Annotated in this window: 80 protein-coding genes; 38 read left to right on the top strand and 42 right to left on the bottom strand. The window is 65.0% G+C overall.

Annotation, left to right across the window (positions count from 1 at the left end):
* Nucleotides 1-48: 48 nt before the first annotated feature.
* Nucleotides 49-909 (bottom strand): hypothetical protein, encoded by an 861-nt coding sequence (locus ECTPHS_RS14565; protein WP_141565284.1) that lies wholly within the window; start codon nucleotides 907-909, stop codon nucleotides 49-51.
* Between the two features lie 282 nt (nucleotides 910-1,191).
* On the opposite strand from ECTPHS_RS14565, the gene ECTPHS_RS06765 reads away from it, so the two are divergent.
* The 4 genes from ECTPHS_RS06765 (at nucleotide 1,192) to ECTPHS_RS06750 (ending at nucleotide 5,304) form a co-directional block, all read left to right on the top strand.
* Nucleotides 1,192-2,286 carry a glycosyltransferase gene (locus tag ECTPHS_RS06765; protein WP_008931963.1) on the top strand — a complete coding sequence of 365 codons (1,095 nt, stop codon included), beginning with the start codon at nucleotides 1,192-1,194 and terminating at the stop codon, nucleotides 2,284-2,286.
* Nucleotides 2,283-3,398, top strand: a complete 1,116-nt coding sequence (locus ECTPHS_RS06760) for a glycosyltransferase (RefSeq protein ID WP_008931962.1) — start codon at nucleotides 2,283-2,285, stop codon at nucleotides 3,396-3,398. Before ECTPHS_RS06765 ends, ECTPHS_RS06760 begins: the two co-directional genes overlap by 4 nt.
* A gap of 233 nt (nucleotides 3,399-3,631) precedes the next feature.
* Nucleotides 3,632-4,858, top strand: coding sequence for a serine protease (locus tag ECTPHS_RS06755; RefSeq protein WP_168044646.1), 1,227 nt, complete (start codon nucleotides 3,632-3,634; stop codon nucleotides 4,856-4,858).
* Nucleotides 4,859-4,941: 83 nt separating this feature from the next.
* Nucleotides 4,942-5,304: an META domain-containing protein gene (locus ECTPHS_RS06750; protein WP_168044645.1), complete on the top strand. Its 363-nt coding sequence runs from the start codon at nucleotides 4,942-4,944 to the stop codon at nucleotides 5,302-5,304.
* On the opposite strand, the gene rrtA is transcribed toward ECTPHS_RS06750, so the two are convergent.
* Nucleotides 5,291-5,848: a rhombosortase gene (gene rrtA / locus ECTPHS_RS13940; RefSeq protein ID WP_008931959.1), complete on the bottom strand. Its 558-nt coding sequence runs from the start codon at nucleotides 5,846-5,848 to the stop codon at nucleotides 5,291-5,293. The genes ECTPHS_RS06750 and rrtA overlap by 14 nt on opposite strands.
* A gap of 171 nt (nucleotides 5,849-6,019) precedes the next feature.
* Complete coding sequence (locus tag ECTPHS_RS06740) at nucleotides 6,020-6,511, bottom strand: hypothetical protein (protein ID WP_008931958.1); 492 nt, start codon at nucleotides 6,509-6,511, stop codon at nucleotides 6,020-6,022.
* Nucleotides 6,512-6,693: 182 nt separating this feature from the next.
* Between ECTPHS_RS06740 and ECTPHS_RS06735 the strand changes: the two genes are divergently transcribed.
* Nucleotides 6,694-7,350 carry a sulfotransferase family 2 domain-containing protein gene (locus tag ECTPHS_RS06735; RefSeq protein ID WP_008931957.1) on the top strand — a complete coding sequence of 219 codons (657 nt, stop codon included), beginning with the start codon at nucleotides 6,694-6,696 and terminating at the stop codon, nucleotides 7,348-7,350.
* Between the two features lie 28 nt (nucleotides 7,351-7,378).
* Here ECTPHS_RS06735 and cysN read toward each other — a convergent pair whose 3' ends face one another.
* The 9 genes from cysN to ECTPHS_RS06690 all read right to left on the bottom strand — a co-directional run bounded on the left by cysN (nucleotide 7,379) and on the right by ECTPHS_RS06690 (nucleotide 19,838).
* Complete coding sequence (gene cysN / locus ECTPHS_RS06730; protein ID WP_008931956.1) at nucleotides 7,379-9,286, bottom strand: sulfate adenylyltransferase subunit CysN; 1,908 nt, start codon at nucleotides 9,284-9,286, stop codon at nucleotides 7,379-7,381.
* Nucleotides 9,286-10,227 (bottom strand): sulfate adenylyltransferase subunit CysD, encoded by a 942-nt coding sequence (cysD, locus tag ECTPHS_RS06725; RefSeq protein WP_210386899.1) that lies wholly within the window; start codon nucleotides 10,225-10,227, stop codon nucleotides 9,286-9,288. Before cysD ends, cysN begins: the two co-directional genes overlap by 1 nt.
* 126 nt (nucleotides 10,228-10,353) lie before the next feature.
* A complete protein-coding gene (locus tag ECTPHS_RS06720; protein ID WP_008931954.1) occupies nucleotides 10,354-10,572 on the bottom strand; it encodes a zinc-finger domain-containing protein in 219 nt (72 codons plus the stop codon).
* Between the two features lie 269 nt (nucleotides 10,573-10,841).
* Nucleotides 10,842-11,765, bottom strand: a complete 924-nt coding sequence (locus tag ECTPHS_RS06715; protein WP_008931953.1) for a branched-chain amino acid transaminase — start codon at nucleotides 11,763-11,765, stop codon at nucleotides 10,842-10,844.
* Between the two features lie 90 nt (nucleotides 11,766-11,855).
* Nucleotides 11,856-14,759: a bifunctional [glutamate--ammonia ligase]-adenylyl-L-tyrosine phosphorylase/[glutamate--ammonia-ligase] adenylyltransferase gene (glnE, locus tag ECTPHS_RS06710; RefSeq protein WP_008931952.1), complete on the bottom strand. Its 2,904-nt coding sequence runs from the start codon at nucleotides 14,757-14,759 to the stop codon at nucleotides 11,856-11,858.
* Nucleotides 14,760-14,815: 56 nt separating this feature from the next.
* Nucleotides 14,816-15,877, bottom strand: coding sequence for a type IV pilus twitching motility protein PilT (locus tag ECTPHS_RS06705; protein WP_008931951.1), 1,062 nt, complete (start codon nucleotides 15,875-15,877; stop codon nucleotides 14,816-14,818).
* 5 nt (nucleotides 15,878-15,882) lie between these two features.
* Nucleotides 15,883-16,977 (bottom strand): type IV pilus twitching motility protein PilT, encoded by a 1,095-nt coding sequence (locus ECTPHS_RS06700; RefSeq protein WP_008931950.1) that lies wholly within the window; start codon nucleotides 16,975-16,977, stop codon nucleotides 15,883-15,885.
* On the bottom strand, nucleotides 16,964-19,369 hold the full coding sequence (locus ECTPHS_RS06695; RefSeq protein WP_008931949.1) for a HEAT repeat domain-containing protein: 2,406 nt from the start codon (nucleotides 19,367-19,369) through the stop codon (nucleotides 16,964-16,966). The genes ECTPHS_RS06700 and ECTPHS_RS06695 overlap by 14 nt, the downstream gene beginning before the upstream one ends.
* Complete coding sequence (locus ECTPHS_RS06690; protein ID WP_040405375.1) at nucleotides 19,341-19,838, bottom strand: hypothetical protein; 498 nt, start codon at nucleotides 19,836-19,838, stop codon at nucleotides 19,341-19,343. The genes ECTPHS_RS06695 and ECTPHS_RS06690 overlap by 29 nt, the downstream gene beginning before the upstream one ends.
* A gap of 285 nt (nucleotides 19,839-20,123) precedes the next feature.
* Between ECTPHS_RS06690 and ECTPHS_RS06685 the strand changes: the two genes are divergently transcribed.
* The 3 genes from ECTPHS_RS06685 (at nucleotide 20,124) to ECTPHS_RS06675 (ending at nucleotide 24,151) form a co-directional block, all read left to right on the top strand.
* On the top strand, nucleotides 20,124-21,161 hold the full coding sequence (locus ECTPHS_RS06685; protein ID WP_008931947.1) for a Fe(3+) ABC transporter substrate-binding protein: 1,038 nt from the start codon (nucleotides 20,124-20,126) through the stop codon (nucleotides 21,159-21,161).
* A 271-nt stretch (nucleotides 21,162-21,432) separates the two neighbouring features.
* On the top strand, nucleotides 21,433-23,124 hold the full coding sequence (locus ECTPHS_RS06680; RefSeq protein ID WP_008931946.1) for an iron ABC transporter permease: 1,692 nt from the start codon (nucleotides 21,433-21,435) through the stop codon (nucleotides 23,122-23,124).
* On the top strand, nucleotides 23,108-24,151 hold the full coding sequence (locus ECTPHS_RS06675; RefSeq protein ID WP_008931945.1) for an ABC transporter ATP-binding protein: 1,044 nt from the start codon (nucleotides 23,108-23,110) through the stop codon (nucleotides 24,149-24,151). Before ECTPHS_RS06680 ends, ECTPHS_RS06675 begins: the two co-directional genes overlap by 17 nt.
* 86 nt (nucleotides 24,152-24,237) lie before the next feature.
* Here ECTPHS_RS06675 and ECTPHS_RS06670 read toward each other — a convergent pair whose 3' ends face one another.
* Entirely contained in the window at nucleotides 24,238-25,266 is a 1,029-nt protein-coding gene (locus ECTPHS_RS06670) for a phage late control D family protein (RefSeq protein ID WP_008931944.1), read from the bottom strand.
* An 89-nt stretch (nucleotides 25,267-25,355) separates the two neighbouring features.
* Between ECTPHS_RS06670 and ECTPHS_RS06665 the strand changes: the two genes are divergently transcribed.
* From ECTPHS_RS06665 to ECTPHS_RS06645, 5 genes are all read left to right on the top strand, one after another.
* Entirely contained in the window at nucleotides 25,356-25,835 is a 480-nt protein-coding gene (locus ECTPHS_RS06665) for a RimK/LysX family protein (RefSeq protein ID WP_040405373.1), read from the top strand.
* Between the two features lie 451 nt (nucleotides 25,836-26,286).
* Nucleotides 26,287-26,664, top strand: a complete 378-nt coding sequence (locus tag ECTPHS_RS06660) for a hypothetical protein (protein ID WP_008931942.1) — start codon at nucleotides 26,287-26,289, stop codon at nucleotides 26,662-26,664.
* 268 nt (nucleotides 26,665-26,932) lie between these two features.
* On the top strand, nucleotides 26,933-28,696 hold the full coding sequence (locus tag ECTPHS_RS06655; RefSeq protein ID WP_008931941.1) for an autotransporter assembly complex family protein: 1,764 nt from the start codon (nucleotides 26,933-26,935) through the stop codon (nucleotides 28,694-28,696).
* A complete protein-coding gene (locus ECTPHS_RS06650) occupies nucleotides 28,693-32,181 on the top strand; it encodes a translocation/assembly module TamB domain-containing protein (RefSeq protein WP_008931940.1) in 3,489 nt (1,162 codons plus the stop codon). The genes ECTPHS_RS06655 and ECTPHS_RS06650 overlap by 4 nt, the downstream gene beginning before the upstream one ends.
* 48 nt (nucleotides 32,182-32,229) lie before the next feature.
* Entirely contained in the window at nucleotides 32,230-33,630 is a 1,401-nt protein-coding gene (locus tag ECTPHS_RS06645) for an MBL fold metallo-hydrolase RNA specificity domain-containing protein (RefSeq protein WP_008931939.1), read from the top strand.
* A gap of 51 nt (nucleotides 33,631-33,681) precedes the next feature.
* Here the strand turns inward: ECTPHS_RS06645 and ilvD are convergent, their stop codons facing one another.
* Nucleotides 33,682-35,538 (bottom strand): dihydroxy-acid dehydratase, encoded by a 1,857-nt coding sequence (ilvD, locus tag ECTPHS_RS06640; protein WP_008931938.1) that lies wholly within the window; start codon nucleotides 35,536-35,538, stop codon nucleotides 33,682-33,684.
* Nucleotides 35,539-35,751: 213 nt separating this feature from the next.
* On the opposite strand from ilvD, the gene ECTPHS_RS06635 reads away from it, so the two are divergent.
* Nucleotides 35,752-35,955, top strand: coding sequence for a heavy-metal-associated domain-containing protein (locus ECTPHS_RS06635; protein WP_008931937.1), 204 nt, complete (start codon nucleotides 35,752-35,754; stop codon nucleotides 35,953-35,955).
* Nucleotides 35,952-36,413, top strand: coding sequence for a DUF192 domain-containing protein (locus tag ECTPHS_RS06630; RefSeq protein WP_008931936.1), 462 nt, complete (start codon nucleotides 35,952-35,954; stop codon nucleotides 36,411-36,413). The genes ECTPHS_RS06635 and ECTPHS_RS06630 overlap by 4 nt, the downstream gene beginning before the upstream one ends.
* Nucleotides 36,414-36,425: 12 nt before the next feature.
* On the opposite strand, the gene ECTPHS_RS06625 is transcribed toward ECTPHS_RS06630, so the two are convergent.
* Both ECTPHS_RS06625 and ECTPHS_RS06620 read right to left on the bottom strand, forming a co-directional pair.
* On the bottom strand, nucleotides 36,426-37,898 hold the full coding sequence (locus tag ECTPHS_RS06625; protein ID WP_008931935.1) for a RimK family protein: 1,473 nt from the start codon (nucleotides 37,896-37,898) through the stop codon (nucleotides 36,426-36,428).
* A 33-nt stretch (nucleotides 37,899-37,931) separates the two neighbouring features.
* Nucleotides 37,932-39,026 carry a GNAT family N-acetyltransferase/peptidase C39 family protein gene (locus ECTPHS_RS06620; protein ID WP_008931934.1) on the bottom strand — a complete coding sequence of 365 codons (1,095 nt, stop codon included), beginning with the start codon at nucleotides 39,024-39,026 and terminating at the stop codon, nucleotides 37,932-37,934.
* Between the two features lie 178 nt (nucleotides 39,027-39,204).
* On the opposite strand from ECTPHS_RS06620, the gene argA reads away from it, so the two are divergent.
* On the top strand, nucleotides 39,205-40,548 hold the full coding sequence (gene argA, locus ECTPHS_RS06615; protein ID WP_008931933.1) for an amino-acid N-acetyltransferase: 1,344 nt from the start codon (nucleotides 39,205-39,207) through the stop codon (nucleotides 40,546-40,548).
* On the opposite strand, the gene dksA is transcribed toward argA, so the two are convergent.
* A complete protein-coding gene (dksA, locus tag ECTPHS_RS06610) occupies nucleotides 40,549-40,956 on the bottom strand; it encodes an RNA polymerase-binding protein DksA (protein WP_008931932.1) in 408 nt (135 codons plus the stop codon). It lies immediately after the preceding gene.
* Between the two features lie 80 nt (nucleotides 40,957-41,036).
* Complete coding sequence (locus ECTPHS_RS06605) at nucleotides 41,037-41,699, bottom strand: O-methyltransferase (RefSeq protein ID WP_040405346.1); 663 nt, start codon at nucleotides 41,697-41,699, stop codon at nucleotides 41,037-41,039.
* A gap of 147 nt (nucleotides 41,700-41,846) precedes the next feature.
* On the opposite strand from ECTPHS_RS06605, the gene cpdA reads away from it, so the two are divergent.
* Nucleotides 41,847-42,698, top strand: coding sequence for a 3',5'-cyclic-AMP phosphodiesterase (gene cpdA, locus ECTPHS_RS06600; protein WP_008931930.1), 852 nt, complete (start codon nucleotides 41,847-41,849; stop codon nucleotides 42,696-42,698).
* Nucleotides 42,699-42,712: 14 nt separating this feature from the next.
* On the opposite strand, the gene glgX is transcribed toward cpdA, so the two are convergent.
* The gene (gene glgX / locus ECTPHS_RS06595) at nucleotides 42,713-44,872 is read right to left on the bottom strand and encodes a glycogen debranching protein GlgX (protein ID WP_008931929.1); all 2,160 of its coding nucleotides are present in this window, start codon (nucleotides 44,870-44,872) and stop codon (nucleotides 42,713-42,715) included.
* Nucleotides 44,873-45,033: 161 nt separating this feature from the next.
* On the opposite strand from glgX, the gene ECTPHS_RS06590 reads away from it, so the two are divergent.
* From ECTPHS_RS06590 to ECTPHS_RS06580, 3 genes are read left to right on the top strand one after another with little or no spacing between them, the layout of a single operon-like run.
* Entirely contained in the window at nucleotides 45,034-46,152 is a 1,119-nt protein-coding gene (locus tag ECTPHS_RS06590) for an aminoglycoside phosphotransferase family protein (protein ID WP_008931927.1), read from the top strand.
* The gene (gene murU / locus ECTPHS_RS06585; protein ID WP_008931926.1) at nucleotides 46,152-46,847 is read left to right on the top strand and encodes an N-acetylmuramate alpha-1-phosphate uridylyltransferase MurU; all 696 of its coding nucleotides are present in this window, start codon (nucleotides 46,152-46,154) and stop codon (nucleotides 46,845-46,847) included. Before ECTPHS_RS06590 ends, murU begins: the two co-directional genes overlap by 1 nt.
* A 55-nt stretch (nucleotides 46,848-46,902) precedes the next feature.
* Nucleotides 46,903-47,430, top strand: a complete 528-nt coding sequence (locus ECTPHS_RS06580; protein ID WP_008931925.1) for an SCP2 domain-containing protein — start codon at nucleotides 46,903-46,905, stop codon at nucleotides 47,428-47,430.
* A gap of 57 nt (nucleotides 47,431-47,487) precedes the next feature.
* Here the strand turns inward: ECTPHS_RS06580 and ECTPHS_RS06575 are convergent, their stop codons facing one another.
* Together ECTPHS_RS06575 and rpmE are read right to left on the bottom strand one after the other, a co-directional pair.
* Nucleotides 47,488-48,279, bottom strand: a complete 792-nt coding sequence (locus tag ECTPHS_RS06575) for a thermonuclease family protein (RefSeq protein WP_008931924.1) — start codon at nucleotides 48,277-48,279, stop codon at nucleotides 47,488-47,490.
* A gap of 24 nt (nucleotides 48,280-48,303) precedes the next feature.
* The gene (rpmE, locus tag ECTPHS_RS06570) at nucleotides 48,304-48,507 is read right to left on the bottom strand and encodes a 50S ribosomal protein L31 (protein WP_008931923.1); all 204 of its coding nucleotides are present in this window, start codon (nucleotides 48,505-48,507) and stop codon (nucleotides 48,304-48,306) included.
* A 132-nt stretch (nucleotides 48,508-48,639) separates the two neighbouring features.
* On the opposite strand from rpmE, the gene rimO reads away from it, so the two are divergent.
* A complete protein-coding gene (gene rimO / locus ECTPHS_RS06565) occupies nucleotides 48,640-49,995 on the top strand; it encodes a 30S ribosomal protein S12 methylthiotransferase RimO (RefSeq protein WP_008931922.1) in 1,356 nt (451 codons plus the stop codon).
* A gap of 119 nt (nucleotides 49,996-50,114) precedes the next feature.
* Here the strand turns inward: rimO and ECTPHS_RS06560 are convergent, their stop codons facing one another.
* Nucleotides 50,115-51,095 (bottom strand): malate dehydrogenase, encoded by a 981-nt coding sequence (locus tag ECTPHS_RS06560; protein ID WP_008931921.1) that lies wholly within the window; start codon nucleotides 51,093-51,095, stop codon nucleotides 50,115-50,117.
* A 76-nt stretch (nucleotides 51,096-51,171) separates the two neighbouring features.
* On the bottom strand, nucleotides 51,172-51,426 hold the full coding sequence (locus tag ECTPHS_RS06555; protein WP_008931920.1) for a DUF6489 family protein: 255 nt from the start codon (nucleotides 51,424-51,426) through the stop codon (nucleotides 51,172-51,174).
* A 110-nt stretch (nucleotides 51,427-51,536) separates the two neighbouring features.
* Between ECTPHS_RS06555 and ECTPHS_RS06550 the strand changes: the two genes are divergently transcribed.
* The 5 genes from ECTPHS_RS06550 (at nucleotide 51,537) to ECTPHS_RS06530 (ending at nucleotide 57,077) form a co-directional block, all read left to right on the top strand.
* Nucleotides 51,537-52,415 (top strand): 5'-3' exonuclease H3TH domain-containing protein, encoded by an 879-nt coding sequence (locus ECTPHS_RS06550; protein WP_008931919.1) that lies wholly within the window; start codon nucleotides 51,537-51,539, stop codon nucleotides 52,413-52,415.
* A gap of 29 nt (nucleotides 52,416-52,444) precedes the next feature.
* Complete coding sequence (locus ECTPHS_RS06545) at nucleotides 52,445-53,113, top strand: DUF1007 family protein (RefSeq protein ID WP_008931918.1); 669 nt, start codon at nucleotides 52,445-52,447, stop codon at nucleotides 53,111-53,113.
* Nucleotides 53,101-54,186 (top strand): nickel/cobalt transporter, encoded by a 1,086-nt coding sequence (locus tag ECTPHS_RS06540; protein ID WP_008931917.1) that lies wholly within the window; start codon nucleotides 53,101-53,103, stop codon nucleotides 54,184-54,186. Before ECTPHS_RS06545 ends, ECTPHS_RS06540 begins: the two co-directional genes overlap by 13 nt.
* Nucleotides 54,187-54,247: 61 nt before the next feature.
* The gene (locus ECTPHS_RS06535; RefSeq protein ID WP_246828330.1) at nucleotides 54,248-54,772 is read left to right on the top strand and encodes a pseudouridine synthase; all 525 of its coding nucleotides are present in this window, start codon (nucleotides 54,248-54,250) and stop codon (nucleotides 54,770-54,772) included.
* Between the two features lie 250 nt (nucleotides 54,773-55,022).
* A complete protein-coding gene (locus ECTPHS_RS06530) occupies nucleotides 55,023-57,077 on the top strand; it encodes a transglycosylase SLT domain-containing protein (RefSeq protein WP_008931915.1) in 2,055 nt (684 codons plus the stop codon).
* 18 nt (nucleotides 57,078-57,095) lie between these two features.
* On the opposite strand, the gene ECTPHS_RS06525 is transcribed toward ECTPHS_RS06530, so the two are convergent.
* From ECTPHS_RS06525 to ECTPHS_RS06510, 4 genes are read right to left on the bottom strand one after another with little or no spacing between them, the layout of a single operon-like run.
* On the bottom strand, nucleotides 57,096-57,977 hold the full coding sequence (locus ECTPHS_RS06525; RefSeq protein ID WP_008931914.1) for a fructosamine kinase family protein: 882 nt from the start codon (nucleotides 57,975-57,977) through the stop codon (nucleotides 57,096-57,098).
* Complete coding sequence (rsmD, locus tag ECTPHS_RS06520) at nucleotides 57,974-58,558, bottom strand: 16S rRNA (guanine(966)-N(2))-methyltransferase RsmD (RefSeq protein WP_008931913.1); 585 nt, start codon at nucleotides 58,556-58,558, stop codon at nucleotides 57,974-57,976. The genes ECTPHS_RS06525 and rsmD overlap by 4 nt, the downstream gene beginning before the upstream one ends.
* Entirely contained in the window at nucleotides 58,558-59,892 is a 1,335-nt protein-coding gene (locus ECTPHS_RS06515) for a pitrilysin family protein (protein WP_040405342.1), read from the bottom strand. Before ECTPHS_RS06515 ends, rsmD begins: the two co-directional genes overlap by 1 nt.
* A gap of 32 nt (nucleotides 59,893-59,924) precedes the next feature.
* Entirely contained in the window at nucleotides 59,925-61,289 is a 1,365-nt protein-coding gene (locus ECTPHS_RS06510) for a pitrilysin family protein (protein WP_008931911.1), read from the bottom strand.
* 440 nt (nucleotides 61,290-61,729) lie between these two features.
* On the opposite strand from ECTPHS_RS06510, the gene ftsY reads away from it, so the two are divergent.
* Genes ftsY through ftsX form a run of 3 tightly spaced genes read left to right on the top strand, consistent with a single transcriptional unit; the run spans nucleotide 61,730 to nucleotide 64,422 of the window.
* The gene (gene ftsY / locus ECTPHS_RS06505) at nucleotides 61,730-62,785 is read left to right on the top strand and encodes a signal recognition particle-docking protein FtsY (RefSeq protein WP_371200082.1); all 1,056 of its coding nucleotides are present in this window, start codon (nucleotides 61,730-61,732) and stop codon (nucleotides 62,783-62,785) included.
* A 12-nt stretch (nucleotides 62,786-62,797) separates the two neighbouring features.
* A complete protein-coding gene (ftsE, locus tag ECTPHS_RS06500; protein ID WP_008931909.1) occupies nucleotides 62,798-63,466 on the top strand; it encodes a cell division ATP-binding protein FtsE in 669 nt (222 codons plus the stop codon).
* Entirely contained in the window at nucleotides 63,463-64,422 is a 960-nt protein-coding gene (ftsX, locus tag ECTPHS_RS06495; protein WP_008931908.1) for a permease-like cell division protein FtsX, read from the top strand. The genes ftsE and ftsX overlap by 4 nt, the downstream gene beginning before the upstream one ends.
* A 24-nt stretch (nucleotides 64,423-64,446) precedes the next feature.
* Here ftsX and rpoH read toward each other — a convergent pair whose 3' ends face one another.
* The 12 genes from rpoH to bioH all read right to left on the bottom strand — a co-directional run bounded on the left by rpoH (nucleotide 64,447) and on the right by bioH (nucleotide 75,791).
* On the bottom strand, nucleotides 64,447-65,304 hold the full coding sequence (gene rpoH, locus ECTPHS_RS06490; protein WP_008931907.1) for an RNA polymerase sigma factor RpoH: 858 nt from the start codon (nucleotides 65,302-65,304) through the stop codon (nucleotides 64,447-64,449).
* A gap of 186 nt (nucleotides 65,305-65,490) precedes the next feature.
* Nucleotides 65,491-65,646: a hypothetical protein gene (locus ECTPHS_RS14765; protein ID WP_008931906.1), complete on the bottom strand. Its 156-nt coding sequence runs from the start codon at nucleotides 65,644-65,646 to the stop codon at nucleotides 65,491-65,493.
* Nucleotides 65,646-65,843: a cbb3-type cytochrome oxidase assembly protein CcoS gene (ccoS, locus tag ECTPHS_RS06485; RefSeq protein WP_008931905.1), complete on the bottom strand. Its 198-nt coding sequence runs from the start codon at nucleotides 65,841-65,843 to the stop codon at nucleotides 65,646-65,648. Before ccoS ends, ECTPHS_RS14765 begins: the two co-directional genes overlap by 1 nt.
* Nucleotides 65,843-68,332 (bottom strand): heavy metal translocating P-type ATPase, encoded by a 2,490-nt coding sequence (locus ECTPHS_RS06480; RefSeq protein ID WP_008931904.1) that lies wholly within the window; start codon nucleotides 68,330-68,332, stop codon nucleotides 65,843-65,845. The genes ccoS and ECTPHS_RS06480 overlap by 1 nt, the downstream gene beginning before the upstream one ends.
* Nucleotides 68,329-69,156, bottom strand: coding sequence for a FixH family protein (locus ECTPHS_RS06475; protein WP_008931903.1), 828 nt, complete (start codon nucleotides 69,154-69,156; stop codon nucleotides 68,329-68,331). The genes ECTPHS_RS06480 and ECTPHS_RS06475 overlap by 4 nt, the downstream gene beginning before the upstream one ends.
* Before the next feature lie 21 nt (nucleotides 69,157-69,177).
* Nucleotides 69,178-70,572 (bottom strand): cytochrome c oxidase accessory protein CcoG, encoded by a 1,395-nt coding sequence (gene ccoG / locus ECTPHS_RS06470; RefSeq protein WP_008931902.1) that lies wholly within the window; start codon nucleotides 70,570-70,572, stop codon nucleotides 69,178-69,180.
* Nucleotides 70,573-70,590: 18 nt separating this feature from the next.
* Nucleotides 70,591-71,535, bottom strand: a complete 945-nt coding sequence (gene ccoP / locus ECTPHS_RS06465; protein WP_008931901.1) for a cytochrome-c oxidase, cbb3-type subunit III — start codon at nucleotides 71,533-71,535, stop codon at nucleotides 70,591-70,593.
* Nucleotides 71,535-71,729 (bottom strand): cbb3-type cytochrome c oxidase subunit 3, encoded by a 195-nt coding sequence (locus ECTPHS_RS06460; protein WP_008931900.1) that lies wholly within the window; start codon nucleotides 71,727-71,729, stop codon nucleotides 71,535-71,537. The genes ccoP and ECTPHS_RS06460 overlap by 1 nt, the downstream gene beginning before the upstream one ends.
* A 15-nt stretch (nucleotides 71,730-71,744) precedes the next feature.
* The gene (gene ccoO / locus ECTPHS_RS06455; protein WP_008931899.1) at nucleotides 71,745-72,479 is read right to left on the bottom strand and encodes a cytochrome-c oxidase, cbb3-type subunit II; all 735 of its coding nucleotides are present in this window, start codon (nucleotides 72,477-72,479) and stop codon (nucleotides 71,745-71,747) included.
* Nucleotides 72,480-72,497: 18 nt separating this feature from the next.
* Entirely contained in the window at nucleotides 72,498-73,994 is a 1,497-nt protein-coding gene (gene ccoN, locus ECTPHS_RS06450; protein ID WP_008931898.1) for a cytochrome-c oxidase, cbb3-type subunit I, read from the bottom strand.
* Between the two features lie 164 nt (nucleotides 73,995-74,158).
* Nucleotides 74,159-75,025 (bottom strand): malonyl-ACP O-methyltransferase BioC, encoded by an 867-nt coding sequence (gene bioC / locus ECTPHS_RS06445; RefSeq protein ID WP_008931897.1) that lies wholly within the window; start codon nucleotides 75,023-75,025, stop codon nucleotides 74,159-74,161.
* Nucleotides 75,018-75,791, bottom strand: coding sequence for a pimeloyl-ACP methyl ester esterase BioH (bioH, locus tag ECTPHS_RS06440; RefSeq protein WP_246828328.1), 774 nt, complete (start codon nucleotides 75,789-75,791; stop codon nucleotides 75,018-75,020). The genes bioC and bioH overlap by 8 nt, the downstream gene beginning before the upstream one ends.
* A 166-nt stretch (nucleotides 75,792-75,957) precedes the next feature.
* Between bioH and plsY the strand changes: the two genes are divergently transcribed.
* A complete protein-coding gene (plsY, locus tag ECTPHS_RS06435) occupies nucleotides 75,958-76,557 on the top strand; it encodes a glycerol-3-phosphate 1-O-acyltransferase PlsY (protein ID WP_008931895.1) in 600 nt (199 codons plus the stop codon).
* 62 nt (nucleotides 76,558-76,619) lie between these two features.
* On the opposite strand, the gene tsaD is transcribed toward plsY, so the two are convergent.
* Nucleotides 76,620-77,633, bottom strand: coding sequence for a tRNA (adenosine(37)-N6)-threonylcarbamoyltransferase complex transferase subunit TsaD (tsaD, locus tag ECTPHS_RS06430; RefSeq protein WP_040405354.1), 1,014 nt, complete (start codon nucleotides 77,631-77,633; stop codon nucleotides 76,620-76,622).
* Between the two features lie 155 nt (nucleotides 77,634-77,788).
* Between tsaD and rpsU the strand changes: the two genes are divergently transcribed.
* The 3 genes from rpsU to hemE all read left to right on the top strand — a co-directional run bounded on the left by rpsU (nucleotide 77,789) and on the right by hemE (nucleotide 79,666).
* Nucleotides 77,789-78,004: a 30S ribosomal protein S21 gene (gene rpsU / locus ECTPHS_RS06425; protein WP_008931893.1), complete on the top strand. Its 216-nt coding sequence runs from the start codon at nucleotides 77,789-77,791 to the stop codon at nucleotides 78,002-78,004.
* A gap of 14 nt (nucleotides 78,005-78,018) precedes the next feature.
* Nucleotides 78,019-78,471, top strand: coding sequence for a GatB/YqeY domain-containing protein (locus tag ECTPHS_RS06420; RefSeq protein ID WP_040405339.1), 453 nt, complete (start codon nucleotides 78,019-78,021; stop codon nucleotides 78,469-78,471).
* Between the two features lie 127 nt (nucleotides 78,472-78,598).
* Nucleotides 78,599-79,666, top strand: coding sequence for a uroporphyrinogen decarboxylase (hemE, locus tag ECTPHS_RS06415; RefSeq protein WP_008931891.1), 1,068 nt, complete (start codon nucleotides 78,599-78,601; stop codon nucleotides 79,664-79,666).
* 29 nt (nucleotides 79,667-79,695) lie between these two features.
* Here hemE and ECTPHS_RS06410 read toward each other — a convergent pair whose 3' ends face one another.
* A complete protein-coding gene (locus tag ECTPHS_RS06410) occupies nucleotides 79,696-80,289 on the bottom strand; it encodes a hypothetical protein (protein WP_008931890.1) in 594 nt (197 codons plus the stop codon).
* 19 nt (nucleotides 80,290-80,308) lie between these two features.
* Nucleotides 80,309-82,666 carry a penicillin-binding protein 1A gene (locus ECTPHS_RS06405; protein WP_008931889.1) on the bottom strand — a complete coding sequence of 786 codons (2,358 nt, stop codon included), beginning with the start codon at nucleotides 82,664-82,666 and terminating at the stop codon, nucleotides 80,309-80,311.
* 186 nt (nucleotides 82,667-82,852) lie between these two features.
* Here ECTPHS_RS06405 and ECTPHS_RS06400 point away from each other — a divergent pair, with 186 nt between their 5' ends.
* From ECTPHS_RS06400 to pilQ, 5 genes are read left to right on the top strand one after another with little or no spacing between them, the layout of a single operon-like run.
* A complete protein-coding gene (locus ECTPHS_RS06400; RefSeq protein WP_008931888.1) occupies nucleotides 82,853-83,914 on the top strand; it encodes a pilus assembly protein PilM in 1,062 nt (353 codons plus the stop codon).
* Nucleotides 83,914-84,483, top strand: a complete 570-nt coding sequence (locus ECTPHS_RS06395; RefSeq protein ID WP_008931887.1) for a PilN domain-containing protein — start codon at nucleotides 83,914-83,916, stop codon at nucleotides 84,481-84,483. The genes ECTPHS_RS06400 and ECTPHS_RS06395 overlap by 1 nt, the downstream gene beginning before the upstream one ends.
* Nucleotides 84,480-85,082: a type 4a pilus biogenesis protein PilO gene (locus ECTPHS_RS06390; protein ID WP_008931886.1), complete on the top strand. Its 603-nt coding sequence runs from the start codon at nucleotides 84,480-84,482 to the stop codon at nucleotides 85,080-85,082. Before ECTPHS_RS06395 ends, ECTPHS_RS06390 begins: the two co-directional genes overlap by 4 nt.
* The gene (locus tag ECTPHS_RS06385) at nucleotides 85,075-85,626 is read left to right on the top strand and encodes a pilus assembly protein PilP (protein ID WP_008931885.1); all 552 of its coding nucleotides are present in this window, start codon (nucleotides 85,075-85,077) and stop codon (nucleotides 85,624-85,626) included. Before ECTPHS_RS06390 ends, ECTPHS_RS06385 begins: the two co-directional genes overlap by 8 nt.
* Before the next feature lie 18 nt (nucleotides 85,627-85,644).
* On the top strand, nucleotides 85,645-87,795 hold the full coding sequence (gene pilQ / locus ECTPHS_RS06380) for a type IV pilus secretin PilQ (protein ID WP_008931884.1): 2,151 nt from the start codon (nucleotides 85,645-85,647) through the stop codon (nucleotides 87,793-87,795).
* Nucleotides 87,796-88,008: the final 213 nt, after the last annotated feature.

Below are 88,008 nucleotides of genomic sequence, written 5' to 3'. Positions count from 1 at the left end.
CCTCGGCTTGATTCATCATCATCTGCTTGAAACCATGACTCCGTGGCTCTATGTTGATGAAAGCAATGATTTCGCCCTGGAAAATTCACCCAGCCCCAAGGCCTTGCTGAGCTGACGTAACTGCCAAGATCGTTCAATGAATCGGCGCACGGCTTCACTCTCAACCGGCTCGGGATAATCATACTTGCCGACAAACGAATTGCGATAATCAAGAATCCAGGATGGCCCCATCCCCAGCAGCTCATTGTCTATCATATATAATTTACCCGAGCCGGACTCCTCTACCATATTACTCGCGGACAGATCCGGATGAGACAACCTGTCGGGAATCTCGTCTTTTACATCCTGATAGTGATCACGCCATGATGCCACAAAGCCGCCCACATCATCCCAATATATCCAGGGTCCTATTCGGGCAAGCAGATAATCATGAAAATAACAAAATCCAGCAGTCATGCTCCCGACTGAACCAGGAACAAAGCCACTTGACATTTTCCCCACCAGGAAAGCATTTACACGCTGTGCCGCTGATTCTCTTCCAGCCGAGTCAAGACTCGAAACGGAACTGCCGTCGATCCAGCGTTCCACAATCAATTCCCCCTGGGAAAGCACCACCTCGGGGAAGCAGATATTCCCTGCGCAAAAATCATTGAGTGCAATACGAAATTTCGCATGCTGCACGTTGTGCGCTGTATAAATCTTGACCTTGCTTCCCCGCCATGAACCGATCATGGAGATCCTGCCGGCACGGGTGCGCCCCGGTGTGCGATAGCCGAGGGGGCCAAGATCCGTAATTTCCTCTCCATTGACGCGAATGGAACCCGGAAACCTGGTCAGAATACGCTTTCGCAAAAAAGGCCCCAGGTTACGATCAAGAATCCTGAGCATTCGCCAATTTAATGTCTTCATTTCTCACTTATCATCATGGATCATACAAAATCCAGCCTGTAAAATGCTGATTGAAAAGGGAGACAACCATGCCAGGCATTCCAGGCAATTTCGAGCGCATGGAGTTGAATCCCGGGTTTCATCCCGTTAAGCTGCGGCCACATTCATACATCACCATAAAAAACGGGCGTCGGAAGGAACTTCAACGCAGCCTGCCGATGTTCGTGGATGCACTCCCTTTCAATGACCGGCCCCAGTTTCCCATATTGCGCCGTGCCTTTGCACGGCTGAGGTACATCCGGCATGCCTGACCTGTCCGTTTTCCTCGCCACCTCCGGCCACAGCGGGGTGGACCGCATCATGGGTAACCTGCTGCCGGCCCTAGTGGATCAGGGGCTGTCGGTGGATCTGCTCACCCTTGAGGGTCATGGCCCCCATCTGCCCAATCCCCCGCCGGGCCTGCGGATCGTGCCCCTGGGCCGCGCCCATGTGAGCACGTCCCTGCCGGCCCTGATGGGCTATCTGCGTCGGCAGCGTCCGACGGTTCTGCTCACCGACAAGGACCGGGTCAATCGCACCGCCATACTGGCCCGTACCCTGGCGGGCGTGGATACCCGGGTGTATGTGCGGGTGGGCACGACCGTCTCCGTCAATCTGGCGGATCGCAAGCCACTGGAACGATGGCGGCAACGGCTCTCTATCCGTCATCTGTATCCCCGGGCCGACGGGGTACTGGTCCCCTCTCACGGTTGCGCAGAGGATCTGCGACAGATTTCAGGTCAGCGAATCACCCGCCTGCAGGTGGTGCCCAGCCCCATCATCCGTGACGATCTGGAATCGCTGGCCGCCGATCCGACTGCTCTGCCCATGGACATGGACGGTGGCGATCCCTGGGTGGTGGCCATCGGGGAACTGTCCCGACGCAAGGATTACGCCACTTTGCTACGGGCCTTTGCCCTGGTGCTGAAACGGCGCCCGGCCCGGCTGGTGATTCTGGGCGAGGGCCGGGAAAGGCCGGCCCTGGAGGCCCTGGCCCGGGAGCTGGGCATCGCCGACCGGGTGAGTCTGCCCGGGTTCGTGGGCAATCCATATGCCTGCCTGAGCCGGGCGCGGGTCTTTGCCCATGCTTCCCGCTGGGAAGGACTGGGAATTGTACTAGTGGAAGCTCTGGCCTTGGGCATTCCGGTGGTGTCCACCGATTGCCCCAGCGGTCCCCGGGAGGTGTTGGACGGAGGACGCCTGGGCAGACTGGTGGATGTGGAGGATGCACAGGCCATGGCAACGGGCATTTGTCATTGCCTGGATCATCCCGCAGACCCGCAGACCCTGAAAAGTGCGGTGACCCGATATCGGGTGGCCGATAGCGCCAGGGCGTACCGGGAGGCCATGGGACTGTGAAACGCGATCTCTCCCCGCCTCATCTTGCCATTCTCATCTCCCTCTCCGGCGAGGGCGGCGTCGAACGCATGGTGCTGAACCTGGTCCGGGAACTGGCGGGCATGGGCCTGTCCATGGATCTGGTACTGATCCGCGAGGAAAGCCGGCATCTGCAGGCGCTGCCGGAGAACGTCAACATCATCCGCCTGGGCACCCGCCACAGCGCCCTGAGCATCGCCCCCCTGGCCCGCTACCTGCGGGAACACCGCCCGGTCCTGCTGTTGGCCGCCAAGGATCGGGCCGGTCGGGCGGCGCTCAAGGCCCGACGGCTGGCCGGTGTGGACACTCGCATCTTCATTCGCCTGGGCACCACCCTGTCGGAGGCACTGGAGGGGCGTTCGGGATTGCGAAAGTGGATGCGTTACCGCCCCATGCGTCGGCTCTATCCCCTGGCGGACGGCATCATCGCGGTGTCCCGGGGGGTGGCCGATGATGTGCGCGGGATTACCGGCCTGCCCGAAGAGAAGGTGCATGTGGTACGCAACCCGGTGATCACCCCCGACCTGGAAACCCTGGCCGCCGAGCCCGCCCCTCATCCCTGGCTGGAGGATGGGGGTGATCCGGTGATCATCGGCATGGGGCGACTCACCCGGCAAAAAGACTTTCCCACCCTGCTGCGGGCCTTTGCCGGGATGCAGGCGCGTCGGACGGCGCGCCTGATCATCCTGGGGGAAGGCGGGGATCGGGAAGCCCTGACGGCCCTGAGCCGTTCACTGGGTGTGGCGGATCGGGTAATGATGCCCGGTTTTGCCGCCAACCCCTATGCCTGGCTGAGTCGAGCGCGCCTGTTCGTGCTGTCGTCGGCCTGGGAAGGTTCTCCCAACGCCCTCACCGAGGCCATGGCACTGGGGCTGCCGGTGGTGTCCACGGACTGTCGCAGCGGACCACGGGAGATCCTGCGGGACGGGCGATACGGGCCGCTGGTGCCGGTGGGGGATCTGGCCGCACTGGAGGATGCCATGGTCAGGACGCTGGAGGCGCCGTTGCCGGCCGATGAGATCCGGGCGGCGGTGGCGGAATATCGGGCACGGGTGAGTGCCGAGCGCTATCTGGCGGTCCTGGGCATCTCTTAAACCGACGGGATTACCCGTCATTCCCGCGAAAGCGGGAATCCAGTAAAAGACTGACAATTTTGAATTCTGGGCCCCCGCTTTCGCGGGAGTGACGGCAGAGGAAGCGGGGTCACAGCAGCAGGGCGTGCGGAAGTGACGGCAACCGCGTGGTGGCAATGACTGCCCGGCGGTGGGGCGATGCATCCGCCCAACCGCGGCAAATGGCGATCGTGGTACCGGTGCAATCCCGCCGAATGGCTGTTCACCTGCTCAAAATGCCTGTTTATCGGGACAAGCGCTTCCTGATGGACGCCTTTGGTTACTTTTTGATGCCGTCGGGCATAAACTATCTTTACACGTTCAAGAAGGCTTACCCATGCTGGTCTTGGTACAGCCCTGGGGATTTAATGTCATCCTCAACAGAATCGGAAACAGGGAAAATGATAAAAAACCTAACCTTCAGACACAACGGCAGTGCTGCATGGTGGCTGCCGGCACTCATGGCCATCACACTGGCGGGCTGGATGACTTCGGTATCGGCGGGACAGCCCGGCTCCAGAGTTATCGGTGGCGAGGCCGCAAGAAGCGGCGAGATCCCCTGGCAGGTCGGGGTAGCCCATGGCCCCGAGGGAGCCAGGGATATCTTCCAGCAGATCCAATGTGGCGGCACCCTGATCACCCCTCAGTGGATTGTCTCCGCCGCCCATTGTTTCGGTGACTACACCGACGACGGCACCCACTTTGATATCCCGCTTCCCCAAAACCTTTACATCGTAGCCGGGATCAATGACCTCCGTCTCGCCGATGCCGCCGTCATCAGAAATGTGGCGCGTCTGATCATTCATCCGGATTATGATCCCCACACAACGGGCTACGATAACGATATTGCCCTCCTTTTTGTCGAAGAGCCGGTGACATGCCCCGCCTGCCTGCCCATTGACCTGGTGACCCCCGCCAACGAAAGGAATGTGGCCTCACCCGCCACAATGGGTCTGATCAGCGGCTGGGGTTCCATAGGGGAACGGCAGCTCGGCTCTGAATTCTTCGACCTCTATCCCTTCCTCCTGCAAAAGGCCCTGGTACCCATCCTGGACAATGCCAGTTGCATAACGGACATGCAGTACATGGATGGGGAAATCACCGACAACATGTTCTGTGCCGGTTACCAGGGCGGCGGCAGGGATACCTGTCAGGGTGACAGCGGAGGTCCCCTGGCGGTCCTTTCAAGCGATGGCACCGGTTACCTGCTGGCAGGGGTGACCAGCTGGGGAGAAGGCTGCGCCAAGCCGTACTATCCCGGTGTCTATACCCGTGTCTCCCATTTCAGCGACTGGATCACCTTCTACACCCAGGAAGATGAGGAATCATCCCGGGGCGGTGGCGGGGCCATGTCACCGGTTATGGTCGCTCTGCTGATATTGTTGGTAATGGGCAAGGGTCTACTGCGGGGAGGGTCTTCCGTCGGCAGAAGGAGATCATGATGCGCGCATCAATATTCCCGACCATGGTCATGGCCCTCCTTCTGGTGAGCGGCTGTGCCGCCCACCAGAAGGAATCCGGGTCCATGCAGACAAATCCCCTGTTCAACCAGTGGCAACTGAGCATGGTGGAAGAGCAGGCCCTGCGCTGGCGGCCCGATGCAGGGATCGCTCCCTTCACCCTGATCCTGACCGCAGAGGGTGAGACCGCCCACGGACAGGTCGCCTGCAACCGATGGCACGGGGCGGTCAGGATCGAGGGGACGCAACTCAGCATCGGACCATCCCGCAGCACCCGTGCCCGCTGCCTCATCGACGATCCCGCCCATCGTAGCCTGGAGCAACGCTATCTGGCCGCCCTGCAACAGGTGTCCCGATACCATGTGGAAGCGGAGCGTCTGGTACTGGAATGGGAGAACGGGGATCGCTGGGTGTTCAGCGCCCGGTGAAACCAGGTGGGCCCGGCCATCCCGGGCCTTTTCCCTTCGATGGGAAAAGGCCCGCTATCAGGCCCGCCAGGGCACCGTAAAGGTGGGCATCGATAACCACCTCCTCTCCCATCAGCGAGGCTGTCGCACCGATGCCGGAGGAAGACTGTTCCACCACCAGCTTGAGAACCAGCAGTGACAGCAGGGCATAGCCGGACCCGGGCTGTGTTCGCACCCGGCTCCACGCCGCCGCGGCCCACATGCCGTGCAGGACGCCGGAGAGTCCCACATACCATGTGATGTCAGGGGAGAACAGCCAGAGCCCCAGGTTGACCCCCGCAGCGCTGAGGACAATTGTCAGCATCCAGCGGCTCACCGGCATCGCATCCCCCAACAGCCGCCAGATCAGCAGTAGCCCGACCCCATTCATCGCCAGATGCGCCAGACCGAGATGGGTCAGGTGAGCGGTGGCCAGCCGCCACGGCTCATGGAGGAGCAGTCCTCTCTCATACCTCAGCGCTTCCAGGCTGCCGAAGACGGCCAACAACAGGGCAATGACCAGCATGCCCACAGGCAGATATCCGCCGGTGAATTTTCCCCATGGGGCTGCAACGGTTGGCATGGACATCGGGACGGGTTAGCGCGCCACGGCGGTTCGCATCATCAGGTCCTGGAGTACACGCAGGATATCTGCCTTGCCAAAGGGTTGTGGGCGATCGTCGCTACGCAGGGCCGGCTACATGAACCGCATGGCGGCAATGACCAGCCCGGCGCTGGTGGCAATGAAACCGACCAGCCACAGGAAATGACGGTCGTGGCGCCGGAGCATCTCGTCGAAGCGCCTGTCCACCTGCTCAAAGCGGCTCTCTACCTGTTCGAAACGCTTGTCCACTTGCTCGAAGCGCTTGTCTACCTGCTCGAAACGCTTGTCCATCTGATCCAGACGCTTGTCGATCAGACCAAGATGCTTGTCCACCTGGTCAAGACGCTTTTCCATTTGGTCAAGACGCTTTTCCACTTGCTCGAAGCGCCGGTCCATCTGGGCAAAGCCTTCGCGCATCAGCTCCCGCTGGTGTTTGAGTTCCTCTTCCACGCGCACCATGCGTTCACGCAGTTCGATTTCGTACACAACCGGGGGCTTGCCCAGGCTCTGCTCGGCCAGCCATTGGCTGAGATTGGCCTTGATGAACTGTTCAAGCTGCTCAAGATCGCTTTGGGCCAGGGCCATGGGAGGTCTCCTTGACAGGGGTTCGTATTTCCGCATCCCGAGGTCCATGATGGGGGCGTCGCGCCAACGGGTCAATGTCGAGCAGGCGCTTGCTGATGGACCCCTTTGGTTACTTTTAGATCCCCTGGGGCATAGAATGTCCTGTTCGCAACTTCAGATCCAATCCAGGACTTTCATTCTCCATGCTCCTGTCCCTGAAACACAACTTCCTTTTCGTACACATCGCCAAAACCGGCGGCACCAGCGTGCGGGCGACCCTGTCGAAATACCGCTATCAGGGTCCCTGGGGCGTGCCCATGTTCCTCGCCAACAAGCTGGACCAGATCTCCGGGCATCGCATCGGCACCAAGTTTCCCCGCCATGCCAAGGCCATTGCCGCCCGGGAGATGCTGCCGGCGGAGCTCTATGACGGGCTGTTCAAGTTCGTGTTCGTGCGCAATCCCTGGGACCTGCAGGTGAGCTCGTTCTTTCATATCCGCAAGGAACGGCCCCATGTCCTGGAAGGGGTGGAGACCTTCGAGCAATTTGTCAGGCTGAAATTCGATCCGGAGCGCCCCTGGAACTACATGCTGGACACGTCACGGGAACTGCAGCGGGATTATGTGGTGGATCTGCGGGGGAACCGGATCGTGGATTTCATCGGCCATTACGAGTCCCTGCAGGAGGATTTCGACACCATCTGCGACCGCATCGGCATCCCCCGGGTCGCCCTGCCCCATCGGCGCAAGGCGGAGGGGCGGGACGACTTCCGTCGCTACTACACCGACGAGACGGCCCGGATGGTGGGGGAACACTATCGGGAGGATATCGAGATGTTCGGCTACCGGTTCGATGGCTGAATGAGCCAACGATAAAAGAGCCCGGATCTCACTGCGCCAGATAGCCCCCGTTGCGAATATGCTCCACGATCAGGTCCGCCGCCGCTTCCGGGGTCATGCGGGTGGTGTCCACATGGATCTCCGGTGACTCGGGGCGTTCATAGGGCGAGTCGATGCCGGTGAAGTTCTTCAACTCTCCCCGCCGGGCCTTGCGATAAAGCCCCTTGGGGTCCCGGGCCTCAGCCGCCTCCAGGGGGGTGTCCACGAAGATTTCCAGGAACTCGCCGTCCTTGAGCAGTTCCCGGGCCATCTGCCGTTCCGAGCGGAAGGGGGAGATGAAGGCGGTGAGCACGATCAGGCCCGCGTCCACCATCAGACGGGCCACCTCCCCCACCCGGCGGATGTTCTCCACCCGGTCCGCATCGGTGAAACCCAGATCCTTGTTCAGGCCGTGACGGATATTGTCTCCGTCCAGCAGGTAGGTATGGCGCCCTTCCGCGTGCAGCTTCTTCTCCACCAGGTTGGCGATGGTGGACTTGCCCGCCCCCGACAGGCCGGTGAACCAGAGCACGCAGGGCCGTTGCCCCTTGAGCCGGGCATGGGCCTCCTGATTGATGTCCACCGGCTGCAGATGGATGTTCTGGGAACGGCGCAGGGCAAAGTGGATCAGCCCCGCCGCCACGGTGTTGTTGCTCAGGCGATCGATGAGGATGAAACCGCCGGTGTCCCGATTGTCCGTGTAGGGGTCAAAGGCCACCGGCCGGTCCAGGCTGATGTTGCAGACCCCGATGGCGTTGAGTTCCAGTTTCTTCGCCGCCGTGTGTTCCAGGGTGTTCACGTTGACCTGATACTTGATGGTGGTGACCGAGGCGGTGACGGTGCGGGTACCCAGTTTGAGCAGATACTGGCGACCCGGCAACAGGGGTTCGTCGTGCATCCAGATCAGGGTGGTCTCGAACTGGTCCGCCGTTCCCGCCGGTTCCCGGGCGGCGGAAATCATGTCGCCCCGGGAGATGTCGATCTCGTCGGTGAGGGTGAGGGTCACGGACTGACCGGCCACCGCCTGTTCCAGGTCACCGTCCCGGGTGACGATGCGGGCCACGGTGCTCTCCTTGCCCGAGGGCTGGACCCGGATGCGGTCGCCGGGACGCACCACGCCGCCGGCCAGGGTGCCGGCATAGCCGCGAAAATCCAGGTTGGGCCGGTTGACCCATTGCACCGGCAGGCGCAAGGGTGCCGCTTGCATGCGGTCCTCGTCGATCTCCACCGTTTCCAGATAGCCCATGAGGGTGGGGCCGTGATACCAGTCCATGTTCGGGCTGGGGCTGACGATGTTGTCGCCCTTGAAGGCGGAGACCGGGATGAAGGTCACCGCCTCCACGCCGATCTGTCGGGCGAAGGCCTCGTAGTCGTCGCGGATGCGGCGATAGACCGGCTCGGAATAGTCCACCAGATCCATCTTGTTGATGGCCACCACGATGGCGCGGATGCCCAGCAGGGACACCAGATAGCTGTGGCGCCGGGTCTGGGTGAGGACGCCCTTGCGGGCGTCCACCATCAGGATGGCGACATCGGCGGTGGAGGCGCCGGTGACCATGTTGCGGGTGTACTGCTCGTGCCCCGGGGTGTCGGCGACGATGAACTTGCGCCGGTCGGTGGAGAAGAAGCGGTAGGCCACGTCGATGGTGATGCCCTGCTCCCGTTCCGCCGCCAGGCCGTCCACCAAGAGGGCGAAGTCGATCTCCTCCCCCTGAGTGCCCCAGCGGCGGGAGTCGGCCTGCAGGGCGGCCAGGTGATCCTCGAACAGCATCTGGGATTCATACAGCAGGCGCCCGATGAGGGTGCTCTTGCCGTCGTCCACGCTGCCGCAGGTGATGAAGCGCAGCAGCCCCTTGTGCTGGTGCAGGTGCAGGTATTGCTCGATGTCGTCGGCAATCAGATCGGAAACGTGAGCCATCAGAAGTAACCCTCCTGTTTCTTCTTTTCCATGGAGGCGGCGCTGTCGTGGTCGATGACCCGGCCCTGGCGTTCGGAGGTGCGGGTGAGCAACATCTCCTGGATGATGGCCGGCAGGGTGTCGGCGGTGGACTCCACGGCCCCGGTGAGGGGGTAGCAACCCAGGGTGCGGAAGCGCACGCTGCGCAGCATGGGGGTCTCGCCCGGGTTCAGGGGCATGCGGTCGTCATCCACCATGATGAGGGTGCCGTTGCGCTCCACCACCGGACGCATGGCGGAAAAATACAACGGGACGATGGGGATGTTCTCCAGGTGGATGTACTGCCAGATATCCAGCTCGGTCCAGTTGGACAGGGGGAAGACGCGGATGGACTCCCCCGGGTGCTTGCGGGCGTTGTAGAGCTTCCACAGTTCCGGGCGCTGGTTCTTGGGGTCCCAGCGATGCTGGGCGGTGCGGAAGGAGAACACCCGCTCCTTGGCCCGGGACTTTTCCTCGTCACGCCGGGCACCACCGAAGGCCACGTCGAAGCCGTAGTGGGTCAGGGCCTGCTTGAGGGCCTCGGTCTTCATGATGTCGGTGTGGATGGCGGACCCGTGGGTGAAGGGGTTGATGTCCTTCTCCACGCCGTCCGGGTTGATGTGCACCAGCAGGTCCAGCCCCAGTTCCCTCGCCATGCGGTCGCGGAAGGCATACATCTCGCGGAATTTCCAGCGGGTGTCCACGTGCAGCAGGGGAAACGGCGGCACGGACGGATGAAAGGCCTTCATGGCCAGGTGCAGCATCACGGCGCTGTCCTTGCCGACGGAATAGAGCATCACCGGGTTGTCGGCCTCGGCGGCCACTTCCCGCATGATGTGAATGCTTTCCGCTTCCAGGCGTTGCAGGTGGGTCAGGGTCATGGGCTGGTGTGGTTCTCTGGCCTTGGTTGAATGGGTTGTCAACAGGATGCTGCGTTCCCTTCGGGGGATGAATGCTTCATCCAACAGAAATTTCAGTCACCCACCGGATTCCCGCTTGCGCGGGAATGACGGGGTCAGGACATGGCGGAGGGAGACCAGAGCCGAAGATCAGTCTTCCAGGGTATAGACCGTGCTGCAGTAAGGGCACACGATGCGCCCGTCCCGGGCGTCCTGGATCGGCAGGTAAACCCGGGGATGAGAGGCCCACAGGGCCGTGCCCGGCGCGGGACATTGCAGGGGCAGATCACGGCGACTGACGCTGACGGCGGCCTGGGTGTTGGCCGTCGGGTAGGCATCCTGGTTCAGTGCGGTCTGAGGGTTCGGCATGACGGGCTCCTTTGGGTGATGAGGATGAAGGCTGACAGAACCGGAGGGAAGGAACCTTTTGTTATCGTTTTATAGGCTTTCCGAAGCTGTCACTCCCTTATGGGCTTTCCGAAGCCGTCATTCCCGCGCAGGCGGGAATCCATTCACGGGCTACGGCCATGGACTCCCGCTTTCGCGGGAGTGACGGTGGTGCTCACTGAAAGACAGCAAAACTCACTGGGTGAGGACGACATTCACGGCGTGACGACAGGGGCCGCCCGGCGCTTCCCCTAGACGTAGGTCAGCCAGCCTTCGTGCTTGGGATGACGGCCCTTGACCACGTCGAAATACAGGGTCTGCAGCTTCTCGGTGATGGGACCACGACCACCATGGCCGATGCTGCGGCCATCCAGCTGGCGGATGGGCGTGACTTCCGCCGCCGTGCCGGTGAAGAACGCCTCGTCGGCGGCATAGACCTCGTCGCGGGTGATGCGCTTTTCCCGCACCGGAATGCCGCATTCCTCGGCCAGGGTCATGATGGTGCGACGGGTGATGCCGTCCAGGGCGGAAGTGAGCTCCGGGGTATAGATCACACCGTCGGTGACCAGGAAGAAGTTCTCGCCGCTGCCCTCGGCCACGTAGCCTTCGGTGTCCAGCAACAGGGCTTCGTCACAGCCGCAGGCCAGGGCCTCCTGCAGGGCCATCATGGAGTTCATGTAGTTGCCGTTGGCCTTGGCCTTGCACATGGTCACGTTGACGTGATGGCGGTTGTAGGAGGAAGTCTTGACCCGGATCCCCCGCTCCATGTTTTCCGCGCCCAGGTAGGCGCCCCACTCCCAGGCAGCCACGATGACGTGCACCTGGAGGTTGTCGGCGCGCAGCCCCATGCCCTCGGCGCCGAAGAAGCACATGGGCCGCAGGTAGGCACTCTTGAGCCCGTTATCGCGCACCGCGGCTACCTGGGCGGCGTTGAGCTCGGCGGGGGTATAGGGGATGGTCATGCCCAGGATGTGGGCGGAACGGAACAGCCGGCGGGTATGCTCTTCCAGCCGGAAGATGGCCGGGCCACGCTCCGTCTGGTAGGCGCGTACCCCTTCGAAGACCCCCATGCCGTAGTGAAGGGTGTGGGTGAGTACATGGGTCTTGGCCTCGCGCCAGGGCACCATCTCGCCGTCGTACCAGATCAGACCATCGCGTTCGGCCATGGTGGACATGAAACGTTTCCTCTCGAATTTCGATATGGGGTTCCCGGGTCAGGCATGGGGCGGCACGGAACCCGGCGCGCGCACCCTTCATGATCACTGCTATGTCATCAGGCGTTGCCAGAAGGCGCGCACCTGTTCGCGTTCCCGTGCCCAGTCCGAGGCCGGCACCCTGGCGGGCAATTCCTGCAGGGTCAGCTCGTGAATCCGGTCCCTGAAACTCCGGTAGGTGTCCATCAGGAACAGGGCGTCATCCCTGGGCATCAAGCCGGTCTCGATCAGAGACTCCAGGATGCGGATGTTGTCGGGCCAGGTCGTGAGCTGGGGATGCCGGGCGGCATGGGCCAGAACCAGATATTGCACCATAAATTCAATATCCGCGATACCGCCGGGGTCTCTCTTGAGATCGAACCACGCGGGATCGCGGGTGGCGTGCTCCTTCCACATCTTCTCCCGCATCTCCCGCACTTCCCGCCTCAAGGCACCCTCGTCCCGAGTCTGTTGCAACACGCGGGCACGCATGGCCTGAAAGGCCTCGGCGATGCGGGCATCCCCGGCCACCGGGCGGGCACGCACCAGGGCCTGATGTTCCCAGGTCCAGGCGGAACCCAGCTGATAGTCCTCGAAGGCGGTCACGCTGGTCACCAGCAGGCCGGAGGCGCCACTGGGGCGCAGCCGGGTATCCACCTCGTAAAGCCGCCCCGCCCCGGTGAAGACCCCCAGGAAGTGCAGCACCCGCTGGCCGACCCGGGCAAAGAATTCACTGTTGTCCAGCGGGCGCTCACCATCGGTCATGGCCTGTTCGCCCCGGCTGTCGTGCAGGAACACGATGTCCAGGTCCGAACCGTAGCCCAGCTCCAGTCCGCCCAACTTGCCGTAGCCCACCACGGCAAAGCCCGGCTCATAGGGTTCACCGTCGACGAGGCAGCGGGGACGACCGTGTTTGGCGATCAGCTGCTCCAGCACCAGGCTCAGTACCCGCTCCAGGACCACTTCGGCGATCCAGGTCAGGTGGTCGCTGACCTTCATCACCGGCAGCACGTCCATGATGTCGGCGGCGGCCACCTTGAGGACCTGAACCTGCTTGAACATGCGCAGCCGGTCCATGACCTGTTCCAGGTCATCCTGTGGGACCTGCACCAGCTCGTCGTTGAGGGCATCCATCAATCCCTGGCGACCGGGGGGCGCATAGAGGCTGCGGGGGTCCAGCAGCTCGTCCAACAGCAGGGGATAGCGGGTCAGGTGGTCGGCGATCCAGGGACTGGCCTCGCACAACCGGGCCAACTGGGACAGGGCCAGGGGGTTCTCCACCAGCAGGGAGAGATAGACGGATCGCCGGGCGATGGTCTGCACCAGCCGCAGCAGGCGTTCCAGGGTGGCGTCGGGGGCCTTCAGGCCGCTGAGAACACCCAGCATCAGGGGCATGAGCCGGTCCAGGCGCTCGCGCCCGGTGGCGGTGAGATTACGACAGGCGCTGCTGTCGCGCAGGTGTTCCAGGCCCGCCAGGGCAGTGTCCGGGTCGGTCAGGCCCAATTCCCCCAGCACAACCAGACCGCGATCCCGGTCCAGGGAACCCAGCCACAGGGCCGCCAGATCCCGTTGGGCTTCGGGCTGGGCGGCCTGTTCGTCGTCGTCGGCCCGCTGGGGGGCGGCAAAAACCTGCTCGAACTGGCCGTGCACCCGTCGCATATGACGGATGAGGGTGTGCTCAAAGCTGTCCCAGTCCTCGAAGCCCATGGACAGGGCCAGACGCAGGCGGTCCTGGTCCTCCCGGGGCAGCCGGTGGGTCTGCTGATCCGCCACCATCTGCAATCGGTTCTCGGTACGGCGCAGGAAGTCATAGGCCTCCAGCAGATGGCGCACCGCATAGGCGGGCATCAGGTCCTGCGCCGCCAGTCGCTCCAGCACGGGCCGGATGCCCCGTAACTGCAGGGAAGGATCACGGCCGGCACGAATGAGCTGGAAGGCCTGGCCGACGAACTCCACCTCCCGGATGCCGCCCTCCCCCAGCTTGATGTCCTGATCCTTGCCTTTGCGCGCCGCCTCGCGGTTGATCAGGGCCTTCATGTCCCGCAGGGAGCCGAAGGCACCGAAGTCCAGATAGCGGCGGTAGATGAAGGGGCGCAGCAGTGCATGGAGCTGCTCGGCGCTGTCTCGATCGCCGGCCACGGCGCGGGCCTTGATCAGGGCGTAGCGTTCCCATTCCCGACCATGGCTCTCGTAGTAATCCTCCAGGGCATCGAAGCTCATCACCAGGGGGCCGGTGTCGCCGAAGGGTCGCAGGCGCATGTCCACCCGGAAGACGAAGCCGTCGGAGGTCTTTTCGTTGAGCACCTTGATCAGGCGCTGGCCCAGGCGGATGAAGAACTGCTGGTTGTCCAGGCAGCGTTCCCCGTCGGTTTGACCGGGCCGTGGATAGGCGAAGATGAGGTCGATATCGGAGGAGAAGTTGAGTTCATGCCCCCCCAGCTTGCCCATGCCCAATACCACCAGGCGCTGGGGCCGGCCGCCGGCATCCCGTGGCTCGCCGTGACGGCGCGCCATGTCCCGGTGAAGCCAGTCGAGAGCACCGTCGATGAGGTGATCCGCCAGGGTGGAGAGGTCATCCAGGGTTTCGTTCAGGGTGGCCGTCCCGGTCAGGTCACGCCAGGCGATGCGCACCATCTCCCGGTTGCGCGCCTGGCGCAAGAGACGCATCAGGTCTGCGTCGTCCTCGGCCGTCGCCAGGGTGCCCCCGACCCGACGGCACATGTCCCCGTCACCATAAGTCCGCTCCAGATCCCCGGACGCCAGCAGGGCCAGGAACCGGTCCGGGCGGCGGATGGCCATGCGTGCGACGAAATCGCTGAAGTACCAGACCCGGGCCAGGGCCTCGGGCCAGGGACCGGGATCAAGGCCCTGGCCGCGGCAAGCGGAGAGATAATCCTCGGCCAGGTTGAGCATGCCCGGCCGGGCCGCCTGGGGGATACCGTCCAGGCACAGGTCTTGAGGGGTGGGCGTGGTCATCCGGGCAGCTTACGAGATGGGAGTCGAGGGTTCAATTTTGTTGCCTCGGAACGGTATCAATCCTGTTCCCGGACGGCTTCGAACTCGGCCTTGCCGATGGACTGCAGATAGGCCTCCCGGCCACTGATCCGACCGGCGTCCAGCAGGCGTCGCAGGGCGCCATCCATGGTCTGCATGCCCACCAGGGCACCGGACTGCATGGTGCCGACCAGTTGTTCAGTCTTGCCCTCCCGCAGCAGATTGGCCACCGCCGGGGTATTGATCAGGATCTCCACCGCCGCCAGGCGGCCCCGGCCATCCTGTCGCCGCACCAGTTGCTGGGACACCACACCGCGCAGGGAGGTGGACAGCATGGTCCGGATCTGGGCCTGCTTCATGGCGGGAAAGGCATTGATGATGCGGTCCACGGTGGCGGCGGCACCATTGGTATGCAGGGTCCCCAGCACTAGGATGCCGGTTTCCGCCGCCGTGACGGCCAGCGAGATGGTTTCCAGATCCCGCATTTCACCCACCAGGATGACGTCCGGGTCCTCGCGCAGGGCGGAACGCAGGGCGGCGGCAAACCCCTTGGTGTGCAGCCCCACCTGACGCTGACTGATCAGACAGCGCTTGCGTTCATGGACGAATTCGATGGGATCCTCGATGGTGATGATGTGTCCGCGCCGCCGTTCGTTGATGTCATTGACGATGGCGGCCAGGGTGGTGGATTTCCCCGAACCGGTCTTGCCGGTGACCAGAATCAGCCCATGGCGATGCATGCCCAGGCTGTTGATCACCGGCGGCATGCCCAACTGGGACAGGGTCAGGGACTTGGAGGGAATGGCGCGAAAGACGGCGGCCAGTCCGCCCACATGCCGGAACAGGTTGACACGAAAACGGGCCAGACCCTCCACGGCATAGGCAAAATCCACCCCGTCATCCCGCTCGAAGATCTCGCGGGCGCCGGGGGGCAGGATCTCGGCCATGAAGTCGTTCAGCGCCTGCCGGGTCAATGGGGTGGACTCGATGACCTGCAGATCACCGTTCACCCGCATCCGCGGCGGATCACCGGACACCAGATGCAGGTCGGACCCCTCCGCCGCGATGAGTTTGCCGAGATAATCATCCACATGATGCATGGGCCTCAGCCTCCCGCCAGATCGATCTTGGGCAGCAGGCTCGCATCGGTCACGAAACGCTGCAGACTCTTCTTGTCCAGCGCGAACTGGTAGGCATCATCCGGATCAATCTCGTTGCGCTGCACGGCCTCCAGCAATGCCTGATCCAGCAACTGCATGCCCTGGGTGCGCCCGGTCTGCATCTGTGTCGGGATCTGGTGCACCTTGTCGGTCATGATCATCTTGGCGATGGCCCGGTTGATCACCAGGGTCTCCACCACCGCCCGGCGGCCGCGGCCGTCGGCGGACTTGACCAGGGTCTGGGTGATCACCCCGTGCAGGTTCTGGGACAGGAAGGTCTTGCCCTGTTCCCGCTGCTCCAGGGGCAGGCTGTCCAGGATCCGGTCGATGGTCTTCACGGCCGATGTGGTATGCATGGTGCCCAACACCAGGTGCCCGGTTTCCGCCGCGATCATGGCCATGATCATGGAGTCCACGTCCCGCAGTTCCCCCACCAGAATCACGTCAGGGTCCTCGCGCAGGGCATTGCGCAGCCCGTGGGTGTAGCTGGGGACATGATTCCCCACCTCGCGCTGGATCACCTGGGCGCGCTTGCTCCGGTGCACGAACTCCACCGGGTCCTCCAGGCTGATGATGTTCACTGCCCGGTGGGTATTGATGTAGTCGATGATGGCCGCCAGGGTGGTGGACTTGCCGGTACCGGTGGACCCGGTGACCAGCACCATGCCCTGATGATGTTCGATCAGCTGCTTGACCACCGACGGCAACCCCAGGCTGTCCAGATCCGGGGCCTGCGCGGGGATATGGCGAAAGGTGGCGCCGATGCCGGTTGCCTTGCGGAAGAGATTGGCACGGAAACGCCCCACCTCCTCCGTCACGTAGGAGAAGTCCAGATCATCGCCCTCGCTGAAACGCTGTTTCTGGGCCGGCGTGAGGATCTCCATGATGTAGGCTTCCAGCTCCCGGGCCGCCAGGTCGCGAAAACGGATGGGCATGATGTCCCCGTTCATGCGCAGCAACGGCGGCAATCCCACCGCCAGATGAAGGTCCGAACACCCCTGTTCGCGGGCCAGTTTGAGAAAGGCATCAATTCTGGGCATGCAGCACCTCACGCACCTCAACCATGGTCTGGTAGCGTGCCTCCGGGTCCACCGCCATCATCCGCGCCACCACCGCGGACAGTCCGGGGTCTATCGCCGGATTCAACTCCGACAGGGGCGCCGCCCTTCCCTGAACATGCTGATACATGATCGATACCTGGTCCTCCCCCAGATAGGGCGGACGTCCCGCCAGCATCTCATAGAGCATCACCCCCAGGGCATAGATATCCGAACGCACCGATACCGGCTTGCCCAGAACCTGCTCGGGGGCCATGTATTTGGGTGTCCCGATGAGGATGCCGGTTCGAGTCAGGCGGGTATCGCCCGCCCCGGTGACCGCGGCCACCCCAAAGTCCACGATCTTGAGGATGTCCCGGCCGTTGATAAGCACGTTGCCCGGCTTGAGGTCCCGATGTATGACACCCACCTCGTGGGCCGCGGACATGCCGGCCGCGATATCTTCCGCATAGCGCAGGGCGCGGGACACCGGCAGCGGACTGGTTTTCTGCAGCATGGCCCCCAGGGTGGCAGAGGGAAAATACTCCATGGAAATGGCCAGGGCGCCCTGTACCACCAGGAAATCATGGATGCGGATGACATTCTCGTGGGTGATCTTGCGCGACAGGCGCAACTCCTGAATGAAGCGCTTGATCATCTCCTCATCGGTGGCCAGCTGGGGATTCATCACCTTGAGAATGATGGTTTCCGAGATCATGGTGTCTTCCATGAGCAGGACGGTTCCGAACGCCCCCTTGCCGACCCGGCGAACGAAACGATAGCGATCCCCCACCAGATCTCCAGGCTCCAGGGCGGACTGCCCGGTGGTCCTTGCCGGGCCGGTCACCTGACGCACCTTCCCGGTGACATGGCTCCCCGTGTCATCCCCCAGCATGGAGGTGACCTCAGCCGTGAGCAGGGTCCGCTCCATCACGGCACCGCCATCGCCGTTGAGGGCAAACCGGTTGCTCAGACGAGTCGAAACATCCCGGCCGGTGATTTCCAGTTCGCCCTCGGTCCCCGAGGCATGCCGTGTTATCGCCTGCAGAATGCGCTGCACATTGGAAGAATCCGCCAGCGCCTCCAGGGCCTGGACCGCGTCCAGACGGATGGCATCACTGGCCTCCGCCAGCTGTTTGAGCAACGGCTCCACGGCACGGTCATCCTTGAGCTTGGCCAGGGCACGGATGACGGCGGGCGCCGCTCTGGTATCCCGTTCCATCAGATCGATCAGCGCCGGTACCGCCGTCTGGTGCCCCAGATCCCCCAGGGCATCCACCGCCCGCTCCCTCACCCACCAGTCCGAATCATCCAGGGCCGACATGAGATGCCCCAGCGCCCCCTCGTCACGGGTGGCATTGAGGATCTCCACGGCGGAGCGGCGAATGAACTCGTCATCATCCCGCAACAGCTCCACCACCGCCCTGACCACCCGAGGGCCGCCGATCCTGGCCAGGGCATCGGCGGCCCGCGCCCTCACCCACCAGTCCTCATCCTTCACCGAGTTCAGCAACAGCTTCACGTCACGGGTGCTACCGATACTGTTGAGGACTTCCACCCCGGCCCGGCGGGCATATTCGGACTCATCCCGAAGAATCGGCAGCAAGTGGGTGATGGTATCGGGATCATGACGGCGAATCACCGCGTCTACGGCCTGCTCCTGGATACCCAGGTCCGGATCCCGCAACAGACCGCACAGGAGCGCCAGATCCACGCAGACACCCCGCTCCACCAGGGCTGCCAGCGCGGCCTGACGCACGCCCTTGTCGGCGTCGTGCAGGGCGTGCTCCAGAGCCTTGCGGGCCTGTGGCACATCAAACCGGCCCAGCACTTTCACCACCAGCCGTCGCATTGCCGGATCCTTGCCCGAGGCGCGGTTGACCAGTTCGGGGATCATGGCCGGCTCGGCCACCGTCTCGATGACCTGAAACAGGGCATTGCGTGCCGCCGGCTGCAGTTGGTGGGCAATGCGAAGCAGGACGCCGCTGTCCAGGCGGTCCTGCTGGGCGGTGAGGACCTGGATCAGCGGCGCCTTGGGCAATGCGGGGTCGTTGAAGGCCTCGGCCAGAAGATGAGGGTCGTAACCTCGACCATGACTGAGCAGGTGCATGATCCGCGCCGTTCCACGGGGACCCGCATCCGTCAGACGGGACAGCAGCACGGGCAGGGTTGACGGGTCAAGCAAGCCGTCGAGCGTCCATTCAATGACTCTGAGTCCGGCGTCATCCGCGTTCAGCAGCATGGGGAGCAGACGCTCCACGGCGGGCACACCCAGGGCCTTGAGCTTGCTCCGCAGGTGCAACGCGTCCGTGCTGTCCAGATCCCTTGTCCGCAGCAGTCGCGCAATCAGCCGCTCTGCACGAAAATCAGCCAGAAAACTCATGGGACGCATCATCCGCCGTCAGCTCCTCCACCCGCACGATATAGGCCTTGCTGACGAGTGCCACGGTCTCATCGGGCAGGAAAAGCCGCACGAAGCGCTGATCGAAGATGTTGATGTAATCGTACAGACGGGCATTACCCGGGGGCAGGACCTCCTGGATGGTGCCTTCGAGGCAGGAACCGTCCATGAGATGAAGGCGGGCCTGCAGACGGGATGCGTAGTCGGCTTCAAGCCGGGCAACTTGCGCCGAGTATTCCAGGCGAACCACGGCGTGCTTGTTGTAGAAACGCAGTTCACCTGACCGGCTGCGCATCACGAAAAAGGCATCGCTGCCGTTCAGCACTTCCGCCGGTTCTTCCTCGCCGTCGTGCCGGCTGCTTTGCAAGTGAACGAAGATCTCTCCCAGCACCAGACCATCCGGGTGTACCCAAACCTTCACCGGAATCCGCTTTTTCGGGATTTTCAGAGCATCGCTAGCCATCATGTCTCCAGATTATCGGGAATGTTCCGAAAACGCCGCGCCGCCGCCGCCCACATCCACGGGACAGTGGATCAGTATGCAGCAATCACCCGCCTTTTTTTCACCGCCGGCCGCCTGGAATCCCACGTCTGTTAACAAGGTCGCAATAACCCGCCCTCGGGAGCATCTTGACAGCACTCGTGAAACAAATGACACTCGTTCTTGTTTGCAGTCCGCTTACCGGACTTCCTTCCAGCCTCGGCCCAGCATCCCCTGCCCATCACTACCCAAGGAGTGATTCACCCCATGGTCAAAGCAACCTTCCAAAAGCCGGCTGCCCTGTTCGTGGCCTGTGCGCTGGCATTCACCCTGCCCGCGCCGGCCCTGGCCCAGGGTGAGGTCAACGTCTACTCCGCCCGTCAGGAAGCACTCATCAAACCCCTGATGGACGAGTTCACCGAACAGACCGGCATTCGCGTCAACATCGTCAGCGCCCAGGCCGACGCCCTGCTGCAGCGCCTGCGCAGCGAGGGCCGCAATACCCCGGCCGACGTGCTCATCACCGTGGATGCGGGCAACCTGAACAGCGCCAAGGCCGCCGGCGTCCTGCGCCCCATCGAGTCGGCGGTGCTCAACGAGGCCATTCCCGAAAGCTACCGCGACGCGGAGGGCTACTGGTACGGCCTATCCATGCGCGCCCGCCCCATCATGTACGTCAAGGGCAAGGTAGACCCGGCGGAGCTGTCCACCTACGAGGCCCTGGCGGACGAGAAGTGGCGCCGCAGCATCTGCATCCGTTCCTCCAGCAACGTATACAACCAGTCCATGACCGCTTCCATGATCATCGCCAACGGCGAAGCCGAGACGGAAAGCTGGGCACGGGGCCTGGTGGCCAACATGGCCCGTCCGCCCATGGGCGGCGACCGGGATCAGATCCGGGCAGCAGCGGCAGGACAGTGCGACCTGGCCATCGCCAATACCTACTATCTTGGTCAGATGCTCAATTCCGATGATAACGCAGAGCGCACTGCCGCGCAGTCCATCGGCGTGTTCTGGCCAAACCAGGATGACCGGGGCGTACACGTGAACGTGAGCGGTGCCGGCGTGGTGACCCATTCCCGCAATACCGACAACGCCGTCAGGCTGATCGAGTTCATGGCCGGCGACAGTGCCCAGCGCTGGTATGCGGAAGCCAACCAGGAATACCCGGTCAAGCCCGGCGTGGAATGGAGCGGCACCCTGACGGAACTGGGTGAATTCCAGGCCGACGCGGTCAACCTGGGCATGCTGGGTGACTTCAACGCCGCCGCCGTGCGGCTGATGGACCGGGCCGGCTGGCGCTGAGTCGTACCCTTCTCCCCTCACGGGGAGAAGGGTATTCAAGGAATGCCCGACACCTCCCATTCCGTCACGTCCGTGCGTCCCTATCCGTCACTCCCGCGAAAGCGGGAGCCCAGGGCTTTAACAGTTTTGAGGCAATGACCGCTCCGGAATACCCCCTAAGTGGGAATCAGTCCGAGGATCATTTGTCATTCGGCCAATACCCAGTAGACTATGCCCCTTCCGAAGCGCCGATCCATCGTTGCCACGCCATGACCAGCCACCCGACGACCCCATGAGGACTGACCCGGTATCCCGACAAGGGGGGTTCTCGTCAAGCCGTCTCAAGCGTCCCGATGCCTGGAGCCTGGGCGTCCCCCTGATCGCCGCCATCCTGGCCCTGCCGGTGCTGGTGATCTTTGCCCATGTCTTCATCCCGGCCTCCGACGTCTGGCTGCATCTGCGCCAGACCGTGCTGCAGGACTACGTCACCAATTCCCTGATCCTGATGGCGGGGGTGGGGGTGGGGGTCCTTCTGATCGGCATTCCCACCGCCTGGCTGGTGAGCATGTGCGATTTCCCAGGGCGACGTCTGTTCGAGTGGGCGCTGCTGCTGCCCCTGGCCATGCCGGCCTATATCATCGCCTACACCTACACCGGCATGCTCGATTTCGCCGGCCCGGTGCAGACCCAGCTGCGGGAGTGGACCGGCTGGGGCTGGGGCGACTACTGGTTCCCCCAGATCCGTTCCCTGCCGGGGGCCATCATCATGTTGTCCCTGGTGCTCTACCCCTACGTCTACCTGCTCAGCCGCGCCGCCTTCCTGGAACAGTCCGTCTGCGTGCTGGAGGTCTCCCGCACCCTGGGCGCCGGCCCCTGGGCGGGCTTTCGTCGCGTGGCCCTGCCCCTGGCCCGGCCCGCCATCATCACCGGCCTGTCCCTGGCCCTGATGGAGACCCTGGCGGACTACGGCACGGTGCAGTATTTCGGCATTCCCACCTTCACCACCGGCATCTTCCGCACCTGGTTCGGCCTGGGTGACCCGGGCGCCGCCGCCCAGCTGGCCGGCATCATGATGACCTTCGTGCTGGTGCTGATCGTGCTGGAGCGCTATTCCCGGCGCCGCGCCCGTTTCCACCACACCAGTGCCCGCTATTCCCGTCTGCCTCGCTACCGGCTGCGGGGCATGCACCTGGCCGGCGCCCTGGTGGTCTGCGCCCTGCCCATCATCCTGGGCTTCGTGATCCCGTCCGGACAGTTGCTGCAGTGGGCCTTGCGCACCCCGCACATGTGGATGCGACCGGAGTTCCTGGGGCTGATCTGGAATAGTGTCTCCCTGGCTGCCATCGCATCCGTACTGGCGGTGGCTCTGGCCCTGGTCCTGGCCTATGGCAAGCGTCTGCGTCCCTCCCTGCCGGTGAACGGTGCGGTGCGGGTGGCCGGAATGGGCTACGCCATCCCCGGCACCGTCATCGCCGTGGGGGTGATGCTGCCCTTCGCCTGGATCGACAACACCATCGACGGCTGGATGCGGGATGCCTTCGGCATCTCCACCGGCCTGATCCTCTCCGGCACCCTGGTGGCCCTGGTGTTCTCCTACTGCGTGCGTTTTCTGGCCGTCTCCCTGCAGACGGTGGAGGCGGGCCTGGCCAAGATCAAGCCGTCCATGGATGATGCCGCCCGCTCCCTGGGCACCCCACCCCGGCAGGTCCTGAGCAAGATCCACATGCCCATCATGCGGGGCAGCCTGCTCACCGCGCTTCTGCTGGTGTTCGTGGACGTCTTGAAAGAACTGCCGGCCACCCTGATACTGCGCCCCTTCAACTTCAACACCCTGGCGGTGCGCGCCTTCGAGCTGGCCTCGGACGAGCGGTTGGCGGATTCCGCCAGCGCGGCCCTGGCCATTGTTCTGGCGGGGATCATCCCGGTGATCCTCATCAGCCGCACCATCAGCCGTTCCAGGCCCGGACATGACACGCCTGCTTGAAATCGACCACGTCAGCGTGGGCTATGACGGTACCACCGTTGTCCACGACGTCAGCCTCGCCCTGAACACGGGGGTCATCGGCTGCCTGCTGGGCCCCAGCGGCTGCGGCAAGACCACGTTGCTGCGCACCATCGCCGGTTTCGAGCCGGCCAGCGCGGGGCGGGTACTGCTGGACGGCCAGGTGGTGAGCCAGGCCGGCTGGACCCTGCCCCCGGAACGGCGTCAGGTGGGCATGGTGTTCCAGGACTTTGCCCTGTTCCCCCATCTGACGGTGGCGGAGAACATCGCCTTCGGCATTCGTGGTCAGTCCAGCCGCGCACGGCGGGAGCGGGTCACGGAACTGCTGCGACTCATCGGCCTGCCTGACTACGGCCCGGCCTACCCCCATGCCCTGTCCGGCGGGCAGCAGCAGCGCATCGCCGTGGCCCGCGCCATGGCGCCCAGACCCAGGCTGCTGTTGCTGGACGAGCCCTTTTCCAACATGGACGTGGAACTGCGCGAGGGCCTGGCACGGGAGGTCCGCGCCATCCTCAAGCAGGAAGACATCACCGCCATGCTGGTCACCCATGACCAGAACGAAGCCTTTGCCTTTGCCGACCGCATCGCCGTCATCAACGCCGGCCGGGTGCTGCAATGGGATACCGCCTACAACCTCTACCACAAGCCCGCGGCCCGGTTCGTGGCGGATTTCATCGGTCAGGGCAGGATGCTGACGGGGACCGTACTCAACGAGCACGAGGTGGAGACCGAACTGGGGGCCATCACCGGCATGATCCCGGAGGCCTGCCGGCCCGGTGATCCGGTGGACGTGCTGGTCCGCCCCGACGACATCCTGCCCGATGACGGCAGCAGGATCTTCGGCGAGGTCACCGACAAGGCCTTCCGCGGCGCCAATTTCCTCTACACCCTGCGTCTGGGCAGCGGCGACACCGTACTGTGCCTGGCCCCCTCCCACGAGAACTATGCCCTGGGAGAACGCATTCCCCTCAAGCTGGGTTTCAATCATCTGGTGATCTTTCCCCGCTGAACCGGGTCATGCCCCGGGCACCCGGGTATCCACGGTGCCCCACAGATCCAGCTTGCGCCCGCTCAGACGAATGCCCCGGTCGTGGATCAGTACCTGCCCCGCGCCCGGCAGGAGGGTGATGCCGCCGCCACCGGTCCGAATCCGGATCGGTGCCGTGCCCAGGGGCTCGATCCTGAGTCCCCGGCCAGCCATGACCCGCAGATCCCCCGCCACTCGCCATTGCAGCCCGCCATGGGCCCCAGAACCGTGGTCTCCAGCGCCAGGGTGCGATGCCGGCAACACGCCCGCTCCGCCAGTAACCGGGCGCGGTGGTCCAGCGCCTCCACCGTATGCAGCCCATACCCGATCCGGTCCTGCACCCCCTCTCCGCGGCCGGTCAGTGCCGAGGCCCGGTAGGCACGGCCGTCCGCCAGTCGTCCGGTGACGGTGAAACAGCCCGGTATCGGACGAACCCGCTCATGGGCGGACAGTACGCCGGGCGACTGCCGGTTCCAACCGCCGGACTGACCCCGCCAGGTCCACTCCGTGGGCGCGGCCGGCATCAGTCCGGCCGGATCATCCACCAGCACCAGGGTTTCCAGACCATGTCCCGGAGTGACATGCCAATGGATGCCCGCTCTGGCCAGCACCCGATTCAACAGGCTCAGGTCTGACTCGTCGGCCTGCAGGATGCCGGCGCGACGAGGGTAGACATGCATCAGCCGTTCACTCTGCAGGCGAACCCCCGCCGACGCCAACAGGCGTTCCGCCAGATCGGGCGGACTCAGATCGCTGAACAGGCGGGTGCGCCGAGTCAGGGCAAGCCGGTAAAGGCGGGAGCGCAGCAGCACGCGAAAACGATGGGGGGCAGCCCAGGTGACATCCAGCCCGGGGACGGGACCACACGCACACAGGATGCCGTCGAACACCTTGCGGGCGCCGTGTGCATCGGACACTTCCAGGCGGGCAGGGGCACCCAGCCTGCCCGGATACTCGACACCGGGTCCGATGACCTCCAGCAGCATCCGCCAGACCCCGCTGAGGGATTCCAAACCCCGCAGCGACATCACCGGCAGTGATTGACCGGCAATGACAAGACGGGCCTGGACAGGCAGACAGGATAAGGCTCTGGACATGGTCAGCCTCCTTGCCGACGATGGGACGTGCGTTGCGTTGTATGATCCCCCTGAACGCATCACCGGATCAACCGACTTCGCGCAACATGATGAACACCCCGAACCCTTCCGCCGACGCACAACCCCGCCTGGGCTGGCGGGAACGCGTCGCCCTCCCCGGCCTGGGCCTGGCCTGCATCACCTGCAAGGTGGATACCGGCGCCCGCACCTGCGCCCTGCACGCCTTTTACGTGGAACCCTTTACGCGGGACGGACAGCCCTGGGTGCGTTTCGGCGTGCACCCCCTGCGGCGACGACGGGACGTGGCGGTGGACTGCGAAGCCCCGGTGGCGGACCGGCGGGTGGTCACCGACTCCGGGGGTCACCGTCAGCAACGCTATGTGATCCGCACCCCGATCGTCATCGGCGAACGGACCCATGGGGTGGAAATCACCCTCACCAACCGGGATACCATGAGTTTTCGCATGCTGCTGGGCCGCAACGCCCTGCAATGCGCCGCCTATCTGGTGGATTCCACCGCTTCCTGGCTGGCCGGCGAGCCCCGTGCCGGGGCCGATCGGACCCCATGAAATAAAACTGTAAAAATGCCTCCCGAAGGGCTTTAAAAATCACTGCCGAAGGGGTATCTTTGCGCCCGTTCCCGGCCGTGTCCGGGGGCACATGTCAGGCCACAGAGGACTTCGTGTTCGTATGGACAGTTGCTGTACAACTTGCACACGCGTGACGACCATTTCGGGTCCGGCATGGGTGTGGTGCAGCGTCCGTCGAGACGAGTTCCCCGCCACGGTCATCTGACCGTCCGGGGCTCCTGGTTCCGACGCGCCGAACCCCATCCAGGGCACGTACGGGAGCCCCCCCCAACTTACGCATGAACCACAGCCGCCACCAAGGCGGTGTTTTTCGTTAGGGGTTCATGCGGCTTTTCTTCCCGTCGTGTCACGACTTCCACCCGAAACCGGTTCACGAACCCAACCGGATACCCTTGCAGCATGCCCCCGGGGGCAGGAAGGAAAAGTAGACATGAACAATCTGATGAACAACGCAGCCACCCCCTTCGAGGCGGCCAACGACGCCATCCACGCCCTATCATGGACCGATGCGGCCCTGGAGACGGTGGGTACGGCAGTGCGGATGGGAGAATACGGCGCGGCGCGCCTGCGGTTTCTGAAGCTGGCTGAACAGTCCCAGATCCGGGTGCTGCTGGATATCTCGCAAAAGGATGCGATTCGTCTGGCCGGAGGGCTGCCCACCTATACGGTGGCCCGCCTGTTCGAACAGCTCCCCCGCCCCCTGGGCCGGGCCATCGTGCAGTCCCTGCCGGAAGTGAAGCGGCAGGGCGTGGTGGTCATCCTGAACCACCGCCGCAGCCGCTCCCCCCGGCAGCAGGCCATGGGCTGATGTTGTCCCGCCCTTCTTCCCCGTCGGGGAAGAAGGGCCTTTCCCCCCTTGCCCAAGCCCGTGCAAAGCCTCAAGCTTGGCCCGCCTTTTCCAAGCCTGAAGCCCTGCATGAAAATTGCCATTCTCTCGCGAAACTCCCGTCTCATCGAACAGAACGGCAAGCCCCACAAAACCCGAACCCGGGGCAAGGGCTGACCCTCCACCCTTCCCGAGAAGCGACCTTTGCGGCTAACCTGATAGGGAAACAAGACTCAGGACGCCGTCATTGATGACTGCCCATCACCCGCCTGCCCGATGCCCTGCCCCGACCAGGCACCGGCTGTCCGCCCTCCTCCTGCTGCTGGGCCTGCTGCCCGGCCTAGCCCTGGGGGCCGATCCCCGCATCCGCATCTCCGATGTGGGTGACGAGATCACGGACAACATTCGCGCCCATCTGGGCCTGGCCCGGGAGGGATGCGATCTTCCCGAATGGCGGGAACGCCCCCTGCTGCGCGCCGCCGACCGGGAAATCCGGACCGCCCTGCGAGCCCTGGGCTATTACGAGCCCCGCTTCAGTCTGGACTTCCGTCGCGACGAGGCCTGCTGGTCCCTGGGCGTGGAACTGGAACCCGGCCCCCCGGTACGGGTCCGCAACCTGGACATCCGCATCATCGGCGAGGCGGAACAGGATCCCACCTTCACCGACCTGATCCAATCTCCCCCGATCCGTCCCGGCGACCGTCTGCGCCACGACCGCTACGAGCAGATCAAGAGCAATCTCAACCGACAGGCGGCGACACGGGGCTATCTGGATGCCCGCATCACCACCAGTCAGATGCGGGTAGACGTCCGGGAACAGGCAGCGGATCTGGTGGTCCATCTCGAGAGCGGCCCGCGCCATTTCCTGGGTCCGGTCACGCTGGAGCAGGATACCTTCCATGACCGGCTGGTGCGCAGGTTCATCACCTTCGAGCCAGGAGACATTTACGACAGTCGCCGCCTGATCAACCTGCAGCAGGCCTTCATCGACAGCGGTTATTTCAGCGAGGTGCGTGTCGAGCCTCGTCCCGAGGAGGCAGAAGACCTGAAGGTACCCATTCACGTCACCCTGACACCCCGTAACCAGTGGTCCTATCTGGCCGGTATCGGCGCCAGTACCGACAAGGGACCCCGGATACGACTCGGGGTAGAAAACCATCGCGCCAACCGCGCCGGTCACCGCTACAACGCGGAGCTGGAAGTCTCGCCGGTGAATACCCAGGTAGGGATCGGCTATGAGATCCCCCTGGGGGATCCGGCCCGGGAACGCATCAACCTGACCGCCGGCTATCAGAGCGAAAACACCGACACCTCCGAGAGCGACATCTATAGTCTGGGCATCGCCCATCTGCGACAACTCCCCTCCGGCTGGATCCAGACCCGGTCCCTGACATTCGAGCGCGAAGACTATGAAGTAGCAGACGTTCGCGACAGCACCACCCTGCTGATGCCCGGATTCCAGATGTCCCGTGTCCAGGCGGATCATCCCATCTTCCCTCGCCAGGGCTGGCGCCTGAATTTCAGTCTCAGAGGTGCTTCCGAGGATCTACTGTCCTCGATCAGCTTCGCCCAGGCTACCGGCCGCGCCAGGTATATCATGCCCCTGGGAGAAGGACGCCTGCTGCTACGGGCCGATGCCGGCACCACCGCCGTGCAGGACTTCGCCAAATTGCCCGCTTCCCTTCGTTTCTTCGCCGGCGGCGACAACAGTGTGCGCGGCTACGGCTACCAGAAACTGGGTCCCACCAACGACGACGGCGACATCATCGGCGGCCGCCACATGGCCAGCGGCAGCATCGAGATGGACTACCCGTTCGCGGAACAATGGAGCGTGGCCGTGTTTGCCGACGGCGGCAACGCATTCAATGATCTCAATGAATGGAATGCCCGCTACGGGATCGGTGCCGGGGTACGCTGGCGCTCCCCCATCGGCCCCATCCGGGTGGACATCGCCCATCCCATCGACGGCGATGACAACTTCCGTCTACACCTGACCATGGGAATGGATCTGTGATCCGGCGTCTTCTTGCGGCACTGTTGCTGATCGTTCTGCTGCTGTTCACCCTGTTCACCTTTCTGGTGGGCACCGGTTCCGGCGCCCGGCTACTGGCGCAGGTGGGTGGCGGCTTCATCCCCGGAGAACTGGAAATCGGGCACCTGGAAGGCAATCTGCTCAAGGGTCTGACCGCCCGGGATGTCCGGTATCGTCACGACGCCCTCACCGCCGAGCTGGCCCACCTGGAGGCCCGGGTGGCCCTGTTGCCGCTGACCGGACTGCGAGTCGAGGTTCTCACGCTGCAGGCGGCGGAGCTGGACCTGACCCTCACCCCGGACCCGGATGCCCCGCCCGCCGACGCGCCTTTCAGCCTGCCCGACTCGATCCCCATGCCGGTGGTGGTGAACCTGTCCGATGGTCACATCCGGCAGATCCGGTTTCGCACCGACCCCGAGGCCGAACCGCTGATCGTGGACAGCCTGCGCCTGTCCCTGCATCTGGATCAGGCGCGGGTGCTGATCCGCCGCCTGGCCGTGGACAGCCCCCTCGCCAACATCCTGGCCGCGGGTCACGTCGGACTAGCCCTGCCCTACCCGATGGAACTGGGGGTGGACTGGCATCTGCCCCTGCCCGAGGTTGCCGGTGAGTTCCTGCCCGACGCCGATCAGGCCCGGGGGCAACTCGTCACCCAGGGAGACCTGGCCCGACTGACACTCCGCCACCAGGTCTTTACCCCCTTGAGCCTGGTCACCGAGGGTGACGTCCACGATCCCGTCACCGACCTGGTCCTGGACCTGACCCACCACTGGCAGGCCCTCACGGTCACCCTGGCGCAAGATCAGATCCTGTCCGTGGCGGAAGGCCGACTGGTGACCCGGGGCCGACCCGATGCCTATGTCCTGGACCTGGACACCGCCGTCACCCTGGACCCATGGCCCTCCCTGGCCCTGACCCTGAACGCCGAAGGGGATACCCGAACCCTGCGCCCGGCGCCGCTCTCGATTCGCAGCGAAGCCGGTGACCTGGACCTGAGCGGCCGGATCGACTGGCACGAGGGCCTGTCCTGGGTCCTGGATCTTCGGGGCCGGAACCTGGAGCCCGGCCGGTTTGTCGCCGATCTGCCAGGCCGGCTGCAGCTGGCACTGGGCAGCGAAGGCCGCCTGGACGACACCCTGGGCGTCGTGACCCGGGTGGACCTGCGGGAGCTGTCCGGCACCCTGCGGGAGTTCCCCGTGCGCGGTCAGGGCCGGATCGATGTCGCCGGTAACCGTCTGACATCCCCGGGCCTGCAACTGGCCGTGGGAGATAACCGTCTCGATGCCAGGGGCGAGGTCGCCGAGCGTCTGGACCTGGCCTTTGATCTGCAGGCACCGGACCTGCCGGGCCTGTGGCCCGGACTCACCGGCCGCTTGCAGGCCCGCGGCCAGGTCCAGGGTCCGCTGGACAGTCCGCGGATCACCGCCACGGCCCAGGGCCAGGGCATGGGTTACCACGATCTGACCCTGGGCCGGATGGACCTGGACCTGCGGGCCGGCCTTTCACCGCAAAGCCCCCTGGCACTGAACCTGAGCGTCGAGGCCCTGCGCCTGGGTGAGGCCCTAAACCTGACACGCCTGACCCTGGCGGGTGAGGGTCGGGGTGATGACCACCGGATCCGTCTGGACCTGGATGCGGATCAGGGCAGACTGGGCCTGAGCCTGGCAGGCAGTCTGACGGCCACTGACCCGTTGGACTGGCGTGGCCGCCTCACCCGTCTCAACCTGGATCAGCCTCTGGCGGGCGCCTGGCAGCTGGAAGCCCCCGTCCCCTTGCAGGCTTCCGCAAGCAACGCCGCCCTGGGGCAGCTCTGCCTGCTGCAGGACGAGGCCCGCCTCTGTCTGGACGGCACCTGGTCCGACCGCGACGGTGGCCGGGGCCAACTGACCCTGTCGGATCTGGCCCTGGATGGTCTGGCGCCGCTGCTGCCGCCGAATCTGCGGCTGGACGGCTACCTGGATGCCCGGGCCGACCTGCGCCTGGATCAACAGCTGCAACTGGAGGCCCGGATCCTGCCCGGCGACGGCAATCTTCGTGTACTGGGCCTGGAGGGCGATGAGCAGATCATCCCCTACCAGCAGGCCCGGGTGGATCTGCGGATCGAAGACCGGGACGTCGAGGCCGCCCTGCAGTTCGGCTTTCTGGAGGGGGGCACTGTCAGCGCCCAAGTCGCCGCCCGGCCCCGGGCGGACGGAGAACTGACCCTGGCGGGCAATGCCCGGGCAGACCTGACGGAACTGCGCTGGCTGGAGATGCTGGCACCCCAGATCCGGGAACCCGCGGGCCGGATCGGCGCGGACGTGGACCTGGCCGGCACCCTGTCCAATCCCTTGATCGATGGCCGGATCACCCTGAGCGATGGTCGCATGGACGTTCCGGACCTGGGCATCACCCTGGATGAACTGACCCTCACCGTCCGCAACGACGGAACGGAACGCCTGGTACTGGATGGCAGCGTGCGCTCCGGCCCCGGGCGCCTGACCCTGGACGGCCATGTCCAACTGGACCCTGACAACCGTTACCCGGTCAACCTGAACATCCGGGGTGATCGCTTCCAGGCGGCGCGCCGTCCCGACGTGGACCTGCTGATCAGCCCGGACCTCCGCGTCACCGTGCTGGGTGAACGGGTCATCGTCCGGGGCGACCTGACCATTCCCGAGGCCACCCTCACCCTGCTGGAGCTGCCTCAGCAGGCGGTCTCGGTGTCCCGGGACGAGATCATCCTCGATACCGATACCGAGGAAACTCTGCCCCTTCAGGTGATCGCCCGGGTACGCCTGATCCTGGGTGACCAGGTTCGCATCAGCGGCTTCGGCCTGGAGGCGCGACTCAGCGGCAACATGATGGTTCAGGAGACGCCGGGGATGTCCACGCGACTGATCGGTGAAGTGCGAGTGGATGAAGGGCGCTACAGGGCCTATGGCCAGGATCTGACCGTGGAGCGCGGGGTGCTCCTGTTCCAGGGACCACCGGAAAACCCCGGCCTTAATCTAAGGGCCTCCCGTCGCATACCGGTTCATGACGTGTTGGTGGGCATCGAAATCATCGGCACCCTGGAGGAACCCCGTTCACGGGTCTTCTCCGATCCGACGATGGAAGACAGCGAAGCCCTCGCCTTTCTGGTCACCGGTCGCCCCCTGTCCGGTGGCAGCGAGACGGACGCCGGCGCCATTGCCTCGGCCATTGCCATGTTCGGTATCGAACGGGGCGCCTTCATCACCGACCGTATCGGCCGGCAACTGGGCCTGGACGAATTCGCGGTGGACACCGGCACGGACCTGGATGATGCCGCCCTGATGATGGGACGCTATCTCTCCCCCAGGCTGTATCTGCGCTATGCGATGGGGTTGTTCCAACAGAGCTCCACAGTGATGCTCAATTATCAGCTCTCCCGGACCCTGAGCCTAGAAACCAGATCCAGCACCGACTCCCAGAGCATGGACCTGATCTTTCGCCGGGAGCGGTGAGCCGGCCGGCGCAGTCTCGATCCACCAACACCACGGGAATCCGAAAATATGTCCAAGCTGACCTTCCTGGGCGCCACCGGCGAAGTCACCGGTTCACGTTATCTGCTGGAAGTCGGGCAAAACCGCCTGCTGCTGGAGTGCGGCATTCAGCAGGGCGGTGCCGAGGCCGACAAGGCCAACCGCCGCTCCCTCGCTCACCTGGCCGGGACCCTGGATGCCGTGATTCTCTCCCACGGACACCTGGACCACGCCGGCCTGCTGCCCAAGCTGGTACGGGACGGCTTTCAGGGCTCCATCCACTGCACCGATTCGACCCTGGAACTGCTGGAAATCATGCTCAGGGACGCCGCTCACGTCATGTCCAAGGACATCGAATGGGAGAACAAGTGGCGGGAACGGGCAGGCAAGCCCCTGCTTGAACCCGTTTACACCCAGGATGACGTGGATGCCACCCTGGCACTCTGCCGGCCCCAGCCCTACGGTCGCGCGGAGTCCGTGACCCCGAACGTGCAGCTGACCTTCCGCGACGCGGGTCACATACTCGGCTCGGCCATTGTGGGACTGATCCTGGATGACGGTGGACGCAAGCGGCACCTGGTATTTTCCGGGGATCTGGGCAACCCGGACTCGGCACTGATGCACACACCGGCCCAACCGGAACATGCCGACGTGGTGCTCATGGAGAGTACCTACGGTGATCGGGATCACCGTCCGCTGGCGGATACCCTGGAGGAACTGGCACAGATCCTGGTCCAGGCGGACCGGGATGGCGGCAACGTACTGATCCCCGCCTTTGCCGTGGGACGCACCCAGGAAATCCTCTACCACCTTGGCATGCTCTACCACCAGGGCCGCCTGCCCCAGCAAAAGGTCTTTCTGGACAGCCCCATGGGCATTCAGGTCACGGAGCTCTATGCCAGGCGCCGCAACGCCCTCAACGGCAAGGATCTCAAGAAACTCCGTCAGGCTTCCGGGGAACCCCTGGAAGCGTCACTGCCGATCCTTCAGTTCACCCGTCGGGTGGAAGAGTCCATGGCCATCAACCGGATCAAGTCCGGGGCCATCATCATCGCCGGTGCCGGCATGTGCACCGGCGGGCGTATCCGCCACCATCTCAAGTACAACCTGTGGCGCAAGCAGAACCACGTGGTGATCGTGGGCTTCCAGGCCCGGGGCAGCCTGGGACGCATGTTGGTGGACGGCGTGGAGCGGGTCAAGCTGCTGGGCAGCGACGTGGCGGTCAAGGCCCGGATACACACCCTGGGCGGCTTTTCCGCCCATGCCGGGCAGAGTCAGCTGGTGGGCTGGGCCAAGGGCTTCAAGGGCAAACCGGTGTTCTACATGGTTCACGGAGAACCCCAGGCCCGGGATGCCCTGGCCGAGTTGCTGCGCAAGGCGCACGGCATCGATGCCCGGGTACCGGAGTACGAGGAAACGATCACCCTTTAGCCGGGGGAGGGGCTGGGTCCGCCCCCCATCCCCGGCCCTTCTCTCCCAAACCTAACGCTTCACCTGCAACTGGGAAATGTCCCGCACCGCCCCCCGGGCCGCGGAAGTGGCCATCAGGGCATAGGCCTTGAGTGCCTGGCTCACCACCCGCTGCCGGTCCGCCGGCTGCCAGGCCTTTCCGCCCCGCTGCTCCATGGAGACCCGCCGACGCTCAAGCTCCGCATCCTCCACGGCAATGCGGATCACCCGCGCCGGGATATCGATCTCGATGATATCCCCCTCCTCCACCAGACCGATGTTGCCGCCCTCGGCGGCTTCCGGCGACACGTGCCCGATGGACAGACCCGAGGTGCCACCGGAAAAACGGCCGTCCGTCACCAGGGCACAGGCCTTGCCCAGCCCCTTGGATTTCAGGTAACTGGTGGGGTAAAGCATCTCCTGCATCCCCGGCCCGCCGCAGGGGCCTTCATAACGGATGATCACCACATCCCCCGCCTTCACCTGATCTCCCAGGATCGCCGCTACGGCATCGTCCTGACTTTCGAACACCCGGGCAGGACCGGAGAACTTCAGAATGCTCTCGTCCACGCCGGCGGTCTTGACGATACAGCCCTCCGGGGCCAGATTGCCGTAGAGCACCGCCAGCCCGCCATCCTGGGAATAGGCATGGGCCACTGAACGAATGCACCCACCCGTCCGATCCAGATCCAGGGCGTCCCAACGCCGGGACTGGGAAAAGGCCTCCTGGGTGGGCACACCGCCGGGGGCGGCCAGGAAACGCTCATGGGCCTCGGCGGCATCGCTGCGGGCCACATCCCAGCGTGCCAGGGCATCGGCCAGGGTGGGACTATGGACGGTGGCCACGTCCCGATGCAGCAGCCCCACTTGATCCAGTTCCCCCAGGATGGCCGGCACGCCGCCGGCCCGGTGCACGTCCTCCATGTGATACTGCTGGGTGGCCGGGGCCACCTTGCAGATGTTGGGCACCTTGCGAGAGAGGCGGTCGATGTCCGCCATGGTGAAATCCACCTCCCCTTCCTGTGCCGCCGCCAGCAGGTGCAGCACGGTGTTGGTGGAGCCCCCCATGGCGATGTCCAGGCTCATGGCATTCTCGAAGGCCTCGCGGGTGGCGATGGCGCGGGGCAACACGGAGGTATCGTCCTGCTCGTAGTAACGCCGGGCCAGATCCACCACCAGGCGCCCCGCCTCCAGGAACAACTCCCGGCGCCCGGCATGGGTCGCCAGCAAGGAGCCGTTGCCGGGCAGGGACAGACCCAGGGCCTCGGTGAGACAGTTCATGGAATTGGCGGTGAACATGCCGGAACAGGAACCGCAGGTGGGGCAGGCGGAGCGCTCGTACTCCATCACGGTTTCGTCGCTCTCCTGGGGGTTGGCGGCGGCCACCATGGCATCCACCAGGTCCAGACTGATGACCTGTTCGCCCCGGGTCACCTTGCCCGCCTCCATGGGGCCGCCGGAGACGAACACCACCGGGATGTTCAGCCGCATGGCGGCATTGAGCATGCCGGGGGTGATCTTGTCGCAATTGGAGATGCACACCAGGGCATCGGCGCAATGGGCATTGACCATGTACTCCACCGCGTCGGCAATCAGCTCCCGGGACGGCAGGGAATAGAGCATGCCGCCGTGGCCCATGGCGATGCCGTCGTCCACGGCGATGGTGTTGAATTCCTTGGCCACGCCGCCGGCCTTCTCGATCTCGCGGGCCACCAGTTGCCCAAGGTCCTTGAGATGCACATGACCGGGGACGAACTGGGTGAACGAGTTGGCGATGGCGATGATGGGCTTGCCGAAGTCGCCGTCCTTCATGCCGGTGGCGCGCCACAGGGCGCGGGCGCCGGCCATGTTGCGGCCATGGGTGGAGGTACGGGATCTGTACTGGGGCATGGTGAACTCCGAAATGCTGCCAAGACCGCACAGTTTACACCTTCCACCGACCTATCCGTCATCCCTGCTCATCCGTCACTCCCGCTTTCGCGGGAATGACGCATGGAGGGAGTGGAACCTTTTCAAACAGGGCAGCATCCTGTTAAACAAGGCAATGATCTGCTCAGATACATCCCCCAAATCCCACCCCATCCAACCAGAGAGGTCCGACCCATGAGCATCACTCTCACACTCAGCAACATCCAGTGCGGCGCCTGCGCCAACAGCATCAAAAAGGGCCTGGGACAACTGCCCGGCGTCGGACAGGTGGACGTGGACGTGGCCACGGGCAACGTCACCGTAGACGCCGATCCGGCCTTGCGGGACACCCTGGTCGAGCGACTGACCGAACTGGGGTTCCCGGAAAAAAACGGATGAACATGTCCCAGCGACTCCTGGCGCTGCTGTCGACACTGCTGCTGATCACCGCCTGCCTGCCCGCCCAGGAGCAGGACGGGCAGGCGGTGGCTGACCCGGCCGTCATTTCCCTGCGCATCGGCGACCATCCCCTGACCGCCGAAGTGGCCGACACCGCCCCCCTGCGCGCCCGCGGACTCATGTTCCGGGAGTCACTGCCCCCGGACCACGGCATGCTCTTCGTCTGGGAACAGCCCGAGCCGGTGGCCATGTGGATGCTCAACACGCCCCTGCCGCTGTCGGTCGCCTTCATCGACGCGCAGGGGCGGATACTGAACATCGCCCGGATGCAGCCCCACAGTCGCACCCTGCACCATTCCGCCGGCCCGGCCCGCTATGCCCTGGAGATGCCCCAGGGATGGTTCGAAGATCGTGGGATTCCTCCCGGTGATGAGGTGCGAGGACTGCCGGACCGCTGAGGGCAAGGGACATCACCGCCGCCGCATCAGGTCCAGACGTCGCACGAAGTCCTTCATGATGGCCTGATACAACCCCTCCTTGAGTACCTCATCTTCCACGCCCGCATCCAGACTGGGGTTATCGTTCACCTCGATCACCATGACGCCGCGGTCGGTCTGCTTGATATCCACCCCGTACAGGCCGTCACCGATCAGATTGGCGGCCTTGAGGGCCGTCTTCACCACCACGGGAGGCGCCTGCTCCACCGGCAGGGTACGAAAGCCCCCCTGACGCAGGTTGCCCTTGGCCTGGTGGTTGACGATCTGCCAGTGTTTCTTGGACATCAGGTACTGGCACACATACAGGGGCTGCTTGTTCAGTATCCCCACCCGCCAGTCAAATTCCGTGTAGACGAATTCCTGGGCCAGGATCAGGTCCGAGTCCTTGAACAGGCGCTTGCTGATCTCTTCCAGTTCCGCCCGGTCCTCCGCCTTGAACACCCCACGGGAAAAGGACCCGTCGGGAATCTTCAGCACCACCGGATAACCGATCACCTCCTCGGCCGCCAGGATATTTTCCTTGCGCAGGATCAGGGTCTTGGGCGTCGGCACCTTCTGTCCCGCCAGTAGCTCCGCCAGATAGACCTTGTTGGTGCACTTGAGGATGGAATCCGGATCATCGATCACCACCATCCCCTCGCTGTCCGCCTTGCGGGCGAAGCGGTAGGTGTAATGGTCGATCCGGGTGGTCTCGCGGATGAACAGGGCGTCGTACTCGGCCAGCCGACCGAAATCCTTGCGGTCGATCAGATCCACCTCCAGACCCAGGGCCTTGCCCTGGCGAACGAACTGGTTCAGGGCCGCCCGGTTCGACGGCGGCAGGTCCTCGTCCGGGTTCTGCAGGATGGCCAGGTCGTACTTGAAGTTGCGCGGACCGCGAGGCTTGCGCCAGGGGCGCTTGAGGTAGTGGTCCAGGGCCTCGAAAAAGGCCGTTTCCTGCTCCGGGGTCAGACTGTTCAGGGCCAGGGGCTTGATGGCATCGATGCGCCACTGGCCGACCAGTCTGAATTCCACCTTGAACAGGGGCGCCCGAAAGATGGAGAACAACTGCTGACCAATCTCGTGCATTTCCTTGGGGGCGCACTGGCCGAAGAAGACCGTGATCTCGAAGGCGGTGGGCTGCAGGCCGGCACGCTTGCGTCCCAGCACCCGGGCCACCTTGCGGTCGATGTCCTCGGTATCCAGGCTGTAGATGGATTTCCTGGACAGATCCTGCAGGGTGCGCACCGTGGGCACCACCTTGTGCTGGCGGGCCTCCGCCAGCAGGGAGCAGTAATACCCCTCGCTCAGGTAGCGGTGGCTGCGGCACAGGTTGATGACCCGCAAACGGGTATGGCTGGAATACCTGGGATTGGTGAGGTAGTCCTCGGCCACCACCACGGGGTATTCGGGGAAATGGGGCTTCCAGTCCCCCGGCTGCTCGATGAGCAGGACGTGATCCGACATGAATGGTGTTCTCCTTATGAGTGAGGGGGAGGCTCAGGAACGAGGATAGACCACCAGCACGGCCTTGAGCCCGGCCTTCCCATAGCGGGCCATGCGCTCGAAATCCCGCTGCAGGATGGGCATATTGATGGAATCCGTGGGGGTTTCACCGTTGTCGTAATCCACGAAGGGATCGTGCACATAGATGAAGTGATCATCAAACCCGGTCACCACCACCCAGTGGGGAAACTTCTCGCCGTAGATCTGGTAGGAACTGATCAGCACCACCGGAATGCCGCCGGCCTCGAAACGGGCCCGCAGGTCCGCCGCGCTCAGGGTGCCGTAGCGGAGCGGCACGCATCGCTCCCTCAGCTCGTCCAGCATGTCCTCCTGCACCAGTCGCATGACCTCCTTCTTTTCCTCGCTGCGCACGGAGTCCAGCAGGGGCATGCGCTCATCGCTCAGGGTCAGTTCCACGCCGAAGCCGCGATGGGCGGCGGAAAGCGCCAGCCCGAACGGGCCACAGCCGCCGTGTCCCGCGGTCATGAAAATGGTGGTGGCCTCCCGCCACAGGCGCAACTCCAGACGCCGGTCCATGGCCATGGAGGCGTCCAGCGCCTTCATGGCCATCATCAGGGAGGATGGCCCGCAGGTGAAATCCAGGGTCTGTTCGTAGAAAGGCACCCGCACCATGTCCGGACGCAGGTGAGGTGCCAGGGATTTTTCATAGCGCCAGGCATCCATGTGGTCTTCGTAATAATCCCCGTACTCGCCGAAACGGCGATACTCCAGGGACTCGAACAGACGGATGGAGGCCTGATTGTCCTTGCGGATCTCCAGGCGCAGATAGGCGCAGTCCCGCTCCCGGGCTTCCGCCTCGGCGGCTTCCACCAGTTGCCGGCCGACGCGTCGTCCCCGAGCCTCATCATCCACGGCAATGGAATACAGGCGGGCCATGGACGTGCCTCGACTGAACAGCAGCAGCACATACCCCAGAATCCCTTCGCCTTCGTCAAACACCAGGGTATGGGCCTTGCCCTTGGTCAGCAGGTAGCGAAACTGGCGGCGAGAGAGCCGGTCACTGGCAAAGCAGCGTTGCTCGATCGCCAGCAGGGCGGGGATGTCGGAAAGCCGGGCGGGGCGGATCACGGGAGGCGGACCAGGGCAGAGGGGCCGAAAAAGGCGGGAAGGGACAGCGTGAATTCTACACCCCTTGACCGCAAAACACAGGATCGACCCGGTTTCGCCACCGCCGGGGGATGTCGGGCCAAAGGGGCTTCCATTAGGATATGGCCCTTTCCAATGCGCTTTTCAGGACGTCAAGGTATTGAAACACACCCCCATCGCCCCCCATGTCGCCTGGTTCCGCGACGCCGCCCCCTATATCAACGCCCATCGGGATCGCACCTTCGTGATCGCCTTCGGCGGCGAGGCGGCGCTGCAGCCGGGATTCGCCGCCCTGCTCCATGACATCGCCATCCTGCAGACCCTGGGGGTCCGGCTGGTCCTGGTCCATGGCGCCCGCCCTCAGATCGAGGAACGCCTGCGGGCCCGGGGGGCGGAAATCCGCTACGTCAACGGCCTGCGGATCACCGATGAACAGGCCCTGCGGGCGGTGAAGGATGCCGCCGGTTCCCTGCGGGTGGAGATCGAGGCCCTGCTGTCCATGGGGTTGGCCAATACCCCCATGTCCGGGGTCCGGGTACGGGTCTCCTCCGGCAATTTCGTCACCGCCCGCCCCCTGGGAGTACGTGACGGGGTGGACTACCAACACACCGGCGAGGTACGCCGGGTGGATACGGAGGGCCTGCGACGCCATCTGCAGTCCGGCGAAATGGTCCTGCTGCCGCCCATGGGCTACTCCCCCACCGGCGAGATCTTCAACCTCAGCGCCGAGGACGTGGCCATCGCCGCCGCCGTCGCGCTCAAGGCGGACAAACTGATCTTTTTCAGCGACACCCAGGACCTGCGGGACGAGGATCAGACACCCATCACCCACCTTACGGCGGATCAGGCGGAAACCCTGCTCCAGGGACCCCGCGCCATTCCCGATGAGCTGGCCGCCCACCTGCGCAGCGCCATCACGGCCTGCCGTCAGACGGTGGAACGGGTGCACATCGTCGACCGGCGCCAGGACGGCGCCCTGTTGATGGAACTGTATACCCGGGAAGGCGCCGGCACCCTGGTCACCGGCGAGCGCTACGAACGGCTACGCCCGGCCCAGATCGAAGATGTGGGCGGCATCCTGGAACTCATCCAGCCGCTGGAGGCGGAGGGCATCTTGGTGCGTCGCTCCCGGGAACAGCTGGAACTGGAGATTGAACGGTTTGCCGTGATCGAGCAGGACGGCATGATCCTGGCTTGCGCGGCCCTGTACCCGTTTCCGGAGGAGCAGGTGGGTGAACTGGCCTGCGTGGCGGTCCACGCGGACTATCGGGGGGGCGGTCGCGCCGAGATGCTGGCGGAGTATCTGGAGACCCGGGCCCGGGCCCTGGGCATTACCCGGCTGTTCGTCCTCACCACGCGCACCGCGCACTGGTTCCGCGAGCGGGGATTCGAGCCGGGTGAATTGAAGGCCCTGCCCATCAGCCGGCAGCAGATGTACAACTATCAGCGCAATTCCAAGATCTTCATCAAGCCGCTGCCGGCGGCCCGACGCAAACCGGGCTGATCAGGAGAAGCGTTCGTCCCGTTCATGCCGCTCCTGAGCCTCGATGCACAGGGTGGCAATGGGACGGGCCTCCAGACGACGCAGGCCGATGGGCTCGCCGGTTTCATCGCAATAACCGTAGCTGCCGTCATCGATGCGCCGCAGGGCGGCATCGATCTTGCCAAGCAGCTTGCGATAACGGTCCCGGGTGCGCAGCTCCAGACTGGCATCGCTTTCGCGGCTGGCCCGGTCGTTGGGATCCGGCTCCCGCCACTGCTCCTCCTGCAGGTTACGGATGGTCTGTTCCGACTCCTCCAGCAACGCATCGCGCCACTGCAGCAACTGACGACGAAAATAGGCCAGATGTCGGGGACACATGTAGGGCTCGTCCTCACCGGGGCGATACCCCTCGGGCAGATCGACGTTCATCACGGATCCTCGCTGCCGACAAGACCGGAAATGGTCAAGGGATCAAGTATATCCCCCATTTCCCGACGGGGGAAAAGACTTCAGCGTTTCCTGACCAGCGTGAGCCCGTCCCCGATGGGCACCAGGCTCAGGGTCACGGCCGGGTCCTCATGGACCAGCGCGTTGAAGGCCCTGATCGCCTCGGTTTCCGGGGCATGATCATCCGGGTCCGCCACCCGGCCGGACCACAGGGTATTGTCCAGACAGATCAGCCCGCCCCGGCGCACCAGCCGCAGACAGCGCCGATAGTAGTGAACGTAATTGGCCTTGTCCGCATCGATGAAGGCCAGATCGAAGGTGCCGCACGCCCCGTCCGCCAGCAGGCCGTCCAGGGTATCCATGGCCGGCGCCAGGCGCAGCTCGATGCGATCCCCCAGTCCCGCCTCGTTCCAGTAACGGCGGGCGATCCCGGTCCAGGCCGCATTGACGTCGCAACAGAGCATGCGACCATCCTCCGGCATCGCCCCCGCCATCCACAGGGCGCTGTAACCGGTAAAACTACCGATCTCCAGAATCCGCCGGGCCCCCATCAGCTCCACCAGCAGGGCAAGGAACTGCCCCTGTTCCGGCGCGATCTGAAAGTTGTGTTCGGGCAGATGGGCCGTTTCCTCCCGCAGACGCTGATACAACGAGGGTTCACGCAGGGAAACCGAGCGGAGATAGGCCTGCAGGCGATGATCCAGCTCCGTGGTGAGATTGGACATGCTCATTCTTCTCCAAAAAGCCAAGTTCCATGCAGCCTGTCAAGGCAGCGTCAAACTGTTCCGTTATACTCGGAAACCAACCTGCCGTATATGCATCAAATTGCTTGAGTATTGATGGAACCCGTTTGGGTCAAGGAGAAGTCGCTTATGAGCCTGAATGGACCCTTTGCCAGACCGCAGCGCGTGATTCAGATCACCGACCTGCATCTGTGCGAACACCCCGGAGACGTCATGAACTCCGGCGTCAACACGGATCATAGTCTGCGGCAGGTACTGAAACAGATCCGGCGCATGGAAAAGGCACCGGACCTCATGCTGGCCACGGGAGACCTGGTGCATGACCCGGTTGCCGCCGCCTATCGCCGGCTGCGCGCCCTGCTCAACCCCCTGCCCTGGCCCATCCAGTGCCTGGCCGGCAACCATGATGACCCCCAGCTCATGGAAGACGTGCTGTGCAAGGACAATCTCAGCTGCCGCAAGGCAGTGTCCCGGGGCGAATGGCTGTTCGTCAGCCTTTGCAGCGTGGTGGAGGGCGCGCCCCATGGTCTGCTGGATGAAGGCGAACTGGCCTTCCTGGACGAAGTTCTGACCCGACACCCCGCCCGTAATGCCCTGATCTCGCTCCATCATCCGGTGGTGTTCGTGGGCAGCCCGTGGATGGATGCCATCAACCTGCGCAACACCGAGGCCTTCTTTCAGGTCCTTGACCGCCACCTGCAGGTGCGCGGCGTGCTGTTCGGGCATGTGCACCAGCAGGTGGATCAAGTCCGCAACGGGATCCGCCTCATGGGCACCCCCTCCACCTGCGTGCAGTTCGCTCCCCGCACCCGCAATGTCCAGCTCGACATCCTGCCGCCGGCCTACCGGCGCCTGCAGTTGCACGCGGACGGACGCATCGACACGGAAGTGGTCTACGCCTTCACCGAGGACGACGCCGACAGCGAGGCCCGCCCGACACCCCCCCGGGAACAGTCACCGGACCGGATCAGCATGGCCTGATCCGGCGGCGCGCTTCAGTCGCTGCCGTTCTGCCGTCTTACCGGCCGACTGGCATTGAGCATCAGCACCACCGAACGCGCCTGCAGGGGATAGACCTCGTGGCTGTGGAACATCCGGTGATCCGGCCGCGGCCCACGGGGATAGACCGTATCCAGCATCACTTCCCAGCGGGTACGGGCGGGTTCCGGCGGCAGCCGGAACGAGATCGGCTCATGCCCGGCGTTGAACAGCAGGATCATGTCCGTATCCCGCACCCGGCGCCCGCGTTCGTCATACTCCTCGAACAGATCACCGGCGATGAACATGCCCAGGCTGCGGGCAAAGCCCTGCTGCCAATCCTCTTCCTTCATCTCCTCGCCGTCGGGGCGCAGCCAGGCCAGATCCTTCACCCCGGCCCCCATGATGGGGCGCCCCTGGAAGAAATGTCGCCGACGCAGGGCGGGATGATCCTTGCGCAGCCTGATCAGATACTGCACAAACGGGATCAGGTCCCGGGCATGCTCGTCCAGTTCCCAGTCCACCCAGGACAGGGGCGCATCCTGGCAGTAGGCGTTGTTGTTGCCACGCTGGGTACGCCCGCGCTCATCCCCCGCCAGCAGCATGGGGATGCCCTGGGACAGGAACAGGGTGGCCAGCATGTTGCGCTTCTGCCGCGCCCGCAGATCCAGCACATCCTTGTCATCCGTGGGCCCTTCCGCGCCGCAATTCCAGGACAAATTGTGATTTTCACCGTCCCGGTTGTCTTCCCCATTGGCCTCGTTGTGCTTGTGGTTGTAACTCACCAGGTCTTCCAGGGTGAAGCCGTCATGGCAAGTGACGAAATTGACACTGGCATAGGGGCGACGACCGTTGGACTCGTAAAGATCCGATGAACCCGTGAGGCGGTAGGCCATGTCCCCGATCAGTCCGTGCTCACCCTTCCAGAACGCCCGCACACTATCCCGGTAGCGGCCGTTCCATTCGGTCCAGCCCACCGGAAAGTTGCCCACCTGATAGCCGCCCTCGCCCAGATCCCAGGGCTCCGCGATCAGCTTCACCTGGGACAGGACAGGATCCTGGTGGATGATGTCGAAGAAGGCCCCCAACCGGTCCACCTCGTGCAGTTCGCGGGCCAGCGCGGAGGCCAGATCGAAGCGGAAGCCGTCCACATGCATCTCCTGCACCCAGTAGCGTAGAGAATCCATGATGAGCTGCAGCACCCGGGGATGGCGCATGTTGAGGGTATTGCCGCACCCGGTGTAATCCATGTAATAGCGGCGATCTTCCGGCACCAGGCGGTAATAGGCGCTGTTGTCGATGCCGCGGAAGGACAGGGTCGGCCCCAGATGACTGCCCTCGGCGGTGTGGTTGTAGACCACGTCCAGGATCACCTCGATACCCGCCGTATGGAGGGTCTTCACCATGGTCTTGAATTCATTCACATGACCGGAGGCGCAGTAACGCATGTCCGGGGCAAAGAACCCCATGGAGTTGTAACCCCAGTAGTTGCGAAGGCCCTTTTCCACCAGATGCCGATCATCCAGAAAGGCATGTACCGGCATGATCTCCACCGCCGTCACCCCCAGACGCTGCAGATAGGAAATCACCGGTGCCGTGGCCAGGCCGGCATAGGTCCCCCGCAGGGCGGTGTGGACATGGGGGTGCAACGCGGTGAAGCCCTTCACATGCAGTTCATAGATCACCGTCTCGTGCCAGGGGGTACGGGGCGGCTTGTCGTCACCCCAGGTAAAGGCGGTATCGATGACCTGGCACTTGGGCATGCCGGTGGCCGAGTCGCGGCGATCCATGAGCAGATCCTCCCGGCTCGAACCGATGCGGTAACCGAACAGGGCATCGCTCCAGCGCACCTGACCGTGAAACGCCTTGGCATAGGGGTCCAGCAACAGCTTGCTGGGATTGAAGCGATGTCCCGCCTCCGGCTCATAGGGACCATGGACCCGATACCCGTAGAGCAGCCCGGGGCGGGCTTCGGGGAGGTAGCAATGAAAGACCAGATCCGTCTGCCAGCGCATCTCGATGCGCTCCAGCTCCCGCCGACCGTTGGGGTCGAACAGACACAGCTCCACCTTTTCGGCGTGTTCCGAAAACAGGGCGAAATTCACCCCTTCACCGTCCCAGGTGGCCCCGAGCGGATAAGGACTCCCGGGCCAGATCGCCCAGTTGGAATGGGGCATGCAGCATACCTTCCGCACCCAGCCGGGTGCGCGCTTGAAACGTACGGATATTGCCCTGCAGTATAGGGTCCGGCGGAAACCCTCCGCAATCGCGAACCCCGACTTGGCGAAGCCGACAGGCATGCAATAATGGACGGCTCTTCCGGAACCCGTGCCGCGAAATGATGAAAACCAGCGCCGCTCCCAATACCCGACGCGCCGACCTGCACGCCTGGCTGCGGGGGATGATCGGGGAAGACACGCCCATGCCCCGGCTGCTGTCCGCCGACGCCAGCTTCCGCCGCTATTACCGGAGCTGGGAGTACAACCGGAGCTGGGTGATCATGGACGCCCCACCGGATCGGGAGTCCGCCGGCGACTTCGCGCGCATCGCCGGGATCCTGCTTGAACTGGGACTGAGCGCCCCGCGCATCCATGGCCTGGATACCGGACAGGGCTTTCTGCTGCTGGAGGATTTCGGCGATCACACCTTCAGCCGTGCCCTGGCCGACGGTGCCGACGAACACGGACTCTACCGGCTGGCCACCGATACCCTGATCGCCCTGCACCGCGGCTGGAGCCATCACCATGCCCACCAGATCGAGACCTACAGCGAATCCGTGCTGCTCAACGAGGCCCTGCTGCTGGTGGACTGGTACTGGCCGGAAGCCATGGGCGACCGCTGCCCCGATCCGGTCCGCCGCGATTTCATCACCGCCTGGCAGGGCATCCTGCCCCAGACCGGTGCCCTGCCCCATACCCTGGTGCTGCGGGACTACCATGTGGACAACCTGATGGTCCTTCCCGGTCGCCAGGGGGTCGCCGCCTGCGGTCTGCTGGACTTCCAGGATGCCCTCATCGGCTCGCCCGCCTATGACCTGGTGTCGCTGCTGCGGGATGCCCGGCGGGACGTGGACCCCGGCGTGGCCGAAGCCATGATGGCGCGCTACCGGGACGCCTTCCCCGGCCTGGATGCCACGGCCCTGGACGACAGCTTCTGGATTCTGGGCGCCCAGCGCACCACCAAGATCATCGGCATCTTCACCCGGCTGTGGCGGCGCGATGCCAAACCCGCCTATCTGCGTCACCTGCCGCGACTGTGGCGCCTGCTGGAACAGGAACTGGCCCATCCGGCCCTGGCACCGGTACGGGCCTGGTATGACACCCACCTGCCCCACGCCCATCGCCTGGCCCTGTCCCGCAACGGCATGCACCAGCCCTGGGAACCCTCGCGCATGAGGGGGCCGGCATCACTCCTGCTGCCTCAACCGCCGGATCCGTCGACGGGGGAGCCGCGCTGATGCGCGCCATGATCCTCGCCGCGGGGCGCGGCGAACGCATGCGCCCCCTCACCGACCACACGCCCAAGCCTCTGCTGGCAGTCGGCGGCCGCCCCCTGATCGAACACCATCTGCTGCGACTCGAGGCGGCCGGCTACCGGGATATCGTCATCAACCTGGCTCACCTGGGAGAACAGATCCGCACCCGTCTGGGGGACGGCAGCGGCTGGGGCCTGCGGATCCGTTATTCCCTGGAGCAGACGGCCCTGGAAACCGGTGGCGGGATATTCCAGGCCCTGCCCCTGCTGGGTGAGGATCCCTTCCTGGTCATCAACGGCGACGTCTGGAGCGATCACCCGCTCACCCCGCCCGTCCTGGCCGCTGATGATCTGGCCCACCTGATCCTGGTGGACAACCCGCCGCATCACCCCGAAGGGGACTTCCCGCTTCGCAACGGGCGCATCCCGGCCACGGGTGAACCCCGCTTCACCTTTGCCGGCATCGGCTGGTATCGGCCGGCGCTGTTTGCGGACTGTCGGCCGGGACGCTTCCCGCTGGCTCCCCTGCTGCGCGCGGCGATGGTCCATGGGCGGGTCGGCGGCGAGCGTCATGCCGGACTCTGGTATGACGTGGGGACGGTGGAACGACTGCGGGCGCTGGATGACAGGCTCGGCCACCCACCGCAAGACTGGCCGCCCCCCCTCGATACGGGCTAGAATTTCGGGCCACCAAGGACACACCCGTCATACCGCGACAGTCACAGGTATTGCCATGCATCTTCCCAAGCCTCCCATTCTGCTGCCCCTGGGCGCCGGCCTTCGCCTGCTGCCGGACGCCGTTCATACCCGGGTCTTCTCCGCCCTCATGAACCACATGCTCAAGGGCCAGCCCGCCGCCGACGAACTGGGTCCCCTGGAAGGCAAGCGCATCTGCCTGGCGGTGACCGACCATTCCGGCAGCATCTGTTTCCGGGTCAAGGACGGCGGCGTCACCCACTGGGACTGCAAGAACCCCACTGACTGGGACGTGCGCATCCGTGGCCGTCTGGAAGACTTCTGGCGCCTGGCCACCCGCAGCGAGGACCCGGACACCCTGTTCTTCAGTCGTCGACTGGATCTGGAGGGGGAAACCGAGGCGGGGCTGTACCTGAAGAATCTGCTGGATACCGCCGAGCCGGACTGGGAGAGCCACATCCACGCGGTGCTGGGGCAGCGGGCCGGCACCAAGGCGGTGAAGATGCTCAACCATCTGGGCCTGGGCCGTTACCTGCCCGGCGGCCTGCACCCCACCAGCCACTGACGGAAAGCCGCCCGGCCGTCAAAACCGTGGGAGCGGGCCCTCCGCTCCCACGAAAAGTCAGTCCAGGATCTGCAGATCGGCGGGATGACGGATCCGGATGCGCGGCTGGCCCCGATGACTGTAGACCAGCCCCCGCCCCATCACCTCGCGTCCCCGCAACGTCGCCGGATCCAGGCCCGGGAAATGAACCATGTCCTCGTGATCGATCCGGAAGGCCACATTCCCTTCCAGATTGATCCAGTGGGAGCGGTCGCTCTCCCCCACACGGACCACACGGCCCTCCACCCGCCGGAACCCCTCGGTGTCCGGCGGCAGTTCCTCCGCCCTGAACACCCGCAGATGGTCCTGCGCCCAGATCTTCAGCCCCGCCTCACGGGCCTGGGCCTCCGCATCCCGGTAACATTGCAGATTCCAGTCATTGGGAGGGATGGTCAGCGCCACCGCCAGGCCGCGGGCCAGCAGTTCGGCATGGATGGGCCTGCCGTCCGGCGTGAACAGATGGGCCAGACGCCGCTGATAATGATCACGGCGCTCCCGGTCATGCACCAGCAATACCCGGTAGTCGTGGGACTCCAGGATCTCGACCAGGGCATCCCTGGCCTCGTGACCGAAGGGTTCGGCGCTGTTCTCCCGCCAAAAGATCTCCGGGGTGTCCAGACCGATCATGCGCACCCGGGTGCCGTCGGAAAGACGCACGGTATCCCCGTCATGGACATGGTTGACCCGCGCCTGTTCCACCCGCCCCACCGGGCCGCCGCAGGACTCCGGCAGGGTCACGGCCTGGACTGCGCCGGCCGCAAACGCAACAAGGGCGCCGACCAGCAGCGCCCTTGCCTTCAAACCTGTCATTCGAGCCATGAATCCGGCCCGATCTTACATTCCGTAGCGACGACGGAACTTGTCCACCTGGCCGGCCGTATCGACGATCTTCTGCTTGCCGGTATAGAACGGATGGCAGGCGGAGCAGACTTCCACCTGCAGGCTGTCACCGGCCTGGGTGGAACGGGTGGTGAACGTGTTACCGCAGCTGCAGCTCACGGTGACATCGTGATAATCGGGATGGATATCCGCCTTCATGAAAGCACCCTCGAAAGCTCTGTATAGCGCCAAGAAAAGAGCAGCAATATACTGGATGCTCCCATCAGATACAAGGCGCGCGTGGATGGGCGGCCCCTTTAACCGCCCCGCCGCCCCTTTTGCGAGTCATCCGTGAACCAGCTTTCCACTGCCATCCCTCCCCGCGTCGGTTTCATCAGCCTGGGCTGCCCCAAGGCCCTGTCCGACTCCGAACGCATCCTCACCCAGCTCCGTGCCGAAGGCTACGGCGTCTCCCCCAGCTATGCCGATGCCGATCTGGTGGTGGTCAACACCTGCGGCTTCATCGACGCCGCCGTCACCGAATCCCTGGATGCCATCGGCGAGGCCCTGGCGGAAAACGGTCGGGTCATCGTCACCGGCTGCCTGGGCGCGGACGCCGACCGGATCCGCGAGCGCTTTCCCCAGGTCCTGGCCGTCTCCGGCCCCCATGCCTACGAACAGGTCATGGCGGCGGTACACGCCCATCTGCCCGCCCCCCACGATCCCTTCGAGAGCCTGGTGCCGCCCCAGGGCGTGCGTCTCACGCCCCGGCACTTTGCCTATCTGAAGATTTCCGAGGGCTGCAATCACCACTGCAGCTTCTGCATCATCCCTCGCTTTCGCGGCGATCTGGTCAGCCGCCCCGTGGGCGAGGTGATGCAGGAAGCCGAGCATCTGGTGGCCGCCGGCGTCAAGGAGCTACTGGTCATCTCCCAGGACTCCGGCGCCTACGGGGTGGACGTGAAATACCGCACCGGGTTCTGGGGCGGCAAGCCCCTGCGCACCCACATCCAGAGCCTGGCCGAGGCCCTGGGCAGCCTGGGGGTCTGGGTGCGGATGCACTATGTCTACCCCTACCCTCACGTGGATGACCTGATCCCGCTGATGGCGGATGGACGCATCCTGCCCTACCTGGACATCCCCCTGCAGCACGGCAGTCCCCGCATTCTCAAGGCCATGCGCCGACCGGCGGCCGCGGAACGGGTACTGGAGCGAATCCGGCAATGGCGGGAGGTCTGCCCGGACATCACCCTGCGCAGCACCTTCATCGTCGGTTTTCCCGGTGAGACGGACGACGACTTCGAAACCCTGCTGGACTTTATCCGCGAGGCCCGGCTGGACCGGGTGGGCTGCTTCACCTATTCACCGGTGGACGGCGCCCCCGCCAACGACCTGCCCGGCGCGGTACCCGAGGCGGTCAAGGAGGCGCGCATGGCCCGATTCATGGAAGTCCAGGCCGGGATCAGCGAGGCCCGGCTGGCGGAGAAGGTGGGGCGGCGGATGCGGGTACTGGTGGACGATCTGGACGAGGACGGCACCGCCATCGCCCGCTCCAGCGCGGACGCCCCGGAGATCGACGGTCTTGTCTTCGTGGAAGATGGGGAAGCATTGCGCCCCGGAGATTGGGCCGACGTGGAGATCATCGACGCCTCGGAACATGACCTGTTTGCCCGGCGAACAGAGGGGGCCATCGGCCCGACAAATTAGAGATTCGTCATTCCCTTGCACATCGTCATTCCCGCGAACGCGGGAATCCAGTCACGGACATTGAAAACATCCCGAACGCCCCCCTCCTCCCCCAAGGAGACAAGGGGGGCGACACACCGTCAGGGCAGCAGATGCGCCACGCTGTCGCGCTCTTCCCGCAGTTCCTGCTCGGTCACGGTCATGCGCTCGCGGCTGAATGCATCGATCTCCAGCTCCTGCACGATGGTGTAATCACCATTCTTGCAGGTGACGGGGAAGGAGTAGATCAGACCTTCCTCGATGCCGTAACTGCCGTCGGAAGGCACGGCCATGCTCACCCAGTCGCCATCCGGCGTACCCAGAGCCCAGTCACGGATGTGATCAATGGCGGAACTGGCGGCGGAAGCGGCGGAAGAAGCACCACGGGCCTTGATGATCGCGGCACCGCGCTGCTGCACGGTGGGAATGAAGTCGGTTTCATACCAGTCACGGGGCACCAGACCGGCAGCGGCGTCACCCTTCACGGAGGCCTGGCTGATGTCCGGATACTGGGTGGCGGAATGGTTGCCCCAGATGATCATCTGACGGATGTCCGTGGTGGCGGCACCGGTCTTGCCGGCCAGCTGGGCCAGGGCACGGTTGTGATCCAGACGGGTCATGGCGGTGAAGTTGCGTGGATCCAGATCCGGCGCATTGCGCTGGGCGATCAGGGCATTGGTATTGGCGGGATTGCCCACCACCAGCACCTTCACCTGACGGCTGGCCACCGCGTTCAGGGCCTTACCCTGCACGGAGAAAATGGCCGCATTGGCTTCCAGCAGGTCCTTACGCTCCATGCCCGGACCACGGGGACGGGCACCCACCAGCAGGGCGTAATCCGCATCGGCAAAGGCCTCTTCCGGCTTGTCGGAGATCACGGTACCGGCCAGCAGCGGGAAGGCACAGTCTTCCAGTTCCATCACCACGCCGCGCAGGGCGTCCATGGCCGGGGTGATTTCCAGCAGCTGCAGAATGACGGGCTGATCCTTGCCGAGCATGTCGCCGGAGGCGATGCGGAACAAGAGGCTGTAGGAGATCTGACCAGCCGCGCCGGTGACGGCAACGCGCACGGGGTTCTTCATGAAACTACCTCCAGAGTACTCGATGGGATGAACAAGGGCGGGATTCTAGCAGAAAGCACCCCCATGCAACGGTAGGTCATTTCTTCTTGTCGGCATCACCGCCGCTCTGGGTGAACGCCTGCCAGAACATTTTCTGCATGGCGTCCATGTTGGCGATGCCGCTTTGCAGCATGGGCTGCATCAGGGCCAGGGACTCGTAACCCTGCTGCCCCTCGCGGATGCGCCGGGACAGGTCGTCCATCATCTCCTTCTGCAGCGGCGCCACATCGGGCAGTCCGAGAAAGGCACGCAGTTCCTCCGGGGTGGCATCCAGCTCCACGGTCACCTTCATGACAACTCCTTCGCCGGACAGACGGCGGTTTTGGGATCAGAACTGCAAGTTAACAGATATCGCGCCCACGGGAAGCCTTCTCCCCGTGCCCGCCCTGATACAATCGAGCCGTGAACACGCCCACCTACCTTGTCGACACCAGCATCTTCATCTTCCGCGCCTGGTTCGCCCTGCCCGACACCCTCACCTGCCCCCGGGGTCAGCCGGTGAACGCGGTGGTGGGCTTCATGAATTTCGTCCGCACCCTGATGCGGGAAGAACGTCCCGAGCGGATTGCCTTCGCCTTCGACGAAAGTCTGGGCCGGCACTACCGCCAGTCCATCTACCCCCCCTACAAGGCCCACCGGCCGCCGGCGCCGGAGGCCCTGAAACGCCAGTTCCGACTCTGCCGTGAACTGCTGGATGCCTGCGGCCTGACCACCCTGTCCAGCCGGGAGTTCGAGGCGGACGACCTCATCGGTACCCTGGCCGACCGCGAACGCCGGGCCGGACGCACGGTGATCCTGGCCACCGGCGACAAGGATCTGACCCAACTGGTGCATGACGGCGACCTGTGGTGGGAACCGCGCCAAAACCGGCGCCTGGACCCCGGCGGCATCCGCAAGCTGCTCGGCGTCCGTCCGGACCAGGTGGCGGACCAGCTGGCCCTGGCCGGCGACAAGGTGGACAACATCCCCGGCATCCCCGGCGTGGGCATGAGTACCGCGGCCCGCCTGCTCCGGCGCACCGACACCCTGGACGCCCTGCTGGCGGACATCCCGGCCGTGGGCCACATGCCCATCCGCGGCGCCAGGCGGCTGATGGCGCTGATCGAAACCCACCAGGACACGGTGCGCCTGGCCCGGCGGCTGACGGGCATCCATTGCGGGATACCGCTACCCGACGGACTGGACCTGCGCCCCGGCCCCGGCGACGAGGACCGATGGCGCTCCCTGCACGGGGAACTCGGCCTGGCGGGAACCCCGACCGCCCGGCCGCTGTCCCTATAACCCGACGCATTTCAGGCACGTTTGCAACCATGTCATACCCAGGCCTCACACGACCCCTGCACTGCCTCTGCTGCCTGCTGCTCCTGGCCGGGCTGGCCTTGCCCGCCGGCCCGGCCGGTGCCCATCCCCATGCCTGGATCGACCTGGAGGTCACCGCCGTGTTCGATGGGTCCGGGCACGTCACCCGGCTGCACCAGACCTGGCTGATGGACCCCTTCTACAGCGTCTTCCTGCTGGACGAGATGGCCCACAACGCCGCCGGCGACACCCGGGAAGAAAAACTGGCCGACATCGCCCGGCAGGTGATCGAGAACCTCACCGACTACCATTTCTTCACTGAAATCCATCACGGTGAACAGGTCATCCGCGACGTGCGCGCCGAGAACCCGACCTTGAAGGAGATCAACGGGCGCCTGGCACTGAGCTTCAGCCTGCATTTTCGCCAGCCCGTGGACCCGGTCCGGGCTCCCTTGCGCTATGCCGTCTTCGATCCCACCTATTTCATTGAAATCCTGCACGCCGAAAACACCGTGCCCCATCTGGAGGGTGGCTCGGAGCGCTGCGAGATCCGCATCCGTCAACCCCGACCCGACCCGGTCATGGTGGCCAGGGCCATGGCCCTGGATTACGACCAGACCGGCGACCCGGATCTGGGCAAGCACTTTGCCGAACGGGCTGAAATCCGATGCACCGACTGATCATCCTCTGTCTGGCGGCCCTGCTGCTGCCCCTGCACGTCCATGCCTCGGCGCTGACCGGCGGCGGCCCGCCGCCCAGCACGCCCGCTCAGCCGTTGATGCTGTTCGAGGACGAAGCCCCGTCTCAAGCCGGCTTGCGGGATCGCATGGTGGCCTGGGTCATCACCCAGCAGCGTCAGCTGCACCGCCGGCTGGCCGACGGCATGGGGCAGGTACGGGAAAACCCCGGCCCCGCCAGTGCGGGGGCGCTGATCCTGGTGAGTTTTCTCTACGGCATCTTCCATGCCGCCGGCCCCGGCCACGGCAAGGCCGTGATCACCACTTACCTGCTCACCCACCGCCAGCACTTGCGGCGCGCCCTGAGCCTGTCCTTTGCCTCGGCCATGCTGCAGGGCATCACCGCCATCGCGCTGGTATCCGGCGTCCTGCTCATCGCCGGCATGGCCGCCCGTGAAGCCATGGGCCGGGCCTACCTGCTGGAACAGATCAGCTTTGCCCTGGTGGCCTTGCTGGGGGCCTGGCTCAGTTTTCGGGCGTTACGGGGTTATCTGCGCCTGTATCGGGCACAGGCGCCGGCGCCAATCCGGCTGCAACCCCTCACCACCGCCCCCCTGGCCGGTCATGGCCTGCGGCCCACCCTGCCCCAGGACGTGACCCACCCCCACGGACCCGGCTGCGGGTGTGGTCACGCCCACCACGTCACCCCCCGGCAGGCCGCCGAGGCGGGCAGCCTGTCCGCCATGATCGCCACCATCGTGGCGGTGGGCATCCGGCCCTGCACCGGCGCCATCCTGGTGCTGGTGGCCGCCCATCTGCTGGGTTTGTGGCTGGCGGGCATCTTCGCCGTCCTGGCCATGTCCCTGGGCACGGCCATCACCGTGTCCGTCCTGGCCATCCTGGCCGTCAAGGCCCGCCATCTGGCAGTCCGACTGGCGGGCGGCGGCGAATACCGGGCCATGGCCTGGGCGGGCCAGACCATCACCCTCATGGGCGGACTGCTGATCCTGGGCCTGGGCCTGATGCTGCTCGCCGGCAGCCTGGGCAGCGCGGGGAGCCATCCCCTTGGCCTCTAGAACCGGACCACCTCCCCGGCGACCCGTCGTCCGGCCATCACGCAACCCCGCAACCCGCGTCATTCTGCTGAACAAGCCCTACGACGTCCTCACCCAGTTCACCGACGGTCAGGGGCGTCGCACCCTGGCCGACTTCGTTCCCGTCCCCGGCGTCTACGCCGCCGGCCGACTGGACCGGGACAGCGAGGGTCTGGTGGTGCTGACCAACAATGGTCGCCTGCAGGCCCGCATCACCGATCCGGCCCATCACATGGGCAAGACCTACTGGGTGCAGGTGGAAGGGGTGCCGGACCCAAAGGCCCTCCACACCCTGGCAACGGGGGTGCTGCTCAAGGACGGCCCGACCCGACCGGCCGAGGTACGGATCATGGATGAACCGGCGGGACTCTGGCCGCGGGACCCGCCCATCCGTGAGCGCCGCCACATCCCCGTCACCTGGCTGGAACTGACCCTCCATGAAGGCCGCAACCGGCAGGTCAGGCGCATGACCGCCGCGGTGGGCCACCCCACCCTGCGTCTGATCCGCCACCGGATCGGCACCTGGACCCTGGACGGACTGGCGCCGGGACAGTGGCGGGATGTCTGAAGATCCGGCAAGGGCAGCCCCCCCTTGCACGACCCGGGATTGCCACTTTAAAGTCGCATCTTAAGAAGGGTTCGGAACACACCAAGAAGATTCAAAGCACGTCATTCCCGCGAAAGTGGGAATCCGGCAACACACCGAACACTCTGGACTCCCGCTTTCGCGGGGGTGACGGAAGGGGACTTACTCGATGTTCCTCCAAGGTCGCCATCTCCCCAAGCCTACGCCGGTCCACCCGGAAGGGGTTACATCCATGTCATCGCGTCGTCTGACGGGCTACCTGCTCCCGCTGCTGATCCTCCTCTCCGGCCCGGCCACGGCCCTCACCACCGGCACCGACGCCCAGCGCGAACGTTTCGTGCAAACGGAACGTGCCCTGCAGCAGGGCAATCGCGCCGCCTTCCAGCAAGGCGTGCGGGAACTGCAGGACTACGCCCTGCTGCCCTACCTGATCCATGCCGACCTCAACGCCCGCTTCCCCCAGATCCAGCCGGAGGAGATGGACCGGTTCCTGGAACGCTGGGGCGACAGTCCCCTGGGCCAGCGCCTGCGCACCCGCTGGCTCGGCCATCTGGCCGGGCAGGGGCGCTGGGAAGACTACCTGCGTTATTACCAGGACGGCCTCGGCGCCACCTACGCCTGCCAGTACCACAACGCCCTGCTCAGGACCGGTCGCCGTGACCAGGCCCTGAACGGCGTGGAAACCCTCTGGCTGGTGGGGCGCTCCCAGGTCGGCGAGTGTGACCCGGTGTTCAATGCCTGGCGCGAGGCGGGCCGCCTGACACCCCAGCTCGCCTGGGAGCGCTTCCGGCTGGCGATGGAGGCCGGTCAGCCCGGCCTGGCCCGCTACCTGCGCCGCTACATGCCCGAGAGCGACCGGGTCTGGGCCGACCGCTGGCTCAGTCTTTACGAAGACCCTGCCGGCCTGGCCCGCATCCAGTGGCGGGCCGATGCCCACCCGGGCGCTCGCGATGCCATCGTCCAGAGTTTCAACCGGCTGGCCCGACGCGCCCCCCGCGAGGCCCTGACCCTGTGGGAGTCCGACCGGCGGGACTGGGGCATGGCCCGGGAAGATGCCTACGAGACCCAGCGCTTCATCGCCCTGCGCCTGACCCTGCGGGAAAGGCAGGATGCCCTGCCCTATCTGGCCACCCTGCCCGACGCGGTGTTCGATGACCTGCTGCGGCAATGGCAGCTCCGGGCCGCCCTGGCCAAGGGCGACTGGGAGACCGTCGCCAAGGCCGTCACCCGCATGAGCGGCGAGGCCCGGCAGGAGGCCGCCTGGCGTTACTGGCACGCCCGCGCCCTGGAACAGATGGGAGACCACCGGGGTGCCCGGGCCCTCTACGACGGCGTCAGCGAGGAACGCAACTTCTACGGTTTCCTGGCCGCCGACCGCCTGGAACGTCCCTACCGCATCGGTCACCGTCCGCTGGACGTCACTCCCGACCGCATGGCGCGGGTCAGCGAGGACCCGGGGCTGGCCCGCTCCCTCGAAATGCTCGCCCTGGGCCGTCTCATCGACGCCCGGCGGGAATGGATACATCTGCAGAATCGCCTGCAACAACGGGACCGGGGCGACCTGGAGGCACTGGCCCTGATCGCCGGACAGATCGGCTGGCATGATCGGGCCATCTTCGCCGCCGCCCGCGCCCAGCGTTTCGACGACATCGACCTGCGCTTCCCCCTCGCCCATGCCCCCCTGATCATGGAAAGGGCCACGGCACAAGGCATCAATCCGGCCTGGGCCATGGCGGTGGCCCGCCAGGAAAGCGCCTTCATGCAGGACGCCCGTTCCCACGCCGGCGCCATGGGTCTGATGCAGATCATGCCGGATACCGGCCGTGCCATGGCCCCCCATGTGGGCGCCACGGTCAGCAATCCCATGCAGTTGCTGGACCCGGACCTGAACGTAAGCATCGGCACCTATTACCTGCGCCGCAACCTGGACAACTTCGGCGGCCATCCCATGCTCTCCACGGCGGCCTACAACGCCGGGGCCGGTCGCGTGCGCTCATGGCTGCCCCGGGACGAGGCAATCCCCGCCGATGTCTGGGCCGAACTGATCCCGTTCTCCGAGACCCGGGATTACGTCAAGCGGGTGCTGGCCTACAAGATCCTGTACGAGGTGCGCATGGGCATGAGTCCCACCTCCCTGAGCAGCATCCTGCCCCCGGTGACGCCTGCCGCCCGCCTGAGCCAGTCCCAGGTGCAGCACCAGGCCCGCTGGAGCGGCGCCAACGGCGGCCGTCCGGCGGTGAATGCCTACTGCGATGCCCCGGGCTATACGGACACGCCCTGCCTTTGACACGGCCCAGCGCTTCCCTCACCTCACCTCCGCCAGCAACCGCCGGGCTACCCGCTCCGACTGCCCGGCATACCCCCCGCCGAACAGATTGAAGTGGTTGAGCAGGTGATACAGGTTGTACAGATCCCGCCGCACCCGGTAACCCGGGTCCAGGGGCCAGACAGACTCGTAGGCGGCATAGAACTCGGGGCCGCAACCGCCGAACAACTCGGTCATGGCCACGTCGGCCTCCCGGTCACCGTAGTACACCGCCGGATCGAAGATCACCGGCCGACCCTCCCGGTCGGTGTCGTGGTTGCCGCTCCACAGATCCCCGTGCAGCACTGAAGCCACGGGACGGTAGCCCGGAAACAAGGCCGGCAATCCCTCCATCAACTGCTCTACGGCGTCAATCAGACCCGCCCCGCCCCCGGCCTTTGCAGCCCGACGGATCTGGAAGCCCAGCCGATGCTCCCGATAGAACACCACCCAGTCGTCACACCAGGGGTTGATCTGGGGGGTACTGCCGATGGTGTTGTCCCGGTACCAGCCGAAACGGGGGGCCACATGCCGGTGCAGCGCCGCCAACTGTTCCCCGAACAGGGCCGGGCGCGACGGTCCCCCCAGGGGCACATGCTCCATCACCAGAAAGCTGCGCCCCTCGACCACCCCGTGGCACAGGGGCTCGGGCACCCGGATCGCCCCCGGCGTCCGCAGGGCCAGCAGGCCTTCCGCCTCGGCGGCGAACATGTGTGCCAGGTCGGGGCGATTGAGCTTGACGAAGAAGCCACGACCGTCCTGCCCCTGCAGCACGGCGGTTTCATTGATGCATCCCCCGGCTGCGCTGCGCCGGTCCCGGAGCACAAAGGGGCTGCCGGAGGCCCGGGAGATCTCGCGGCAAAGGGCGGACAACAGGGTCAAGGGGCCACCAGCCTGCCGAACACATCTCCGGCACGGGTCTCCCGCAACACCGTCCACCCCGCCGGCAGTTCCGTCTCCGGCTCCGACAGGGCCTGTTCCAGATACAGGCGCGCCCCGGGCCGCAGCAGACCGGGACGGCTCAGATGCGCCAGACAATCGGGCAACAGCCCCTTGCCATAGGGCGGGTCCAGAAACACCAGGTCAAAGGATTCGTCACAGGCGGCCAGATAGGCCAGCCCATCCCGCGCCATGACCTGGACCCGGTCCGTCTCCAGGACTTCCACCTGGACTCCGAGATGGGCGGCCACCCGGGCATCCCGCTCCACCATCACCACCCGCGATGCCCCCCGGGAGGCGGCCTCGAACCCCAGCGCCCCGCTGCCGGCAAACAGGTCCAGACAGCGGGCGCCCTGGATCACCGGCTGCAGCCAGTTGAACAGGGTTTCCCGTACCCGGTCCGGGGTGGGACGCAGGCCGGGGCCATCGGGCACCGACAGCCGCCGACTGCGCCACTCGCCGCCGATGATGCGCAATCGCCCCGGCGCGCCGCGCCGGGGCGGCTTCGATACACGGGCCCGCATCAACCCTCCCCGCCGACGATGACCGTCACCAGACGGTCCGGATCCACGCGACGCCCGAAGGCCTCGTTCACCGTGGCCGGATCCAGGGCCTCCACCTGGTCGGTGAAGGTGTCCAGATAGTCCAGCGGCAGGCCGTAAAAGCCCATCATCGCCACGTGATCCAGGATCCCCGAGTTGCTGGCGGTGCGCAGGGGGAAACCGCCGACGATATTGGACTGGGCAGCCTTGAGTTCGTCCTCGTCCAGCCCCGAGGCCACAAAGTCCTCCAGGGTCCGGCGCATCACCGCCACCGCCTCGTCCGCCTGGGCGGCCTGGGTCTGCACCCCCATCAGAAAGGGTCCCGCCGCCGCCATGGGCGAGAAATAGCTGTAGACGCTATAGGCCAGCCCCCGCTGGGTGCGGACTTCCTCCATCAGCCGGGAGGTGAAACCGCCGCCACCCAGGCGATGATTGCCCACATACAGGGGGAAATGATCCGCATCCCCCCGGGCCATCCCGGGATGCCCCATGAAGACATGGACCTGCTCGGAGGGGAAGTTTACCCGGATGGTTTGCCCTGCCTCGGGCATGGCCACCTCGGGCAGGGCCGGGGCCGCCTCCCCCGCCGGCAGGGCGGCGGCGATGCGCTCGGCCAGGGCCTCGGCCTGGGAACGGTCCAGCCCGCCCACCAGGGCCAGGATGCCGTTACGAGCCACATAGTAGGTCTGATGGAAGGACTTCAGCTGTGCCGGGGTGATGCCGGCCAGCCCATCCTCGGTACCCAGGGGGGAATGGGCGTAGGGATGCCCGGCATAGACCGTCTCGAAGAAGGTGCGACCGGCAATGGCCCCCGGGTTCTGCTGCTGGGCCTGGAGGGCAACCAGAGTCTGGCGCCGGGTCCGGTCCAGTCCCCGCTGGGAAAACGCGGGCTGACCCACCACGGTCACGAAGGTCTCCACCGCCGTCTCCAGCCAGTCGGGCTGGGTCAGGCTACGCAGGTTGAGGATGGCCATGTCCCGCTCCGAAGTGGCGCCGAACTGGGCGCCCACCCCTTCAAAACGTTCGGCAATGGTGTCGGCATCCCAGTCACCGGCACCGTCCCGCAACAGGGTGTTGGTCAGACGGGCCAGGCCGGGATGATCACCATCCCGGGCGCTGCCGGCATTGAACACCAGTCGGGCATCTACCATGGGCAGGGCCGGAGAGGGCACGAAGTAGACCTTGAGGCCGTTTTCCGTCTCCCAATGCTGGACTGCGGAGGCGGCGGAGGCCGTCATGGGCGCGAGCAGCACCAGCATGAGCAGGCCTGTCCATCCGGATCGTTTCAGGGCTGACGGGAAGAAAAATGTCGTCATGGCATATTCCTTGAAAATGGCGAATCAGACGATCAGCGCAGATGGCCGTCGAAATATCCCGGCGGGTTTTCCGGATCAATGGGCAGCGGGTCCAGCCAGGCCACCGTGCGCCGATCCACATCGAAATAGCGCCGGGCCACCGCCTGCACCTGCTCCGGCGTCACCGCCCGGATGCGTTCGGCAAACTCGTCCCCCAGCTGCCACGGCAACCCCACGCTCTCCAGCATTCCCAGCCCCATGGCCTGCCCCTGGATGGAATCCCGGCGATAGACCTCCCTGGCCACCACCTGGGCCTTCACCCGTTCCAGTTCGGCGGTGCTGACCAGTTCATCCTTCAGGCGTTCCAGAGCCTCGGTGAGGGCGGCTTCCACCGCGTCCCGCTCCACGCCGGCGGATGGCGTGGCACTGAGCATGAACAGGGTGTCCAGCCGGGACAGGGGGCTGTAACTGGCCCCGGCAGAAGCCACCAGTTCCCGCTCGCGCACCAGTTCCCGGGCAAAACGGGCACTCTGTCCACCATCCAGCACCCCGGCGGCCACCTGCAGGGCATAGGGCACCCAGTCTTCCTCGGCGGTCATGATCACCGGCACCTTGTAACCCATCAAAAGATAGGGAACCCGCGCCGGCGCCCGCACCTTGATCCGTCGTTCGCCCAGCTGCGGGGTCTCGGTACGGGATTTCACCGCCGGCAGATCCCGCGCCGGGATGGGGCCGAAATGGGTCCTGGCCAGGTCGTGTACGGCGTCCGGCTCCACGTCGCCCACCACCACCAGGATGGCGTTGTTGGGGGCATACCAGCGGTCATACCAGTCCCGCAGATCGGCCACCGTGTATTCGTCGATGTCCACCATCCAGCCGATGACCGGAATCCCGTAGGGGCTGTTCAGCCAGGCGACGGCATTGAAGTGCTCGAAGGTCAGGGCGTTGGGGTTGTCCTCGGTGCGCAGGCGCCGCTCCTCCCGCACCACCCGCATCTCCTGGATGAACTCATCCTCCGGCAGGGCCAGATGCTGCATCCGGTCGGCCTCCAGCTTCAGGGCCGTCGCCAGATGTTCGGCGGCCAGTTGCTGGAAATAGGCCGTGTAGTCCCGGCTGGTGAAGGCATTCTCCCGCCCGCCCAGGGCGGCGATGATGCGGGAGAACTCCCCGGCGGGATGGGTGTCGGTACCCTTGAACATCATGTGTTCCAGGGCGTGGGAGATCCCGGTGATACCCCCGTGCTCATGACTGGAACCCACCCGGTACCAGACCATGGACGACACCACCGGTGCCCGCTGATCCGGCAACACCAGCACCTTCATGCCGTTATCCAGCATGAATTCATGGACAGGGCTTCCCTGATCGGCCTGGAGCCAGAGCGGCACCAGCAGGAGCAGCAGCAAACCTATGCGCGGCATCTTATGTTTCATTTCGGCAGACGTCCCTCAGTGGTAGGATGTGCATTCTTGAACACCGTAGACCTCATCAGCGCATGTTCGGTTTCCGCAAGAAGAAAAAGCCCGTAGACCAGCCCAAGCAGGCTGCCGAGCCCGTGGAGTCCCTGGAAATCATCGAGGGGCTTGAGATCATCACGCCCCTCGAGGGTATCAGGTCTCCCCGGGACCGAGGCAAGGCCGCGCCGGCGCCGCCGCCGCCGCCCGTGAGCCCCGCTGCCGCCAAACCGGAACCGGCATCCAGCCCGGCCGCGAAAGCACCCGCCGCCGAAGCGCCCACACCGGTGATCGAGCCGACCGCCCCCCGGCAGGAAACCGCCAAACCGACGGCGCCGGCCCCGGCAGCGCCCCCGGCGGCCTTGAAAACCCCGCCCGAGATCAAGCCCGAACCCAGACCCCCGGTGATGCCGACCGGTCTGCCGAAAACGCCCGACCCGGCCCCCCCCGGCCTGGAGGCCGACAAGCAGGCGGAGGCTGAAAAGGCCGGGAAGACCGAGAAGATCGAAACGGCCGATACGGGCGAGGAAACCTCGAAATCGGGCCTGTTCTCCCGCCTGCGCAAGGGGCTGTCCAAGACCTCCTCCACCCTCACCGAGGGCATGGCGGGCCTGGTCCTGGGCAAGAAGACCATCGACGACGAACTGCTCGAAGAGCTGGAGACCCGATTGCTCATGGCCGACGTGGGTATCGAGGCCACCGAAACCATCCTGGAAGGCCTCACCCGACGCGTCGCCCGCAAGGAACTCAAGGATGCCGAGGCCCTGGTCAAGGCCCTGGAAGGGGCCATGGTGGACGTGCTCAAGCCGGTGCAGAAGCCCCTGGCGATCGATGCCGGGAAAAAACCCTACGTGATCCTGGTGCTGGGCATCAACGGTGCCGGCAAGACCACCACCATCGGCAAGCTCACCCACCATCTGCGCCGGCAGGGCAAGTCGGTCATGCTGGCGGCCGGCGACACCTTCCGGGCCGCCGCGGTGGAGCAGCTGCAGACCTGGGGCGAGCGCAATCAGGCCCCGGTGATCGCCCAGGGCCAGGGCGCGGATTCGGCGTCGGTGATCTTCGATGCCTGGCAGGCCGCCAAGGCCCGAGGCATGGATGTGCTCATCGCCGATACCGCCGGTCGTCTGCACACCCAATCCAACCTGATGGATGAATTGAAGAAGGTGAAGCGGGTGATCCAGCGCCAGGCCCCCGACGCCCCCCACGAGGTGCTGCTGGTGGTGGACGCGGGTACCGGCCAGAATGCCCTCAACCAGGCTCGGGAATTCCATCAGGCCATGGATCTCACCGGTATCGCCGTCACCAAGCTGGACGGCACCGCCAAGGGCGGCATCCTGTTCGCCATCGCCGAACGGGTGGGTGTGCCGGTGCGTTTCATCGGCGTGGGAGAAAAGATCGAGGATCTGCGGGAGTTCAACGCCGAAGACTTTGCCAGGGCCTTGCTGTCGGATCGGGACTAGGTCTGCGCTTCCATGATCCTGCTGCGCAACGTCACCAAGCGCTACCCCAACGGCCATGAAGCCCTGTCCCGGATCAACCTGAGCCTGGACCGGGGCGCCATGGCCTTCCTCACCGGCCACTCCGGGGCCGGCAAGAGCACCCTGCTCAAACTCATCTCGCTGATCGAGCGCCCCAGCCGGGGCCAGATCGTCGTCAACGGCCAGAACCTGGAATCCCTCTCCGCCCGTCAGGTGCCCTACTTCCGGCGCCAGATCGGCATCATCTTCCAGGATCACCACCTGCTCCACGACCGCAGCGTCTTCGACAACGTGGCCCTGCCCCTGGTGATCCAGGGCTACCAGCAACAGGAAATCGCCCGCCGCGTCCGCGCCGCCCTGGACAAGGTGGGGCTGCTGCACAAGGAAAATGCCGAACCCGTCACCCTGTCCACCGGCGAACAGCAGCGAGTGGGCATCGCCCGCGCGGTGGTCCACAAGCCCGCCATCCTGCTGGCGGACGAACCCACCGGCAACCTGGACCCTCACTTGTCCCGGGAGATCATGCAGCTGTTCTTGCGCTTCAATCAGGTGGGGACCACGGTCATGATCGCCAGCCACGACCTGAACCTGATCTCGTCCCTGGGCAAGCCCATGGTGCATCTCCATGAAGGGCGCCTGCACCGCCGGGAGGCCGAGGCATGAGACGTCGCCGCGCTCTGACCCTGCCGCCGGTCCATGCCCGGTTCCAGGCTTACGGCATCAATCACCTGCGGGCACTGGTGTTCAGTCTGGGCAAGCTCTACCGTGCCCCTTTCTCCAGCGCCCTGACCCTGCTGGTGATCGCCGTCGCCCTGACCCTGCCGACCCTGCTTCATGTGTTCCTGAACAACCTGCAACAGGCCACGCCCCAGTGGTCGCAGACGGCCCAGATTTCGGTGTTTCTCGAAGATTCGGTGGCGGATGCCCAGCTGCCGGCCCTGGCTACCCGTCTGGCCCAGCGGGCCGACGTGGCCGAGGCCCTGCCCGTTACCCGCGCCCAGGCCCTGGAGGAGTTCCGTGCCCACTCCGGTTTTGCCAAAGCCCTGGATACCCTGGGCGAAAATCCCCTGCCGCCGCTGATCCTGGTGACACCGGCCCTGGAGCACCGCTCCACGGCCGCCCTGGAAGGACTGGTCAATGCCCTGAACCACATGCCGGAGGTTTCCCGGGCGCTCCTGGACCTGCAATGGGTCCAGCGTCTGTTTTCCATCATGGAAGTGCTGCAACGGTCCATGGTGGTGCTATCCCTGCTGCTGGGATTGGGCGTGCTGCTGGTGGTGGGCAACACCATCCGGCTGGACGTGCAGAATCGACGGGAAGAGATCGAAGTGGCCAAGCTGGTGGGGGCCACGGATGCCTTCATCCGACGGCCGTTTCTCTATGGTGGGTTATGGCTGGGACTGGGTGGTGCCATGATGGCGGCGGTGATCGTGGCAATCACCATCCTGCTGCTGTCGGGTCCGGTGCAAACCCTGTCGCAGCTCTACGGTGGGGAATGGCGCCTCGACGGCCTGGGTTTTCGGGGCACCCTGACCCTGCTCGGCCTGGGCGCCCTGCTGGGACTGGCGGGGTCATGGATCACGGTGAACCAGCACCTGCGCCACATCGAACCCCGCTGAGGACGCCCTGAACCCAAGCGGGTGCTAGGCCACCATCGCCTGCCGCAGCTTGCGAATGGAATTGTTCTCCAGCTGCCGGATCCGCTCCGCCGAGACGCCGTACTCCGCCGCCAACTCATGGAGGGTCGCCTTCTCCTCCGCCAGCCAGCGACGCGCCAGGATGGCCCGGCTGCGCTCGTCCAGGGCCGCCAGGGCCGCCTGCAGACGCGTCTGGTGATAGCTGTCCCAGTCGGAACGCTCCATCAGCATGGCCGGGTCGCCCTCGTGATCCATCAGCACATCGGCCGGGGCGGCGGTATAGGTGCCTTCGTCATCCGGTTCCGGATCAAAGCATACGTCACGGCCGGCCAGGCGAGACTCCATCTCCATCACTTCCCGAGCGGAGACACCCAGATCGTTGGCCACGGCTTCCACCTCGTCCTGACTGAACCAGCCCAGGCGCTGCTTGGCGCCGCGCAGGTTGAAGAACAGCTTGCGCTGGGCCTTGGTGGTGGCCACCTTGACGATGCGCCAGTTGCGCAGCACGAATTCATGAATCTCGGCCCGGATCCAGTGCACGGCAAAGGAAATCAGGCGCACATTCATGTCAGGGTCAAAGCGCTTGACCGCCTTCATCAGGCCGATGTTGCCTTCCTGGATCAGATCCCCCAGGTTCAGGCCGTAACCGGAATAGCCGCGGGCGATATGCACCACGAAACGCAGGTTATGCATCACCAACTTGCGGGCGGCTTCAAGGTCCTGTTCGTCCCGCAGACGGCGGGCCAGCGCCTGCTCTTCCTCGGCCTCCAGCACCGGCAGCCGGTTGACGGCCGAGATGTAGCTGTCCAGATCCCCGACCGGGACAGCAAGGTGATTGGCAGCCGGAGTCAGTGCGGTTGTCATGGATTGCGGTCCTCCCCAATTCCAAGCGGAATGCTGCGAGTTTAGCACTCGCGAAGTTGGAGTGCTAACCATGCTGGAGAGTTCCCCCTCACCCCAACCCCTCTCCCGCAAGGGGAGAGGGGCTTTCCTACTCCCTTCTCCCTCGGGGAGAAGGGCCGGGGATGAGGGGGAAGCCCAAGCCCCGGCTCAACGCCCAAACAGAATCACGGACAGAAAACTCAGCCAGGACACCACCACCAGCGCCACAATGAACGTCATGGCCCCGTTCTCAAAACTGAACATGGGGTGATTCAGCACCGGCAGACGCCGCAGCGCCCGCCCCCACTCGATCAACTTATTCATCACTCACCCTCCCCGGAACCGGGTCTGTCATCCCGACGACGGCGCGGAATCCGCGGATCATCGTCATCCATGAGGATCCGGTGTGCCGGACCCTCCATGTCGTCGTATTGCCCGGACCGTACCGTCCACAGGAACGCCACCAGGGCCAGGCCGAGAAAAATCATCCCCAAGGGGATCAGAATGTAGAGCATCTCCATCAGCGTGAATCCCGTAACCGTAGTGCATTCACCACCACCAGCAGCGAACTCAGGGACATCCCCAAGGCCGCCAGCCAGGGCGTGAGCAGGCCCGCCGCCGCCACCGGCAGTGCCAGGGCGTTGTAGCCGATGGCCCAGCGGATGTTCTGCCGGATCACGGCCACCGTCTCCCGGGCCTTGTCCAGACCGGCCGGCAGCACCCCGGGCTGATCCCGATACAGGATCATGTCCGCCCCCGACTGGGCCAACTGGGTCCCGCCCGCCATGGCCACCGATACATGGGCCTTGGACAGCACCGGGGCATCATTGACGCCGTCCCCCACCATGGCCACCGTCCGGCCCGCCGACTGCAACGCCTCCAGGGCCGTCAGCTTGTCCGCCGGGGACAGCCCACCCCGGGCATCCTCAATCCCCAGTTGCCGGGCAAGAAAGGACACCGCCGCCGGGGCATCCCCGGAGAACAGGTGCACGGTGATGCCCCGTGCCTTGAGTCCCGCCACGGCTTCCAGGGCGTCCGGGCGGGTGCGGTCCTCCAGCACGAAGGCCGCCAGCAGGCCCTGGTCGTCGCCCAGCACCACATGCCCCCCATGGGGCCATTGTTCGGCCAGACGCGCCAGACGCGGGTCAGCCTGGGTATCGGGGCCGAGTTCACGGACAAAATCCGGCGCGCCGATGCGCAGCCGACGGCCCCGGATCACCCCTTCCATGCCCCGGCCGGGATGGGCACGGACCTCCCTGGCGGCCTCCACCGAAGACGGACCGCCGCTTGATCCGACCCGCTGAAACACCCGCCCCACCGGATGCTCGGAACCGGCCTCCAGGATGCGGGCATATTCCAGGCAACCGGCTTCATCCACCTCCCCCAGCACCGCCACCTTCCGCAGGCTCAGGCGCCCCTCGGTCAGGGTCCCGGTCTTGTCGAACACCACATCCGTGATCCCGGCCAGGTGTTCCAGGGCCTGACCCCGGGCCGTCAGCAGGCCGCGGCCGGTCAACGCCCCGGTGGCCGCCGTGATCGCCGCCGGGGTGGCCAGGGCCAGGGCGCACGGACAGCTCACCACCAGCATGGTCACCATCACCCAGAAGGCGCGAGCCGGATCCACCCACAACCACCACACCAGGCCCGTCACCAGAGTCAGCAACAGGACCGCCGCCACGAACCCACCCGTACCCCGTTCCGCCAGCAGGGCCATGGGGGGCTTTTCCGTCTGCGCCCGCGCCAGCAGGCGCTGGATGGACGAGAGCACCGTATCCTGACCCACCTTGGCCACCCGCATCACCAGGGGGCTTTCCACATTCACCGTGCCGCCCACCAGGGCATCCCCCGTCGCCCGGCGTCGGGGCAGGCTCTCGCCGGTGAGCAGGGATTCGTCCACGCTGGAGGTTCCCGAAAGCACCACCCCGTCCGCCGGCACCGGTGCCCCGGGCCGGATCCGCACCCGGTCTCCGGGCAGCAGCTCGGTCACCGGCACCTCCTCGTCCCCGTCGTCCCCGACGCGCGTGGCCACCGCCGGCAACAGTCGCCCCAGGGATTCGGTGGCCTGACCCGCCCGCTGGCGGGCCGCCATCTCCAGATAGCGGCCGGTGAGCAGGAAGAACACGAACATGGTCACCGACTCGAAATACACATGCTCCGGATGACCGGTCACCGTGGCCCAGACACTGGCGAAAAAGGTGGAGCCGATGGCCAGGGCCACCGGCACGTCCATTCCCAGGCGTCGCCGGCGCAGGTCCCGCCAGGCGGACACAAAGAAACCGGCACCGGCATAGAACACCACCGGTGCCGCCACCAGCATGGCCACCCAGCGCAGGAACTGCATCATGTCTTCCTGGCCGGGCACCCCATGGCCCAGCCACAGGGCCACGGCGATCATCATCACCTGCATCATCCCCAGGCCCGCCACCGCCAGACGCCGCAAGGCCCGATCCCGCTCCTTGCGAAAGACCGCCTCCTGGCGCCCGGGATCGAACGGATGGGCCCGGTAACCGATCTCCGTGATGGCCCGAAGGATGGCACTGAGGCTGATCCGGCTCTGATCCCATCGCACCCGGGCGCGATGGGTGGAATAGTTCACGGCAAAGGACACCACCCCCGGCAAGGCCTGCACATGGCGTTCGCTCAGCCAGACGCAGGCGGCACAGACAATGCCCTCCAGCATCAGCGAGGCCTCCCGCAAATTCCCCGGCGTCACATGCACAAAACTGCGCTGTACCTGCTCGCTGTCGTAGAGGGCCAGGGCATCCAGGGCCGCGGCGGGATCCGGCGGGGCGCCGGCCTTTTCCGTGCGATGGCGGTAATAATCCCCCAGACCCGCATCAATGATGGCCGCCGCCACTGCCCGGCAACCGGGGCAGCAGAAGCCCCGGATCTCGCCGTCCACGGTCAGGCTGAAATCGCTGCCAGCGGGCACCGGCAGGCCGCAATGAAAGCAGTCCCGGGCCTCCCCCGGGGCGTCGGCTTCCAGGGCGGATTGCAGGACCGCGTTCACCCTTCACGCACCGAGGTCACGCCGCGCTGTTCGTGCAGGTTTTCCCCTTGGCGGACCTGCAAAAGCAGATCCCAGCGGCCGGGGGCGGGAAAACGCAACTGGGCCTGATACAGGCCGGGACCGATCTCGGTCATCTGAAACGGCTGATCCAGGCGTTCATCGGAGGGGCGCATGAACTCCCCCATCACCTGGGCCCGGCTGATCGGGGCGCCGGTACGGTCCGTGACCTTCACCTGAAAGATGCTGTCCTTGTCCAGACGCGGGGCCTCCAGCCAGCCCTGACGCACCTGCCAGCCCCGCTCGGCCTGAATCCGGGCCTGTTCCATGTATTTCTGGGCCAGGGCCTGGTTCTTGTGGGAGATGTGGGCGGCGGTGCCGGGAAAGAACGATGTCACCTGTTCGGCGCCGCTACGGGGTTCCGGCAGGAGCCGTCCCACCATGCCGCTGGGCATGCCCTGGTGAGCCAGGGTCACGAGGATGCCGTTGACGGTGGCGATGACCAGGAAGAAGCCGACGATGGTGGCGGGTGCCCAGTGGATGCGCAGCCGACCGGCCTGCCGGCCGTCACGGACCTTCTGGTTTTCCAGCTGGGACATGATGATGCCCAGGCCATAGGGGGTGATCACGTAGAGGGCCAGATGGATGGCGAAGACATCGGCGCCGGGCCAGAACACAATGGAGACGGGGATGAACACCAGCAGCACCGCCGCCAGCACCGTGAGGGACACCTGATAGGCCCGCAGCCGGGTGAAGCGGTAGAGGATGAAGAACAGCACCATGGCGGCACCGACGCCAAGACCCAGGCTGAGGACGAGTGAATCCATGATCGTGTCTCCGGTTAAAACCTATCTCAGTATGAACTGCGACCCCACCACTACCGGGTCCAGACCCTCCGGCATCACCGGCACCAGCTCGAACACCAGCGCCTGCCGGCGCGCCGCCCCCGGCGGGGCCTGATAACGCACCCGGGCCAGCAACGTGGTCCGATGCTCCGGCATCAGCGTCACCCGTTCGATCCGGCCCATGTCCAGCACCGCCCCGTCCAGCCCCGACACCCGTACCTCCAGGGTCATGGGATATTGGGTCTTGTTGTTCACCTTGATCTCGTAACTGTTCTGGATCGAGCCGTCCGACAGACGCACGAACAGCGGCTGACGGACCTGACTCACCGAAGCGTCCAGCGGCGCCTGATGGGCCACCCCCCACGCCAGCAGCAGGGTGATCAGCAACAGCGGCACCCCGTAACCCAGGGTCTTGGGCTTGAACAGACGGGTCCGCTGGCCCGCCAGGGCATGCTCGGAGGTGTACCGCACCAACCCCCGGGGCCATTTGAGACGATCCATCACCGCATCACAGGCATCCACGCACAGGGCGCAGTGGATGCACTGATACTGCAGGCCATCCCGGATATCGATCCCCACCGGACACACCTGCACACAGTAATCACAGTCGATGCAGTCACCCACCCCGCCCTCCCTGCGCGCGGCAAGGTCACGGCCACCGTCCCGCAACGTGGCCCGACCCGCGGTGCCCTCCCCTCGATCCCGGTCATAGGAAATGATGAGGGTGTCCCGGTCGAACATCACGCTCTGGAACCGGGCATAGGGACACATGTAAGTGCACACCTGCTCCCGGAGCACCCCGGCCAGCAGCCAGGTGGTCAGGGTGAGCAACCCGGTGGTCGCATAGGCGGCAAAGGGGGCCTGCCCGGTGAAAAAGGCCGCTGCCAGGGCGGGCGCGTCGGCCCAATACAGGGTGAAGGTCAGCCCGGTGAGAAAGGCCACCCCCAGCCAGACCGCGTGGGTTGCCCCCTTTTTCAGGAGTCGCCCCGCCGTCCAGCCCGACCGGTCCAGACGCATCCGCGCCCCCCGGTCACCCTGGATGGCCCGCTCGATGGCCATGAACACGTCGGTCCACAGGGTCTGGAAACAGAAATAGCCGCAGAACACCCGTCCCGCCAGCCCGGTGACCATGAACAGCAACAGGGCCAGGATGATGAGCACCGCGGCCAGCCAGAAGATGTCCTGGGGATGCACCAGCAGATCGAAGAGGTAGAAACGTCGGCCGGGGATGTCGAACAGCACCGCCTGGTCAGGCCCGAATGCCCGTTCCCAGCGGAGCCAGGGCAACAGGAAGAACACCCCGTAGGCCAGGGCCAGAACGGCCCATTTCAGGTTGCGAAAACGACCCTTGACACTGCGGGGATAGATGGGAATACGGGCCTGGTATTGCTCGGACATTGCATCTCCATACCGCGTTTAAAGCCCCCCGCCCAACTGATGCACATAGGTGGCCAGCACCCGGATCTCCGCCGGGGACAGGCGATCACCAAAGGCGGGCATCTCCCGCTGTACCCCGCGCAGGATCAGATCCCGGACCAGGGCCTGACGCTCGGCATGGCTTTGCGCGCCCGTCACATCGATGTTCTGCCAGATGTCGTTGGTCAGATTCGGCGCCCCCAGGGACTTGAGACCCAGGCCCTCGCGGCCATGACAGGCATAACAACCACCCTCGTAACCCTGGAAGATGGTCCCGCCCAGGGATACCTGTTCCGGATCTCCGCCCTCGTGCCCGGCCAGACTCAGCACATAGGCAGCCACCGCGTCGGCCTGCTGGTCATCGAAGGTTTCACGATAAGGAGGCATGTAGCCCATCCGCCCCCGGGTGATGGTCTGTTCGATGGCCTGGATGGTCCCGCCCCAGTGCCAGTTGTCGTCCGCCAGGTTCGGATACAGACCGATGATGCCCGCCCCGCCGGTCTGATGGCAGGCGGCACAGAAGTCACCGAAGATCCCCCGGGCATAGGAATTCACGAACGCCAGCATGTCCGTATCGGACAGCACCGTGTCATGGTCGGCCTCGGCGATCACCTGCAGGAACTCCCGCTGGCGTACCGCCGCGTCACCGGTCTGCATCTCCCGCAACAGCAGGGCTCGACTGTTCCAGTGACTGCGCTGGGGCTCACCCTCCACCTCGTAGTTGATCCAGGCAATCCCCTTGGTATATGTGCCGGCGATGGGCCAGGCGGGATACAGCAGCCAGTAGATCAGGGAAAACACCACCGTGGCATAGAAGCTCCACAGCCACCAGCGGGGCAAGGGATTGTTGTACTCGCGCAGGTCACCGTCCCAGACATGTCCGGTGGTCTCCACTTCCCCCGGCTTGCCGGGGGCCGACTGCTGCTCGTGTCCGGGCTCGTTCATCAGTGTTTCCCGTCTTGGTGCTTTTGATCCGGCTCATCGTCGTCAAAGGGAATGAACCGGTAGGACTCCAGCCGCTCCGATCGCTTGCGGCTGGAAAACAGATAAATCAGGATGCCGACGAAGGTGCTGAAGAACAGCAGCAGGGCCACCATCTTGCTGTTATTGAGATCCGTGATCCAATACCAGAGATCCATAAGAACTCCCGAAAACTACCTGAATTCCACGAAGTACCCTTCGTCATACTGGGTGAAGTCCACCAGGGTTCCCAACATCTGCAGATAGGCCACCATGGCATCCATCTCCGTGATCCGGGAAGGGTCCCCGTCATAGTTGCCGCGACGGGCCTGGGCCTCCAGATTCTCCCGGGCGCGGTTAATGTCCAGCTGCCGGGCCGTTTCCTCGCCGAAGCGCTCCACGTTGGCGGCGAACTCCTCCTCGGTCAGGGAATACGGCACCCCGGCGATGCGCAGGGCGCGCATGCGCCGTTCGATGTCGTCATAGCGCAGATCCCGGCGCGCCAGCCACGGATACCCGGGCATGATGGATTCGGGCACCACGGCACGGGGTTCGATCAGATGGCGCACATGCCAGTCGTTGGAATACTTGCCCCCCACCCGGGCCAGGTCCGGGCCGGTGCGCTTGGAGCCCCACTGGAAGGGATGGTCATACATGGACTCCGCCGCCAGGGAGTAATGCCCGTAACGCAGCATCTCGTCCCGGAACGGACGGATCATCTGGGAGTGACAGGTGTAACAGCCTTCACGCACATAGAGATCCCGGCCCCGCAGCTCCAGCGGCGTGTAGGGACGCACCCCTTCCACCTCCTCCACGGTATCGTCGATGTAGAACAGGGGCACGATCTCCACCAGCCCCCCGATGCTGATCACCACCAGGGTCAACGCGATCAGCAGGCCGGCATTGGTTTCTATGGTTTCATGTTTCATGACTGTGCAGCTCCCCCGTCAGGCCCGCGAGGCGGATGCCGTCGTTTCGGTACGGCCGGACGCGACCTGCCGGGCCGCCTCCCGCCTGACCGGCTCGATGGTCTTGTAGATGTTGTATGCCATCAGCAGCATCCCGGCCAGGAAGAGCCCGCCACCCAGGGCACGGACCACATAGGGCTGATGGAGAAACACCACCGTCTCGATGAAGGTGTAGGAGAGGTTGCCGTACTCATCAAAGGCCCGCAGCATCAGGCCCTGCCCGATCCCCGCCACCCACATGGCAACGATGTAGAGCACGATGCCGATGGTGGCCAGGAAGAAGTGCACGTAGACCAGACGAATACTGTAGAGCTGGGTATCCCACAGCCGCGGAATCAGGTGATACAGGGAGCCGAAGGTGATCATGGCCACCCAGCCCAGGGCACCGGAATGCACATGGCCCACGGTCCAGTCGGTGTAATGGGACAGGGCATTCACGCTCTTGAGGGACATCATCGGCCCCTCGAAGGTGGCCATGCCGTAGAACGACAGGGAGGTGATCATGAACAGCATGATGGGGTCGGTGCGCAGTTTGTGCCAGGCCCCGGAAAGGGTCATGATGCCGTTGATCATCCCGCCCCAGGAGGGCAACAGCAGCAGGATGGAGAAGGTGGCCGCCAGGGTGGAAACCCAGTCCGGCAGGGCCGTCCAGTGCAGGTGGTGCGCCCCCACCCACATGTACAGGAACACCAGGGCCCAGAAGTGGACGATGGACAGCCGATAGGAATAGATGGGCCTGCCCGCCTGCTTGGGTACGAAGTAGTACATCATCCCCAGGAAGGCGGCAGTGAGGAAGAAGCCCACCGCGTTATGGCCGTACCACCACTGGGTCATGGCGTCCTGCACCCCGGAGAACAGGGAATAGGACTCCAGGCTGAACAGGCTCACCGGGATCGCCAGGTTGTTGAAGATATGCAGGATGGCGGTGGCCAGGATGAAGGCCATGAAGAACCAGTTGGCCACATAGATATGGGGTTGGGACCGGCGCAGCAGGGTCATCAGGTAGACCAGGAAATAGGCCACCCAGACCACGGTGATGAGCAGGTCGATCTGCCAGGTGAACTCGGCGTACTCCCGTCCCTGGGTGTAGCCCAGCATGTAGGTGATCACCCCCAGCGCCACCGCCAGGTTCCAGCCCCAGAAGGTGAATTCCGCCAGTTTCGGCCCGTAGAGCCGGGCCTGGCAGGTTCGCTGCACGATGTAGTAGGACGTGGCGAAAAGGGCGTTGCCGCCGAAGCCGAAGATCACCAGGGTGGTATGCACCGGCCGGAAGCGGCCGAAGGTGATCTGCGGGATGTCGAAGTTCAGGAAGGGAAAGGCGAGCTGCGAGGCGATCCAGACCCCCACCCCCATGCCAAGCACGCCCCAGACGATGGACATGATGGCGAATTTCTTGACGATGTCGTAGTTGTACTGCTCGGAGGGCGCGACCTGAGTACGACTGCGGTCGACGTCGGCGGAGGGGGTCTGTGCCATGGCGAGATCTCTGGGTCTTCCCTTTTTTACTAAAGGGTATAGACCGTTCCCTGGAATTTTGCGAACCCGGCAATCGTCGGTCGCGCGCTCTTAATATCTGATTATAACCCAAGGAATTGAAGGGTTCGAGTCAACGAAATTGATAGGGGCAACAGAAAGATTGATCAGCTCCGGGCAATCGGGATCACCCCCCGCTCAGGCAGAGGACTGGGCGCCGGTGTCGCCGTCACCCAGGCATGCCCGTAAATCACCTCATAGGTCGCTGGCAACACACCCTCGGCATTCCGGAACGACTCATAGGCCGCCTCCGCCGCCCGCAACCGTGACGGCGTGGTCAGTCCCCGCCCCCGCCCCAGCAGGGCATTGGTGGCCCCGATCGCCTGCAGATCCCGCATCAGACGCCCCATCCGGGGATACGTCACCGTGATCCGCTCCACGTCCATCACCGGGTCCGCAAATCCGGCCCGCACCAGGGCATCCCCCACGTCATGCATGTCCAGAAAGGCATTCACATGGGCATGACCGTCCACCGCCTCCCAGGCCGAACGCAATTCATGCAGGGTATCCGGCCCCAGGGTCGTGAACATCAGCAGCCCGCCGGGAGCCAGCACCCGTCGGAATCCGGCAAACGTCCGGTCCAGATCATTGCACCACTGGATCGTCAGACTGGAAAAAATCAGATCAAAACCGGCATCGGCAAACGGCAGCGCCTCCACATCCGCACACACCAGCCCCGGCTTGCGCCACCAGCCGCCCCCCTTGCCCGCCTGCCGCAACATGGACGGCGACAGATCCAGCCCCACCGCCCGCGCGCCGCGATACCGTCGACGCAGCCCGCGCAGCCCCTGCCCCGTGCCCGTGCCCGCATCCAGCACCCGCGCCGGCTGCAGCCGGATCCACGCCAACCGCTCCAGCAACCGGCTGCAGACCTCCTTCTGCAACACCGCCGCCTCGTCATAGGATGAGGCGGCCCGGTCGAAGGTAGCGCGTACCCGCTGCTTGTCCACGCGGTATCGGGAGAGATCAGTCATGCAGGAAACTCCGGAGAACGGCCTCGAATTCGACCGGTCGGGACAGGAACGGGGCATGGCCGGCGCCCTTGATCACGGCAGTGCCCATGGCCGGCCGCAGCGCCTTGAACGACGTCTCGGCGGCGGCGGGCACCAGGGTATCGTACTCGCCGAACACGGCATGCACCGGACATGGCAGGGCGGCCAGGGTCGGGCGCAGATCCATGTCCCGCAACAGTCCCAGCCCCTCGGTCAGGGCCTCGGGCGTGGGCGGGCTGTCCAGCAGACGGCCACGCAGGGTCTTCAATGCCGCCTGGGCATCGGGCAGACCATGGAACTGCAGGGACAGGAAGCGGTTCAGTGTCACCCGGTACTGAGCGGCCAGGCCCTGGGCAAAGGCATCCAGCACCGGCAGGCGCATGGCATGGGGCCAGTCCGGAGCCTGCACGAAGCGCGGCGTGCCGGCCACCAGGATGACCCGGTGAACCCGTTGCGGATGGCGCGCCGCGGCCTGCAAGGCCACCAGGGCACCCAGGGACCAGCCCACCAGGGTGGACCCGGAAATCGGCAGGGTGGCGGCCAGGCGATCCGCCAGGGTATCCAGATCCCCCAGTCGGGTCTCATCGGTGGCGGCGCCATGGCCGGGCAGATCCACGCGGTGGACCTGGAAATCATCGGCCAGGGCGCGGGCCAGATCCTCCCAGACCCCGGCATTGAGACCCCAGCCGTGGATCAGGGTCAGGCTCGGGCCATCGCCCTGAGAACAAGCCTTCAAAGCAGCAGTCACTCAAAGCCCTCCGGGCCAGTACATGTCTTTATTCAAATTGATCCTCCCCCCTCACCCCAGCCCCTCTCCCACAAAGGAGAGGGGCTTTAAGGCATGTTCTCGGTTATCATGCGCGGCAAACCCAACCGCCCGACCGACCACCCGGCCGGCGAGGATACGCCACCCCATGCTGCTGCCCATCATACTGACCATCGCCGCCTACCTGATCGGCTCCATCTCCACCGCCATCATCACCTGCAAGCTGCTGGGCCTTCCCGACCCCCGCACCCAGGGCTCGGGCAACCCCGGCGCCACCAACGTCCTGCGCTCCGGCGGCAAAAAAGCGGCCATCATCACCCTGGCGGGAGATCTTCTCAAGGGCCTGATCCCGGTATTGATCGCCCAGGCCCTGGGGCTGGAAGGTCTTGCCCTGGCACTGGTGGCCCTGGCCGCCTTCCTCGGCCACCTGTTCCCGGTGTTCCACCAATTCAAGGGCGGCAAGGGCGTGGCCACTGGCCTGGGTGTCCTGCTGGGCCTGCACTGGGCCGTGGGCCTCTGCACCCTGGTCACCTGGCTGCTGGCCGCCGCCATCACCCGTACCTCCTCCATCGGTGCCCTGGCCGCGGCCACCTCGGCCCCCATCTGGGTGGCGCTGATCATGGGAGATGCCTGGGTCACCATCGCGGCCTGCTTCATGATGGCCTTCATTTACGTGCGGCACGCCAGCAACATCCGCCGCATCATGAACAAGACGGAACCCAGAATCGGGCAGAAAAAGCAGCCCTAGGCCCGACGAAACCTCCCCGGCCCGAGGGGCCGGGGACCGCTCCCACGGCGCGACCGAAGGTGCTACACCGGCGCCAGCTCGTCAATGCTCCACCGGGCCCGGGCCGGAATCTCCAGCCCGCACTGGGCCCCGGCGGCCAGGCGCAAGGCCCCGGCCAGGGCGATCATCGCCCCGTTGTCGGTACAGAACTCAATACGCGGATAGAACACCTGCCCGCCCTCCTCGGCCGCCATTTCCGCCAGCGCCGCCCGCAGACGACGATTGGCCCCCACCCCGCCGGCCACCACCAGGCGCCGCGCCCCCACCGCCTGCATCGCCCGCCGACACTTGATCACCAGGGTATCCACCACCGCATCCTCGAATGCCCTCGCCACATCCGCATCCAACCGGGCATCCCGGGAACCGTCCCGCAGCGTGGTCAGCGCCCGCGTCTTCAGACCGGAAAAACTGAACGCCAACCCCGGCCGATCCGTCATCGGCCGCGGGAAACGAAACCGCCCCGGGTCTCCCTGCTCCGCCAGCCGCGCCAGCGCGGGACCACCCGGGTACCCCAGCCCCAGCAACTTGGCCGTCTTGTCGAAGGCCTCGCCCGCCGCATCATCCAGACTTTCCCCCAGAATCCGGTATCGGCCCAGCCCCTGTACATCCACCAGCATCGTGTGCCCACCGGACACCAGCAAGGCCACAAACGGAAACGCCGGCGCGGGTTCCTCCAGCAGGGGCGCCAGCAGATGTCCCTCCATGTGATGAACGGCCACCGCCGGCACGCCCCAGCCCCAGGCCATGCTGCGGGCCACCGACGCCCCCACCAGCAGCGCCCCCAAAAGCCCCGGCCCGGCGGTGAACGCCACCCCGTCCAGGTCATCGCCGCTCACCCCGGCCTCCCCCATCACCTGACGCACCAGCGGCAGCACCCGGCGCACATGGTCACGGGAGGCCAGTTCCGGCACCACCCCGCCATACTCCGCATGCAGGGCCACCTGACTGTGCAGGGCATGGGCCAGCAGCCCCCGGCGGGTGTCATACACCGCCACCCCGGTCTCATCGCAGGAGGTCTCGATCCCCAGGACACACAGGGCGTTTTCGGCATCAACAGACTTTTTCAGGCTCATTTCACTCACGGGGCTTTGGTTTTTGGTCCGCACCATCCTATAATGCGTGATTCTCCGCCGGAGGTGGAGTAGCTGTGCCCCTGAACCTGTGAACTGAATTGACGGACGGTGACGATTTTATGCCCCACGTGCGAGTAAAAGAGAACGAACCCTTCGAGGTCGCCCTGCGCCGCTTCAAGCGCACCTGCGAAAAGGCCGGTGTACTGACCGAAGTGCGCCGCCGCGAGTTCTATGAAAAGCCCACGGAAGTGCGCAAGCGCAAGGCTGCTGCTGCCGTGAAGCGTCAGATGAAGCGCCTCTCGAAGGAAATCAGCCGCCGCGAGCGTCTGTACTAAGTCCTCTACGCGCCATGACGACCTCCTCGCTCAAGTCCCGGATCACCGAGGACATGAAGGCCGCCATGCGCAGCGGCGACAAGTCCCGTCTGGGTACGGTGCGTCTGATCCTGGCTGCCATCAAGCAGATGGAAGTGGACAGCCGCACCGAACTCGACGACGCCCAGATTCTGGCGGTGCTGGACAAGATGGTGAAGCAACGCCGCGAATCCATCAGCCAGTACCAACAGGCCGGCCGTGACGACCTGGCCCAAGTGGAGCAGGCGGAACTGGAAGTGATCCAGGCCTACCTGCCCCAGGCCCTGACGGACGATGAAATCCGGCAGATGATTGACGCTGCACTGGCCGAATCCGGTGCCGAATCGGTCCGGGACATGGGCAAGGTCATGAACCTGCTCAAGCCCCGCATGCAGGGCCGCGCCGACATGGCGGCGGTCAGCGGAATGGTCAAAACCCGCCTGTCCTGACCCGCCAAGGACCGGCACATCGGCCGTTTTCATGACCTGGCCCCGGTTAAACACCCCGCCATCCATATACGTACACGGACAACCCTTCGTATAATCGGGGGTTTAACCCCATGTGTATCGAGAACTCATGAGCCAACTGAAAAACGACCGACTCCTGCGGGCCCTGCTGCGCGAACCCGTGGACACGACCCCCATCTGGATCATGCGCCAGGCCGGCCGCTACCTGCCGGAATACCGCGCCACCCGGGCCAAGGCCGGCAGTTTCATGAATCTGTGCGAAAACCCGGAACTGGCCTGCGAAGTCACCATGCAGCCGCTGGATCGCTTCCCCCTGGATGCCGCCATCCTGTTCTCCGACATCCTCACCATTCCGGACGCCATGGGCCTGGGCCTGTACTTCTCCGAGGGTGAAGGCCCCCGCTTCGAGCGCCCGGTACAGGACGCCGCCGCCATCCGCGCCCTGGGCGTGCCCGACCCGGAAGACAAGCTGCGCTACGTGATGGACGCCGTGCGCCTGATCCGCAAGGAACTGGACGGCCGCGTGCCCCTGATCGGCTTCTCCGGCAGCCCCTGGACCCTGGCCACCTACATGGTGGAAGGCGGCTCCTCCAAGGAATTCGCCCGCATCAAGGGCATGATGTATGACGACCCGGACACCCTGCACCACCTGCTGAGCGTACTGGCCGACACCGTCGTGGCCTACCTGAACGCCCAGATCGCCGCCGGCGCCCAGGCCGTGATGATCTTCGACACCTGGGGCGGCTCCCTGAGCCCGGAGAACTACCGTCTGTTCTCCCTGCAGTACATGCAGCGCATCGTCGAAGGCGTGACCCGCGAGGCCGAAGGCCGCAAGGTGCCGGTGGTGCTGTTCACCAAGGGCGGCGGTCAGTGGCTGGAAATCATGGCCGACACCGGCTGCGATGCCCTGGGTCTGGACTGGACCGTGAACATCAGCGATGCCCGCAAGCGGGTGGGTGACCGCGTGGCCCTGCAGGGCAACCTGGACCCGGCCGTGCTGTACGCCTCCCCCGACAAGGTCCGCGAAGAGGCCAAGAAGGTCCTCGCCGGCTTCGGCCACGGCAGCGGCCATGTCTTCAACCTGGGCCACGGCATCCATCCGAAGATCGATCCGGAAAACGTTGCCGCCCTGGTGGAAACGGTGCACGAGGAAGGCAAGCAGTACCACGCCGGCTGATAGGACGGGGTGAGGGGCCTCCTACCCCCTCACCCCTCCAGCATCTGCTCCACCACCTTCACCCCCGCCCGCTTCATCGGCCGCCCGTCCACCGGGCTCGGCGGCGGCTGACGGATCCCGTCCACCGGGAACACCACCACATCCACATCCACCCCTTCCGCGCCGAACTCGATGCAGGGATAAAACACATGCCCCTGCCCGCTGCGCAAACGACGCTCGTCCGCCCGCCAGGTCACCCCCCGGTCCTGCAGAAAGAAGATGACCTCCTCCGGGCTGTCCGCAAACACATGCAGGGTCAGCTCATCCCGGCCATTGACGATCCCCGCCAGCACCGGCCCCACCAGACGGGGATTGAAGGGCTCCAGCATGCGCATCGCCTTCACCGCCACCTGCCGCAGATGCCGCAACTGAACCCGTGACGCGTCATCCTCGAACAGACGCTGACGCTCCATCACCGCCTCCTCGATCTCCGCGTTCCTGGGCAGATTCCGGGTCTGACCCGCGCCCAGCCGGTCCGCCGCCTTGCGCTTGGCCAGGCGGTAATCCACCACCCCCTCGTCCAGGATGATGCGGGCCGCCTCCTCGGCGATCATCTGACGCACGCGAATATCATTAGTGGACATGACGCACCTCCCGACAGCTTCAGAAAATGCTTTCCGGCGTGTGATCGTCCGCCCTCTGGCCCGGCGCCTCCCGGGGCAACTCCGGCGGTAACTGCTCCGGCGTGAACACCTCGAAGATGGCCCGCTGGGTGCGACTGGTCACCCGGCCACCGGTTTCCGCGTCGATCCGCAGGCTCACCATGCCGGACGGCTGGGACCAGCGCCGCTGGGGCTGACCCTTGAGCGCCTCGCCCATGAAATCCACCCAGATGGGCAATGCCGTGGAACCGCCGGTCTCACGGCGCCCCAGGGACGTGTACTGGTCAAAACCCACCCAGGCGGTGCTGACGATATTGCCACCGAAACCCGCAAACCAGCCATCCCGCAGCTCGTTAGTGGTCCCGGTCTTGCCCGCCACATCCTCCCGACCCAGGGCCCGGGCACGACCGCCGGTGCCGCTTTGCACCACGTCCCGCATCATGCTGTACATCTGATAGGCGTTGGAGGCCGGAATGGTCCGCTCCGCCGGTGCCTCGCAGGGGGAGGACTCGCAGACCCGCCGGGGCACGTTGAGGAACACCACCTCGCCGGCGTCATTCTCAATCCGCTCGATGAACCAGGGCTCCACCCGATAGCCGCCGTTGGCAAACACCCCATAGGCGCGAGTCAGCTCCAGCGGCGTCACCGAACCACTGCCCAGGGCCATGGACAGCGACCGGGGATGACGGGCCGGCTCCAGCCCGAAACGGTCCAGATACCCATGCACCCGGTTCACCCCCACCTCATCCAGCAGCCGGATGGACACCAGGTTGCGGGAATGGGCCAGGGCCTCCCGCAATCGGGTCGGCCCGTAGAAACGGCCGCTGTAATTGCGCGGCCGCCACTCCCCCTGCAGGGAGACATCCTCGATCACGATGGGCGCATCATTGATCACGCTGGCCGGTGAATAGCCATGATCCAGGGCCGCCGAATAGATGAAAGGCTTGAAGGCCGAGCCGGGCTGACGCTCCGCCCGCATCGCCCGATTGAAATTGCTGCGATAGAAATCATAGCCGCCCACCAGGGCCAGCACGGCGCCGTCCCGGGCGTCCAGGGCCACCAGCGCCCCTTCCACCGCGGGCACCTGACGCAGCACCCAACGGTCCTCGGCTTCCCGCAGCAGACGCACCACATGCCCGGGACGCACCACATCCGACACCCCCCGGGGCGCCGGACCGCGCGTGGATTCATCCACATAGGGCCTGGCCCATTCCACCGCGGCGCGATTGAGCGTCACCCGCTGGCCCCGGCCCACATAGACCGTTGCCCGGTCCGCGTTCGCTTCAAGCACCACCCCCGGCCACAACTGCCCGGCCACCCGGGGATACTGCGCCAGCACCCGGTCCAGGGCCTCGTCGGTATCATGCCGCCGCAGGTCGATCTCCGCCTCCGGACCGCGATAGCCATGGCGCAGGTCATAGGCCATCAAACCCGCCCGCAGCGCCCGGCTGGCCGCCCCCTGCATGGCCGGGTCCAGCGAGGTGTACACCCGATACCCATCCGTATAGGCCGCCTCGCCGAAACGGGCCACCATTTCCAGGCGGGCCATCTCGGCCACATGGGCCGCATCCACCTGCACCACCGGGTTATGCAGCCGGGCCGTCTCCGGTGCCTGCCGGGCCGCCTCGAACGTGGGCGTATCGATGTACCCCAGCTCGTGCATGCGCCCCAGCACATAATTGCGACGGGCCACGGCACGGGTGGGGTTGGTGATGGGATTGGCCCGCGAGGGCGCCTGGGGCAGGCCCGCGATGGTGGCGATCTGAGGCAGGGTCAGGTCATGCACATCCACCCCGTAATACACCTGCGCCGCCGCACGCACCCCATAGGCCCGGTGCCCGAGGAAGATCTTGTTCAGGTACAGCTCCAGGATCTCGTCCTTGGTCAGCTCCCGCTCGATGCGAATGGCCAGAAAGATTTCCGTCAGCTTGCGGGTATAGGTCTTCTCCCGGTCCAGGAAGAAGTTACGGGCCACCTGCATGGTGATGGTACTGCCCCCCTGGGTCTTCTCGCCGGTGGCCACCAGATTGAGCGCGGCCCGGATCAGACCCACATGATCCACCCCGGGGTGGCTCTCGAAACGGTCATCCTCCGCCGCCAGGAAGGCCAGGCGCATCAACTCGGGCACATCCTCGATGGCAATCGGCTCGCGGCGCTGCTCGCCATATTCCGCCATCAACAGCCCGTCCCGGCTATATACTCTCAGGGGCACCTGAAACCGGACGTCCCGCAGGGTTTCCACCGCCGGCATCTGGGGGGCCAGATAGGCGTAGGCGGCCGCGGTGAACAGCACCCCCAGGGTGAACACGCCGAACACGGCCATCAGGCCAAACACAAGGGATTTGATCAGGAATCGCATGAAAATGCCTGCAGGCTCGACAAAACGGCCCGATATCGGGAGAAGGCAACCACTCTTCGGAAATACCGCACATCCCGGGAATGAACAGCAGGTGTTAAGGTAGTAATTCCGAAAACTTGGGTCTAGTATCGAGAAAAAACTATAAGCCAGTCCGCCCAAGTGCCGCAATGAATTGAAGGGGTCACCGTGATAGGATTCGCCCGCAAAAGCCCCACGTTGATCGGGATCGACATCAGTTCCACCTCTGTGAAGATGGTGGAACTTTCCCGCTCAGGCACCAGTTACCGGGTGGAAGGCTACAGCGTCGAACCCCTGCCCGGCAGCGCGGTAGTCGAGAAAACCATCCAGGATGTGGACGTTGTCGGCCAGGCCATCAAGGCCGCCTACCGGCGCCTGGGCAGTTCCAACAAACACTGCGCCCTGGCCGTCCCCTCCTCGGCGGTGATCACCAAGGTCATCACCATGCCCGCCAACCTCAAGGAAGACGAACTGGAAGGACAGATCCAGATCGAAGCCGACCAGTACATCCCCTTCGCCCTGGAGGAGGTCAACCTGGATTTCGAGATCATCGGCCCCGCGCCCAAGAATCCCGACCTGGTGGAAGTGCTGCTCTCCGCCTCCCGCAGCGAAAACGTGGAGATGCGGGTGGCCGCCGCCGAACTGGCGGGCCTGACCCCCAAGGTGGTGGACGTGGAAGCCTACGCCATCGAGCACGCCTACCCCCTGCTGGCCGCCCAGGCCCCGGAACTGGACCCGGACGGCCTGGCCGCCGTGATCGACGTGGGCGCCACCATGACGGCCATCACCATCCTGCACAAGCAGAAGATCATCTACACCCGGGAACAGAGCTTCGGCGGCAAGCAACTCACCGAGGAGATCATGCGCCGTTTCGGCATGTCCTACGAAGAAGCCGGCCGCAGCAAGAAGGACGGCGGCCTGCCCGACAGCTATGTCCCCGAGGTACTGGAACCCTTCAAGGACACCATGGCCCAGCAGGTTGCCCGGTTTCTGCAGTTCTTCTACGCCGCCAGCAGCCATGCCCACGTGGACCAGGTCATCCTGGCCGGCGGCTGCGCCGCCATCCCCGGCGTGGACGAGCAGATCGAATCCCGGCTGGCCACTCTCACCCGGGTGGGCAACCCCTTCAGCCAGATGAGCCTTCACCCCCGCGTCAACCCGCAGCGCCTGGGCGGTGATGCCCCGTCGCTGATGATCGCCTGCGGCCTTGCGATGAGGAGTTTCGACTGATGTCCCGCATCAACCTGCTCCCCTGGCGGGAACAACGGCGCAAGGAACAGCAAAAGGAGTTCACCGTCATCGCCGTGCTGGTGGCCCTGGCCTGCCTGGTGGTGATCTTCCTGGCCCATGTCCAGGTCAACAACCTCATCCAGCAGCAGCAACAACGCAACAACTTCCTGCAGAACGAGATCCGCATCCTGGACCGGCAGATCGCCGAGATCCAGGACCTGGAAGCCACCCGCCGCGCCCTGGTGGACCGCATGACCATCATCCAGGAACTCCAGACCAGCCGGCCGGTGGTGGTCCGACTGTTCGACGAACTGGTCAACACCCTGCCCGGCGGCACCTACCTCACCGCCGTCACCCAGCGCGGCAATAATCTGGAGATCACCGGCCGAGCCGAATCCAATGCCCGGGTCTCCGCCTACATGCGCAATCTGGAAGACTCCCCCTGGTTTGCCGATCCGGTCCTGCTGGTGATCGAAACCCGTGAAGAACGAGGCGTGCGCCTGAGCGACTTCCGCCTTACCGTCCGCCAGGCCACCCCGGGCGCCGAGGATACGGAGACCCCCCGATGAAAAAGGGCAGCTTCGATCTCAACGATCTCAACAACATCGACCTCAAGACCATCGGCTCGGCCCCCCTGCCGGCGCGCCTCCTGGTGCTCGTGATCATGGCCGCCGCCCTGATCGGGGCCGGCTACTGGTTCGACACCAAGGGCCAGATCGAGCGCCTGCGCCAGGCCGAGGCCCGGGAAACCCAGCTGCGCCAGCAGTTCGAGACCAAACAGCGCCGCGCCGCCAACCTGGACGCCTACAAGGACCAACTGGAAGAAATGCGCCGCAGTTTCGGCACCATGCTGCGCCAGCTGCCCAGCCAGACCGAAATCCCCAACCTGCTGGTGGACGTCTCCCAGACCGGCCTCGCCTCCGGCCTGGAGATCGACCTGTTCCGCCCGGAAAACGAGATCCGTCGCGGATTCTATGCGGAAAAGCCCATCCGCCTGCGCATGAAGGGCAACTACGAACAGGTGGCCGCCTTCACCAGCGGCGTCGCCGCCCTGCCTCGCATCGTCACCCTGCACGACATCAACCTGCGGCCCGAACAGGGCTCCAACCGGCTGACCATCGAGGCCACCGCCAAGACTTATCGCTACCTGGAAGGTTCCGATGGCTGATCCCAGACACCCTCAAGGCCTCGCCGGCCTGCTCGTGGCCGGCCTCCTGGCCGTCACCATGCCGGGCCTGACCGGCTGCGGCAGCGACCTGTCGGACCTGCAGCGCTATGTGGAGCAGACCAAGCAGCGCCCCGGCGGCCGTATCGAACCCATCCCCGAGATCGTGCCCCACGAAGTCTTCGCCTACCCGGGCCACGACCGCGACCCCTTCGATAGCGCCGTCATCGCCACCCGCCTGGCCGCCCCCGAAACCCGAACCCCCAGCGGTGTTTCCATCGACGTGGACCGCACCCCCGAATACCTGGAACGCTTCCCCCTGGACACCCTGCGCATGGTCGGCACCCTGGAACAGGGCGGCATGCAGTGGGCGCTGATCCGCACCCCGGAACGCACCATCCAGCGGGTGACCGAAGGCAACTACCTGGGCCAGAACCACGGCCGCATCCAGCAGATCAGCCCCAGCGGCATCGACATCACAGAAATCGTGCCGGACGGATTCGGCGGCTATATGGAGCGCAGCGGCTCCATTGCGCTCACAGAATAGGCAACGAGGAACAGACGCATGACACCGGCAACCTTGCGACGCACCCTGCCCCGGACGGCACCCGCCCCCCGGTCACCCGGGCGCCCCTTCGCCCTCCTGGTCCTGTGCCTGCTGGCCCTGTACTGGCAAGGCGCCGCCGCCCAGACCCGTGCCCTGGAGCAGATCATCTACAACACCCTGCCCGGCGACCGGCTCCAGGTCATCATGCGTTTCTCGGCGCCGCCGCCGGACCCCATGAGCTTCACCATCGACAACCCGGCCCGCATCGCCCTGGATTTCCCGGACACCCGCAACGCCCTGCCCCAGCGCAGCCAGACCATCAACATGGGCCTGACCCAGTCCGTCAACAGCGTGGAGGCCTCCGGCCGCACCCGGGTGGTGTTCAATCTGGTGCGCATGATGAGCTACGACACCCGTCTCGACGGCAACGACCTGGTGCTCACCCTGGCCCCCGGCAGCGCCCCGGTCACGGCAACCGCCCCGCCGACGGTCTCCGGCCTGCCCGGACGGATCCGGGAAGCCCCATCGCAGGCCCGCAGCATCGCCAATGTGGATTTTCGCCGCGGTCCGGAGGGTGAAGGCCGGGTCATCATCGCCCTCACCGACCCCCGCACCCCGGTGGACGTACGCGAACAGGACGGTCGCATTGAACTCTCCTTCCATCGCACCCACCTGCCGGAACAACTGGAACGGCGCCTGGACGTGACCGACTTCGCCACCCCGGTGCAGACCATCGACGCCGTGCTGGAATCCGAACGGGTGCGCATCAGCGTGGCCACCACCGGCGAGTACGACGTCCTCTCCTATCAGGCCGAAGGCAGCTACACCCTGGAGGTCAAGCCCCTCACCCGGGAAGAGCGCGAAGCCCTGGAGCGGGAACGCTTCGTCTATACCGGTGAGCGCCTGTCCCTGAACTTCCAGGACATCGAAGTGCGGTCCGTGCTGCAGCTCATCGCCGACTTCACCGACCTCAACGTGGTGGTCAGCGACACCGTGACCGGCAACATCACCCTGCGCCTGCGCAACGTGCCCTGGGACCAGGCCCTGGACATCATCCTCAAGACCAAGGGGCTGGCCCTGCGCCAGAACGGCAATGTCCTCTTCGTGGCCCCCACGGAAGAAATCGCCGCCCGCGAACGGCTGGAACTGGAATCCCAGCGTCAGGCGGCCGAACTGGCCCCGGTGCGGGCCGAATTCATCCAGGTGAACTACGCCCGGGCCGCCGACGTGGCCGGCATCATCAGCGGCGAGCAGACCCGGTTCCTGTCGGAACGGGGCAGCATCACCGTGGACTCCCGCACCAACACCCTGCTGGTACAGGACACCGCCGACAAGCTGCAGGAAATCCGTCGCCTGATCAGCACCCTGGACATCCCGGTACAGCAGGTGCTGATCGAGACCCGCATCGTGGTGGCCACCGACGACTTCGCCCGCGACCTGGGCATGCGCTTCGGCGTCACCGGCGTGCGGCAGGACGGCAACACCCTCTACAGCACCGGCGGCGGACTAGCCGCCACGGACGGCATCATCCGCGATGCCGTCAACAACCTCAACATCACCGACTCCCCCCCCAGCCTGAACGACCGGCTGAACGTGAACATGCCCGTCACCTCCCCCGCCGGCAGCATCGGCCTGTCCATCCTGCGTCCGGACGTACTGCTGGATCTGGAGCTGACGGCCCTGCAGGTGGAAGGCCGGGGCGAGATCGTCTCCACCCCCCGGGTCATCACCGCCAACGGCCAGACCGCCGTGATCAAGCAGGGTGAGCGCATCCCCTATGAGGAAGCCACCTCCTCCGGCGCCACCTCGATCCAGTTCATCGACGCGGTGCTGTCCACCGAGGTGACCCCCCAGATCACCCCCAACGGCAACATCATCCTCAACATCCGGGTGAACAAGGACAATGCCGGCACCCGGGAAGTCCGGGGCACTCCCTCCATCGAAACCCGCGAAGTGAACACCCAGGTCTTCGTCCGCAACGGCGAAACCGTGGTACTCGGCGGCATCTACGAGATCACCAGCCTGGACCAACTGCGCAAGACTCCCTTCCTGGGTGATCTGCCGATCATCGGCCAGCTCTTCAGGCAGCGCAGCCGAAGCGAGAACAAGGCGGAACTGCTGGTATTCGTGACGCCGAAGGTGGTGGAGGAGTCGACGTTGAATCGTTGACGACTGTTTTTTCGATCATTTCAGTAAGCCATGAATGGGCACGGCAAATCCGTTTAATGCCCCACATTACATAGCTGGAGTTACCGCCGATGAGATTCGGTTCTTGCAAACTTGCACTACCTCCTCTTCTGATGCTTTTCATAGCCGGTTGTAATGGTGGCGGTAGCGGCGGCGGCGGATACGTCCCCACGGGTGAAACTTATATTAACCCGG

It is taken from the genome of Ectothiorhodospira sp. PHS-1 (assembly GCF_000225005.1).
Classification (GTDB): domain Bacteria; phylum Pseudomonadota; class Gammaproteobacteria; order Ectothiorhodospirales; family Ectothiorhodospiraceae; genus Ectothiorhodospira.
This window is presented reverse-complemented; position numbering and strand designations above follow the sequence as displayed.

Excerpts from the sequence above, each read along its gene's own strand:
- ECTPHS_RS14565 (WP_141565284.1), bottom strand. The coding sequence starts at position 909 with ATGAAGACATTAAATTGGCGAATGCTCAGGATTCTTGATCGTAACCTG.
- ECTPHS_RS06765 (WP_008931963.1), top strand. The coding sequence starts at position 1,192 with ATGCCTGACCTGTCCGTTTTCCTCGCCACCTCCGGCCACAGCGGGGTG.
- ECTPHS_RS06755 (WP_168044646.1), top strand. The coding sequence starts at position 3,632 with ATGGCTGTTCACCTGCTCAAAATGCCTGTTTATCGGGACAAGCGCTTC.
- ECTPHS_RS06750 (WP_168044645.1), top strand. The coding sequence starts at position 4,942 with ATGCAGACAAATCCCCTGTTCAACCAGTGGCAACTGAGCATGGTGGAA.
- rrtA (WP_008931959.1), bottom strand. The coding sequence starts at position 5,848 with ATGCTGGTCATTGCCCTGTTGTTGGCCGTCTTCGGCAGCCTGGAAGCG.
- ECTPHS_RS06740 (WP_008931958.1), bottom strand. The coding sequence starts at position 6,511 with ATGGCCCTGGCCCAAAGCGATCTTGAGCAGCTTGAACAGTTCATCAAG.
- ECTPHS_RS06735 (WP_008931957.1), top strand. The coding sequence starts at position 6,694 with ATGCTCCTGTCCCTGAAACACAACTTCCTTTTCGTACACATCGCCAAA.
- cysN (WP_008931956.1), bottom strand. The coding sequence starts at position 9,286 with ATGGCTCACGTTTCCGATCTGATTGCCGACGACATCGAGCAATACCTG.
- ECTPHS_RS06720 (WP_008931954.1), bottom strand. The coding sequence starts at position 10,572 with ATGCCGAACCCTCAGACCGCACTGAACCAGGATGCCTACCCGACGGCC.
- ECTPHS_RS06715 (WP_008931953.1), bottom strand. The coding sequence starts at position 11,765 with ATGTCCACCATGGCCGAACGCGATGGTCTGATCTGGTACGACGGCGAG.
- glnE (WP_008931952.1), bottom strand. The coding sequence starts at position 14,759 with ATGACCACGCCCACCCCTCAAGACCTGTGCCTGGACGGTATCCCCCAG.
- ECTPHS_RS06705 (WP_008931951.1), bottom strand. The coding sequence starts at position 15,877 with ATGCATCATGTGGATGATTATCTCGGCAAACTCATCGCGGCGGAGGGG.
- ECTPHS_RS06700 (WP_008931950.1), bottom strand. The coding sequence starts at position 16,977 with ATGCCCAGAATTGATGCCTTTCTCAAACTGGCCCGCGAACAGGGGTGT.
- ECTPHS_RS06695 (WP_008931949.1), bottom strand. The coding sequence starts at position 19,369 with ATGATGCGTCCCATGAGTTTTCTGGCTGATTTTCGTGCAGAGCGGCTG.
- ECTPHS_RS06690 (WP_040405375.1), bottom strand. The coding sequence starts at position 19,838 with ATGGCTAGCGATGCTCTGAAAATCCCGAAAAAGCGGATTCCGGTGAAG.
- ECTPHS_RS06685 (WP_008931947.1), top strand. The coding sequence starts at position 20,124 with ATGGTCAAAGCAACCTTCCAAAAGCCGGCTGCCCTGTTCGTGGCCTGT.
- ECTPHS_RS06680 (WP_008931946.1), top strand. The coding sequence starts at position 21,433 with ATGAGGACTGACCCGGTATCCCGACAAGGGGGGTTCTCGTCAAGCCGT.
- ECTPHS_RS06675 (WP_008931945.1), top strand. The coding sequence starts at position 23,108 with ATGACACGCCTGCTTGAAATCGACCACGTCAGCGTGGGCTATGACGGT.
- ECTPHS_RS06670 (WP_008931944.1), bottom strand. The coding sequence starts at position 25,266 with ATGTCCAGAGCCTTATCCTGTCTGCCTGTCCAGGCCCGTCTTGTCATT.
- ECTPHS_RS06665 (WP_040405373.1), top strand. The coding sequence starts at position 25,356 with ATGAACACCCCGAACCCTTCCGCCGACGCACAACCCCGCCTGGGCTGG.
- ECTPHS_RS06660 (WP_008931942.1), top strand. The coding sequence starts at position 26,287 with ATGAACAATCTGATGAACAACGCAGCCACCCCCTTCGAGGCGGCCAAC.
- ECTPHS_RS06655 (WP_008931941.1), top strand. The coding sequence starts at position 26,933 with ATGACTGCCCATCACCCGCCTGCCCGATGCCCTGCCCCGACCAGGCAC.
- ECTPHS_RS06645 (WP_008931939.1), top strand. The coding sequence starts at position 32,230 with ATGTCCAAGCTGACCTTCCTGGGCGCCACCGGCGAAGTCACCGGTTCA.
- ilvD (WP_008931938.1), bottom strand. The coding sequence starts at position 35,538 with ATGCCCCAGTACAGATCCCGTACCTCCACCCATGGCCGCAACATGGCC.
- ECTPHS_RS06635 (WP_008931937.1), top strand. The coding sequence starts at position 35,752 with ATGAGCATCACTCTCACACTCAGCAACATCCAGTGCGGCGCCTGCGCC.
- ECTPHS_RS06630 (WP_008931936.1), top strand. The coding sequence starts at position 35,952 with ATGAACATGTCCCAGCGACTCCTGGCGCTGCTGTCGACACTGCTGCTG.
- ECTPHS_RS06625 (WP_008931935.1), bottom strand. The coding sequence starts at position 37,898 with ATGTCGGATCACGTCCTGCTCATCGAGCAGCCGGGGGACTGGAAGCCC.
- dksA (WP_008931932.1), bottom strand. The coding sequence starts at position 40,956 with ATGAACGTCGATCTGCCCGAGGGGTATCGCCCCGGTGAGGACGAGCCC.
- ECTPHS_RS06605 (WP_040405346.1), bottom strand. The coding sequence starts at position 41,699 with ATGTCCAATCTCACCACGGAGCTGGATCATCGCCTGCAGGCCTATCTC.
- cpdA (WP_008931930.1), top strand. The coding sequence starts at position 41,847 with ATGAGCCTGAATGGACCCTTTGCCAGACCGCAGCGCGTGATTCAGATC.
- glgX (WP_008931929.1), bottom strand. The coding sequence starts at position 44,872 with ATGCCCCATTCCAACTGGGCGATCTGGCCCGGGAGTCCTTATCCGCTC.
- ECTPHS_RS06590 (WP_008931927.1), top strand. The coding sequence starts at position 45,034 with ATGATGAAAACCAGCGCCGCTCCCAATACCCGACGCGCCGACCTGCAC.
- murU (WP_008931926.1), top strand. The coding sequence starts at position 46,152 with ATGCGCGCCATGATCCTCGCCGCGGGGCGCGGCGAACGCATGCGCCCC.
- ECTPHS_RS06580 (WP_008931925.1), top strand. The coding sequence starts at position 46,903 with ATGCATCTTCCCAAGCCTCCCATTCTGCTGCCCCTGGGCGCCGGCCTT.
- ECTPHS_RS06575 (WP_008931924.1), bottom strand. The coding sequence starts at position 48,279 with ATGACAGGTTTGAAGGCAAGGGCGCTGCTGGTCGGCGCCCTTGTTGCG.
- rpmE (WP_008931923.1), bottom strand. The coding sequence starts at position 48,507 with ATGAAGGCGGATATCCATCCCGATTATCACGATGTCACCGTGAGCTGC.
- ECTPHS_RS06560 (WP_008931921.1), bottom strand. The coding sequence starts at position 51,095 with ATGAAGAACCCCGTGCGCGTTGCCGTCACCGGCGCGGCTGGTCAGATC.
- ECTPHS_RS06555 (WP_008931920.1), bottom strand. The coding sequence starts at position 51,426 with ATGAAGGTGACCGTGGAGCTGGATGCCACCCCGGAGGAACTGCGTGCC.
- ECTPHS_RS06545 (WP_008931918.1), top strand. The coding sequence starts at position 52,445 with ATGTCATACCCAGGCCTCACACGACCCCTGCACTGCCTCTGCTGCCTG.
- ECTPHS_RS06540 (WP_008931917.1), top strand. The coding sequence starts at position 53,101 with ATGCACCGACTGATCATCCTCTGTCTGGCGGCCCTGCTGCTGCCCCTG.
- ECTPHS_RS06530 (WP_008931915.1), top strand. The coding sequence starts at position 55,023 with ATGTCATCGCGTCGTCTGACGGGCTACCTGCTCCCGCTGCTGATCCTC.
- rsmD (WP_008931913.1), bottom strand. The coding sequence starts at position 58,558 with ATGCGGGCCCGTGTATCGAAGCCGCCCCGGCGCGGCGCGCCGGGGCGA.
- ECTPHS_RS06515 (WP_040405342.1), bottom strand. The coding sequence starts at position 59,892 with ATGACGACATTTTTCTTCCCGTCAGCCCTGAAACGATCCGGATGGACA.
- ECTPHS_RS06510 (WP_008931911.1), bottom strand. The coding sequence starts at position 61,289 with ATGCCGCGCATAGGTTTGCTGCTGCTCCTGCTGGTGCCGCTCTGGCTC.
- ftsY (WP_371200082.1), top strand. The coding sequence starts at position 61,730 with ATGCCGACCGGTCTGCCGAAAACGCCCGACCCGGCCCCCCCCGGCCTG.
- ftsE (WP_008931909.1), top strand. The coding sequence starts at position 62,798 with ATGATCCTGCTGCGCAACGTCACCAAGCGCTACCCCAACGGCCATGAA.
- ftsX (WP_008931908.1), top strand. The coding sequence starts at position 63,463 with ATGAGACGTCGCCGCGCTCTGACCCTGCCGCCGGTCCATGCCCGGTTC.
- rpoH (WP_008931907.1), bottom strand. The coding sequence starts at position 65,304 with ATGACAACCGCACTGACTCCGGCTGCCAATCACCTTGCTGTCCCGGTC.
- ECTPHS_RS14765 (WP_008931906.1), bottom strand. The coding sequence starts at position 65,646 with ATGAATAAGTTGATCGAGTGGGGGCGGGCGCTGCGGCGTCTGCCGGTG.
- ccoS (WP_008931905.1), bottom strand. The coding sequence starts at position 65,843 with ATGGAGATGCTCTACATTCTGATCCCCTTGGGGATGATTTTTCTCGGC.
- ECTPHS_RS06475 (WP_008931903.1), bottom strand. The coding sequence starts at position 69,156 with ATGGATTCACTCGTCCTCAGCCTGGGTCTTGGCGTCGGTGCCGCCATG.
- ccoG (WP_008931902.1), bottom strand. The coding sequence starts at position 70,572 with ATGTCCGAGCAATACCAGGCCCGTATTCCCATCTATCCCCGCAGTGTC.
- ccoP (WP_008931901.1), bottom strand. The coding sequence starts at position 71,535 with ATGAACGAGCCCGGACACGAGCAGCAGTCGGCCCCCGGCAAGCCGGGG.
- ECTPHS_RS06460 (WP_008931900.1), bottom strand. The coding sequence starts at position 71,729 with ATGGATCTCTGGTATTGGATCACGGATCTCAATAACAGCAAGATGGTG.
- ccoO (WP_008931899.1), bottom strand. The coding sequence starts at position 72,479 with ATGAAACATGAAACCATAGAAACCAATGCCGGCCTGCTGATCGCGTTG.
- ccoN (WP_008931898.1), bottom strand. The coding sequence starts at position 73,994 with ATGGCACAGACCCCCTCCGCCGACGTCGACCGCAGTCGTACTCAGGTC.
- bioC (WP_008931897.1), bottom strand. The coding sequence starts at position 75,025 with ATGACTGATCTCTCCCGATACCGCGTGGACAAGCAGCGGGTACGCGCT.
- plsY (WP_008931895.1), top strand. The coding sequence starts at position 75,958 with ATGCTGCTGCCCATCATACTGACCATCGCCGCCTACCTGATCGGCTCC.
- rpsU (WP_008931893.1), top strand. The coding sequence starts at position 77,789 with ATGCCCCACGTGCGAGTAAAAGAGAACGAACCCTTCGAGGTCGCCCTG.
- ECTPHS_RS06420 (WP_040405339.1), top strand. The coding sequence starts at position 78,019 with ATGACGACCTCCTCGCTCAAGTCCCGGATCACCGAGGACATGAAGGCC.
- hemE (WP_008931891.1), top strand. The coding sequence starts at position 78,599 with ATGAGCCAACTGAAAAACGACCGACTCCTGCGGGCCCTGCTGCGCGAA.
- ECTPHS_RS06410 (WP_008931890.1), bottom strand. The coding sequence starts at position 80,289 with ATGTCCACTAATGATATTCGCGTGCGTCAGATGATCGCCGAGGAGGCG.
- ECTPHS_RS06405 (WP_008931889.1), bottom strand. The coding sequence starts at position 82,666 with ATGCGATTCCTGATCAAATCCCTTGTGTTTGGCCTGATGGCCGTGTTC.
- ECTPHS_RS06395 (WP_008931887.1), top strand. The coding sequence starts at position 83,914 with ATGTCCCGCATCAACCTGCTCCCCTGGCGGGAACAACGGCGCAAGGAA.
- ECTPHS_RS06390 (WP_008931886.1), top strand. The coding sequence starts at position 84,480 with ATGAAAAAGGGCAGCTTCGATCTCAACGATCTCAACAACATCGACCTC.
- ECTPHS_RS06385 (WP_008931885.1), top strand. The coding sequence starts at position 85,075 with ATGGCTGATCCCAGACACCCTCAAGGCCTCGCCGGCCTGCTCGTGGCC.
- pilQ (WP_008931884.1), top strand. The coding sequence starts at position 85,645 with ATGACACCGGCAACCTTGCGACGCACCCTGCCCCGGACGGCACCCGCC.